This is a genomic window from Cellulophaga sp. F20128, from assembly GCF_023015805.1.
Taxonomy (GTDB): domain Bacteria; phylum Bacteroidota; class Bacteroidia; order Flavobacteriales; family Flavobacteriaceae; genus Cellulophaga.
Genome location: NZ_JALKBA010000001.1, coordinates 230685 through 346027, shown reverse-complemented (window position 1 = coordinate 346027; position 115343 = coordinate 230685). Strand labels below are relative to the sequence as shown.

99 protein-coding genes and 2 tRNA genes (1 of these 101 only partly in view) are annotated in these 115343 nt (G+C 37.1%); 42 read left to right on the top strand and 59 right to left on the bottom strand.

Annotation, left to right across the window (positions count from 1 at the left end; all coding sequences use genetic code 11):
* The first annotated feature begins 90 nt into the window (after positions 1 to 90).
* From MWU65_RS01470 to MWU65_RS01460, 3 genes are all read left to right on the top strand, one after another.
* Positions 91 to 255: a DUF1328 family protein gene (locus tag MWU65_RS01470; protein ID WP_247075150.1), complete on the top strand. Its 165-nt coding sequence runs from the start codon at positions 91 to 93 to the stop codon at positions 253 to 255.
* Between the two features lie 30 nt (positions 256 to 285).
* Positions 286 to 468, top strand: coding sequence for a hypothetical protein (locus MWU65_RS01465; RefSeq protein ID WP_247075149.1), 183 nt, complete (start codon positions 286 to 288; stop codon positions 466 to 468).
* Positions 469 to 625: 157 nt separating this feature from the next.
* Positions 626 to 1096 (top strand): hypothetical protein, encoded by a 471-nt coding sequence (locus MWU65_RS01460; protein ID WP_247075148.1) that lies wholly within the window; start codon positions 626 to 628, stop codon positions 1094 to 1096.
* 56 nt (positions 1097 to 1152) lie between these two features.
* Here the strand turns inward: MWU65_RS01460 and MWU65_RS01455 are convergent, their stop codons facing one another.
* The 11 genes from MWU65_RS01455 to MWU65_RS01405 form a co-directional block, all read right to left on the bottom strand.
* Positions 1153 to 2517: an aldehyde dehydrogenase gene (locus MWU65_RS01455; RefSeq protein WP_247075146.1), complete on the bottom strand. Its 1365-nt coding sequence runs from the start codon at positions 2515 to 2517 to the stop codon at positions 1153 to 1155.
* 92 nt (positions 2518 to 2609) lie between these two features.
* Entirely contained in the window at positions 2610 to 3500 is an 891-nt protein-coding gene (locus MWU65_RS01450; RefSeq protein ID WP_247075144.1) for a PKD domain-containing protein, read from the bottom strand.
* A gap of 26 nt (positions 3501 to 3526) precedes the next feature.
* Entirely contained in the window at positions 3527 to 4999 is a 1473-nt protein-coding gene (locus tag MWU65_RS01445; RefSeq protein WP_247075142.1) for a SusD/RagB family nutrient-binding outer membrane lipoprotein, read from the bottom strand.
* An 11-nt stretch (positions 5000 to 5010) separates the two neighbouring features.
* On the bottom strand, positions 5011 to 8097 hold the full coding sequence (locus tag MWU65_RS01440; protein WP_247075137.1) for a SusC/RagA family TonB-linked outer membrane protein: 3087 nt from the start codon (positions 8095 to 8097) through the stop codon (positions 5011 to 5013).
* 47 nt (positions 8098 to 8144) lie between these two features.
* Positions 8145 to 9656: a parallel beta-helix domain-containing protein gene (locus tag MWU65_RS01435; protein WP_247075136.1), complete on the bottom strand. Its 1512-nt coding sequence runs from the start codon at positions 9654 to 9656 to the stop codon at positions 8145 to 8147.
* Between the two features lie 16 nt (positions 9657 to 9672).
* Positions 9673 to 10866, bottom strand: a complete 1194-nt coding sequence (locus MWU65_RS01430) for a cytochrome c peroxidase (RefSeq protein WP_247075135.1) — start codon at positions 10864 to 10866, stop codon at positions 9673 to 9675.
* Between the two features lie 150 nt (positions 10867 to 11016).
* Entirely contained in the window at positions 11017 to 11820 is an 804-nt protein-coding gene (locus tag MWU65_RS01425; RefSeq protein WP_247075134.1) for a LytTR family DNA-binding domain-containing protein, read from the bottom strand.
* Positions 11821 to 12000: 180 nt separating this feature from the next.
* Positions 12001 to 13626 carry a S41 family peptidase gene (locus tag MWU65_RS01420; protein ID WP_247075132.1) on the bottom strand — a complete coding sequence of 542 codons (1626 nt, stop codon included), beginning with the start codon at positions 13624 to 13626 and terminating at the stop codon, positions 12001 to 12003.
* Between the two features lie 7 nt (positions 13627 to 13633).
* Positions 13634 to 14056, bottom strand: a complete 423-nt coding sequence (locus MWU65_RS01415; RefSeq protein WP_247075131.1) for a dCMP deaminase family protein — start codon at positions 14054 to 14056, stop codon at positions 13634 to 13636.
* 73 nt (positions 14057 to 14129) lie between these two features.
* Positions 14130 to 14714: a HupE/UreJ family protein gene (locus MWU65_RS01410; protein ID WP_247075129.1), complete on the bottom strand. Its 585-nt coding sequence runs from the start codon at positions 14712 to 14714 to the stop codon at positions 14130 to 14132.
* Between the two features lie 95 nt (positions 14715 to 14809).
* Positions 14810 to 15553, bottom strand: coding sequence for a TerB family tellurite resistance protein (locus tag MWU65_RS01405; protein ID WP_247075127.1), 744 nt, complete (start codon positions 15551 to 15553; stop codon positions 14810 to 14812).
* 120 nt (positions 15554 to 15673) lie between these two features.
* Here MWU65_RS01405 and MWU65_RS01400 point away from each other — a divergent pair, with 120 nt between their 5' ends.
* The 4 genes from MWU65_RS01400 (at position 15674) to MWU65_RS01385 (ending at position 19077) form a co-directional block, all read left to right on the top strand.
* The gene (locus MWU65_RS01400) at positions 15674 to 16084 is read left to right on the top strand and encodes a BrxA/BrxB family bacilliredoxin (RefSeq protein ID WP_247075126.1); all 411 of its coding nucleotides are present in this window, start codon (positions 15674 to 15676) and stop codon (positions 16082 to 16084) included.
* 64 nt (positions 16085 to 16148) lie between these two features.
* Positions 16149 to 16889 (top strand): lysophospholipid acyltransferase family protein, encoded by a 741-nt coding sequence (locus tag MWU65_RS01395; protein ID WP_247075125.1) that lies wholly within the window; start codon positions 16149 to 16151, stop codon positions 16887 to 16889.
* Positions 16886 to 17545 (top strand): HD domain-containing protein, encoded by a 660-nt coding sequence (locus MWU65_RS01390; RefSeq protein ID WP_247075124.1) that lies wholly within the window; start codon positions 16886 to 16888, stop codon positions 17543 to 17545. Before MWU65_RS01395 ends, MWU65_RS01390 begins: the two co-directional genes overlap by 4 nt.
* Before the next feature lie 104 nt (positions 17546 to 17649).
* Complete coding sequence (locus MWU65_RS01385; protein ID WP_247075122.1) at positions 17650 to 19077, top strand: Gfo/Idh/MocA family oxidoreductase; 1428 nt, start codon at positions 17650 to 17652, stop codon at positions 19075 to 19077.
* A gap of 76 nt (positions 19078 to 19153) precedes the next feature.
* On the opposite strand, the gene MWU65_RS01380 is transcribed toward MWU65_RS01385, so the two are convergent.
* Positions 19154 to 19855: a DsbA family oxidoreductase gene (locus MWU65_RS01380; RefSeq protein WP_247075121.1), complete on the bottom strand. Its 702-nt coding sequence runs from the start codon at positions 19853 to 19855 to the stop codon at positions 19154 to 19156.
* A gap of 511 nt (positions 19856 to 20366) precedes the next feature.
* Between MWU65_RS01380 and MWU65_RS01375 the strand changes: the two genes are divergently transcribed.
* The gene (locus tag MWU65_RS01375) at positions 20367 to 20900 is read left to right on the top strand and encodes a DUF2911 domain-containing protein (protein WP_247075120.1); all 534 of its coding nucleotides are present in this window, start codon (positions 20367 to 20369) and stop codon (positions 20898 to 20900) included.
* Positions 20901 to 21022: 122 nt separating this feature from the next.
* On the opposite strand, the gene MWU65_RS17780 is transcribed toward MWU65_RS01375, so the two are convergent.
* Genes MWU65_RS17780 through MWU65_RS01365 form a run of 4 tightly spaced genes read right to left on the bottom strand, consistent with a single transcriptional unit; the run spans position 21023 to position 23557 of the window.
* The gene (locus tag MWU65_RS17780) at positions 21023 to 21262 is read right to left on the bottom strand and encodes a hypothetical protein (RefSeq protein ID WP_348646013.1); all 240 of its coding nucleotides are present in this window, start codon (positions 21260 to 21262) and stop codon (positions 21023 to 21025) included.
* Positions 21255 to 21701, bottom strand: coding sequence for a hypothetical protein (locus MWU65_RS17775; RefSeq protein WP_348646012.1), 447 nt, complete (start codon positions 21699 to 21701; stop codon positions 21255 to 21257). Before MWU65_RS17775 ends, MWU65_RS17780 begins: the two co-directional genes overlap by 8 nt.
* Positions 21702 to 21746: 45 nt before the next feature.
* Positions 21747 to 21965, bottom strand: a complete 219-nt coding sequence (locus MWU65_RS17770; protein WP_348646011.1) for a hypothetical protein — start codon at positions 21963 to 21965, stop codon at positions 21747 to 21749.
* A 50-nt stretch (positions 21966 to 22015) separates the two neighbouring features.
* Complete coding sequence (locus tag MWU65_RS01365) at positions 22016 to 23557, bottom strand: hypothetical protein (RefSeq protein ID WP_247075119.1); 1542 nt, start codon at positions 23555 to 23557, stop codon at positions 22016 to 22018.
* 225 nt (positions 23558 to 23782) lie between these two features.
* Here MWU65_RS01365 and MWU65_RS01360 point away from each other — a divergent pair, with 225 nt between their 5' ends.
* Positions 23783 to 25438, top strand: coding sequence for a solute:sodium symporter family transporter (locus MWU65_RS01360; RefSeq protein WP_247075118.1), 1656 nt, complete (start codon positions 23783 to 23785; stop codon positions 25436 to 25438).
* 68 nt (positions 25439 to 25506) lie between these two features.
* Here MWU65_RS01360 and MWU65_RS01355 read toward each other — a convergent pair whose 3' ends face one another.
* The 4 genes from MWU65_RS01355 to MWU65_RS01340 all read right to left on the bottom strand — a co-directional run bounded on the left by MWU65_RS01355 (position 25507) and on the right by MWU65_RS01340 (position 30852).
* Positions 25507 to 26607 carry a DUF4407 domain-containing protein gene (locus MWU65_RS01355; protein WP_247075107.1) on the bottom strand — a complete coding sequence of 367 codons (1101 nt, stop codon included), beginning with the start codon at positions 26605 to 26607 and terminating at the stop codon, positions 25507 to 25509.
* Between the two features lie 111 nt (positions 26608 to 26718).
* Positions 26719 to 28860, bottom strand: a complete 2142-nt coding sequence (locus MWU65_RS01350) for a M56 family metallopeptidase (protein ID WP_247075104.1) — start codon at positions 28858 to 28860, stop codon at positions 26719 to 26721.
* Between the two features lies 1 nt (position 28861).
* Entirely contained in the window at positions 28862 to 29227 is a 366-nt protein-coding gene (locus MWU65_RS01345; RefSeq protein ID WP_247075098.1) for a BlaI/MecI/CopY family transcriptional regulator, read from the bottom strand.
* Between the two features lie 236 nt (positions 29228 to 29463).
* A complete protein-coding gene (locus tag MWU65_RS01340) occupies positions 29464 to 30852 on the bottom strand; it encodes a dipeptidase (protein WP_247075096.1) in 1389 nt (462 codons plus the stop codon).
* 119 nt (positions 30853 to 30971) lie between these two features.
* Here MWU65_RS01340 and MWU65_RS01335 point away from each other — a divergent pair.
* Positions 30972 to 31053, top strand: a tRNA-Leu gene (locus MWU65_RS01335).
* A gap of 600 nt (positions 31054 to 31653) precedes the next feature.
* Here MWU65_RS01335 and MWU65_RS01330 read toward each other — a convergent pair.
* Positions 31654 to 31890 carry a hypothetical protein gene (locus MWU65_RS01330; protein ID WP_247075094.1) on the bottom strand — a complete coding sequence of 79 codons (237 nt, stop codon included), beginning with the start codon at positions 31888 to 31890 and terminating at the stop codon, positions 31654 to 31656.
* Positions 31891 to 31908: 18 nt separating this feature from the next.
* Positions 31909 to 33147, bottom strand: a complete 1239-nt coding sequence (locus MWU65_RS01325; RefSeq protein ID WP_247075088.1) for a glycosyltransferase N-terminal domain-containing protein — start codon at positions 33145 to 33147, stop codon at positions 31909 to 31911.
* A gap of 92 nt (positions 33148 to 33239) precedes the next feature.
* On the opposite strand from MWU65_RS01325, the gene MWU65_RS01320 reads away from it, so the two are divergent.
* The 3 genes from MWU65_RS01320 (at position 33240) to MWU65_RS01310 (ending at position 35874) form a co-directional block, all read left to right on the top strand.
* Positions 33240 to 34394, top strand: coding sequence for a DegT/DnrJ/EryC1/StrS family aminotransferase (locus tag MWU65_RS01320; protein WP_247075086.1), 1155 nt, complete (start codon positions 33240 to 33242; stop codon positions 34392 to 34394).
* A gap of 17 nt (positions 34395 to 34411) precedes the next feature.
* Positions 34412 to 35428, top strand: a complete 1017-nt coding sequence (gene galE / locus MWU65_RS01315; protein ID WP_247075083.1) for a UDP-glucose 4-epimerase GalE — start codon at positions 34412 to 34414, stop codon at positions 35426 to 35428.
* 80 nt (positions 35429 to 35508) lie between these two features.
* Complete coding sequence (locus MWU65_RS01310) at positions 35509 to 35874, top strand: hypothetical protein (protein WP_247075384.1); 366 nt, start codon at positions 35509 to 35511, stop codon at positions 35872 to 35874.
* A gap of 139 nt (positions 35875 to 36013) precedes the next feature.
* Here MWU65_RS01310 and MWU65_RS01305 read toward each other — a convergent pair whose 3' ends face one another.
* The 9 genes from MWU65_RS01305 to MWU65_RS01265 form a co-directional block, all read right to left on the bottom strand.
* Positions 36014 to 36742 (bottom strand): SIP domain-containing protein, encoded by a 729-nt coding sequence (locus tag MWU65_RS01305; RefSeq protein WP_247075080.1) that lies wholly within the window; start codon positions 36740 to 36742, stop codon positions 36014 to 36016.
* Between the two features lie 8 nt (positions 36743 to 36750).
* Positions 36751 to 37611 carry an SDR family oxidoreductase gene (locus tag MWU65_RS01300; protein ID WP_247075077.1) on the bottom strand — a complete coding sequence of 287 codons (861 nt, stop codon included), beginning with the start codon at positions 37609 to 37611 and terminating at the stop codon, positions 36751 to 36753.
* A gap of 30 nt (positions 37612 to 37641) precedes the next feature.
* A complete protein-coding gene (locus MWU65_RS01295) occupies positions 37642 to 38274 on the bottom strand; it encodes a class I SAM-dependent methyltransferase (RefSeq protein ID WP_247075076.1) in 633 nt (210 codons plus the stop codon).
* Positions 38275 to 38401: 127 nt separating this feature from the next.
* Positions 38402 to 38851, bottom strand: coding sequence for a MoaF C-terminal domain-containing protein (locus MWU65_RS01290; protein WP_247075073.1), 450 nt, complete (start codon positions 38849 to 38851; stop codon positions 38402 to 38404).
* Between the two features lie 98 nt (positions 38852 to 38949).
* A complete protein-coding gene (locus MWU65_RS01285; protein WP_247075072.1) occupies positions 38950 to 39813 on the bottom strand; it encodes a helix-turn-helix domain-containing protein in 864 nt (287 codons plus the stop codon).
* Between the two features lie 98 nt (positions 39814 to 39911).
* Positions 39912 to 40460, bottom strand: a complete 549-nt coding sequence (locus MWU65_RS01280; protein WP_247075071.1) for a hypothetical protein — start codon at positions 40458 to 40460, stop codon at positions 39912 to 39914.
* A gap of 95 nt (positions 40461 to 40555) precedes the next feature.
* Positions 40556 to 41074, bottom strand: a complete 519-nt coding sequence (locus MWU65_RS01275) for an NUDIX hydrolase (protein ID WP_247075069.1) — start codon at positions 41072 to 41074, stop codon at positions 40556 to 40558.
* Positions 41075 to 41249: 175 nt separating this feature from the next.
* Positions 41250 to 41792 (bottom strand): DinB family protein, encoded by a 543-nt coding sequence (locus MWU65_RS01270; protein ID WP_247075066.1) that lies wholly within the window; start codon positions 41790 to 41792, stop codon positions 41250 to 41252.
* Positions 41793 to 41884: 92 nt separating this feature from the next.
* A complete protein-coding gene (locus MWU65_RS01265) occupies positions 41885 to 42529 on the bottom strand; it encodes an SGNH/GDSL hydrolase family protein (RefSeq protein ID WP_247075065.1) in 645 nt (214 codons plus the stop codon).
* A gap of 217 nt (positions 42530 to 42746) precedes the next feature.
* On the opposite strand from MWU65_RS01265, the gene MWU65_RS01260 reads away from it, so the two are divergent.
* The 12 genes from MWU65_RS01260 (at position 42747) to MWU65_RS01205 (ending at position 56763) form a co-directional block, all read left to right on the top strand.
* Positions 42747 to 44177 (top strand): ATP-binding protein, encoded by a 1431-nt coding sequence (locus MWU65_RS01260; protein ID WP_247075382.1) that lies wholly within the window; start codon positions 42747 to 42749, stop codon positions 44175 to 44177.
* 11 nt (positions 44178 to 44188) lie between these two features.
* Positions 44189 to 44965 (top strand): enoyl-CoA hydratase-related protein, encoded by a 777-nt coding sequence (locus MWU65_RS01255; protein ID WP_247075063.1) that lies wholly within the window; start codon positions 44189 to 44191, stop codon positions 44963 to 44965.
* A 3-nt stretch (positions 44966 to 44968) separates the two neighbouring features.
* Positions 44969 to 45820 carry a hypothetical protein gene (locus MWU65_RS01250; protein ID WP_247075062.1) on the top strand — a complete coding sequence of 284 codons (852 nt, stop codon included), beginning with the start codon at positions 44969 to 44971 and terminating at the stop codon, positions 45818 to 45820.
* Between the two features lie 182 nt (positions 45821 to 46002).
* A complete protein-coding gene (locus MWU65_RS01245; protein ID WP_247075061.1) occupies positions 46003 to 47178 on the top strand; it encodes a P1 family peptidase in 1176 nt (391 codons plus the stop codon).
* A gap of 164 nt (positions 47179 to 47342) precedes the next feature.
* Positions 47343 to 49469, top strand: a complete 2127-nt coding sequence (locus MWU65_RS01240) for a right-handed parallel beta-helix repeat-containing protein (protein ID WP_247075060.1) — start codon at positions 47343 to 47345, stop codon at positions 49467 to 49469.
* A 249-nt stretch (positions 49470 to 49718) separates the two neighbouring features.
* The gene (locus MWU65_RS01235) at positions 49719 to 50150 is read left to right on the top strand and encodes a hypothetical protein (RefSeq protein WP_247075059.1); all 432 of its coding nucleotides are present in this window, start codon (positions 49719 to 49721) and stop codon (positions 50148 to 50150) included.
* A 260-nt stretch (positions 50151 to 50410) separates the two neighbouring features.
* The gene (locus tag MWU65_RS01230; protein WP_247075058.1) at positions 50411 to 51844 is read left to right on the top strand and encodes a hypothetical protein; all 1434 of its coding nucleotides are present in this window, start codon (positions 50411 to 50413) and stop codon (positions 51842 to 51844) included.
* Between the two features lie 145 nt (positions 51845 to 51989).
* Entirely contained in the window at positions 51990 to 53105 is a 1116-nt protein-coding gene (locus tag MWU65_RS01225; RefSeq protein ID WP_247075055.1) for a serine hydrolase domain-containing protein, read from the top strand.
* Between the two features lie 85 nt (positions 53106 to 53190).
* Positions 53191 to 54441 (top strand): DUF418 domain-containing protein, encoded by a 1251-nt coding sequence (locus tag MWU65_RS01220; protein WP_247075053.1) that lies wholly within the window; start codon positions 53191 to 53193, stop codon positions 54439 to 54441.
* 147 nt (positions 54442 to 54588) lie between these two features.
* Complete coding sequence (locus tag MWU65_RS01215) at positions 54589 to 55314, top strand: NAD(P)-binding oxidoreductase (RefSeq protein WP_247075050.1); 726 nt, start codon at positions 54589 to 54591, stop codon at positions 55312 to 55314.
* Between the two features lie 58 nt (positions 55315 to 55372).
* Positions 55373 to 55654: a DUF1272 domain-containing protein gene (locus tag MWU65_RS01210; protein WP_247075049.1), complete on the top strand. Its 282-nt coding sequence runs from the start codon at positions 55373 to 55375 to the stop codon at positions 55652 to 55654.
* A gap of 116 nt (positions 55655 to 55770) precedes the next feature.
* Positions 55771 to 56763 carry a M28 family peptidase gene (locus tag MWU65_RS01205; protein WP_247075047.1) on the top strand — a complete coding sequence of 331 codons (993 nt, stop codon included), beginning with the start codon at positions 55771 to 55773 and terminating at the stop codon, positions 56761 to 56763.
* A gap of 43 nt (positions 56764 to 56806) precedes the next feature.
* Here MWU65_RS01205 and MWU65_RS01200 read toward each other — a convergent pair whose 3' ends face one another.
* The gene (locus tag MWU65_RS01200; protein WP_247075045.1) at positions 56807 to 60529 is read right to left on the bottom strand and encodes a metallophosphoesterase; all 3723 of its coding nucleotides are present in this window, start codon (positions 60527 to 60529) and stop codon (positions 56807 to 56809) included.
* A 45-nt stretch (positions 60530 to 60574) separates the two neighbouring features.
* On the opposite strand from MWU65_RS01200, the gene MWU65_RS01195 reads away from it, so the two are divergent.
* Positions 60575 to 61783 carry a Pycsar system effector family protein gene (locus MWU65_RS01195; RefSeq protein ID WP_247075042.1) on the top strand — a complete coding sequence of 403 codons (1209 nt, stop codon included), beginning with the start codon at positions 60575 to 60577 and terminating at the stop codon, positions 61781 to 61783.
* A 58-nt stretch (positions 61784 to 61841) separates the two neighbouring features.
* On the opposite strand, the gene MWU65_RS01190 is transcribed toward MWU65_RS01195, so the two are convergent.
* Positions 61842 to 64217 (bottom strand): GAF domain-containing protein, encoded by a 2376-nt coding sequence (locus tag MWU65_RS01190; protein ID WP_247075036.1) that lies wholly within the window; start codon positions 64215 to 64217, stop codon positions 61842 to 61844.
* A 111-nt stretch (positions 64218 to 64328) separates the two neighbouring features.
* Here MWU65_RS01190 and MWU65_RS01185 point away from each other — a divergent pair, with 111 nt between their 5' ends.
* The gene (locus MWU65_RS01185; RefSeq protein WP_247075032.1) at positions 64329 to 65228 is read left to right on the top strand and encodes a serine/threonine protein phosphatase; all 900 of its coding nucleotides are present in this window, start codon (positions 64329 to 64331) and stop codon (positions 65226 to 65228) included.
* A gap of 31 nt (positions 65229 to 65259) precedes the next feature.
* Entirely contained in the window at positions 65260 to 66504 is a 1245-nt protein-coding gene (locus MWU65_RS01180; RefSeq protein WP_247075030.1) for a DNA cytosine methyltransferase, read from the top strand.
* Positions 66505 to 66598: 94 nt separating this feature from the next.
* Here MWU65_RS01180 and feoB read toward each other — a convergent pair whose 3' ends face one another.
* The 3 genes from feoB to MWU65_RS01165 all read right to left on the bottom strand — a co-directional run bounded on the left by feoB (position 66599) and on the right by MWU65_RS01165 (position 69840).
* The gene (gene feoB / locus MWU65_RS01175) at positions 66599 to 68824 is read right to left on the bottom strand and encodes a ferrous iron transport protein B (RefSeq protein ID WP_247075027.1); all 2226 of its coding nucleotides are present in this window, start codon (positions 68822 to 68824) and stop codon (positions 66599 to 66601) included.
* Positions 68821 to 69066, bottom strand: a complete 246-nt coding sequence (locus MWU65_RS01170; RefSeq protein WP_247075025.1) for a FeoA family protein — start codon at positions 69064 to 69066, stop codon at positions 68821 to 68823. Before MWU65_RS01170 ends, feoB begins: the two co-directional genes overlap by 4 nt.
* A 99-nt stretch (positions 69067 to 69165) precedes the next feature.
* Positions 69166 to 69840, bottom strand: coding sequence for an SCO family protein (locus MWU65_RS01165; RefSeq protein ID WP_247075380.1), 675 nt, complete (start codon positions 69838 to 69840; stop codon positions 69166 to 69168).
* Positions 69841 to 69992: 152 nt separating this feature from the next.
* Here MWU65_RS01165 and rseP point away from each other — a divergent pair, with 152 nt between their 5' ends.
* Together rseP and MWU65_RS01155 are read left to right on the top strand one after the other, a co-directional pair.
* A complete protein-coding gene (rseP, locus tag MWU65_RS01160; RefSeq protein WP_247075024.1) occupies positions 69993 to 71312 on the top strand; it encodes an RIP metalloprotease RseP in 1320 nt (439 codons plus the stop codon).
* A 77-nt stretch (positions 71313 to 71389) separates the two neighbouring features.
* Positions 71390 to 71463: transfer RNA gene (locus MWU65_RS01155), tRNA-Asn, on the top strand.
* Positions 71464 to 71748: 285 nt separating this feature from the next.
* Here MWU65_RS01155 and MWU65_RS01150 read toward each other — a convergent pair.
* Positions 71749 to 72717 carry an ornithine cyclodeaminase family protein gene (locus MWU65_RS01150; RefSeq protein WP_247075020.1) on the bottom strand — a complete coding sequence of 323 codons (969 nt, stop codon included), beginning with the start codon at positions 72715 to 72717 and terminating at the stop codon, positions 71749 to 71751.
* A 311-nt stretch (positions 72718 to 73028) separates the two neighbouring features.
* Between MWU65_RS01150 and MWU65_RS01145 the strand changes: the two genes are divergently transcribed.
* Together MWU65_RS01145 and MWU65_RS01140 are read left to right on the top strand one after the other, a co-directional pair.
* Entirely contained in the window at positions 73029 to 74567 is a 1539-nt protein-coding gene (locus MWU65_RS01145) for a sulfatase-like hydrolase/transferase (protein WP_247075019.1), read from the top strand.
* A 30-nt stretch (positions 74568 to 74597) separates the two neighbouring features.
* On the top strand, positions 74598 to 76214 hold the full coding sequence (locus MWU65_RS01140) for an alpha-L-fucosidase (protein WP_247075015.1): 1617 nt from the start codon (positions 74598 to 74600) through the stop codon (positions 76212 to 76214).
* A 613-nt stretch (positions 76215 to 76827) separates the two neighbouring features.
* Here MWU65_RS01140 and MWU65_RS01130 read toward each other — a convergent pair.
* The gene (locus MWU65_RS01130) at positions 76828 to 77178 is read right to left on the bottom strand and encodes a nicotinic acid mononucleotide adenyltransferase (RefSeq protein ID WP_247075013.1); all 351 of its coding nucleotides are present in this window, start codon (positions 77176 to 77178) and stop codon (positions 76828 to 76830) included.
* 242 nt (positions 77179 to 77420) lie between these two features.
* Here MWU65_RS01130 and aspS point away from each other — a divergent pair, with 242 nt between their 5' ends.
* The 4 genes from aspS (at position 77421) to MWU65_RS01110 (ending at position 81521) form a co-directional block, all read left to right on the top strand.
* Positions 77421 to 79175 carry an aspartate--tRNA ligase gene (gene aspS, locus MWU65_RS01125; RefSeq protein ID WP_247075012.1) on the top strand — a complete coding sequence of 585 codons (1755 nt, stop codon included), beginning with the start codon at positions 77421 to 77423 and terminating at the stop codon, positions 79173 to 79175.
* A gap of 20 nt (positions 79176 to 79195) precedes the next feature.
* Positions 79196 to 80983 carry a chloride channel protein gene (locus MWU65_RS01120; RefSeq protein ID WP_247075011.1) on the top strand — a complete coding sequence of 596 codons (1788 nt, stop codon included), beginning with the start codon at positions 79196 to 79198 and terminating at the stop codon, positions 80981 to 80983.
* Between the two features lie 7 nt (positions 80984 to 80990).
* The gene (locus tag MWU65_RS01115; protein WP_247075007.1) at positions 80991 to 81242 is read left to right on the top strand and encodes a hypothetical protein; all 252 of its coding nucleotides are present in this window, start codon (positions 80991 to 80993) and stop codon (positions 81240 to 81242) included.
* 87 nt (positions 81243 to 81329) lie between these two features.
* A complete protein-coding gene (locus MWU65_RS01110; protein ID WP_247075006.1) occupies positions 81330 to 81521 on the top strand; it encodes a cold-shock protein in 192 nt (63 codons plus the stop codon).
* A gap of 168 nt (positions 81522 to 81689) precedes the next feature.
* Here the strand turns inward: MWU65_RS01110 and MWU65_RS01105 are convergent, their stop codons facing one another.
* On the bottom strand, positions 81690 to 82139 hold the full coding sequence (locus MWU65_RS01105; RefSeq protein ID WP_247075005.1) for a nucleoside deaminase: 450 nt from the start codon (positions 82137 to 82139) through the stop codon (positions 81690 to 81692).
* Positions 82140 to 82312: 173 nt separating this feature from the next.
* Here MWU65_RS01105 and MWU65_RS01100 point away from each other — a divergent pair, with 173 nt between their 5' ends.
* The gene (locus tag MWU65_RS01100; RefSeq protein ID WP_247075003.1) at positions 82313 to 84091 is read left to right on the top strand and encodes a 1-deoxy-D-xylulose-5-phosphate synthase; all 1779 of its coding nucleotides are present in this window, start codon (positions 82313 to 82315) and stop codon (positions 84089 to 84091) included.
* A complete protein-coding gene (locus MWU65_RS01095; protein ID WP_247075001.1) occupies positions 84085 to 85191 on the top strand; it encodes a DUF3078 domain-containing protein in 1107 nt (368 codons plus the stop codon). The genes MWU65_RS01100 and MWU65_RS01095 overlap by 7 nt, the downstream gene beginning before the upstream one ends.
* Here the strand turns inward: MWU65_RS01095 and MWU65_RS01090 are convergent.
* Positions 85188 to 86531, bottom strand: coding sequence for a deoxyguanosinetriphosphate triphosphohydrolase (locus tag MWU65_RS01090; protein ID WP_247075000.1), 1344 nt, complete (start codon positions 86529 to 86531; stop codon positions 85188 to 85190). The genes MWU65_RS01095 and MWU65_RS01090 overlap by 4 nt on opposite strands.
* A 351-nt stretch (positions 86532 to 86882) precedes the next feature.
* On the opposite strand from MWU65_RS01090, the gene MWU65_RS01085 reads away from it, so the two are divergent.
* Both MWU65_RS01085 and MWU65_RS01080 read left to right on the top strand, forming a co-directional pair.
* Positions 86883 to 88085: a porin gene (locus tag MWU65_RS01085; RefSeq protein ID WP_247074997.1), complete on the top strand. Its 1203-nt coding sequence runs from the start codon at positions 86883 to 86885 to the stop codon at positions 88083 to 88085.
* 71 nt (positions 88086 to 88156) lie between these two features.
* A complete protein-coding gene (locus tag MWU65_RS01080; RefSeq protein WP_247074995.1) occupies positions 88157 to 90451 on the top strand; it encodes an inorganic phosphate transporter in 2295 nt (764 codons plus the stop codon).
* A 151-nt stretch (positions 90452 to 90602) separates the two neighbouring features.
* Here MWU65_RS01080 and MWU65_RS01075 read toward each other — a convergent pair whose 3' ends face one another.
* The 11 genes from MWU65_RS01075 to MWU65_RS01025 all read right to left on the bottom strand — a co-directional run bounded on the left by MWU65_RS01075 (position 90603) and on the right by MWU65_RS01025 (position 101700).
* Complete coding sequence (locus MWU65_RS01075; protein WP_247074992.1) at positions 90603 to 91193, bottom strand: helix-turn-helix domain-containing protein; 591 nt, start codon at positions 91191 to 91193, stop codon at positions 90603 to 90605.
* A 199-nt stretch (positions 91194 to 91392) separates the two neighbouring features.
* Positions 91393 to 92043, bottom strand: a complete 651-nt coding sequence (locus MWU65_RS01070) for a hypothetical protein (protein ID WP_247074991.1) — start codon at positions 92041 to 92043, stop codon at positions 91393 to 91395.
* Between the two features lie 60 nt (positions 92044 to 92103).
* Positions 92104 to 93507, bottom strand: a complete 1404-nt coding sequence (locus MWU65_RS01065; protein ID WP_247074990.1) for a sulfatase — start codon at positions 93505 to 93507, stop codon at positions 92104 to 92106.
* A 132-nt stretch (positions 93508 to 93639) separates the two neighbouring features.
* Positions 93640 to 93993, bottom strand: a complete 354-nt coding sequence (locus MWU65_RS01060; protein ID WP_247074988.1) for a hypothetical protein — start codon at positions 93991 to 93993, stop codon at positions 93640 to 93642.
* Between the two features lie 24 nt (positions 93994 to 94017).
* Entirely contained in the window at positions 94018 to 94209 is a 192-nt protein-coding gene (locus MWU65_RS01055; protein ID WP_247074986.1) for a hypothetical protein, read from the bottom strand.
* A gap of 265 nt (positions 94210 to 94474) precedes the next feature.
* On the bottom strand, positions 94475 to 94873 hold the full coding sequence (locus MWU65_RS01050) for a hypothetical protein (RefSeq protein WP_247074984.1): 399 nt from the start codon (positions 94871 to 94873) through the stop codon (positions 94475 to 94477).
* 55 nt (positions 94874 to 94928) lie between these two features.
* Positions 94929 to 95369, bottom strand: coding sequence for a GNAT family N-acetyltransferase (locus tag MWU65_RS01045; RefSeq protein WP_247074982.1), 441 nt, complete (start codon positions 95367 to 95369; stop codon positions 94929 to 94931).
* A gap of 49 nt (positions 95370 to 95418) precedes the next feature.
* Complete coding sequence (locus MWU65_RS01040; RefSeq protein ID WP_247074981.1) at positions 95419 to 98655, bottom strand: S41 family peptidase; 3237 nt, start codon at positions 98653 to 98655, stop codon at positions 95419 to 95421.
* 224 nt (positions 98656 to 98879) lie between these two features.
* The gene (locus tag MWU65_RS01035; protein ID WP_247074978.1) at positions 98880 to 100406 is read right to left on the bottom strand and encodes a CotH kinase family protein; all 1527 of its coding nucleotides are present in this window, start codon (positions 100404 to 100406) and stop codon (positions 98880 to 98882) included.
* A 73-nt stretch (positions 100407 to 100479) separates the two neighbouring features.
* On the bottom strand, positions 100480 to 101313 hold the full coding sequence (locus tag MWU65_RS01030; RefSeq protein ID WP_247074977.1) for a sugar phosphate isomerase/epimerase: 834 nt from the start codon (positions 101311 to 101313) through the stop codon (positions 100480 to 100482).
* A 279-nt stretch (positions 101314 to 101592) separates the two neighbouring features.
* Positions 101593 to 101700, bottom strand: coding sequence for a DUF2200 family protein (locus MWU65_RS01025; protein ID WP_247074976.1), 108 nt, complete (start codon positions 101698 to 101700; stop codon positions 101593 to 101595).
* Between the two features lie 247 nt (positions 101701 to 101947).
* Here MWU65_RS01025 and MWU65_RS01020 point away from each other — a divergent pair, with 247 nt between their 5' ends.
* Both MWU65_RS01020 and MWU65_RS01015 read left to right on the top strand, forming a co-directional pair.
* Positions 101948 to 102661, top strand: a complete 714-nt coding sequence (locus tag MWU65_RS01020; protein WP_247074975.1) for a DUF6503 family protein — start codon at positions 101948 to 101950, stop codon at positions 102659 to 102661.
* Positions 102662 to 102674: 13 nt separating this feature from the next.
* Positions 102675 to 103844 carry a sialidase family protein gene (locus MWU65_RS01015; protein ID WP_247074974.1) on the top strand — a complete coding sequence of 390 codons (1170 nt, stop codon included), beginning with the start codon at positions 102675 to 102677 and terminating at the stop codon, positions 103842 to 103844.
* A 173-nt stretch (positions 103845 to 104017) separates the two neighbouring features.
* On the opposite strand, the gene MWU65_RS01010 is transcribed toward MWU65_RS01015, so the two are convergent.
* From MWU65_RS01010 to MWU65_RS00975, 8 genes are all read right to left on the bottom strand, one after another.
* Complete coding sequence (locus tag MWU65_RS01010; RefSeq protein ID WP_247074972.1) at positions 104018 to 106468, bottom strand: zinc-dependent metalloprotease; 2451 nt, start codon at positions 106466 to 106468, stop codon at positions 104018 to 104020.
* Between the two features lie 44 nt (positions 106469 to 106512).
* The gene (locus MWU65_RS01005; protein ID WP_247074971.1) at positions 106513 to 107919 is read right to left on the bottom strand and encodes a DUF2231 domain-containing protein; all 1407 of its coding nucleotides are present in this window, start codon (positions 107917 to 107919) and stop codon (positions 106513 to 106515) included.
* Positions 107920 to 107939: 20 nt separating this feature from the next.
* Entirely contained in the window at positions 107940 to 109445 is a 1506-nt protein-coding gene (locus MWU65_RS01000; RefSeq protein ID WP_247074969.1) for a DUF1501 domain-containing protein, read from the bottom strand.
* 5 nt (positions 109446 to 109450) lie between these two features.
* Positions 109451 to 112678: a DUF1553 domain-containing protein gene (locus MWU65_RS00995; RefSeq protein WP_247074967.1), complete on the bottom strand. Its 3228-nt coding sequence runs from the start codon at positions 112676 to 112678 to the stop codon at positions 109451 to 109453.
* A gap of 100 nt (positions 112679 to 112778) precedes the next feature.
* On the bottom strand, positions 112779 to 113363 hold the full coding sequence (nadD, locus tag MWU65_RS00990) for a nicotinate (nicotinamide) nucleotide adenylyltransferase (RefSeq protein ID WP_247074965.1): 585 nt from the start codon (positions 113361 to 113363) through the stop codon (positions 112779 to 112781).
* A 1-nt stretch (position 113364) separates the two neighbouring features.
* The gene (gene gmk / locus MWU65_RS00985) at positions 113365 to 113952 is read right to left on the bottom strand and encodes a guanylate kinase (RefSeq protein ID WP_247074964.1); all 588 of its coding nucleotides are present in this window, start codon (positions 113950 to 113952) and stop codon (positions 113365 to 113367) included.
* A complete protein-coding gene (locus MWU65_RS00980; RefSeq protein ID WP_247074963.1) occupies positions 113952 to 114809 on the bottom strand; it encodes a YicC/YloC family endoribonuclease in 858 nt (285 codons plus the stop codon). The genes gmk and MWU65_RS00980 overlap by 1 nt, the downstream gene beginning before the upstream one ends.
* 57 nt (positions 114810 to 114866) lie before the next feature.
* Positions 114867 to 115343: the 3' portion of a DUF1080 domain-containing protein gene (locus tag MWU65_RS00975; protein WP_247074962.1), read on the bottom strand. 330 nt of this gene lie beyond the right edge of the window; the window shows 477 of its 807 coding nt (coding positions 331–807); its start codon lies beyond the right edge, outside the window — the gene reads right to left on this strand; it ends in the stop codon at positions 114867 to 114869.

The following is a 115343-nucleotide window of genomic DNA, read 5'->3' as shown; positions in this document are numbered from 1 at the left end:
GCGTTAAGGACTGTTGGTATAAAGCTGCACCTTTGTACTATAGAATTTAAATATTCAAAAAAGTAGTATTAACCTTTAAATTAATTAGTTATGTTAAGATGGACAATTACATTTGTAGTTCTGGCAATAATAGCGGGAATTTTAGGATTTGGAGGTATTGCGGCAGGAGCTGCCAGTATCGCTAAAATATTATTCTTTCTGTTTCTGATACTTTTTGTAGTATCATTATTTACAGGAAAAAAAAGAAATATATAAATTTAAAATTAACAACTTAAAACAACACATATGAAAAAAATAGCATATTTAGGATTGTTTACATTTGTTATGGCAATAGCTGTATCTGGATGTAGGGAAAATAAAAGTACAGGAGAAAAAATTGAAGACGGAATTGAGGAAGTAGGTGATGGAATTGAAGAAGGAGTAGAGGAAGTTGGGGATGAAATTGATGATGCTACAGACGATAATTAATGCGTTTTTTCTGTAGCCATTTAAAGAACAAGGAAATACAATATTTCCTTGTTCTTTTTTACAAATTTTAACAACCAATAAAAGTAGTATTCAGAAAGGTTTGCTATATATTAGCACAACAATTAGGATCAATTTTTGATTAATTAAAACACACACTATGAAAAAAATAATTTTTTTATTTTCAATTTTAGCCTTTTCCGCAATTAGCGTACATGGGCAGTCAATAGCTAAAAACGCATTAGGATTGCGTATTGGTGATAATGATGGTTTTGGTGGAGAAATATCGTACCAAAATTATTTGTCTGACAACAATAGGTTAGAATTAGACCTTGGCTGGCGTAATTCTAAAAACGTAGACGCCTTTAAATTAGTTGGTTTATACCAATGGGTACAACCTATAGATACTAATTTTAATTGGTATGTTGGTGTTGGTGGTGGTGTTGGTTCATTTGACGCTGGAGATAATGATGGTATATTTGCACTAGTTGCAGGGGATATAGGTATTGAATATAATTTTAATATTCCTTTGTTGATATCGCTAGATATGAGACCAGAACTTGGTTTTAACGATAGCTATTCCAACGATTTAGATCTGGATATCGCCTTAGGTATTCGATATCAATTTTAATATATAGGATCAATAGAAGTAAAAAAGGCTAGCATTTTAAATGCTAGCCTTTTTTTTTAAAACAAGAGTTTAATTTTTTCTACGATTTTTTGAGGTAAGTTATAGGGGGGATATCGCAAGGGTGCATCAAACCAATTCGCTTTTTTAATGATTGCTTTTTTGTGGGAAAAAGTATCGAAAGACATTTTACCGTGATAAGTTCCAATTCCACTACTACCTACACCACCAAACGGAAGTTTTTTATTGGTAATTTGTATGATCGTATCATTAATGGCGCCTCCACCAAAACTATAGGTTTGTATTATTTTTTTCTGAAATTTTTTATTCTTTGAAAAAACATAGGTGGCCAAAGGTTTGCCGTAATTCATCATATAACGGTCTATATCTGTTTCGTTTTCATAAGAGATTATTGGTAATATTGGCCCAAAAATTTCTCCTTCCATTAGCTTGCTATCCAATTTAGGTTCGTTTACTAGGGTGGGTGCTAAATAATTATCAGCTGCATTACTTTCGCCACCAAAAATAATTTCTTGTCCTTCCAGAAGCATTTTAAGGTTGTTAAAATGGTTGGCATCCACGGTGCGGGCATAATCGGGAGAAGCTTCAATGTTTCTTCCATAGGAAGCTTCAATACTATTTATTAAGGCCGCTACTAATTTTTCTTTTACTCGCTTATGAACCAAAATATAATCGGTTGCTATACAGGTTTGTCCGGCGTTTAAGAATTTACCCCATACAATGCGTTTTGCACTAAGTTCTATGGCAGCTGTTTCATCAACAATACAAGGGTTTTTACCTCCCAATTCTAAAGTGATTGGTGTTAAATGTTTGGCGGCACTTTCATAAAATAGTTTCCCAACCCGGGTGCTTCCTGTAAAGAATATATAATCCCATTTTTGGAGTAGTAATTCTTTAGAAACTTCTACACCTCCTTCAATCACGGTAACATATTCGGGATTAAATACTGCGGCAATGATTTCAGCAACAATCTTAGAAGTATTCGGTGTAATTTCTGAAGGTTTTATGACGGCTGTATTGCCTGCGGCTACTGCTCCAATTAATGGGGCTATAGCCAACTGAAAAGGATAGTTCCACGGTGCAACAATTAAAACGGTGCCAAAGGGCTCTTTATAAATCCAATCAGAGGAAGGGAAGTTTAACAGAGAAGCAGATACCTTTTCTGCTTGTGCCCAAAACCCTATGTTTTTTATGACGTAACTAAGCTCTGCCAGTACAAATTGGGTTTCAGCAGCCATGGATTCAAACCTTGGTTTTTTAAAGTCGGCATAGATGGCGTCGCAGATATCACTTTCCCTGTTTAGTATAACCTGACGTAATTTTTTCAGGGACTTTATCCGAAATGATACCTCTTTAGTTTGCTGTGATCTAAAGAAATTTTGTTGCTTTTTTAATACGTCCATTTGTTCTTTGTTTACACTAAAATTTAGAAAATTAACTACTACTATGTAGTACAAAAATACACCTTATTAACCAGCAAGTGCCTTTTCAATTTTCAGAAAGACTCTAAGGTTAAATGAAATAATAAGGTTGGCTTATCATAAGCTGCCTCTACCGTGTGAATTCCCAAGGCTACATTCATCGTCGTTTCGGTAATTTCCTTTAAAATCACGACCGTTGTTGTTTCTTTGAATCCTAAATATTCTCCTAGGATCAATTGTTTTTTACCTATAAAATTGACTGGGCCAGATGCGGTGTCTACGGTAAAATCTCCCTCGTTTATTTCCCAAGTAGCGTTGGTAATTGGGGTGTATAAGGCATTTGCCAAAGGAACATTGTTTAAATCTGCTGAGACAGCCGTGATATTTGCCCCGTGAAAAACACTTGCATGAATAATACCCATCAGGCTTTGCCCATCTATATTATCTACTTTGTAGGAACCGTCATATACAAAGGTAAAGGTATCTTCATAAGAAGCACCTAAGCCAACAGCGTCCAATAAATTATCAAATGAGGCGATCAACAAACCAAGATCATTTTCAATTAATCCAGCGCCTTCTTTCCCTGCGGTATATGCCTTTTTCAGTTTCCATGATTTTCCTTCGGGTCTCGCTTGCCCACCCGTGAGTAATATTTCAAGAGAGGGAAGGATGGTAACTTCTTTTGTTTCTGAAAACGTACCGTTTGCGCCATTCACCGTTAAAACCACCTGATATACTCCTGCACTTGAAAAAGCGTACACAGGGTCTTCTTCTGTACTGTTTGTGCCATCACCAAAATCCCACGAAATGGTGGATGCATTTTCTACAGTACCGTTAAAGGTAACTTGAGTGCCTTCAACCAAAAACTGAAAATCGGCCAAAGGTAACAATGGGGCGTCGTCAGAAGAACAGTTTACCATGGTTAAGCTCAGGAACAAAAAGGCTGCTATTTTTAAATATTTCATAGTTCTATATTTTTGAATTCAAACGATTAATTTTTATCCCACCAAACTGGGGTGTCTATTTTATTTGCGCCTTGTCTATTGATAGCCTCAGTAGCATTTGTCGTATTGGAACCCAATTCAAAGGAAGAATAATTAAATCTATGAGGCATTATACCGTTGGTTGCCCCCTTTGATAAATTGTCTGTTGTTCTAATGGGTATCATTGGATATCCTGTACGGCGAATGTGTGACCACCCTTCAAAGAAATTTGGTGTAAGGGCTAACCACATTTGTACGCCAATTTGTTCTTCATCATTGTTGCCCGCCAATGTTGCCGCTGGCGATGCAAGAAATGTCGTTATTTCGGGTGCAGCTACTTCCCATTGATTCATAGAAGTTTCAATTCCTTTCCGATATAGAGTATTGGCTGAAACAGGATCATTATCATAAGCCAAGGCAGCCTCAGCACGCAACAACCAAACTTCGGCAGCTGTTATTACATATAGCTTGCTATCTGGCGAAGCTAACGGAAGTCCCATATCTGATCTGTTTGCAAAATCTGAACTTCCAAAGGCTTGATCCGTAAGGCCGTTGACCATGCCCGAATAATCTCCATTCCCGTTTGTGCTAACAAAAACGGCTAATCTTGGGTCTTCAGTTCCTTGCAATTGGTCAATAAGTGTATTGGACACTTTTACCGATGGAAATCCTGTTCTTCTTGTAAACCAGGCGTTTCCAGTTCCTTCGGTTTCTATCATAAAGGCATCATGCGCCGTGGTTTCCATAAGGGGTTGTGATAGACATTGGTTAACCGTGGCTTCAGAAAGACCAGGGTCAACATAGCGTAATCGCATGGCCAACCGTAGGCGAACACTATTGGCAAAGCGTATCCATTTGGAAAGGTCGTTATTGAAGATTGGGTCAGAGTTAGGGTATCCCATTGTAGGGTCAGCAGTTTTTAATATAGTAATACTGTTCGTCAATCTTAGGATAAGGTCTTTGTAGATACTTTCTTGGGTGTCGTATTTTGGTTGTACGATGTTTTGTGATTTTCCCTTACCACCTTCGGTATAGGGAACATCCCCAAAGGCATCGGTTATTTTGGCATAGCCTAAAACGGCTATAATATGTGCCATTGCATTACGCACCTTGTTTGATGTTCCTTCGGCCGTGGTTAGTTCTAGGACCTCTTCAATATGCCGAATGGTGCCTCCGTAAAGGCCATTGAAAATACTGTTGTAATCCCCATCAAAACCATCTCCGTATTGATCGGGGGCACGCCACGTACTTCCGGCTACGTAATAATGAGCATGTTGTCCTGCAAAATGGCTAGATGCGTTATCGGATGTTCCTATAAATAAACTTCGAACAGCATTGGTAAATAAGGCTGCATCATCTATTGTTGTTACCGCATTTGGGTTATCGTACAAGTCCTCCAAATGGTTTTCACATGCAACGAACAATAGTAGGATTCCTAAGGCAACTACTGTTTTTCTAATTGTTTTTTGTATATTTTTCATAGTTGGCTTTATTAAAAGTTAAGTTTTAAATTAACACCATAGTTTCTTGTAGAAGGTAATGATGAATGTTCAAAGGCTGTACTTGTTGGTCCACTACTATAACTTCCTTCGGGATCAATATCACCCGAAGCGTTGTATAAAAAGAATAGGTTTCTACCTATGGCAGATATGCTGGCAGATTGAATACCAGTATTCCGCAACATGGTTTTTGGAAAATCAAATGTTAGGGCTACTTCTCTAAGTTTTACATTGGTAGCATCTATAATAAGATCTGTAGCAATTTCATTTGCGAATATATCTGTAAATTGTTTTAGAAAGGCGCTAGCTACAACCTCATTTGTAAAGCCAGTGTGTTCATTGATGCCTTCTTCAATAATTCCAGTTTCCCTGCCTACTAAACTCCGTTGATCTGTTCCAAAAAATAAGCGATACCCTCTCCCATAAGAATAATATTCGCCACCTACTTGGGCACTGATTAAGGTACTTAATGTTAGGTTTTTATAGCGAATTTTACTGGTAAAACCACCGTACCAATCAGGGTTAATATTACCTAATGCAACCCGATCACCACGTTTGGCTAGTCCGTCATTACCAATTATTTTTCTTCCAAAATTATCTCGTAAAAAATCATTGCCATAAATTGTTCCAAATTCTTGACCTGGTCTAGCTTCAACTGAAGCCGTCCATAAAGACCCTAAGGAAATACTCTCTAACCCTTGGTTTAAAGTGATTACCTTAGAGTTGCTTTTGGTAAAGTTAAAACCTAAGTCCCACTGAAAATTATCAGATTCAAAAGGGATAAGATTTAATTGGGCTTCATATCCTTTATTCTCTATTTCTCCCGCATTGATTACTTTAGAAGAATACCCGGTAGATCCTGAAATAGGTACTGCCATGATCTGGTCTGTAGTATTCGTTTGGTAATAAGTTACATCCAATTGAATCCGGTTATTTAAGAATCCTAAATCCGCTCCTATTTCCCAAGACTCTGAAGTTTCTGGTTTTAAATCAAAAGAAGGTAAACTTCCAGAAATGGAACCTATCGTATAGGGCAAAGTAACAGTCTGATCTATATTGTATACCGCCTGTGTTCTATACGGACTGGTATCATTACCAACCTTGGCATAGGACCCTCTAAGTTTACCTTGACTTAGAATGTTTGGGTTTATGCCTAAGATTTTAGAGAATAGAATACTCATGTTTTCCGAATGGTACCAATAGGAATTATTTTCTTTGGGTAGTGTAGAGGAGTGGTCGTTTCTAATGGTGGCATCAAAATAAAGGTACCCACCATAACCAAATTGCCCTAAGGCATAATAAGAGTAAATTCCTTTTTCGGAAATACTCTCCGAGCTAAAAGAGTTTTTGTAATTACTGATTCTATAGAAATTAGGAGTTTTACTATCATTGCCAGAGATGTTTAAAGAACTACTAGACTCATTTCTGTAGGTAGACCCTAAACTTCCAGTGAAATTAAAATCAGCTATTTTTGCTGTATAGGTGGCTAGAATATCTGAATTCCAAATGCGGCTTTTTCCACTATCATGATTGTATGACCCCAGGCCGTTACTTACAGCAACGGCTCCTCTTTCTCCAAAACTGGTATAATCATAGGAAATATAATCAACACCTGATTTAGCTGTGATATTGAAGGCATTATTTATTTTCCATTTGGTTGAAATAAACCCTTGAAAACGATCTTTTCCATCAAAGTTTCCTGCATTGTCTAATGCCCAATAAGGGTTGTTAAAGGTATTGTCTAAGTTCCATTTTATTTCTTCACCATTGGTATTAATTGTATTGTTGGCAACATCATTTAATCGGATATCACGTGGCATCAATGAGAGCTGTAATGCTGTATTTCCGCTACCTTCCCCTAATTGGGGTCTATTCTTTACTTTAGATGTGATATAGGTCATTTTTCCATCAACACTAAAGTTTTCTGTAAGTTGTGAGGAACCTCTAATACTAAATGTTTGTTTGTCTAGCGTATTATTAGCAATAATACCCTGGCTATTTTCATCTGTAATAGCAATTCTAAAAGAACCTTTTTCACTCTGTCCTTCAAAGGCAATACTATTTGCTAAGGTATATCCATTTTGGTAAAAGTCCTTATAGGGATCTGCACTAGAGTTGGGTGAAAATGTAGCTTGTTGACCCAACCAATTGGTATAGGGTTGTCTTTCCATTTTTGGCCCCCAACTCCATGAAAAAGGATAATCTAGAACAGGTCTTCCATCAGCATTAATAGGAGCAAAAGCTCCAAAAGCACCAGAGCCATATTCGTTTTGAAAGTCAGGAGTTAATGCTACTTCTGTGGTGTTAAAAGAGGAATTAAAGGAAATACCAACTCCTTCTTTTTTGATTCCTGTTTTGGTTGTTATTAAAATGACACCATTCATTCCTAAAGATCCATAAGCTGCTGCTGCGCCGGCACCTTTAAGAACGCTTATAGAGGCAACATTGTCTGGGTTAATATCTGAAAGTGCATCCCCGCGGTCAACACCACCCCAAGCAGAGCCACCACCACCACCGTTACTAATGGGAATACCATCTACGACTACCAGGGGCCTGTTAGATCCGTTGATGGTTGTGATGCCTCTTAGTAAAATTCTGCTAGAACCATCTACACCGGTGTTGTTTTGGGTTATTTGTAAACCTGAAACCTTACCAGAAAGTGAGTTCATAACATTATTCTCTCGCGCAACATTGACTTCCTCCGAAGATACTTGCGATACAGAGTAACCCAAAGACTCTTTGTCTCTTTGAATGTTGAGGGCGGTTACAACTACTTCTTCCATTTTTTGTGCATTGACCTCTAACCATACGGTTAGATTTGTATTTGCATCTACTGTAACTTCTTGAGTCAAATATCCTAAGGAGGAAAACACAATAATGTCTTCATTTTGAACTCCTTGAAGTTGAAAGTTGCCATCAAAATCTGTTGAAGCACCTTTGTTAGTTCCTTTAACCATAACGCTAACTCCCAAAAGTGGGGTGTTGGTGTCTTTTTCTAGGACCTTGCCAGAAATGGTTTTTTGAGCGTTGGTTGTCATTGAAAAACCAATTGCCACCAGTAAGATTATTATTTTCTTCATTTAGTTTTGGTTATTTAGTTGTTTTCCCATGATTGGGCAATGGTTTTTTATTCTTTTAAGGCTAGGATGTATTCAGCAACCGCCATTTTAGCCTCATCTGATAAATAATTTTGGGGAGGCATTTCCGGATAGTCTTCCCTTAGGTTTTTAGGATTACTGATATAATCTACAATGCCTTGAGGGTTGTTGTTGTGAATAGCTTGTATAATATTGGTGGGAACACCAATTAATCTTGAATTAAAGGCATGGCAACCTGCGCAAATACCGTAGTAGGTCAGTTCTCCTAGCTCATGGTCGGAAACAGATCTAGGCGCTACAGGTTCTGGAAGCATAAATGTGGTAATGTCTTTTGTGTCTGTTATTTGGGCTGGACCATAATTGTCAATGCCAAAAGAGCGATATTTATTTTTGTCTCTAATGGTACTTCCTGTACCACCGCCATAGGCAAAAATGTCTGGCCCTTTGGTGTCCATTTGCGTAAGCATAAGAGCTTTTAATTCGCCCGTAGGATTATTGCCATTGTTGTACATAATGTTATCTAAAATAACAACCCTATCTGGGTTGGGTTCAGAATTTGGATCATTGGCCTTAGGATCGCCATTGGTTAAATCTACTATGGTGATACCTGCATTGTCATTTCCAGTAATGATGTTGTTTTCTACAATAACATCATCTGCAGCCATAATCAAAATACCAGTTCCTGGCGGTATACCTGCCACTGTGGATCCTGGCGCTCCAAAATTCTCATGGTTGTTATTAACTATAAAATTGTTTCGAATGATGACGTCAAAAGTTGTTTTAATGGGAAGCCCTGGGGTTACAAAGGCTAATATGCCGCCCGTATTGTTATGGGCATAATTATTTTCCACCAAGCAGTGCCTAGAATTTTCTATCTCTATCCCTGCCACGTTATCAAAAACTTCATTGTGTATTACATCCACATTATCGCACATGCCCACATAAATTGCGGCATCTGCAATGACACTTAAAACGTTGTGTTCAATAAGTCCGTTTTTGCCATATTGTGGGAAGATACCATATACTCCTGTATCAATAATCCAGTTATTTCGAATGATAAAATTATTGCCAGCCTGCCCCATGATACCATTACCCTTATAATTAATGATTTTAAAGTTTTCAATTAAAATACCGTTGCCTGAATACAAAAAGGCGTCATTTATTTTCTTTTTACCGTCGAGTGTAGGCCACTTTCCATTGATGACAACACCTTGAAGGCTGATGTTATCTTTGTCTATATAAACATTCTCAGAATAGGTACCTGGAAATACCCGTATTAGGTCTCCGGGATTGGCTTCTTTTACGGCAGCTTGTATGGAGGATCCGCTTTTTACTTCAATTACTTTTCCATTAAAATCTTCTTTTTGAGCCATTTGGGTGGTATCTGTAGTAAAGCCCACATTTCTGTACTGCATAGTAGAAGGCATGGGTATGGTGGCTTCTGAGTATTTGTTGGCAAAGAATGTTTTGCCTACAAATACACCTATGCCTAGAAAGACAATGGCTGCAAGAAATTTGAATAAACCAGTTGTTTTTTTCATTTTATATTGAGTTTAGTTATTTAATTGCGTTTGTTAAACCTGATGGGACGGTAGGGGGTATTTTAGGTATAAAAGATTCGTCTGTTAGTGTTTTTAGAAAATCGACTAGTCTGTCTAGCTCATAGTCACTTAAATTGGGTTCCCAAATGTGCCAGTGTATTCTTAACTGCTCCCCTTTAGGAACTGCATGTCCTCTGCCATCTGTGTAAAACTGAACGGTTTCTCTCAGTGTTGCAAAATTTCCAGAATGCATATAGGGAGCTGTTTTTTCTATATTTCTTAGACTTGGTACTTTGAACCCACCACGTAGTGTACTGTCTTTAAAAGGAATTTCTGCTCCAGCATCTAAGGGCAAGCCATAAGGCTCTGGTGTTCCAATGATTGCAATTTGTTGATTGCTAAATAGCGGTGGGGTATGGCATTCTGCACAACGAGCAACAAAAGATCGAAAAACGTTAAGCCCTTCAATCTCTTTTTTGTTTAGGGCAGATTGGTAGCCATGTGCATATTGATCGTATTTGCTATTGAGCGAAATTAACGAGGTTTCAAAGGCAGTTAAGGCGGTGTAAATTTCTTCTAATTTAATTTGATCTTTTGTGTCTCTATTTGGAAAAGCTTCTGCAAACATTTGCAAATACTCTTCAAAAGAATTCATTGTTTTCACCAAGTTTTCTGGGGTGTTGTCCATTTCGTTGGAAGCAAAAAGAGGTCCTTCCAATTGTTCTTCTAAGGTGCTTGCCCGTCCATCCCAGAAAAATAATTTCATATAGGCAACATTCCATAAGGAAGGGGCACTACGGTCTAATTTTTGGCCATTCATTCCAATGCTTGTTGCTAGACCATCACTAAACCCTTTGCTAGGAATATGACATGTTGCACAAGAAATGGTGCCATTGCCCGATAGCGCAGGGTCAAAAAACAAATACCTTCCGAGGTCTATTTGCTGGGGAGAAAACCCATCACGTGCCTTTGGCAAAGCCGATTTTAATCCGCCTACACCTGGGTCATTTTCTGTGGTATATAGTTTGTATAAGTTTTGTGCAACACATTCATTTTTATCATTTAGCTTAAAGCCAGGCGGGCAGGTGTTTGTTAGTAAGAACACTTCCTCATATTCCGAGGTTACTTTTTTTCCGGCCACTAAAAATGAGAGAATTACAGCCAAAACGACTAATACAGAAAACTGTAAGAAATACTTTTTTTTGTTCACCCTTTTAAAATGTCTAAATCATGAAGTTTGTTTCCTTTAAAGAAAAGCGTGACAGCTTATTTTAGAAACACAACTGCATCCAAATTAATAGGATGGTGTCTAGAATAGGGTGAATTTGTTGATTTTGTGATGAAAATACCTATATAGGGACTAATGGGACACTTTTTTACAAACGGCGGTTTCAAAGGTCGACTTAAATCCATAAGAAACAGGAATTACAGTATCAGGAATACTATCCATTAGTACGGCATAGCCTTTTTTAGTTTTTTTATAGGAAGAGATATGTTGTGTATTAATAATATACGATCTGTGTACCCGAATTACATTAGTGTAATTAATATTTGCTTCTAGTTCTTTTAGGCTTGCCCTTACCAATTCTTTCGCAATTGTATTGTTTTTTAGATAAAAGAGTTCCAGGTAATTTCCGGCAGATTTTACATATAAAAGTTGTTGGTATTTAATAGCCAAGATTGTTTTGTTGTTTTCCCCTGTTATGGTCAATAATTCATCGCTAGGTGAAGGTAGCGCTTGTATTTTATTGTTTTCAGCTTCTTTGTAAAATGACATTTTGTGCCTTAAATTTAAATACCAAACAAAAACAAAGTACGGTACACAAAGGGTAAGGCTCGTGTGTTTCAGCGTAATTAGATATTCATTTAATTGGGCTGTAAATGACAGAAGTGAGGGGCCGTAGATGAGGTAGATAATATAAGTAATTACTAATAATTCTATGGCGAAGATAAAGAGTAGACTGTATATTTTTAATTTTTTAAAGCCCATAATGGGGCGCATGATAAACTGGCTACTAAGAAGAACAAAAGCACCTATCGTAATATAGCCCAAAGTGTTTTCCTTCCAATCGTTTAAGTTAAACGGAACAAAAACAAATAAAAAAATTATGGTATAGATAGACGTAAAACCGATTAATTGTAACTTGTTTTTGGAAGAATCCAAAAAGGGAAGGGGTTGGCATAAAGCCTTTATTATTTTGTTTTGTTGGTCCAATTAATTCATAAGATTTCTGTTGGTCTAATTTAACCAAAAAAAGAGACTTATTCCTTAGGAAATCAATATTGTGACCTAAGGATCGAAATTGGTTTATCTCCTGGCCATAAATAACCTGTACAAGATTATTTAATCCTCGGTAGTAATCTTATCTCCGTTATTGTTAGTGAGTATTTGGGTATCTAATTCTAATACTTTTAACAACATAGGGTCAGATTTACTTTTTATTTTAGCATAGGTGTTGGCATCAAACAACTGATCTGCAAGGGTAGCTTTGAGATACCTTTTTAAACTTAGCTCGTATTTGTAGAAATCTAAGGTGATATTATTTTTTTGAGAATAGGCAATAAAACTATTGAACAAGGTGTCATCTACCTTGAAGTCGTTTATGTATTCTTGGCGACCATAGAAGTTATATTTTGTACGATCCTCGTCTAAATGTTCAAAAATAAAATAAGAGATAAACCCGTAGCTGTCTAAATCTTGAATAGCTTCTTCTTCATTGTCTCCAATAGGTACAAATTCATCTGGAATTATACCGCCGCCGCCGTATACAATTTTACCTTTAGGCGTTGTGTATTTTAAGGAATCTGCAACCTTAATACTGTCTACTTCAGACATTTCTCCATTGCTATACCTTTTCATTAATTCTTGGTAATAGTCTTTATTCCCGTTTTTATAATCGCGTTGAATGGATCTTCCTGTTGGGGTGTAATAACGAGATATGGTGAGTCGTACGGCAGATCCGTCGCCTAGATCCATTTCTCTTTGTACCAAGCCTTTTCCAAAAGAACGTCTCCCTACAATTGTGCCTATATCGTTGTCTTGTAGTGCTCCAGCAATAATTTCACTTGCAGAAGCAGAACGTTCGTTGATTAAAATATAAACCGGCTTGTCTTCAAAACTACCTTTGCGTGTGGCGTATGCATTTTCTATTTTACCACTTTTATTTTTGGTGAATAAAATAAGCTTGCCATCTTGCAGAAATTCGTCTGCCATTTGTTCGGCAATGCCTAAATAGCCACCAGGATTATCACGCAAGTCTAAGGTTAATTTTTTAGCGCCTTGCTTTTGCAATTCATTTAAGGCAATTTTAAATTCTTTGTACGTAGATTCTGCAAATCTATTTATTTTAATATACCCTATGTCTTTTGTAAGCATATAATAGGCATCTACACTTTTTAGAGGAATGGTGTTTCTCTGTATTGCTACATTGAAAATTTTATTTTCTTTTTTTCTGTAAACTTCTAAATTAACAGTTGTACCTTTTTTTCCTTTTAATTTATCTACAACGATACCACTTGGAAAGTTGTTGCCAAATAATTCTTTGCCATCGGCTTTTAAAATACGGTCTCCAGCCTGGATGCCTTTTAAAGCACTGGGTCCATTTTCTACTGTTCTGATGACTGAAATAGTATCATGGTACATGTAGAAATTAATGCCGATACCGACAAAATCACCCTTCATATTTTCATTTACTTCTGCCATTTCGCGCTTGGGAATATAAACAGAATGAGGGTCTAATTTATTTAAAATATTATTGACAGTAACATCAACAATACTGTCTGTATTAATATCATCTACATATTCATAATCTATATAATCTATGAGCCTATTGAGTTTGTCCTTTTTAGAATTGGTAGAGAATAGTTTTTCAGGGGAATCGTTAAAGTTTAACTTTCCACCAATAAAAACACCAATTGCTAAAACTGAAGCAACTATTATGGGCCAGATGTAATACATTTTGTTTTTCATACGATTGCTACAACGGCAAGTGTGTTAGGTTAATACCCGCTTTTTCTAAAAATTTCAGGCCAGCATCATCTTTATATGCGTTTTGATATACTACACGTATTATGCCAGACTGATGTATTAATTTACTACATTCTTTACAGGGTGATAGTGTAATGTACAAGGTGGCGCCGGCACAGGATTGTGTAGAAGAGGCGACCTTAGAAATGGCATTGGCTTCGGCATGTAATACAAACCATTTTGTATACCCTTCTTCATCTTCGCATACATTGTCAAAACCTGTTGGGGTACCATTGTATCCGTCAGAAATGATCATTCGGTCTTTTACGACAATAGCGCCTACCTGTTTGCGCTTGCAATATGAAAGTTTTCCCCATTCTTGAGCCATGCGCAAATATGCCTCATCATATTTTTTCTGTTTTCTTTCTTTCATTTCTGTTCTAATGACTACAATATACTGGCTTTCGCTAAGGCCACCAATGAATTAATGTTATTTTTAACAATACTTAAATAGGAAACGTATCAATCAGCATAGGTATTGTAATGGCTATGACTAGTATTGATGCCACAATAACATAGAGCCGCTGTTTTACTTTAAGGAGGTTTAATACTACAAAGGTTAGTCCTAATGCAAAGATTAAAATTAATAGTTGAGACATTTCTATACCCGTTGCAAAACCTAATAAGGGGGTTAATTTATCCTCTTCTTCTGCCATAAGCATTTTAAAATAGTTAGAAAACCCAAAACCGTGTATTAAACCAAAAAATGTGGTAGCTGCCAAATGCAATTTTATAGAATGAATTTCTTTTTTATTCTTAGCGCTGTATATATTAAATAATGCTGTAAGTAAGATGGTTACAGGGATAAGAAATTCTATGAGGGCAACGTCTACGGTCAAAACCTCATAGCTAGATAATCCCAAAGAAAAACAATGAGCAATTGTAAAAACGGTGGCTAAAAGAATTATATTTTTCCAGCTGCTAAATGTAAAAGGAATAGCCAGTGCAGTTAAAAATAAAATATGATCATACGCACCAAAGTCTAATACATGATACAATCCTAGTTCTGTGTAAAATAAAAATTCTTCCATTGTCTACTTATAATTTTGTCTAAAGTTACTTTGTTTCCTTGTTTAGTGCTTCCTAGTAAAGTGGGTTTGTAATTTCACTAACCACTAACCACTAACTATCCAATGCCACGTTCTGCCTGTATAGTTTCATAGGCTTTTTGGACTTCTTTAAATTTTTCCTCAGCGCCTTTTTTAATGGCTTCGTTTTGTGTAATAACCTTATCCGGATGGTATTTTTTAGCCATAGTTCTGTAGGCTTTTTTAACCTCATCATCTGTGGCAGTTTTATCAATCTCTAAAATCTTATAGGAGTTATCGGCAGATTTAATAAACATGGCCTTAATGCTTTCATAATCATTTTTGCCCAATTTAAAATAGGCTGCAATATCCCGTATAACCTCAACTTCAGCAGCACTAACCGAACCATCGGCTTGAGCAATGCCAAATAAAAAGTGAACCAATTGCAAACGCACTTCATAGCGTACCCGTTGGTTTAAATAGTAGCAAATATTTTTTGCAGAAATTTCATGCTTTTTATTCACCTCATTAAAGGTTCTAAAAATAGCATTGGCTTTTTCTTTGCCATAGGTTTGCACAAAATATTGTCGAACGTAATCGAGCTCTCGCTGACTAATAGTTCCATCTGCCTTAATGACGATAGAACAGAGCGATATTAAATGCATTTCAAAATCTGCAGGCGACACTTTTTGTCGCGTCATATCGCTAAAAACAGTATTGCCGCTTCTACTATTAGCGTTACCGCCAAAATTATCTACTAAGGTTCCTATAAAAAATCCAATTATTGCTCCTGGCAATCGAAAAATAAAATATCCGACGATTGCAGCTCCCCATTTTAACATACTTTTTCTAAAATTTGTTCAAAGATAGAATTTAAGACTAAATGAAAAGTTAAGGTTTGCAGAAAAATGCGACAAATTGGTTACTTTTGTAAAACGCTTATTAACATAAAAATTAAAAATATGTACCCAGCAGAATTAGTAAAACCTATGAGACAAGACTTGGTATCTGCAGGTTTTGAAGAATTATTTACAGCAGAAGCAGTTGAAAAGGCAATAAATGCAGAAGGAACTACTTTGGTAGTCGTGAATTCTGTTTGTGGTTGTGCTGCTGCCAATGCTAGACCAGGCGCAAAAATGAGTTTGCTTAATGATAAAAAACCAGACAATACAGTTACCGTGTTCGCAGGTGTAGATACAGATGCTGTTAACGCAGCAAGAGGTATGATGGTTCCTTTTCCTCCATCTTCGCCAAGTATGGCGTTGTTTAGAAACGGAGAATTAGTACACATGATAGAACGCCACCATATTGAAGGTAGGCCAGCAGAATTGATTGCTGAAAACTTAAAAGCAGCTTATAATGAGTTCTGTTAAGTACTACTGAAAATTATCTATAAAAACCGCTCTATAAAAAGAGCGGTTTTTTTATTTTTGTGCTATGCGAAAACTTATCTCATATCCGTTAACCTTTCTTTATTTTTTCTTTTTTGGATTAATATTGGTTGTTTTTCATCCCATACAATGGATTTGTTTTAACCTGTTTGGATACGAGGCGCATAAAAAGAGTGTAAGTCTTTTAAACTGGTGTTTAATGCGAAGTACCCATCTTCTAGGAACGAGGTATACGTTTAGGATGGCAACAGAAATTCCAACGGATGTTCCTGTTATTTTTGTAGCCAATCATCAGAGCATGAATGATATTCCTCCCTTAATTTGGTTTTTTAGAAAGAACCATCCAAAATTTGTAAGTAAAAAGGAGCTCGGAAAAGGAATACCAAGTGTCTCCTATAATTTACGACATAGTGGTGCGGCATTAATAGATAGAAAAAACCCAAAGCAAGCCTTAGGGGAAATAGCCAAATTGGGTAGGTATATTGAAGCTCATAACAGAAGTGCCGTAATCTTCCCAGAAGGTACACGAAGCAAAACAGGGCATCCTAGAAAGTTTCAACCCATGGGACTTAAAATACTGCTAAAAAATGCACCTTCGGCCGTAATAGTTCCTATCAGCATTAACAATTCTTGGAAATTGTTACAATACGGTAAATTTCCATATACGGCAGGAATTCATTTTACGATAGATGTTCATGCTCCTGTTAAGAACAAAGGAAATGTAGCGGCTATTATTGATGAGGTAGAAGCGACAATTACTGCTGGAATAACCTCTTTTAAAATATGAATTCAGAAATAATTATAAAAACAAAGGCCTTTGTACAAAAGACTTTGAAAGGAGCTGAAGGCGGTCATGATTGGTTTCATATAGAGCGGGTATACAACAATACGATGCTTATTGCTAAGGAAGAACAGGTAGATCTGTTGGTTGTATCTTTGGGAGCATTACTGCATGATATTGCCGATCCTAAATTTCACAATGGAGATGAAACTATAGGGCCAAAAATGGCAACTACCTTTTTAAAATCTTTAGCTGTTGATGATAAAGTGATTGCGCATGTGGTTCAAATCATTAATCATATTTCTTATAAAAGTAGTTTGGGTGATGCTGCCACAATCCCATTTACCTCCATAGAATTAAAAGTAGTGCAAGATGCAGACCGGTTAGATGCCATTGGTGCTATCGGAATTGCACGTGCCTTTAATTATGGGGGTTTTAAAAACCGGGGAATGTACAATCCAGCGATTCCTCCAAACCATTCTATGACGAAGGAGGAATACAAAAAATCTACGGCGCCTACCATCAATCATTTTTATGAAAAATTATTGCTTTTAAAGAATAAGATGAATACTTCTACTGGCCAAAAATTGGCGCAAGGGCGGCATCAGTATATGGAGGCTTTTTTGGCCCAATTTTATGATGAATGGAATGGAAAAATATAACCATTTTTAACGATAAAGTTATAGTTGACTTTTAAGGATAAACGAACTCTTATCTTTTTATCATTTTAAGTATCTTGCATGTTCGAATTTATAGAATTTCAAAAATGGAAAGAAGAAAATTTATAAAAAATGTAGCTGCCAGTTCTGCTGCATTTTCTATTGTCCCAAGTTTTGTGTTGGGTAAAAATCACGTTGCACCAAGTGATACCCTTTATGTTGGAGCCTTTGGTGTTGGCGGCAGAGGAGGATCGGTAGTGAAAGAACTTACGAATACAGGGAAAGTAAAATTTGTTGCGCTTTGTGATGTAGATGATAGAAGTGCTGCGGGTAGTTATAAGTTGCATCCAAAAGCAAAAAGATTCAAAGATTTTAGAAAGGTGTACGACAAACACCTTAGCGATATAGATGCCATTATGGTGGCTACACCAGACCATACCCACGCAACTATTGCGTTGCCGTTTATGCGTGCTAAAAAGCACGCGTATGTAGAAAAGCCATTGTCTCATAATATTTATGAAGCTAGATTAATGACTCAAGTTGCCAAAGAGAATGGTATTGTTACCCAAATGGGAAACCAAGGGTCTTCTAATCCGGGTAGTAAAACAACCAAAGAATGGATAGATGCTGGTGTTATTGGTAAAATAACGAAGGTAGATTGTTGGACCAATCGCCCGGTATGGCCACAGGGGTTAAAAACTCCAGAAGGCGGACACCCAATTCCTAAAGAATTGGATTGGGATTTATGGTTAGGACCAGCGGCTAACAGACCGTACAATCCAGCGTATTTGCCTTTTAAATGGCGTGGTTGGTGGGACTTTGGAACTGGAGCCTTGGGTGATATGGGATGCCATATTATGGAAACACCTTATAGTGTTTTAGGATTGGGTTCTCCTACTGAGGCAGAAGCCAGTTGTACTACAACTTGGGTAGGTGATTTTGTAGAGGCAGATTATTCAAATTCTTGTCCCCCTTCCTCGGTAGTACGTTTAAAATTTAATACTGCAGAACAGGGGGATATCGCTTTAAATTGGTATGACGGCGGATTGATGCCAGATATTCCAACCGAATTGGAAGATGGTAAACTCTTGGGAGAAACTGGTGGAGGCGTAGTTTTTCACGGAACAAAAGGAATTATATTATGTGATATCTATTCTGCTAATCCTCGATTGTTACCGGCAAGTGTGAATGAAATGTTTAACAAACCAAAGCCGTATTTACCGCGAATAGAAGGTGGTTTTGCAGGGCATCAAAGCAATTGGGTAGAAGGCTGTTTAAACGGTGTAGAAACTGCATCTGATTTTGTAACCAAAGCAGGGCCCTTAACAGAAGGTGTACTTATGGGGAATCTAGCCATTAAGGCTTATCAATATAAAACGTTTAAAGAAGGTAAGAAAGCAGGAGATTGGGATCCGTTTTTATATCCTGGCAGACGCACCATTAAATGGGATGGTGCCAAAATGAATGTCACCAATTTTGACAAAGCCAATGAATGGGTAAAAGGTAGCTATAGAAAAGGTTGGGAGTTAACATAATTCTCTAATGCCATCTTATAAAAAAAGTCTTGATTCGCAATTGCGAATCAAGACTTTTTTTAGTTGTATAGGGTCATTAGCAATTGCCATCTACATCACAAGAATCGCCTTGCTCCGTAGGTATTATGGTAAGTGCTTCTTTTTGGTGGTTTTCCCAAGCACTTTCTAAAGCTTCGGTAAACGCTGCTATAGGTTGTGCGCCAGAAACACCATATTTATTGTCTAACACAAAGAAAGGGACACCGTTGACACCTAAGTTACGTGCTTCCATTTCATCTTGCCGTACATCATAGGTAAAAGCATCTGTTGTATATATTTCTTCAACCGTTGTTTTGTCCATTCCCAGAGCGACTGCAGTAGCAACCAAAAATGCGATATCGTCTATATTTTTACCATCTTCTAAATGGGCTTTTAAAAGCGCTTCTTTTGTTGCATCTGCCCGTTGTATGGTTTTGGCGTATTGCAAAAGGCGATGAGCGTTTAATGAATTGGCGGTTACAATATCTCCAATTTTAAAATTAAGACCAACGCTGTTTGCCATTTCAGTAACTCGATTAAACATTTCAGTAGCGCTAGCCTCATCTACACCTTTACTTTGCATAAAATGAGCAATAGCGCTTATGTCTGTTTGTGTCTTAATATTGGGGTCCAATTCAAAACTTTTCCATTCCACTGTGACCTTGTCTTTGTGCGGAAATTTTTCCAATGCCGCTGTAAAGTTTCGTTTCCCAATGTAACAGAACGGACATCTAATGTCTGACCAAATTTGTATGTGCATAGTTATTTTATTTGTTGCTATTGTTTAGACGGATTTAAGGTGCCAACCTTTCAATAATTTCAATTAAAAACTGGTTTGTGGTTTTCGATACAAAATCCTGAAAATAGAATTTTACTCGAACTAACATTTGAATTCAATAGGTAATTTTTTACTGAATAATCTCAATTCCTATCGAGGTAACAAGACCTGCCCAATTCATTTCTTCTTTCAATCCCAATATCCTATTGAAGCGGAAATCTTTTGACAACGAACCACTCTCAAAATTTTTACTTGTTTTCTTTTTTAACTCTTCACTAAAACGTTCTATCCAATCACCTACTAATGAACATGGTTCAAGGTAATAAAATATTGTAAAGAGGTAAGTAGCTAACTTCTTACCTCTTTAAGAAAATAAGAAAAATCAATTACAACAAAGAAAATACTGTTTAGTTATTTCATATTTAGGGTTTTATTAACAAACTGCAAGTGGCATTATACGTATTTTAGTAAAAACTAATATATACATTAAACTATGAAAAAGATTACATTATTTGTTTGTGCCATTATGGCTTCTGTTGCTTTAAGCGCACAAGCTGAAAAACCAGCAGCTAGTCCTGCTTCAGAATTAATTCAGACAGTTGGTTTAACTGAAGTTACAGTAGAGTACTCAAGACCTTCAGTTAAAGGCCGAACTATTTTTGGTGATCTAGTGCCTTTTAATAAAATTTGGAGAACTGGTGCAAATGCCAGAACTAAGATTACCTTTGATAAAGATGTAACTTTTGGCGGAACAGCAGTTAAGGCTGGTACTTATGCAATTTTCACTAAACCTAGTGCCACTTCATGGGAAGTTTATTTATATACTGAGCATGATGCTGGTGGAACTCCACAAGAATTAGATGAATCTAAAGTGGCTGCAAAAGTTACCTCTCAAGCACTAAAAATGCCAATGTCTGTAGAAACATTTACAATAATAATAGGTGATTTAACTGATACTAGTGCTAGTTTTGGAATACTTTGGGATACTACTTACGTGCCTGTTAAACTAGGTGTAGGGACTAAATAAAGATATAATAATTACGTTAAGTAATAATAATGCTAAAAGGTTCTATTTACATTTGAAAATAGAGCCTTTTTATATACCTAGGTAAACCTTAAATAAACTGAAGTTTTATTTTTAAGGTTATTTTAAAACAACTTATACTGTCCATTTTTATATTCTTCAAACAAACTAGTATTTAGTGTTGGAAAGGTTTTGTTGGCAAAATACTTTTGTTTGGCCAGTTTAACCAAGCTGTGTATTTGTGCTGCTATTTGCCCATCGCCCCGGGTGCGCAGTCCAAATCTAGTATCGTTTAAAGAACCATTGAGGCAAGCTTCTATTAAGTGCAATACCTTATCGGCTTTATCTGATAAGGTTTTATCCATCCAATCTGTAAATAGTTGACCAAGCACCATTTAAACGTACTATCGTAAATCTAAAGGAAAGTGCCCCGTTGTTTCTTACCGCTTTTGCCAACCCTAATATTTTATGACTGATTTGGCCGGGAATAATTGGCGCCAACATGGCGTTTATGGGGATGTTGTTTTCGGATAAGATTTTAATGGTTTCCAACCTTTTTTTAATGCTTACGGTACTGGGTTCTAAAATCCTTCTGGTTTCTTCTGATAAAGAGGTCACGGAAACATTTACCCCTACTAAGTTGTGGTAGGCCGGTTGTTTTAATATTTCCAAATCCCGTAGTATTAGTGCGTTTTTAATGATGATGCCAAGAGGGTGTCTGTACATGTAAACCACTTTTAGGCAAGCTTTGGTGTTTTTATATTGTTTTTCTGCAGGTTGGTAACAATCCGTATTTACAGACAATACAATGGTATGGACTTGTAACTTTTTTTACTATAGTCTTTGGAATTATGGGTTGTACTTTGTGCCGTCGTTGTCAGCTTCTTCACCTTCCAAACCACAGAACTCTAGAAAATCATCACGAATTTCATAAACGTGCTGTAGAAACTTATTATGCGTGTTCTGTTGTGCCTTCGGCCTTTGATGTAGTCTTTTTTTACTTATAGGATTTAATCTAAAAATATGGAATAAATCCTTAACGCTATTAAATTTTAAATAAATCCCCATACAATACTGTAGGAGGACTTCCTTAAGGTTTAGTTATGTAACAAATGTGGTTAAAGCTTAACTTCTACCAATTGTTTTTTACTACCTCGTTTGGCGTAAAACAGTATTTGGTCTTTATTGATTAATGGTTTAGACACCATTAATGGCAGTCGTGCTTCTTTATCATCTATAATTTTATCATAGGTCATGAATCCTTTTTCATCTAGCTTAATCATGAAAACATTACGGTTTCTGCCCAAACCTTGCCTAAAAACTAAGCGTTCGTTATTTAATAATTGCGGATTTTCAGAGGCTGTACTAATAAAGAAATAGGTATCATTGCCTTTGGTAAGGGTGCTGTAAGATGCATACGCCCCATCTCCTTGGGTTACTTCAGATTTATTAATGTTACGTACCCAAATTAAATCACCATCGTCTGTTAATTTGGCACCTATCATATCGTTGTAGTGATATCTCGTAATCTTTACCCTAGATCCTCCTGGATTGTTCTGAAAACCAGAAGTAATAAAATACTCCTCTGCATTAAATAGGATAGAACCATCACTCGCTATTTTTGCATTTTTAAAAATAAGGTTTTTAACTTCTTTATTATCTTCCTCTAATCCAAACTTATCTGCCATAAATTGTGGTGTAAAGGGTAAGAATTTCGTGGATTTTATGTCTAAGGAACCTTCATCTAATTTAAAATAACTTAGACCATTGTAACGATTGTCTTTCCGGTTGGAATAAAAACCGATACAGATTAGTTTTTTTTCTGTAAGAATAGGTTTTAATGCCTCCAAGTACATTCCGGGTTCATCAAAAGTTTTTAGTACCCGTTCTTGGTCTGTGACTTTTATTAGCTCGTATTGAAACTTGCGCTCCAAGGCAGAAAAACGTCTCTTTTTATAATAAGCTTTTGCTACTAAAAAGACTTCTTTTTTGTTTTGGGTGATTTCTACATTTTCAAAGGCGTAGTTTTTTTCTTCCACTTCAGCAGAGAAATCATGGGAAACTAACTTTGTTAAATCAGCATCAAATACATGTATAAAATGTTGATTGTCCTTGGCTTTTTTGTAATGAGCACTAATGACAAAGGCATCCTTTTTCTCATTAAATAATATGGACGTGCTAAAGCCAGAAGCAAATTCTCTATTGTAGTATTTTTTATCGATAGGCTCTTCTACTTGTTTGGAAGGTATGGAAAGAATTGTAGTCTTTGTAAAATCAAAGTTTGTAATCGGGCTTTGGTGAACCACATAGTCGTACGCTTGCTTACCAGCATTATATTCTAAGAATAAAATGTTTAAAATGCCGTTATTTACAAAAGCATTTACAAAATCTTTGTCTTTTACTTTGTAATTAAATTCATTTAAAAGCCCTAAGTCTTGGCCGTAGTGTTCTATGATGTATCCTCGGGGTTTTAGGATTAACCCGGTAAAGTAAGATCTAACAAGGATAGACCCACCAGCACCGTCATTGGCTATAGTTTGTAGATTAGAGTATTTATACCTGTCGTGATATTTTTCACTGAATTTATAGGTTACGGGCATTTTTTGTGCAAATGCACTGAAACCAATAAAAAAAAGGAGTAGCAAAGTAATGTTCTTCATGGTATGATCTTGAGATTACTCTATAATAACGAATTGTATGTTAAAATCTTACATCAATTTCAAAAATGGAGTAAAATTAGGTGTAATAAGGTAAAATTTAATCGAAATTAATTCATAATTTTTTCAAATGTTAGATTTAAAACAAAAAATTATATTTTTTAAGACTAATGTTTTTAGTAAGAAATTAAACCAATATATTTATACTCAAACCAAACTTTTTAACTTATGTTATTAACCTTACTCTCTTTTGTGGGCTTTACGCTTTTAGTCGCCATTATCTCTTATCTGGCAACTAGAAAAACCAATGAAAAATCGTCGGACGGGTATTTTTTAGGAGGCAGAAGCCTTACCGCAGGAGTTATTGCCGGATCGCTTTTATTAACCAATTTATCTACTGAACAACTTGTAGGCCTAAATTCAGATGCCTATACGGATGGACTCTCTGTAATGGCATGGGAAACCTTAGCCGCTATAGCTATTGTGGTAACTGCCATATTTTTATTGCCAAGGTATTTAAAGGGAGGCTTAACCACCATTCCTCAATTTTTAGCAGATCGGTTTGATGTAACAACAAAAACAATAACCTCTGGGTTGTTCTTAACAGGATATGTAGTGGTCTTGTTGCCTGTTATTTTATATTCTGGTTCTGTTGCAATAAGCGGAATGTTTAATGTTCCAGAAATGTTAGGCATAAGCCATACAGTTTCCATATGGGTTTGCGTTTGGGGCATAGGTGTTATTGGAGGTGTTTACGCCATATTTGGGGGTTTAAAAGCAGTTGTAGTTTCAGATTCTATAAATGCAATAGGCCTATTGATTGGAGGTATTTTAATTCCTATTTTTGGATTAATGTTTATGGGTGATGGAAGTGTAATGGAGGGCTTATCCATATTGACAACCGAAAATCCTGAAAAATTCAATTCTATAGGAACAAAAACAAATTCCGTTCCTTTTTCTACCATTTTTACAGGAATGATGTTGGTACAATTGTTTTATTGGGGTACCAACCAACAAATTATACAACGTGCTTTGGGTGCTAAAAACTTAGCAGAAGGTCAAAAGGGATTGTTGTTGGCCTCCTTTATTAAAATTCTAGGGCCTTTAATTTTGGTGCTTCCTGGAATTATAGCCTTTCATATTTTTGAAGGTAGTTTGGAAAGTTCAGACAGTGCTTACCCTATGTTGGTAGGTAAGGTTTTACCAAGTTATTTGGTTGGCTTTTTTGCTGCCGTACTTTTTGGTGCCATTCTAAGTTCTTTTAACAGTGTTTTAAATAGCTCTGTTACTTTATACGGATTGGATATTTACAAACAACATATTAATAAAGAAGCAGGAGAGGTACAAATAGTAAAGAATGGTAAAATATTTGGAATTATTTTGGCATTAGCAGCCATGTTTATTGCCCCTTTTATTGCAAATGCTGGTAGTTTATTTGGTTATTTACAGGAGGTAAATGGTATTTATAGTATTCCTATTTTTTCTGTAATTATAATTGGGTATGTAACGAAGAGGGTACCGGCAATTGCCGCTAAAATTGGAATTATTTCTGGTTCTGTGTTGTATATTATTAGTCAGTTTATTTTACAACCCTATTTTATAGATGCAGCTTTAGAGAAAGCAGAGGCAGCGGGTATAACAGATGTAGATGCTTTAGGCGTTATTGAAGTAGATGCTTATCCGCACTTTTTACATGTAATGGCCATTTTGTTTGTCTTAAACTTTGGAATCATGTTGTTGATAGGAAAGCTTAAACCGCGTGAAACACCTTATGTGCAAAAATATACAGAGCAGGTAGAAATAACCCCATATAAGTATGTGAATCAAATTGGAATAGCTATTTGCGTATTGGTTGTAGGGATCTATGTGTATTTTGCGAATTAGGTAAAGTGTATACTTAAAATTAAAAAGGGGTGGTTTTTCAATAGAAAAGCCACCCCTTTTTTTAGTCCTTATAAATTTTTGGTCTGCACAGCATAAAAAGCGTCAGCTTGCTGTTTCAGTAGTTTCTCTGCCTGTTGCTTTTTATAAGCGTAAATGGCTTCTTCTTCAGCGATATCATTGTAGATCTTTTTGTTAAGGATCACATCGGTGTCATAAACGTTTTTACGTTGGGCCACTTTTTGCGCTACCCACGTTTTAACCACACTTTCTTCCTCTTCCAATTTATAATCATATGTTCCTTTGGGAGACAAAAGCTTAGCGATTATGGGTGATGTTTCTATGGCTAAAAAAAGCAAAAAGATAAAGAATGAAGGGAGCCACGGCAATTCGTTTAGAGCTGTAATCCGTGCCATTAGCCCGTCAAAGCCATCAATGATGGGCTGGGAATCCGCAACACTATTGGTATATTCCGCATCTACAGTTGTAATTTCTGCTTCCAGACCAGCTATTTTTTTGGTATTGTTTTCTTTTAAGGCTTGCAACTCTTGTAAGGCGACATCATGCTTTTCGCGCTTCTCTTTGTAAACGGGGCCTTTGCCTAAAAGTTTGGTGCCTTCTCTGCCTTCAGCTTCCGCAATAAAGGTGTCGTATAGCGCATTGGTCTCTGTTTCTTTGGTGGTAATTTCTTCTTTTAAGTTTTGAATGGACTGTTGTAAGTTTTCTTTTTTAGGGTTGTATTGCAAGGCAATTTGTTCCTTGTTTGCCAATGTTAATTCATTTTTTTGCTCCAATAAAACCTGATTGATTTCCTTTTCAAAAATTTTCATTTCCAAGGGCTTTGCAATGACTATGGCAATGATAATTGCAAGAATTAACCGTGGGGTAGCTTGTAGCAATTCACTTTTAAAATGGTCTCTTTTTTTAATGGTAGAAACAATAAAGCGGTCTAAATTAAAAATGAGTAGCCCCCAAATTAGTCCAAAAAAGACAGCGGCATAAACAGAGTCAAATACTGTGTATAAGGCATATGAGCTTGCAATAAAAGCCATTACGGCTGTAAAAAAAACGGTAGCGCCAATACCCGCATATTTGTTTTGTTCGCCTGAGGAACATGTTTCTAGAATGGTGGAATCTGCCCCTGAGCAGAGGATGAAAAAGCGTTTGATCATGATAAGTTCTCGTTTTTGATGATGATGATGTACCTATTGTAACGCAGTTTTTAAGTTTTTGGTATAAAAAAAGCCCCAAAATATGGAGCTTTTAATTTTTCATTTCTGTGACTAGCAATCGTTTTCACCGCCAATTAACACGGTTGGGATAGCATGGGGTGTTTTTATTTTTTTTATGGTTACAGATTTTTGGTCTTTAATAATTTCTAAACCTTTTTTTTCCGAAATAACTTCGCCATTATAATATAGTTTTGCCCCTCTTTTTACCATGTATTTTAGCATTTCAACAGGGTCGCTTAAGTCTTTGGTTGGACCGTTATAGGGCATATCCATAACTGAAAGGACTATGTTTTTTGAGTCTTTTAAAGAAATAGGTTTGGTGGAAATTGCAACCTTGGGATTGGCTGAGTTCACGTCTGTGGTTAAAATGTTTAAACTATTGTTTTTCTTGAGTAAGGCTATCGCCTTGTCTGAAGAGATGTTGTTTCCTTCATACGAAAAGCTAGCCCCTTTTTTAGCCATTCGTATGATATGGTTTATTGGACTCTCAGGTGGTGGTGGTGGCGGAATACTGCTTTGTTCTCCTTTTTTCACTCGTGCAGAAGGTGGTGGCGGAGGTGGAGGCAAAAGTGAATTACTATTTTCTTTTTTATTGAGGTTTTTATATTTTTCATAGAACTTCATTACCGTCTCATACTGCGCTTTTAAATCGGTTGCATTTCCTTGGTTTGCCTTGATATAGGCATTGATAGCATTGCCATAGGCATCTGCTTCTTTGTGAAAGGCTGATTCTGCATTTAGCAATTCTTTCGAGTTCGTTGTCGTTGATGGCAATGGCGGTGGTGGGGGTGGAATAGTACTGTGCTCCCCTTTTTCTACCTTAGGGACAGGTGGTGGGCTTGGAAACTCTGGATAAGGTTGGGCAGACTTCTTTTGTGTAAGAGTCATTAAGCCATAAATGTATTCCATGCGGTTGATCTCTTTCAGCTTTATAACAAGTCGCTGTTTGGGTTGTGCATTGTATTTTTTAGCTAGAGTGTTATACTCGGCCACCATTTTTGGGGTTGCCTTGTCTAAAATTGTATTATGTCCATCAATAACACGATATATGTTTTTTATTTCTACTAACTTTCTTAAGTTAGCCATTCTTTTATTATGAAGTTCTTTTGTTTTTAAAGTAATTATATAGTGATTGTCTACGAGTTTTGCGTTTTTAAAATCATTGGTTTTTACAATTTCTCCTTCTTTTTGTAGATTCGATATTAGCTCGTTGTAAAGTAGTTTGGTTTTAAGCTCTAGTAGAAAATAGTTTTCGTCTGAAATCGATTCAGATGCACCTTCGACATTTTCTTGAGGGGTTGTAGCAACCGTTACTCGTTCTGCTTCTGCTAAAATTTCTTTAGTTTCTGTACTGCTAAAACTGTACAATAACAAAGCTGCTATTGGTAAAGCAATAAGGCTACGCAGCCAAACCGATTGTTTTGAGGTTCTTTTTTTCATAACTGTAAATCGTTTTTTGATTGATGAATAATTGATTGAATTTGCCAATTGTGGCTCCGAAGCAGCTGATGAGAATGCTAAGAGTATTTTTCCATAGGCGGTGGCGTTTGCCCCGTTTTTTAAAACGGCATAGTCTGCCAAAAACTCATGGTTTAATTTGATGCTGTGTTTAAAAAAATAGATCAACGGATTAAACCAAAATAGAATTTGTAGGAGCTCTACAAGCAATACGTCTATGGAGTGTTTTTGTTGGGCATGGGTTATTTCATGTAAAAGAACCTCTTGCGGAATTTCATTATTTTCATAGGCCTTTTTATTTAGAAAAATGAATGCTAAAAAAGTATGTGGTGTTGTTTTTTCTGAAAGGAGTACGTTGGTATGTTTGTCTAATTTTACTTTGGGGTTGGCATGTATCTTTTTAAAAATGTTGGCACTATTTTTTATAAATTTTATACTAAAAACTAACACCCCAATACCGTAAATACTCCAAAGGATATAGGGGAGGTAGTTGGTAGGTTCTTCAATTAGAACGGCAGTAGCTAAAGGAAGGGTTTCAATATGGGTTTCATAAACGGGCTTAGTAATTGACACATACTGCGTAAAAGTTACCAAAGGAATACCAAACCCTAGCGCCAAGGCAATGAGCAGGTAAAAGCGCTTAAAGATGTGCATTTTATGCCCTTCTAAAAACAATTTGTAGAAGAGAAATAAAACGGCCAAGCAGGCTGTAGATTTTAGTAGATAGAATAGCATACTATTTGTTTTTTAGTTCTTGATCTATGATTTCTCTTAAATGAGCCAATTCTTCTTTACTAAGATTGGTTTCTTTTGTAAAAAACGATGCAAATTGTGATGCGCTATCGTTAAAAAAGTTCTTGATTAAACCGTTTACGTGTTTAGAGAAATAGGCTTTCTTTTTTACAAGTGGGTAATATTCTCTAGATTTCCCATAAAGGGTGTAGCCCACAAAGTTTTTGTCCGCCATGCGTTTTAGCATGGTTGCAACGGTTGTAGTTGCCGGTTTTGGATCTGTATACTGTTCTAGCAAATCTTTTAAAAAGGCTTTCTCTAGTTTCCAGAGGTGATTCATTAGTTCTTCTTCGGCTTTAGATAACTGCATACTTCTACATTGTTAGAATGTTCTCTACAAATGTAGAGCAAATAATTGTATTCTACAAATGTAGAGTTAAATAAATAGTGTTTTGCGTTAGGGATAGGAGCGGAAAGCCCACAGCAGAGCGCGGACTTGCAGGGTATAGCCCGCCCGAAGGAACGCCTTAAATACTTTAGGTTTGGGAATAAAAAAGTCCGTTTCTAGATAAAAAACGGACTTTTAAAGTGGTGTAATTTCTTGTATTAGGAATTCATTTCTGTAAAATTCTTATAAAAATAGGGGATGGTTTCTATGCCTTTTAGGTAGTTCCAGATACCAAAATGTTCGTTTGGTGAATGTATGGCATCACTGTCTAGCCCAAAACCCATTAATATCGTTTTGCTTTGTAGTTCTTTTTCGAACAGCGCCACAATTGGGATACTACCGCCACTGCGTTGTGGGATGGGTGTTTTGCCAAATGTAGTTTCATAGGCCTTAGAAGCTGCTCTGTACCCCACACTATCTATAGGGGTTACATAACCTTGTCCGCCATGATGTGGATTTACCTTTACGGTAACTCCTTCTGGTGCTATGCTGCTAAAGTGTTTGGTAAATAGGGCTGTAATTTCTTCCCAATCTTGGTTGGGAACCAGACGCATTGAAATTTTTGCATTGGCTTTACTCGCTATTACGGTTTTGGCTCCTTCTCCTGTATATCCTCCCCAAATGCCGTTGACATCTAAGGTAGGTCTAATAGAGTTGCGTTCGTTGGTGGTATAACCTTTTTCTCCATAAACCGAATTTATAGCAATTGAAGCCTTGTATTTTTCTAAATTAAAGGGTGCTTTTGCCATTTCTGCACGTTCTTCCGTAGAGAGATCTTCTACCTTGTCATAAAAACCTGGTATGGTAATATGGTTGTTCTCATCGTGTAAGGAAGCGATCATTTTGGTAAGAATGTTAATAGGGTTGGCCACTGCGCCTCCGTATAAACCAGAGTGTAAATCTCTGTTTGGACCTGTAACTTCTACCTCTACATAACTTAAACCACGTAAGCCGGTGGTGATAGATGGGACGTCTTTGGCAATCATGCCGGTGTCACTAATTAAAATAACATCGTTTTTAAGCTTTTCTTTATTTTCTTTTACAAAGGTTGAAAGGCTAACGCTACCTACTTCTTCTTCCCCTTCTATCATAAATTTAACATTGCACGGCAATTGGTTGGTACTTACCATAAATTCCAAGGCCTTTACGTGCATGTACATCTGTCCTTTATCGTCACAAGCGCCACGGGCAAATATGGCCCCTTCTGGATGAATTTCTGTTTTTTTAATTACGGGTTCGTATGGAGGCGAATCCCATAGGTTTATAGGATCTGCTGGCTGCACATCGTAATGTCCATACACCAAAACGGTAGGCAGGGAAGTATCTATGATTTTTTCACCATAAATGATTGGAAAACCTTGAGTTTCACATATTTCAACCGTGTCACAACCCGCTTTTTCTAGGGCAATTTTTACGGCATCAGCGGTAGCTAATACATCATGTGAAAAGGCAGGGTCTGCACTTACCGATGGCATTTTTAGTAAGTCGATAAGTTCATTTAATAACCGCTCTTTATTGTCGTTTATAAAGTCATTTAGGTGTTTCATAGCTTCGTTTTATAAAGGATAAATGTACAAAAAAAGAACTTTTTATGTTTAAGTATTTTTAAATTGATTTTTTGACTTATATTTGCAACCCAATTGGCCAAAACGGCGAATTGATAAATGCAGGCGTGGTGGAATTGGTAGACACGCTAGACTTAGGATCTAGTGCCGCAAGGTGTGAGAGTTCGAGTCTCTCCGCCTGTACAAAGAAAGAGCTCTTCAGCAATGAGGAGCTTTTTTTATGCGGTTTTTTTAGAAACATGTTTCTGTTTTAAGCTTCAAGTTCATATTTGTGTATTTAGGTTTTAAATTTCCTTTCATTTTCTTTGTTTGTCCAAGACAGACGAAACAAAAGAAAGCCTGTTGCTTCAAGACATTTTGTAATATTATTGTTACGGATAAGGAGTGCCTTAATAATGTGGGGGAACAATTCATTGGTTAGGGGAATTATAAGGAGGGTATAAAAAAAGCCCCTCTTACCTAGAGGAGCTTTAAAGTATATAGCTTTTTAGAAAAAAGGAATAACACAACAAGACTTGGGGAAAATTCAAAAAATCTACTTTAAGATTCCTAAAGCAGCCAAAATAAGGCATACTACAACGCTAATTAAAATGCCTACCAGCACAAAAACCATTACACGCAGGAAACTATTAAGTATTTTGGTACTTACTGTTGCTTCTCTCATAATCAAATAGTTTGATGTAAAATACAAATTAATTTTTAAATCAACAAGCAATTAAACGCTGAAAAACAGTAAATTAAGTTTTGAGGTTTCCTGGCAACCAAAGCTTAGCTAAATTTATATTATATGGTTTTAGCCTTCATCGTATCTAACTCTTCTGCCTTACTTTTTCTTTTTGGCATTTTAAGTTCGTATAGATTTTTTATGGAGTCGTTTTTTTGCGTGCGCTTTTTTAAGCTATCTAATTTTTTTTGAAAATCAATATCATCAGGTACTGTTTTATTTTCAGGAGTTTTTACGCAAGAAAATAAAACGAACAAAATTGCAGCTGCATATAAGGCTGTAAGAAAAGCTTTCATTATGTAACAAATCTAAGGTTACAATAATGTACGAATGAAAGTTGTTATTTGGACGCTAGCCCCTGTACTTTTAGCAACATATTCTTTGTTAATATGTGCTGTCTTATTATAAAAATCGGAATTGGCTAAAAGCTCATTTACAACATCCGTAAATTCTTCCTTAGTGCGGGTTGTAAGTACACCTTTTAATTGCACCAAATCCTCCGCTTCTTTAAACCCTTTGTATACAGGGCCAATGATCACGGGAATACCAAATACAGCAGGCTCTAAGGTATTGTGTAGGCCACCCTTTGTAAATCCACCTCCTACATAGGCTATATCGGCATAGCTGTAAATTTTTGTAAGAAGTCCCACGGTGTCAACGATTAAAACATCAAAATTAGAAATGTCTTGTGTTCCAATTTCAGAAAACATAATCACCGATTTGTTCAAACTATTTTTTAGGGATGTAATTTTATCGGCTATGATATTGTGTGGGGCAATTACGTATTTTAAATTGGCCTTGGTATTGTTGATATAGCTTTGTAAAAAGGTTTCACCCACTGCCCAGGTACTTCCGGCAACTAGACAGCTCTTGTTTTGTTTAAAAGTAGTCATGAAAGGTAGCGAATTATCACCCTCCAAAATTTCAGAAACCCGGTCAAACCGAGTGTCACCACTGACGGTTACATTGGTATACCCAATATTTTTTAGTAGATTTTTAGAGGTGCTGTCTTGTACAAAAAAATGGGTAAAGGCACTTAGGCTTTTTCGCATAAAACCACCATACCATTTAAAAAAGGAATGTTCTTTTTTAAAATAAGCGGATATTAATAAAGTGGGGATTTTCTTTTCTTTTAGCAGCTTTAGATGGTTAGGCCAAATCTCGTATTTCACAAAAATGGCCAGTTTAGGGTTAAGGGTGGTTATAAATTTTTTGGCATTGGAAAGCGTGTCTACGGGCAAATACACAATAGCATCAGCGATGGGGTCATTTTTTTTGACTTCATAGCCAGAAGGCGAAAAAAAAGTAACCACAATTTTATACTCGGGGTAAGCAGCCTTTATTTTTTCTATAAGGGGTAGACCTTGTTCGTATTCCCCCAAGGAGGCAGTATGTATCCAAATAACAGATCCCTTAGCTATACTGCTTTTGGCAAGTCTGGGATAGATGTCTAGTCTGCCCTGCACAAACAGTTTCAGCTTTGGACTAAAATTAGAAAGTAGCCTTACCAAGAAGGCGGCAATATGTACTACTATATTGTATAAAAGATACACCCAATGTTCATTTGTCGCTAAAATACGTTTCTTTCACTAATTTCATTGGTGACCAATGGTATTTTTGTAATTTTACAGTTCAAATTATGGCAATGAAGAAAATTCAGATGGTAGACCTAAAGGGTCAATACCAAGGTATAAAAGAGCAAGTAAACACTTCAATTGCTCAAATATTAGATTCCTCAGCATACATTAATGGCCCTGAGGTTCACGCACTTCAAAAAGAAATGGAAGACTATTTGGGTGTAAAACACATGATTCCTTGTGCCAATGGTACCGATGCCTTGCAAATTGCAATGATGGGCCTAGGGCTAGAACGTGGTGATGAAGTTATTACGGCCGACTTTACTTTTGCGGCAACGGTAGAAGTGATTGCCTTGTTGCAATTAACACCCGTATTGGTAGATGTAGAGCCTGATACGTTTAACATAGACCCCAAGGCCATAGAAAAAGCAATTACCCCTAGAACAAAAGCTATTGTTCCGGTGCATCTTTTTGGGCAATGTGCCAATATGGATGTTATTCTAGAGATAGCAAAAAAACACAATTTATATGTCATTGAAGACAATGCACAGGCTATAGGCGCAAGTTATATAGGTGCCGATGGAACCAAACAAAAGGCAGGTACACTTGGACATGTTTCGGCTACTTCATTTTTCCCGTCTAAAAATTTAGGCTGTTACGGAGATGGCGGTGCAATTTTCACCAATGATGATGCCTTAGCACATACCTTACGAGGTATTGTAAATCACGGTATGTATGAGCGCTACCATCATGACGTAGTTGGTGTAAATTCTAGATTAGATTCCATTCAGGCTGCGGTTCTGCGTGCAAAATTACCACATTTAGATGCCTATAATCAGAAAAGAAGAACAGCTGCCTTAAAGTATTCTATGGCATTGGGAAATCACAACGATATTGTGACGCCAAAAATGCCCATATGTTGCGCTTCAGAAACCTGTGTTTGTGATAGCCATGTTTTTCACCAATACACCTTACAAATTAAGAGTGGCAAGAGAGATGCCTTGGTACAGCATTTAAATGAAAAGGATATTCCCTGCGGTGTGTATTATCCAATTCCCCTACACTTACAAAAAGCGTATACGGATACTAGATACAAGGAAGAAGATTTTCCGGTAACCAATCAGTTGGTACAAGAGGTAATTTCACTACCCATGCATACGGAGTTAGGTGATGAACAAATCACCTTTATTACCACTACCATTTTAGAGTTTTTAAATCGATAAAAATAAAGCAAAGAGCAATGAAAATATTAGTAACAGGCGGATTGGGTTTTATAGGTTCGCATACCGTAGTAGAATTACAGCATGAAGGATTTGATGTGGTCATCATAGACGATCTTTCTAATTCTTCTGAAAAAGTAATGGATGGCATTGTTGCCATCACAGGCAAAAAACCAGTCTTTGAAAAATTTGATCTAAAGGAGAAAACTAAGGTTCAAGATTTCTTTAAGCGTCATCAAGATATTGCTGGAGTAATTCATTTTGCAGCCTCTAAAGCCGTAGGCGAGAGTGTAGAAAAGCCTTTATTGTATTATGAAAACAATATAGGAACCTTGGTGTACTTGTTGCAAGAATTATCGAATTTAGAAAAATCTAGTTTTATCTTTAGTTCATCTTGTACGGTCTATGGGCAGGCAGATAAAATGCCAATTACAGAAAGTGCTCCCGTAAAAGAAGCGGAATCGCCTTATGGTAACACCAAACAAATGGGCGAAGAAATTATTCGAGATACCTGTAAAGTAGTACCGAGCTTAAAAGCCATTGCCCTGCGTTATTTTAACCCTATGGGCGCCCACCCAAGTGCAGAAATTGGGGAATTACCTATTGGAGTGCCTCAAAATTTAATGCCGTACATTACACAAACCGGAATGGGCATTCGTGAAGAATTATCTGTTTTTGGTGGTGATTACCCTACGGAAGATGGTACTTGTATCCGCGATTATATTCACGTGGTAGATTTGGCCAAAGCCCATGTGGTGGCCTTGCAACGATTGTTGAACAATACCAATGAAGATAACTACGACGTATTTAATGTAGGTACAGGAACGGGTAGTTCTGTTTTGGAAGCCATAAAAAGTTTTGAACGGGTATCGGGTAAAAAATTAAATTACAAGATTGTAGATCGCAGGCCTGGTGATATTACCTCTGCCTATGCAGATACTACAAAAGCCAATACCGTTTTAGGATGGAAAGCAAAATCTACCTTAGATGAAGCCATGCAATCTGCTTGGGATTGGGAGCAGAAAATAAGGAAGTAAAATTGATAAAATCAGAAAAAATGGTTTATTGTTTGTACTAACAATAAACCATTTTTTTATTTTTCTCGTATATAAGAGTGATGACATTTAACTACTCAAATAGCAACGCTTTATTAGCCTCCATTAACGACCAACAATTGTATCATAATTTGGTGGCCCAACTGCGGAAGGATTTTAATCTGGCCAATATAGAATTTGGTTTTTTAGAAGACAACGACACCCTTGCTCCCCAAGAATTGATTGCCGCCCTACGTGAAAAAATGTACTTCCTATTGATGGAGCGCTTTACCGAATATTTAAATCTGCTTTATATTGTGGACCTTCCAGAAAGTGCACTCAAAGAAATACAGGTCACGGATGCTGTTGAGGTGGCAGAGCAAGTTGCTTTTTTGGTGCTCAAACGGGAATGGCAAAAAGTATGGTACAAAAACGAATATTCTAGTTAAATTTTTCAGCATAACAATAACTCCTATCCTCTAGTGAGTATTTTATTATGCCGTTGTTTTCAAGGATGCCAGAAAAAAAGCCTTGGTTTAGTGTTGTATGAAAATGACAGTTAAATCCAAGGTTTTAACCGGGCGAAACTTACTCTAATCCCTTTTTTATGGGGTTCCAAAAAGGTTTTGTTTTCAGTTGCTTGGTTTCCCAACCCAATTCCTTTCTAAAATAAGTATGTAAGGTCATGCAAACCCTGCTGTCACCCGCAATATAGACCATTTTATTGCTTTTAAAAGTTGGTGTTATTTCCTTAATTTTTGCAATAATTTCAAGACTTGGGTTTTGGCGTAATTCATAAAAATTAAGGGGAGTGCTGCCGTCTATATCTGGGAACAATTCACTTTTTTGTTGGCTGTAAACAATACTTGCTACTTGTTTGTTCTTTCCAATATTTCGGTTTAACATATAAAGGTGTGATAGGGCCGATAAATCACCGACCATCAAATAACTATCAGCCGTGTCTTCGGCTAGGAAGTTGCCTTTTTTCACCTTGAAATAAACGATATCTCCCGTTTGGCATTCCCTTGCCCATTTAGCGCCAATTCCGTTACTATGGGTGGCAATAGCTAGGTCTACAGTGGTTTCAGATGGCTGATAATCCCAAATGCTATAACTTCTTATTTTGTCTTTCATAGACAATTGATCCTGACCTATACCAATACCTAATCTAAGGAAAGCCCCGGGAATGATATTTACTTTAGAGAAATCATCACTCTGCAAACGAATTTTAATGACCGTGGAGGAAAGGAATTCTTTCTCTAGTACTACAGCCTCATGAAGGACAACTTTTTTTAGGATATTTTCAATAATGCGCATGCTTCTTCTTAATTTTTAGAGTGGTATTGATGGTAATTTTCAATCATTTCTAAGGGCGATAAATGCGGTTTTCCTGCGGCCTTTTCATAATCGGAAGCTACATCATTAGCACCAGCAAATATCCCTTCGTAAATCCCTGCAATTATAGTTCCTATAAAATCGCCTAGCTCATTTTTTCTTTCTGTTGCATAGTCTTCAACAGAAACTGCGGTATACTCAAGCTTGGTATGATACACTTTGTTTATAAGGGCTGCAAGTTGGGTTTGTGTTATTGGTTCGCCAACAAGATTGTAAACTTGGCCGTTGTGTTTCTCTTCAATGAGCATTTTGGCATAAGCCGTTGCTAATTCTTCTCTGCTTGTATAGGCACACTTTCCAGAGCCCGCAGAATTCCGAATGCCACCTTCTTTTACATAGGTTGCTATATAGTTTAAATCGGGCTCAATATAAATTCCATTTCTGCCTATGGCCCATTGGAGTCCGGAGTTTTGTACATCCATTTCTGTCTTACGATTGGATTGCACTACAGGGCTAAAAGCATTTTTTTCTTCGGCTCCAACAATACTGGTATAGACTATTTTGTGAACGCCCTTACTTTTTGCAGCTTCAATAACATTTCTATGTTGCTGAATTCTTTTTTGAGGCTCATCCATACCAGAAACCAATAAAACGGCCGTTACTCCTTCTAAGGCAATGTCAAAATCCGGACGACTATTGTAATCTCCTTTTCTTATTTCAACCCCTAAATGTTTTGCCTTTTCGGGAGTACGCGCAATGCCTATGACATTGTCTTTCCCGATTTCTTTGATCAGTTGCTTTACAATGGCGGCGCCTAAATGTCCGCTTGCTGATGTTACTGCTATTTTCATTTTTTCTGTCCTTTTACTATTTTCAATTATTTAGGAGTGTGGCAATTGTTTAATGGTGATGAGTACCACTTTTCCACCAAATTTAGATTGCAATTGATACTTTTGAAAATGATCAATCGTTTTTAAAAAAACCTGGGTCTCCGCCATTTCTGCATTGTCCACATAAATATAAGTATTGTTATGAAAATTAGACTCTAGCATTTGAAATAATGGCAAGTACAAATCTTTCCAGCCATCTAATACCAATAAATCTATGGGCTCCTTATGATTTTTTAAGGTCTTCATTGCATCGCCAATTCTAACTTCAATACGTTCATTGACGCCTGCTTCTTTAAAATTTGCAATTGCTTTTTGAGCTTTAGATGCCAATAGTTCTGTAGTAATGATACGCCCACCAGTTAAAAGCACTCCTTGTGCTAAAAAAAGTGTAGATATACCAAATGAAGTTCCAAATTCAACTATATTTTTAAGCTTGTTCTGCTGTATAAGTTGTTTTAAATAGTCGCCTTCTTTTTTTGAAATGGAAAGATATACATCCTTAAAATCTTTTGGTCTCAAGGGTTTAATTGCCTGAATAGCCAATCTTTTCATCATTTTTAATCGGTCGCATTTAGCATCCTTATATAAATGTGCTAAGGTAGTTTCTATTTGTAGTGTATTCATAGCGCTGTCTTTTTTAAGTATAGGAATACCAGAATATTTGGTTGCTGATCTTCCTATTGATAGTCATCAATACGGTATTTCTGAATGACATACCGCTAAGAAAAGGGTAACGGATTTGGGTTTAGATTTATTTAACAATTTTTAAATGATCAATAATTCCGCTCCGAAATACAGTTTTTAAGGTACGTTCAGGGTTGTTTTCATATCCAATTATGATGGAACTGTGTACTAGCATTTTGTCAAAATCAAAAACAATGGTTAAATAATCCTTGATCCCTGTTTCGTGCCAATTAATCAAATACATATTGTTTCCAATTTTACGAGAACGGTATGGAATATCAGTATTTCCATTACCTTTAGCCGGTCCGGCAACCCATTCGTACTTGGCTTTGCCCTTGTAAAACTCCATATGAATAGCAGTACCATTTGTGTATTGGAAATTTAAGGAGTAACCATCCAAGAAATGCTCGGCCTCCTCAAACTGAAAGTTATTTTCCGCTGTTGTTTTGTTTTGTGATAAACCAATTCCAACACTGAATAGTGCAAGACAAATACATGTAACTAATTTCGTTTTCATTTTCTTTGATTTTAAAGTTTGATACAAAATTCGTGGTATTTGGAAGATTCCCAGCGGTTAATCTTCGGATAAGAATGGTAAATGTGAGAATAAGGCTTTTATAAGCTGTTTTTGAATTGTTTTGGGGAGACAGCAGTATGCTTTTTAAAAAATTTGGTGAAATTAGTTACTTCATCAAAACCAAGATCAAAAGCAATTTCCTTTAAACTTTTTTCTGTACTTGCAATGGCGCGTTTGACCTCAAGGGTTACGTAGTTGTCTATAAAAGATTTGGCCGTATTTAGGGTATAGCGTTTTACTACCTGGTTTAGGTATTTTGTAGAAATTAGCAAGGTGTTTGCGTAATCTTTTACGTTTCGGGTGGCTGTATAATTGGATTCTACTAAGTTTTTAAACTGTAGAAATGTTGTGTACTGTTTAGCATTGTTGTTGTGCGCTTTTGTAGTTGTTGAATTCCGTTCTAAACGCAATAAATACAGGTCTAATAGGGCGGCAACAATGTTGTTTTGGGCATAGGTATTATTGGTTTGTAGTTCTGCTAGTAGCTCTGTTAAAAATTCTTCATTTAATGTTTTATGGTACGCTATGGGTGAGCTTATGTGGTAATTGTAGAGGTGTGAAATTAAATCTATAGAAGATTTTGAAAAATAGTTCAAAACATATTCTTCTGTAAAAATGAGCAAGAAACCTTCATAGGTGGCATCTTTTTGAAAAGCGTGTACTTGTCCCTTGGCAATTTTTAAAACGGATCCTTCACTTAAATCGTACTCTTTTAAATCAATTTGGTGCTTTCCTTTCCCCTTGGTGACCATTAGTAACGCAAAAAAAGTTAATCGATGTGCTTGGGTTGGATTATGGTCTGTAAAGGTAGGAATCCGAGCAAATAAATGGGTGACACTCAAAAGTTCAAAGCCTTTGGCGTCTTCCGTTTGTTCAAATACTATTTTGGGAATGTCCTTCAATTGGGTGTTTTAATTTTAAGTCAGCGCGCAAGACTTATGCATTGGTTGCGATGTACAGCTAAATATACAAGCTTTTCATTAAAAAACTAAACGCTGAATTAGCGAAGAAGATTTTGGGCCCTTCTTTTTTCGAAATACACGATCAGGAATGCAAATAGTATTTCAAGGATACCCCCAAGGATGCCAATGCATGCAAACTGTTGGGAAAAGAGGATGCCGCCAATTCCTGTTACTAGTAATGCGGCACCAAACACCCAATAGAGGCGCATGCCGTAAATGGTAGCAAATATCAAGTATCGAGCCCCAATAATTAAAATCATAATCGAAAAAAACCATATGGGTTTAAATTGAAGACTTAGATAGGCTATAAATAACCCTATAAATAAGAGTACCGTACTTTCCATAGCTAAATTTGATAATGGATTTCCTTTGCTGTGTTTCCCAGAACACTTAAATGCCTTTGATAGGAGTATTCCAAGAGGGTGAATCAGCATTCCTCCAAAAAAGAAAACCAGCACACTCATTTGTGTGGTACTCATTACTGCTGTAATTCCGGCTGTTAGCCAAACAAGGCCAGAAATTAATGCTCCTGGTGCACCACCATAGTAGGCGGAGCGCATATCTTCTTGTGCTTCTTTAAAATTCATTGCAACTTTTTTATTTGGGCTATACTCCTAATAATTGTTCAAAGTTAGGTTAACTTTTTTTAGGATTACTTGAGAGCATAAAAACCCCTTTAATTTTAACTGAGGCGATCCGCGATAAGCTGAAGTAAAAAAGTTTCACGCTCAATAGACATTCCTTTTTTTGTACTTGTAGCCATTGTCTTAGTGTTGTGATTAATGGCTTCATGAATATTAACCCATACAGCTTTCATACCGTTTTTTGTTTCGTAATGTTCCATTTTGGTAGCGCCCAATTCGTTGTTAATCTCGCAGGTATAGCAATAGGAAATCATGTGTTGCAGGTCGTAATCCTCCTTGTGCCAGGGCCGGTATTCTTCATAAACGCCAAAGGGTTTTATGTTGCAAATGCCTTGGGCTCCTGTTTCTTCATTGAGTTCCCGCATCATCCCGTCTATCTGATCTTCCCCCAAATCTAAGCCTCCGCCTGGCAGACTGTAATCTTCATAACGGGCTGTGTACAGGAGTAAAATGGTACTGCCTTGCATTGCGATACTTCGGGTAGCCAGTCTGGTAAAAATAGATTTATTTTCTAAGCTGGTTACTTCAGGATGGTAATGAGTTTTTAAATTTTGCATGTAGGGGTTCTCGGGTTTTATTTTTGCTTTAGATATGCTAAAATTAAGTATTTCTAAAGCATAATGGATGCCGGATAGTTTTATTAGTTTGTTAGACCTCCCTAATTAAGCTTTAAATTTTGCGGCCATTCATTGGTCACTTCAAGTTTATTAGGGGCTATGGTTGTTTTGCTCCCTATTGGTATAAAACATATCTTGGTGGAACTAGTCCGTTTAATCGTAAGGAAACAAGCATTTGTGCTCTGTGGTGTGTAATATGATCAGCCAGTAATAATAAAATTTGCCGTTTTGATCTCTGCAAGCCCAAATAGTCCAAGTTGTCATTTAATTTAGCAATATCAAATTCGTTGATAAAGCTAATGGTTGCATCAAATGTTTTGTCAAGGGTTGCTATCATTTCTTCCTTCAATTTCTTGTTAACCATAAGAGTTGTATCGGTTTCCCAATCTCTTGCTTTGCGTCCACCTAATAAAGATTCACTATGCCAATCCATTGCCCAGGCAATATGCATTAGATGTTCAGCAAAGCTTAAGGATTCTGGTGTGGCTTTAAAAGTATAGTTGTCTTCAGGCATAGTTTCAGCCACCAGAAGCAGATACTTTCTTGAATTTTCCAATCGCTCTATATAATCCCTTATAAAATCGTTCTGTTGTGCTAACAAAGGAGATGTAAGAGAAGAAAGCAGTAGAAATGTTGTAAGTAGTACTAGACGTTTCATAAACGTATTGTTTTGTTTCGGTTTTCAACTTTTGAAGTAATTTTTAACCAAGATTAAAAATTCCGGTTGTTCATTTATCCCAACGCTTGCCTTTACAATTCTTTGTGCAATACTTTGGTGATTGATCTTGCTAATTCTTTATAACCTGCCTTGGTATAATGAACATCTCCTGGAGCTTGCGCTTCTGTTTGATGTATTTTTTTAGAAGTTTTATAGATGTCATTTACCAAAATACCATGCTTTTTCATGACTTTTTTGGCGACCTTATTGTAGCGCTGAGGGTCTTTTACATAGCGGCCGGCTTCTCCTTCAGGAACATAAGAAGTACTTACAAAGATCAGTTTTGCATTGGACTTTTCTTTTAAAATAGCAACTAGGCTCTCTAAATTTTTAGTGTACTCTTCAATAGTATAGGTTACTTTTCCGTTTATCTTATCTCTATTTCCATACACCTTACTATCTGCATGTCTATAGCACAAATCCCATAAACCCCAATTAAATTGTATGATGTCATAGTCCGTATTCGAAAGCCATTTTTCAAGTCGTTCTAAACCCGTTCCGGTATGCTGTGCATTTCCAGGATTGTGCGTTACTATAGCTACTTCTTTCAGTGTTTCCGTAACAAAAGGAGTATACCCTAAAGAAATGGAATCGCCAATAATTAAAATCTTAGGTTTTTCAGCAGAAGAGAAAGCGGTTAGTACAAGGAGGGATAGCGCTAGGATGGTATTTTTCATTTTTCAGGAAATAATGCGATAAATTTTGGCTAAAAATAGGTAAAAATTAATGTGACGCCTTTAAATTGTTAAAATAATTTGTAGGAATCACTGGGATAACCGCGGTAATTATTGGTTTCTCTAAACTTAAAATTTGGCGCAATAATTGCTATATTTGAAGGTAAATCATAAATTCTTGTTTAAAAAATTTTCACTTCGGTCACGTATTTTTATTACCATGATGTTTTTGGTGCTTATGGCATCTGTCTTAATCGCTGGGGTAACCATTTATCAGTACAGGGAGCAATCTAAAGAATACAATAGGGACAGACTAGAGCGCAAGGAAGCACAAATACAAGAAAGTGTAAATCTCACTATTCGGAAGACAACTTTTGAGCGGATCACAGAAAATTTGCAACATATTTTTAAAGATGAGATTTTTGAGATTGCAGAAATTCAGAACGTTAATTTTAGTATCTACGATTTAGAGGGACAAATTATCATTGACTCACACCCAAATTTAAATAGCGATGAGTCTTCCAAATGTCTAGAGGCTATCGTTTTACAGAAATTGAGAACCAATGAAGATCAACGTTATGTTGAGGAAATAAGCCATATTGAAAAAGCGTCGAATGAAGAAATCATATTAAGATCTTCCTATACCTTTATTAAAGACCTTAGATTTAGAGATATTGGTATTTTAAAATTGGAATATATAGAGGATACCTCCTTTGAAGACAAAGAATTGCCGGAATTATTGTTGCGCTTGGCAGTAGTTTATGTAGTGATGTTTATCATTGCAATGATATTGGCGTACTTTACATCTAAATATATTACCAGGTCGTTGAAAACCATTTCAGACAAGCTTAATCAGACCGATTTAAGTATTAAGAATCCAAAAATTATAGTTGAAAATCCAAGTGAAGAAATAGGTCGACTTATAGACGCCTATAATGGAATGATTGACGAACTAGAACAATCCGCGGTGATGCTTGCCAAGAGTGAACGGGAACAGGCATGGCGTGAAATGGCGAAGCAGGTAGCCCATGAAATTAAAAACCCCTTAACGCCCATGCGTTTAAGCGTGCAGAGTTTTGAACGTAAATTTGATGTTGATGATCCAAATATAAAAACGAAACTTGCAGAATATTCCAAAACGCTTATACAGCAAATAGATACTATGAGTAGTATTGCATCTGCTTTTTCTAATTTTGCTGAAATGCCTGCACAGCAAAATGAAAGCCTAAATGTGGTAAAGGTTGTAAAATTAGCCGTAGATATTTTTAATGAAAGTTATATTCATTTTGTTACTGAAGAGGATGAGATCATTGCCAATTTAGACCGTACCCAATTGGTACGTGTTGTCACCAATTTGGTAAAAAATGCCATTCAAGCTGTTCCAGAAATAGAAAACCCTAGAATTTTGGTTACAGTAGCCACTGAAGATGGATTCGTAAAAATAGCTATAGCCGATAATGGTTTTGGCATTGCCGATGAATTTAAAGAGAAAATTTTTGAGCCCAAGTTCACCACCAAATCAAGTGGTATGGGCTTGGGCTTGGGCATGGTAAAAAACATAGTTGAAACTTATAAGGGAACTATTGTATTTACATCGCAACCCACCAAAGGGACTGTATTTACGATACGCTTTCCGCTCACAAATAATTAAAATTAGAACCTATGAATTTTGATAATATATTATTAACACAAGAAGACAATATCGCTATTGTAACTATCAATAGACCAAAAAAACTAAATGCTTTAAACAAGGCAACTATAGCCGATTTGCATACGGTCCTAAAAGCCTTAGGTAAGGATAAAAATACCAAGGTTATTATTGTAACCGGAAGTGGTGATAAGGCTTTTGTAGCCGGCGCAGATATTTCTGAATTTGCAGATTTCAGCGAAAAAGATGGTGCAAAATTGGCTCGTAAAGGGCAAGAAAAATTGTTCACTTTTATAGAGAATTTAAATACCCCGGTGATTGCAGCCGTAAATGGTTTTGCCTTAGGTGGTGGCTTAGAGTTGGCAATGGCTTGCCATTTTAGGGTAGCCAGTGATAACGCTAGAATGGGCTTACCAGAGGTATCCTTGGGGGTTATTCCAGGATATGGAGGCACACAGCGTTTGCCGCAACTAATTGGCAAGGGAAGGGCCATGGAGCTTATTATGACTGCAGGGATGATAGGAGCTAACGATGCACTTGCTTACGGCTTGGTGAACTATGTAGTTGCCTTAGAAGAGCTGCTGCCTCTTTGTACTAAGTTGGCGGGTAAAATAACCAACAATTCGTCTGTAGCTATTGGCAATGCCATTAAAGCGATCAATGCCGGATTTTCTACGGATGGATATACGGCAGAAATAGAGGCCTTTGGGGCTAGCTTTGGAACCGAAGATTTTAAAGAAGGGACAACAGCATTTTTAGAAAAAAGAAAAGCAAATTTTCCTGGAGCTTAGTTTATGCATAGATTTTTAAGTAGTTATTTATTGTTTTTTTTTATCGGTTGTGGCAATTTTGGAGCCTTGACGGTGCTGACCGATTTGCCAAAGGAGTTCGATGAGAATTCTGGGATAGTTACGCTCTCTGCCAACAGTATTTGGTTGGTAGAAGACAAGGGTAATGCCGATGAAATTTACCAGGTAGATACCCGGGGTAATTGGTTAAAAACCTTAGAGGTGACCAATGCTAAAAACCACGATTGGGAAGATTTGGCCAAGGACAAAAACAACAACCTTTATATAGGTGATTTTGGGAATAATCATAGTGATCGCAAAAACTTGGTCATCTATAAAATTCCAAACCCAGAGCAGGAAAAGGGCGATAAGATAGCAGCTGAAAAAATAGAATTTAGCTACCCGGAACAAACCAATTTTTCACCTAAAAAAGACGGGCTCTTGTATGATGCAGAGGCGTTTTTTTATTGGAAAGAAGCACTTTTTATCATTACCAAAAATAGAGCCACCCCTTTTACGGGAGAAGCCTTTATCTATAAAGTTCCGGCAGAAAAGGGGGAGTATAAAGCAACCTTGGTGGGTAGTTTTATGAGTTGTACTGAGGGCGACCAATGTAGGGTTACGGCGGCTGCCATTTCTCCAGATGAAAAAACCATAGTGTTATTGGGTAATGGCATGCTCTGGAAATTCACCGATTATACAACCGATAATTTTACAGAAGGCAAAATGGAAGCCATAGACTTGGGCGTACGCACCCAATTGGAGGCCGTGACCTTTGCCGATAACAATACCTTGTATTTGTCTGATGAAGAAAATAAGAAAACAGGGCGTAATTTATATTCCTATCGTTTAAAATAAGACCAAACTACAAGGTTTTTTCTCCAAAAAAAAGACTACATCTTGTGGTTTGCTAAAACATTCCTAAATTGTAGGGAAATAGGGGCTACCTAAAAACGCATGTTACTTTTAGTAAATTTTGGAACAGACTTTCCAGAGATATAATTATGCGTATGTATTGCTTCTTAATAACACCAACCTCCATGAAAAAAATTGTTTTAGTTAGTTCTATACTCCTTTTTTGTTTCCAATCGTTCAGTCAAAAACCAAGAGCAAGAGACTTAGGAGTTCCCTTTGCGGGAACAACTGGTGCGTTCAATGCCATTACAGATGTTACAGGTGTAGAAGTAGGGTATAGCACTATTATTTCTGGCACTGGAGCAAACCATATTGGTAAAGGCCCTATAAGAACAGGCGTTACAGCATTATTTCCAAGAGGGAAATCCAAAAAATTTAGTCCGGTGTATGCCAATTGGTACAGTCTAAATGGTAATGGTGAAATGACAGGTACTACTTGGGTCACAGAGTCTGGATTTTTAGAAACCCCCGTCATGATTACTAATACAAATAGTGTAGGTGTAGTTCGGGATGCAGTTTTAAAATGGTATGTAGATACAGATTGGTACAGCGGAGAAGATTGGTGGTACACCTATCCTGTGGTGGCAGAAACCTATGACGGTTTCTTGAATGACATCTATGGATTTCACGTAAAAGAAGAACATGTATTAGAAGCGATAAAAGATGCTAAGCGTGGAAAAATTGCCGAAGGGAATGTTGGTGGAGGAACAGGAATGATGTGCTTGGGTTTTAAGGGAGGAACGGGAACATCTTCAAGAGTCTTCAAAATAAAGGACACTACTTATACGGTTGGCGCCATTGTACAATCTAATTTTGGCGCAAAAAGAAATTTATCCATTGCAGGTGTTCCTGTTGGATTGGCATTACAAGACACTTTGAATTCTGTTTATAATGCCCCGCCATCATCAAGAAGGCAAGAAGGCGATGGCTCTATTATTGTCATTGTAGCCACAGATGTACCTCTTTTGCCTCACCAATTAAAACGAATTGCGCAACGCATTCCTTTGGGTGTTGGCATTGTAGGCGGACGTGGAAGCAATGGTTCAGGAGATATTTTTTTAGCCTTTTCAACAGCCAACGAAAATGCTTTTGATCGAGACCAAACAACAACCGTAAAATCAATGCCCAATGACCAACTGATGCCAGTTTTTGAAGCCACTGTGCAGGCTGTTGAAGAAGCAATTATCAATGCTATGGTAGCCGCAGAAACTATGGAAGGTATCAATGGAAACAAAGCTTTTGCCATACCACATGAACTCCTTATTGCAACTCTTAAAAAATACAATCGGATTGCTAAATAAAAGACTGAGCTAGCAATAACAACTTAAGGGTTCCAAAGGAACATATCCAGAACTATTGCGCGTTGTTCGGGATTAAAACGTCGCAATACCCTGCTGAGGGAATTGTCAGTATCAATAGAAGTGACAGTACATTAGAATTGGGTTACAATGCAAAAAACGTTACAATGAAGAAAAATAGGATGCAAAAAGGAGTATTATTAATGATAGTGGTGTTTTTTACTTTTAGCATACATGCCCAAGTAACTTTCCATGTTTCTCCCAGAGGTAATGATTCAAATTCGGGCACAGCAGCACAACCCTTAGCAAGCTTACTAGGAGCACGAAATGCCATACGTGCCTATAAAAAAGAACATAGTGCAGCGGTGCCTTTTGTAGTTTCAATTGCGGACGGTAGCTATTCGATGAACGAAACTTTTGTGTTGACCCCTAAAGATGGAGGAACCCCAGAGCACCCAATAGTCTATAAGGCAGAAAAAGGAGCCAAACCCATTTTTAGCGGAGGTGAAAAAATTAGTGGATTTAAGGTCAATGAAAATGGTGTTTGGGAGGTGAAAATTCCGGAGAGCAGTCGCTATAATTGGAGATTTCAGCAGCTGTATGTAAATGCTAAAAGGGCTACGCTAGCACGGACCCCAAACACAGGCTTTTTAAAAATAGAGGGCGTGCAAGAGACCGTTTGGGAAAAAGGAACGGGGAGGACTGCAAAGAAAGCCCAACAAGTACTTATGCTGCAAAATAAACAGTTGACCGCCTTGGAGGAGCTAAGTGGTGCTGAGAGGGAACTGTTGCGGTTTAGAACCTATCATAAGTGGGATTTTACCATTAGGCATTTGGATGAAGTGGTTGTAACAGCAGATAGTATTGCTTTGGTGACCTCAGGGCAAGGTATGAAACCTTGGAATCCCATTAAAAAAGGCGGGCGTCTGGTGCTCGAGAATTATGCCGCTGCTTTAGACACTGCTGGGGAATGGTTTCTAAATACAGAGGGCGTTTTGTTTTACAAGCCACTAGCTGGTCAGACCCCAGAGAATACCGAGGTAATAGCGCCGGTATTGGAAAGTTTGGTTGCTGTAGAAGGCGATAGCGCCCAGAATAACTTTGTAGAGCATATAAGCTTTGAAGGGCTTGCATTTACCCACTGCCATTACCGCATTCCACCCTCTGGTTTTGAACCTAATCAGGCGGCCATAGCCATCAATGCGGCCGTGATGCTCAATGGGGCAAGACATATCAATTTTTTGAATTGTGAAATCTCGTTTACAGGGCAACATGCCTTGTGGTTTGGAGAAGGCTGTAGCCAATCTAGTGTAACCCATAGTTATTTGCATGAGCTTGGTGGTGGCGGTATTTATTTAGGAAGTAAGGCAGCTTTAGAAGGTGCTGGACATACACAATATATAAAATTACACAACAACATTATTCAAACCGGAGGGCAAGAATTCCCACCTGCTGTAGGGATTTGGGTAGGGCATAGCTCAGACAATGAAATTACAAACAACGACATTGCTAACTTTTACTATACCGGCATCTCTATCGGATGGGTATGGGGTTATGCGCCAAGCCTTTCGAAACGAAATAAAGTCGCTTACAATCGCATTCACCATATTGGATGGGATTTGCTCAGCGATATGGCAGCAGTATATACTTTGGGAGCCTCTGAAGGAACGGTAATCAACAACAATATTATCCATGATATCCACGCTTATTCCTACGGTGGATGGGGATTATATACCGATGAAGGATCCTCGGGTATTGTTATGGAAAACAACCTGGTATACAACACGAAAACAGGAGGCTTTCACCAACATTACGGCAAAGAGAATGTGATCAGGAACAATGTATTTGCCTATGCTAAAATGTATCAGTTACAATGTACTAGGGTAGAGGAGCACAGATCTTTTGATTTTACCAACAACATTATTGTTTTTAAGGAAGGAATGGTATTACAAGGGGCATGGAACACTATAGATATTGAGATGGACTACAATATGTATTGGAATAGCAGTGCAACGGCCTATGATTTTAACGGCGCTTCATTTAAGAAATGGCAGCAAACGGGCCATGATGCGCATAGTTTTGTGGGGAACCCAAATTTTAGAGATGCTCCTAGTTTTGACTTTCGTTTAAAAAACAAGAAGGCAATTGCTAAAATAAACTTTACACCCATTGACTATTCTAAAATAAGGGTCTATTGGAGTGATCTATGGCTGCAAAAAGCGGTTTTGCCAACGCAAATTACGGACGATTTTAAAAAAGCCGTAGCCAAAAATATGAATCCAGCGCCACAATAACGACAGGGGTGGTGCATCGTTTACATTATTCTTACCAAAAACAACTCTCTTTACACTAGTAGTACATAAAAATAGGTCTGCTACACAATAAAAGAGTGTTCTGCTGCTGCATGTGCTGCTAAAAGCTGCACTTTGTATAATTTTATGGGTCGCTATGAAAATTAAATTGTGTCTTGTAATGATGATGTTTATCACACAACAGTGTAGGTATACACTTGTTGCAAAAAGCTAAAAAAACCAACAGTTCCTATGAAAAATAAATATCTAAATTACATTGTTTGTGGATTAATCACTTTGTGTGTAATAGGGTGCGATTTTAGTGCGAAGTCCAAAACTAAAACGGAGTACTCTATACGAACAGCATCCCAGGCAGAATTTGTGTACTCCAATGGAGACAAAAAAGTAGAAATGATATTGGAATTGGAAAAGGATGCGAAAGCTTTGGTTCTTGGAATACCAATTAAAGCCTATTTTAAAACGGAAAATATAAATACTCAAAAGTTCAAAGTTTTTGGGCCAGGTATTATGGTAAAACAAGGGGCTAAACATGAGTTTCGGTATACCATAATACCTACAGAAAGGTTTCTTGTAGATGGAAAACTTGAAATCCAAGTCACGGAACAAATAGAAAACGCGGCAGATTTTACCCACAAATTTTTAGTGCCGGTGGCAACACCATAGGAATAAAAACGAAGGGTTACAAGTATACTATCAATAGCCAGCGGCCTATTGACTAATTCAAATTATTGCGATCTTTAAAATATGTTAAGATAAAACCATATTTATTTCCGCTGTCATAGCTCATTGCTTTGTAAATCCTAACCGGAATACTATTTATCGTTTTCTTTTATTAACTTAGTGATTCTCAGTTGGTGCCCAGCTAAACTATGGAATCCCAAGGTTTTACGTGGTTTAAGCACACTTAAAAATGGACAATTGTTATGAAGACGAATCAAGAACTTAGAAGCCGATACCAATTCACCATCTTTCTTTTAGGCCTCAACATTCTGCTTTCGCTAGTTCAAGGAGCTGTAGAAGCCCTTGCAGGCTATCGATTCTACCTCTTTAGTCCCTTTTTTGAGCCTTGGCTTATTTTACTTACGGTAGTCGCTACTTTATTACAACTGTTGCTGCTTTGGTATTTTTGGCGCAACAACTATATACTAATCGCTATAACTTTTGGCCTTACTTTCATTGGTAACCTAGCCTATACGGGCTTGATCTTTCTGGCGTTGTTTAATTCCGAACTACAGCAGTTTATGCCTACTGCTATTGTAATTCTCATTGGCCTGGGGGCCCTTTTTTCCCTTAGTCTTTTTGTAAGCAAAACACGCGAAAAGCGGTGGCTGTTTTGGGCCGGAATAATAGGATTGCCCATTCATCTCATTGTATTAGGGCTACAGCTATGGGTCATGCAAACGGGTACCGAAGAAGCTTTTCAGATCTATACCAATAGTATGCCCTGGCTTATAGTTCTCTTGGCCTTACTCTTGGTGTTCTACATACTGCATTTTAAAGAGGAATTGGGCACGCTAACAGATACTAGCAATGCAACCCCTTCTAAGCGATATATGGCGACACGGATGGTATTAAGTTTGCTGTCTGTTGTTGCGGTTTTAATTGTGTTGCGTGCAGCGGCTTCAGAATACAGCTGGGAGAAGGGAAAAGTAAACAGGGCCAGTAGAATGGTAGGCGATTTTATGGCCAAAACTTATATAAATACAGAAAATGACACCCTTAAATACCGTTTGTTATTGCCTAAAAATTACGATAATACCCGTAAATATCCCTTGGTTGTTAATCTCCATAATGGAGGTGGGGTGGGTAATGACAACCTAATTCAACTGGATGCTACCAATACCGCACAACTGCTAGCTACAGATGAATATCGCGAAAAATATCCTGCAATACTATTCTTACCGCAGAGTACCACCCAAGCAGGTTTTGGGGGAATGAATAGGGGCGAAGGGAATGCAAAGCTGGTATTTGAAGCTATGGAACAACTGGAACAAGTATACAATATAGACACTAACAGGCGCTACCTAATAGGTATGTCTGTTGGCGGGTACGGCACTTGGCATTTTATGGGCCTACACCCTGAAAAATTTGCAGCTGGCGTCCCCATCTGTGGTGGCGGAGACCCAGTAACGGCCGAAAAAATGACCGCCATTCCCATCTGGGCATTTCACGGAAAACGAGACAAGGCCGTGCCGGTGCATTTAACACAAGATATGATTACAGCCATAAGGGCTGCTGGTGGTACCCCCAAGTATACCGAGCTTTCAGCGGGACATCTTATCTGGGATGAGGTTAAAAACACCTCTGGCTTGTGGGAATGGATGTTTGCGCAACAAAAGACAAATTCCCTGCCTTAGACACCATGATAAATGCCATTTTAGGCTTATGTCCGAAATTTAGTAATTTAGTTGGGTAGGTTAGGGGACGGACTTTTATAAAGTGAGTGTATCCAATAGTTTCAAAACCATTGTAACCACAACCAACTTCAATAAAGTGTACCTTATGAAAAAATATTTTTTACTCCTAGTCACACTTCAGGTATTTTCCCTTGGGCAAGGGCAAGTAATAGATGCGGTAATTTCCCAAAATACCTTGGGGGAAGGCATCACAAAAGAACAATCAGCACTTATTTTTAGCACCCTAAAAACCTTGCCCAATGGAGTTCAAATTTCAATGGCCCTACTGCGCAATGGCACGCCACAATACATAGGAGTACAACGGCAAAACGATACTATTTTTAGAGTAGACAACCGCAGTAAAGTATTTGAAATTGGGTCCTTAACCAAAGTATTTACAGCAGCCCTCTTGGCAGATGTTGTGCTGCAAAAGCGGATAGCCCTGACCGATACCATCAACAACTTTCTAGGGTTTCCCTTAAAAGACAATGTTGCCATTACCTTTAAACAACTAGCGACCCATACCTCTGGACTTCCCAGAGTGCCTGCAAGTTTGCTAACGCCAGCGTCTTTGGCTTCTCTAAATCCTTACAAAGAATTTCAGGAAGCAGAATTAAAAGAATACCTAGCTCAAGATTTAAAGATGGCATACATCCCTGGGGAAAAATCGGAGTATTCTAACTTGGGCGTTGGCTTGTTGGGCTATCTACTGAGTACCCTAGAGAACACCAGTTATGAAGACCTCTTACAGACCAAAATTTTTACCAAATACAACATGACTACCGCTACAACAATACGCCCCAAGGTGGCTAATAAATTGGTGCTTGGGGTAAACGATAGTGGGACAGTAGTCCCCAATTGGGATATGGAAGTATTGGTTGGAGCAGGGGGAGCTTTAGCCTCAGTAACCGATTTAAGCAAGTTTGCCATTGCCAATTTTGACGATAGTAATGCCGCATTAAAAATGACACGAACTCCTTTTTATAAGGCAACAGAAACTTTTGCTACTGGCTTGGCCTGGGGAATTGTTACCACAGATTCCAAAGCTGAATGGTATTGGCACAATGGCGGGACAGGAGGGTATACCAGCTCTATAATCCTAGATACAGCCGCTAAAAATGGAGTTGTATTACTGTCAAATATAACAGCCCTAGGTACTATGACAAATGCTGTTACTAGCCTGTGCCCGGAGCTTATGAAAACGATAGGGGAAGGAGAATAGATGCTACCCATATTAGAATTGTAGCAACGGCAATTTTATTTTTAAGATTGCTTGGACTGCGCTATTATATTAATAAAAATAAACCATGCAGAGTACAACCAACCAAACAAAACCTGTAGCTCCAAACCAACGTATTGAATACCTCGATGTTTTACGAGGTATTGCCATCTTCTTTATTTTTTGTGCCAATATTGTGTATTTTTCTGGATATTTCGATTTTCCGGTGGAGCTGCGTACTGGCCCTACCTTCTTTAAGATTGACGATTATTTTGAATTTGTAATGCACATGCTTGTAGATGGTAAATTCTATTCTATTTTTTCCTTGTTGTTTGGAATTGGTTGTGCTATTCAGCTTCAAAATATCACATCACAAAACAAGCATTTTACTTCGTTTTTTAGGCGTAGAATGCTTTGGCTTTTAGGATTTGGGCTACTGCATTTAGTCTTCCTCTGGATGGGTGATATTTTAACACTCTATGCCCTATTAGGATTAGTGCTTATTTTGTTTGTACAATGTACCGACAAACAGCTCTTGCAATGGGCGGTAATTTTAATTCTATTACCCCTACTTAATTGGGGTGTCATACATCTGCTAGGCTTTAATTATCCCAGTTTTTTCTACAATTTAAATCCACAGTTTAATGCGTATGTGGGAGTTCCAAATTCTACTGATTACGGCATATTATTGACAGACTTTAACGCTTACCTGAGAAACGAAAACCTATTGGATTTTTTTAAAGCTAATATGGGAGCCACCTTTATCCGAATAGGCGATATCCTCAACGAAGGTAGAGCCTTTAAAGTACTTGGAATATTCTTATTGGGACTCTGGGCAGGAAGAAAAATTTTAAACGAGAATTTACTGGAGAACAGGGCATTTTTGAAAAAGATAGCCATCTGGGGCCTGTGTATTGGATTGCCAATTAGTTGTAGTAGAAGCTTTATAGTATTCTTTTTAGATTCCAGCGATTTTTGGAGTTTTATGAGTACTCTAAGTTATGCCTTTGGTACTGTTCCCTTAGCGATTGCCTATACAGCTATACTTGCACTAGTATTTAAAAAAGAAGGACGTTTTTTACATTGGTTTGCCCCCGTTGGTAAAATGGCATTGTCTAATTACCTAATGCAAACCATTGTTGCCACAATTGTATTTTATGGGATTGGCTTTAAATTGGCAGGAAGCCTTGGATATACCCTAGTAATTGGTAGTGGATTGCTCATTTTTAGTGCACAAGTAATTTTTAGTCGGTGGTGGTTAAAGCGGTTTACATTTGGACCTATGGAATGGCTCTGGAGACAACTCACCTACGGCAAAAGAATAACCAACAAAAGGTAAAGGAAAAACGATTCCATTTTCGCTGAGGTTGCAGCTGCTGCCTTACTTCCACTTAATAGTGTCTAGCAGTTGTAGTTTGGGAAATTAGTGTAACATTCTATGGTAATGGTCGTCTTGTAAGTATACGAATAGTGTAAAAAGTAGTAGATGACGGTTTTGGTAGTAGGGGCAAGTGGGGCAACAGGGAGACAATTGGTAGGCCAACTTGTAATGCAGGGGCATAGCGTTAAGGTTGTGGTGCGTTCTCCTAATAAACTACCCAACGCTTGGCATAACACGAAACATATTCAAATTGTTACGGCCAGCCTTTTAGAGCTGAGTGATGCTCAACTGAGGGAATTAACACTAGATTGTAATGCCATTGCCTCCTGTCTGGGGCATACTATGAGTTGGAAGGGAATCTATGGACAGCCAAGAATGTTGGTTACAACTGCGGTACAAAGATTATGTACGGCTGTAGATACACATAAACCCGAAAGTCCTGTGAAGTTTGTCTTAATGAATACCATAGGAAATCGCAATCGGGATACAAACGAAGCTATTTCGTTGGCTCAAAAATGTGTTATTGGTTTGCTTCGATTGCTTTTACCGCCCCATGTAGATAATGAAAAGGCCGCAGATTATTTGCGGACCCAAATAGGGCAGCACAATCCGTTTGTAGAATGGGCAGCCGTACGCCCAGACAGTTTGCTAAATACCGATGAGGTAACGGAATACGAACTACACCCTTCTCCCATAACAAGTGCAATTTTTGGCAACGGAAAAACGAGTCGGATCAATGTAGCCCATTTTATGGCGCAGCTCATTAAGGACGAAGACCTATGGCTAAAATGGAAGGGAAAAATGCCTGTGATCTATAATAGAAAATCCTGAAACCACGCTAGTGATTGGGTTTAGAAGAATATAAAACCACTGTTTAAAATAGAAAAGAATGTTAGAAATTAGGCTGAATTGCGAAAATTGTGACAAGTCATTGCCCAATGAATGTGATGCGGCCATGATCTGTAGCTACGAATGTACCTTTTGTACAGATTGTGTGGCTTCGGTCTTAGAGAACGTTTGCCCCAATTGCGGAGGTGGTTTTGAAAAAAGACCTACACGACCCAAAGCGGCATTAGAAAAACATCCCCCAAGGAAAGACAAGGTATTAAAACCAATTATTGAAAATAGCTACCTCAAAAAAAATTGTAGCATTAATCCTAGAGAAAGATAGAATACACTCCACAACCACTAACCATTTTGTACACTGCAACTTAGGCTGCCTAAGCGGCTGTAGCTGCTTTTTTTTCACTAAATTCGGTCTATTACAAAATAAAATTAATAGAAGGGATGAAACACTATATGTTCGCAATGGTCTGTTTGCTACTCGTAACAGCTTGCAAAGAAAATACTAGCAGTTTAGAAATAGCAGTAGATGAAAAACTGCTGTTAAATGCCATAAAAATAATTTCCTCGGATGATATGGAAGGGCGTTTTTTTGGTACTGAAGGCAATTACAAAACCCAAGCATACCTTGCCCAACAATTCGATTCGTTAGGTATAGAACCCGCCTTGACTGCGGGGAGCATTCAGAAGTTTCCACATACATTTTCTGGAAAATCCAGACAACGAAGATACCCAATTATAAATCCGGCAGAAGACTTTAGCAATGTGCCAGATACTACCATTATTGGTGGTAATGTAGTAACAATGATAAAGGGGAAACTAGAAAAGACGATTGTAATAACTGCTCATTTAGACCATTTGGGTGTTAAAGAAGGTGAGATTTTTAACGGGGCAGATGACGATGCTTCTGGCGCAGCAGCCTTGCTGGCCATAGCCAATTATTTTAAGGATAAGGCACCACAGCACAACCTAATTTTTGCTGCGGTAGATGCAGAAGAAATAGGATCCTTTGGCTGTACTTATTTGCTTGAAAATTTCCCTATTCCTATAGAGAACATTGTTTTGAATGTAAATATGGACATGATAGCCCATAATGATGCTTCAGAATTGTATGCGTCCGGATTATACCATTACCCACAACTACAACAACCCTTAGATGCGTTAAAGGGATCTAAAATAAAATTAGTATACGGGCATGATGATCCAAACGATTCTAAGTTAGACGATTGGACTTTTTCTTCAGACCACAGAGTGTTTCATAAACAAGGCATTCCCTTTATTTATTTTGGGGTTGAAGATCATAAGGATTACCATAAGGCCACAGATACTTTTGAGAATATCAATCAGGCGTTTTATATAGAGGCGGTACGTTTAATTATTGAGGCCATTGAAGCTTATGATTCCTTTTTAGTTTCGACATCCAAGGATGTCCTATAATTGGTCTTATCTTGCTAAGCCAAAGTCATTTAGGACACTAAATTTAAAACCCAAAGCCCAGTCCAAATGTTACTCGTGGGCCTTCATCGGCGTGAAATACAGCCAGGGTCGCAGAGATTAAGTCTGCGCCGTTTAGAAAGAATCCACCGCCGTAAGAGGTTTTCCAGTGGTTAGAATCTTCGGTTGGTAACCAAACCCGACCGTAGTCAAAGCCAGAATAAAACCCTAAAGAGATGGGCAATAGTCTTGTTTTTATTTTAGAAAGACTGTAGCGTAAATCCGTATTTTGGTAATATGATGTTTTCCCTGTAAACCGTTGGTTTCGGTAGCCTCGTAAGCCATCTATGCCGCCAATACTTGCCCCTTGATAAAACTCATAGCCTTCACCAATATTAAAATGTGCTTTCCATTTACTGGCCAATACCAATTGGCCGTTGGGGATTAATTTATAATCGAACGAAATGCTTGGAATAATATATCCAAAATTTTGGTTGCTGCCATCTACCGTAGCTTTATAGCCGGTTTCTAAGCTAGTGGCCATCCCCATAGTAGGAAAAGCAGCATTGTCTTTGTTTTCATAGGTGTAGTTGGCAGTAATACCTAAAAAGGTTTTACGTACATCCTCATTATTGGCGACATAAAATGTATTGATAAAACGGTTTTCAGTTTCTTCAACTTCAATAGTTTCTAGCGCAAGCCCTGTTTTAAATACAGCACCCAATTGTCCGCGCCAAACAAGAGAAGGTGCAATTTTTAGTTGCTCAAGTTTAACCCTATTGTAGTCCATTCCTAAATCATCATCTTGGTTGATGGTCTCATTGCCCAAACCAAAAGAATTTATACTGAAATTGGGACTGGTAAATCTGCCATCCAGCTCAAAATTCCATTGCCCAAAAATGGCTGCGAATTCTCCAGTATACTGAAGGTCAAATCCACTTGTTGCAAAATAATACGAAGCCTTTAAGCTGTGTTTTTCTGTAAACGGATTTTGTCTAAATCCATTAAAGGTATAGGTATTGGTAAAACCAATTTTTATACCATCATCAGGGTTAAAACCTATGGTTGGTATAACTTGATTTACGCTGTTACGTACATTTAATGGATTGTATATGTTGGTGCTGTAATCATTTGTACGCTTTATTCTCGCTTTATTGGTTGCTTTAAATGTGTTCTTTTTTGATTTATAATCGTAAATAGTTATTTTTTTACCGTTCGTTATATTGTAAATATCATTGTTCTGTCCGCCAATAAGTCGAATCTTTATACCACTGTTGGCTGTACCAAAATCTTCAAAATAATCATCATCATCTAATCCGTAAATCCATATTTCTTTGGTGGTATTGCGGTTAAATACTTTACTAAAAAACAGCTTTTCTTTTTTGCCTTTTATGTTTCTAAATACTTTTAGCTCTGTTTCACTCGGATTCAGATAATTAATTTCAAACCAATCGTCTTTATCTGTTCCTGTAACTACTGCAAATTTGTTTAACACTCTATAATATTCAAGTGCGGTTTCTGTAATGGCAGCTGTGCGTGCTAACAAAACATTCTTTAGGGTACCTAGGGTTTCGTCTTGAATTTCTTGAGGGAAAGCTTTAAAAGCCTCGTCTATCACAGATTCCGTTAGCTTGGCTTTTATAAATTCGGCTTGCTTTACCCATTGGTCTTCTGTAGTTTCGGTGAGTAGAGCCATATCAAGGGCGTAGGTTTTTGGGGATGAGTTAAATCCGCGAACGCTTCTAATCTCTTTGTTAAATCCTTCCATTAGTCGCAGTGACGGTACAATTCTGGTGGCTAAGCCCATCAATAAACCATCATTCATGATAGAAAATACTTGGTCTCGATCTCTAGGGACAGGTTTGTAAATAATTTTTTTGCCGTTCTTGTCTTTGGTTTCTGCCCAACGCCATTGGTCTGTATGCCGATCCCAATCGCCCAATACCATATCAAAAAGGCGCGCTCTTAAATACATGGTATCATCTACAGCATACTTTTCGTCATCACGTAAGTCTTCAAGCATGCTGTCTGTGCTTTTAAGTTCATTGGCATAACCAAAACTTTTAAGGTTTCCGTGGTTGTCTCCCGCATGTTCTTCGAGCATGTAGAGTTCATCGCCAAAATTCAAATTAAAATCTTCCAATGCTTTTTGCTTGGGAATATAGTATAGCTCAGGGTTGGTGTGGTAAATTTCAACGGCATCAGACAAAGTGCCAATGGCAAATGGACCATAAGGATGTGAGCCAGTATAGAAATCCAATAAAATGTTTTCTGTAGCCGTATTTTTAAAATCACCTACAATATATTGGTCCTTAAATGCCATGGATTGCAGGTATAACTCTGCGCTTTTGCGCATAGATCGCATCACGTATTCTTTGCCATTTTTATCGGCAAGGCGCAATGATTTTGATTGGTGTCCGCCACCCATTCTCACAGGGGTTAGGCCGCCATAAATAGTGTCTAAATCAAGGGTGGGAACGGTAACCGCCGTGCTGTAATACTTGCGGTAACGTTCTCCCCAAATAAATTTATGAAAGCCACTTTTATCTGTTTCCATAGCTGTATAAATAGAGGCTGTTGTGGTGGCAGGGAAAGTGTCGGGTAGTTTTTTATTGAAAAGTTTTTTGTCTGCGGGTAATACTTCTGATGTGAATAAGAATTTTTCATCTTTATTATTGTCTAAACCATAAAAACGTACTCTAGAAGAGCCATCGGTGTACACTTCAAGGGTAGCATAACCTTTTTCTCCGGTAGAAAACATACTGCCATTTAAGAGTCTTGTTTCTCCGGCTTTTGCTCCGGCACCACTTACTATTTGTGGGGTGTTTTCTTCAACGATGTATTGCAATGAATGCTCGTGTCCGGATACAAAAACAACCTTGTTAGAATATTGAGCTAGGGTAACAATACGGTTTTTTAATTGGCGATATCTTTTGTTGTCTAGATCGGCATTAGATGGTCCGGCTGTTTTTCTCAAGGTATTTATAAGCGTTCCTAAAATGGGTAAGGGGCCTACATTTCCTTGTGGGTAAAAATGTTTTCTAAAAGAAAACTGTCCGCCGTGTTGCCCATACGTAAACATGGGGTGATGCAATGCAATCACAGTTGTTTTTTGTCGGTTTTTAGAAATTATACTTTCCAATTCTAACAAAAATTTCTCTCTGCTTTTTATGTCGCACTTGTCATTGATATCGGGGCGTTTATTCCAATTGGTAAGATACCATTCAGTGTCAATAGCTATCACGATAAGATTTTCATTAACCTCAATAGTTTCTAGCGGGCAACCATCTTCAGGGAAAAAGACTTCTTTACTGTTTAATTGTTCCTGAATATAGGTTTGTTCTCTTTCTAGTCCCACCAAACCTTCGGTATACCAGTCGTGATTTCCCGGAATAAAGAGTGGTTTACCTTTGTAGTTTTTCAAAGTGTTTAATTGGGCATCTAAATGACTTTTTGCTTTTAAATAGGCCGCAGTAGAATCTTTAGGGTCTGGCAAACCGGCAGGATAGATATTATCTCCTAAAAATAGAACTGTGCTGTTTTTATCCGCTTTAGCAATTCTTTTTTTAAACGATTTTAAGACCGGGTTTAAGTCTCCTATGGGAGATAAGCCAGCATCGCCAATAAGGTAAAAGGTATGCGCTATTTCTTTGGATTCCGATACATCTATTCTTTGAGTTCCTGGAGCGTATTTTGCTTTTTGAGTAGCGCAATTCGTAAGGATTAAAATACTTAGCGACAAACAATATTTTCTAACAGAAGTATTCATAAAGATTAAAATTTGTAATTTGTAATGCATTTTAGCAATAAAACTATGGCAGATATTATAATAGAAACCGAGAATTATGTAATTAGTCTGCTAACCAACGAGTTAGATTCAAATTTTCTATACCATAATATTAGGCACACCCAACGCGTTGTCAAAAGTACACAAGAATTATTAGATTTTTATGGGTTAGACGCAAAAGCAGCAGAAGACTTACTGTTAACTGCATGGTTGCATGATATTGGTTATACGGTTAGTGCTACCAACCATGAGGAAGAGAGTTGTAAGCTAGCGGAAGCGTTTTTAAGAAGTAAATCCATTGACGAAGAACGCATAGCTGCTATTCGTTCCTTAATTATGGCAACAAAAAGGGAGCATGAACCAACCAACCGTTCTGAAGAGATTTTGAGAGATGCGGATGCTTCGCATTTGGGAAAAGATAGCTATTTAGAAACAGCAGAGATGCTTCGTGAAGAATTGTCATTGTTGGGTGTCGCAAATTACTCGGCGGCAGAGTGGAGGGATGCCAATATTAAAATGTTTCAAACAGAACACCGGTTTTATACAGATTACGCTATAGAAAACTGGCAAGAAACGAAAGATGATAACCTAGGGAGGCTAATCAAGGCCAGAAAGAAAATGAAGAAGGTAGCCAAGAAAGAGAAGGTGAAAGCGCAATACAAAACAGAATTTAAAGACAAAAGCCCAGAAAGAGGTGTGCAGACCATGTATAGGGTTACTATGCGAAATCATTTAAAGCTGAGTGATATAGCGGATACTAAGGCCAATATTTTATTGTCAGTAAATGCTATTATAATCTCTTTAGTGCTAGCCGACTTAATGCCTAAGTTGGATAACCCTTCCAATAAATATTTAATTTTACCCACTGCACTATTTATGTTTTTTAGTGTAATATCAATGGTGTTGTCCATTATTGCTACAAGGCCCAATATTACAAGTGGAGAATTTACAAAAGAAGATGTAAAAAAGAAAAAAGTAAACCTTTTGTTCTTTGGAAACTTTCATAAAATGAAGTTAGAAGATTATGAATGGGCCATGAAGGAACTTATTAAAGATCAGGCTTATGTATATTCATCTCTCACAAAAGATCTATACTTTTTAGGCCTTGTGTTAGATCGAAAATATAAATTGTTACGTTGGACTTATGCTGTTTTTATGGTAGGGATGATAATTTCTGTACTTGCCTTTTTCTTATCGTTACACTTTTATGGTCCTAGAGCAGCTGTGATTTTATAAACCAGATAGTAGTGGATGAATGCCGAATTATATAGTTCGGCATTCATCAGTTTTTTACTTATTGTTTTAACTCTTGCATAAGATCGTCATAGGTATACGTTTTTCCAGACGTCTTGTCCTTTTTGTATAAAATCTCTACACGGATCGCTTTTAAGCCCGCCACACCTTGTAAGCCTTCTAGTTCTAATACTTCAATATTCTTGGTAAAATAACCTTTGGATCGCAAGAACTTTATATAACGCAAATACTCTAATTCATCCTTTTTTTGTGAATATACAATAGCTAATTTTCCTTTTTGTGTTAGTCTTTCATTGGTTCCCTTAATAAAGGATTTATCTATTCTTTTTTTGATAACCTCATACCTGGCATTGTAGGTGCCATCAACATCAAAACGTTTTTCATCCAATCGAAAGCGAATAGAAAGTGAGGTGTTGTATACCAATAGTAACGAAGCTACATCTAATTTAATTGGTAATTTAGGTTTAAGATTGTAATACTCATTCTCCATGTCATACATGGCTTGCAATTGCCACAATCTTAGGTTTTTTAAGTATAAAGAGTTGTATGGTTTGTTGTGTGAAATAGGTGCGCCAATATACATGTTGTGCTCAATACCATCGGTCTTGTAACGCTCAAAATAATGAGGAAACATTTCTTGGGCTTCCGCTTGTTTTTTATCGAGTACAGATGCCAATTTTTCATTGATTTTCATGACACTTTCGTCATAGTTTTTTCTGTGATCGTAATAAGAACCCGTTTTAGGATCAATAGATGCTTCGTACTTGGCAATTAAATCAATAAATTCCCCTTCTTCTGTATTTTTTAAATGCTCAAAAATGGGAGCAATATCTTTCTTAACAAAATTAAATATGATTTGCTCTGTATTGGTGTTTAAAATATCTTTAACTTCCTTGATATAGCTATGTACGCTGTACATCAATTCCTCAAATACAGGTAATTTAACGTTTTCCCAAGCCTTGGTTAGAATGGTGTTAATTTCAGATAATTGAATTAATAAATCTTTCTGAATCGATTCGTTTCTAAAGGTAGAAGAGTCTTTAATATCTATTTGACCATATAGTGGATGTACATTGTTAAAAACAATTTCCTTAAAGTTGGGGTCTAAGCCTAGATTTTTTTCCCCGATAAAACGGATGGCTTCTTTTTCAAAGGCCCAGCGTACGGAAGGGTGCACAGAGGTGCACTCTTGTTGTATCACAGCTTCAATTAAGTTTTCTTCTTCTGTTTTGGAGCGCAATACGGCCGTTACTATAAACGGCATCACGTCTTCTAGTTTTTGGGCATTTACGTTATTTAAATTGCCTTTCTTTGTAGAAGCTAATTCTAAAACCCCAAGCAATTCGTCACCGTTAGATAAAGGCGCTATAATTGCACTTTTTATACCCTGATCACTCAGTGTTTTGTACAAGGCATTGTCTGGTGCCTGTTTAAAATATTTATCGATATCAGAAATCACATAATAAGAATGATCCTGTAATATGGTTAGATAGGAATGTTGACAAAGGGCAGTTTTACAATCTACTTTCTCGCTTTGGTTTAAGATGAAACTTTCAATACCTACGCCATGTACTCTTTCAAAAGTATTATCCTTACTGTTGTGCGCAGAGAAGCCTACTTTTAAGTTGGGCAAACCAAAGAGCGACTTAAAGGTGTTTTGAAAATCTTCTTTAAAAAAAGTATTGTCTTTTTTATCGTTGGAAATAAGGTTCGATTTTATTTCAGAAATGGAATGTTCTGCGGTAACATCAAACATATTGGAGACCACAAACCCTTTGCAGGTAAAACTGTTGGGTGGAATTTTTTCTTTCCACAATTCTAAATTATTAATATTATTTAGGAGCTCATCTACATCTTCCTGAGTGAGATTTTTAGCATTTTCATTGGGTAAGATATCAATAAAATCGGCATTATATAAAATTCTATAATGCCTAAGTACTCCATTTAAATCAGGAATTTCATAAAATAAAGGCCGTGAAAAATCAAGATTAAAACCGTAATGAACGTTTAAAATTACTGTACAAGCCGTAATATAATTTAACTTGTCTTCAATATTTTTGATTTTTAGATCAAAGTTATTCCCCGCATCTTTAATAATTTGTTGAAGCCTGCTAGATGTATTAAAAAATACATTGGTATAAGGTAATGAAGCTGTTTTAATCTCGTTTTTTGTTAAGACTTCAGCGAATACATCTTGTAATATTATTGTAATGGCTTTTTTATGAGTATTTAGTAGCGTAAGGTCTGTAAAACCATCACGTAATTCGGGAAATGGTTTTTGATAATTTAAAATAAATTGAGCTTTTTGAGCCAAGAATTCATCATCACCAACAGCCATTTTATCATATTGTTTTAACAATTTGTCAAAACTAATAAGACTCTTTAAGGGCAGCTCTATTTCATTTTCTAAGTCCATATATTCATTAGTCTAGCTAAGTGTGGTAAAATTACAAAAAGAAAAAGATATTTTAGGGTGAGCCTTGTGACTATTGCTAGCTTTTTTAGATATTTATGCAAAATTAAATTTATGTCATCTTTTTCAAGGTTAGCCAGAGCTTATAAAAATGCCAAAGTTGTGCCTTTTGATGATACCTCAAAGTTTATCCTGTTTAGTGATTGTCATCGGGGGGATAATAGTTTTGCAGATGATTTTGCCAATAACAGAAACATCTATTTCCATGCGCTAAAGCATTATTACAACGAAGGGTTTAGTTATTTTGAATTAGGGGATGGGGATGAGCTATGGGAAAACACTTCATTTGAACCTATTTTTACTGCTCATAAAAATGTGTATGGACTTCTGCGTCAATTTCATTTGCAAAATAGATTGCACATGATTTGGGGCAATCATGATATGGTCTACAAAGACCCAGTGTATGTACAGAAAAATTTATCGAGCTATTTTGAGCCTATAGATGGTGAGGATAAAGAGTTATTGGTGGGTATTACCTATCAAGAGGGAATTGTATTACAGCATAGAGAAACGCAGCAAGAATTGTTTTTAACGCATGGTCATCAGGCAGATTGGTGGAACTATACGTTTTGGCGTTTGGGTAGATTTCTAGTGCGCATACTCTGGAAACCACTTCAAGTATGGGGCATTGCAGATCCTACGAGTCCCGCTAAAAATCATAAGGAACTGATAAAAGTAGAAAAACGGATAAAAAAATGGATACTGCAAAACGATCAAAAAATTACGATTGCTGGGCATACACATAGACCTCGTTTTCCAGAGCCAGGAGCTATTCCCTTTTTTAATGATGGCAGTTGTGTGCACCCTAGAAGTATAACGGGGATAGAAATTGAAAATGGATCTATTTCATTGATAAAATGGCAAATTGCAACTACAGAAGACGGTACCTTAAGGGTAGTTCGTGTTTTGTTAGAAGGTCCACAAAAGTTGGCAGATTACCAGCAATCAAAATAATAAAGACTAGAATTTGGAGCGTAAGGAAAGGATGAAAAGAAAAGAAGCGTTATTGCGAATTGAAGATGTTGCGAAACAACATAATGTCTCACAGAAGTCTGTTCGTAGGGCTATTCATGCTGGGGTATTGGAATCTCATAAAACTGGGGGCGTGCATTTTATTCAGCCAGAGGTGTTAGCAAAGTTTTTAGATTCCCATATTTTTGAACAAAAAGCCGAAAATTACAAACAGCAAATCCCAACAAAATCCACCAAGACCGATGTCATTAACTGGGCAGATATTTCTAAAAATTGGGATAATCCATCAAAAACAGCACTTACTGCAGCCGATTTGTTTTGCGGAGCAGGAGGAATGGCTAAGGGTTTTGAGATGGCTGGATTTCAGCAAGTTGGAGGGCTGGATTGGTTTAAAGAAGCCGGGCTGACCTACCGAGAAAATTTTAACCATCCCCATATAGAAGGCGATATTACCCAAAGAGACGTAAAAGATGCCTTTATTTCTGCAGTTAAAAGCGGACTCAATGGCAAGCCATTAACAGTTTTGTCTGGAGGCTTTCCTTGTCAGGGTTTTAGCATGTCTGGAAGTAGAATGGTAGAGGACGAGCGCAATTCTCTATACAAGGATATGCTTCAAATTATTGAAGAGTTACAACCCGAATTTATTGTTGCCGAAAATGTAAAAGGTTTGCGTTCCATGCTGCAAGGTAAGGTTGAGGATAAAATTAAAGAGGACATCGCAAAACTTGGGTATGTGGTTAATGTGACGGTTTTAAATGCAGCAGACTATTATGTACCCCAAAAAAGAGAACGTATCATTTTTGTTGCCAATAGAATCGGAAAAAAGAACAAGCACCCCAAACCATTATTGTCTCCAGAGCATTATATCACCACCAAAGAGGCGATACACGATTTGGTACAGCTGAAAGATAATGCTGCCTTTAATCACGTTAGAACCAAGCATAGGGAGGATATGAAAAAACGTTTGGCCAAAGTGCCAGAAGGCAAAAGTTTGTATGATAATTATTCTGACTCTTGGAAAAAATGCGTTTGGAATGAGGCGAGTTGTACCATAAAAGAAAATCATGGTGGTGTTAATATTCATCCTATTGAACCAAGGGTAATTACGGTTCGGGAAATGGCGCGATTGCAATCTTTTCCAGATGATTTTATTTTTAAAGGAGCCAAGGGCAAACAAATGATGCAAATTGGCAATGCCGTACCGCCATTGCTAGCCAAAGCTATTGGGTTAGCCTTACGGGAATCCATAAGTAAGTAGTTGTTCGTTAGGAAGCAGAATAATAAGGTCTATTTATTATCAGAACAGTTTACGGTATGGCACAAAAAATAAAGACGGTAGTTTAAATGATTCCCTAATTTAAAACCTGATATGCAATAAGGGCCACCACATAGGCAAAAGCACTCATAAATACCAATTGAGCTGCTGGCCATTTCCAACTATTCGTTTCTCGTTTTACAATGGCAAGAGTACTCATACACTGCATGGCAAAGGCATAAAAAAGCAATAGCGATACTCCAGAAGCTAAATTAAATAGCGGTTTTTGGTTCCATGGGTTTACCTCCGCCGCCATCCTGTTTTTAATGGTTTCCTCTTCATCATTACCCACACTGTAAATGGTGGCTAGGGTACCTACAAAAACTTCACGGGCAGCAAAAGAAGTAATCACCGCTATCCCAATTTTCCAATCGTATCCCAATGGTTTTACAATAGGTTCAATGGCTTTACCTGCATAACCAATAAAAGAATGTTCCAATTTATAACTGGCAATTTCCTGGCTCTCTGCTCTATGTTGTAGTGTTAAAGCATGTGCGGCAATAGAATCTTTAATATGGGCAGTTGAAAGGGTAGGATTATTTGTTCTAAGTTCTCCTGTGTAAACTGCAATATGTTCTGTAATTTCTTCTTGGTTGAAAGTAGAAAAACCTTCAGTTTCAATTCTTTTTTTAACAATTTCTTCTGCGTTAATAAAATTGTCAGAAATACCATAGGTTCCCAATACCCATAAAATAATGGAAATTGCTAAAATTATTTTACCTGCGCCGTATACAAAGCTCTTTGTTTTTTCCCATACCGTATAACCTACATTTTTAAGAAGCGGTAATTTATAGCTTGGCATTTCCATGACAAAGAACGTCCTACCTTTAATTTTCATTATTTTGTGCAAGATCATTGCCGAGAAAATTGCCATTCCAAAGCCCATTAGATACAGAAGCATTAAAGTTAACGCTTGGTAGCTTAACCCTAAAAAAGTGCCATCAGGAATGACTAAGGCGATAATAATTAAATAAACGGGTAAGCGTGCAGAGCAGGTGGTAAAAGGCGTAACTAGGATAGTGATAAGGCGTTCTTTCCAGTTTTCAATGGTTCTGGTAGCCATTATGGCCGGTATTGCACAGGCAGTACCTGAAATTAAGGGAACTACACTTTTTCCACTCAGTCCAAATGGGCGCATTAATTTATCCATCAAAAAAACAACCCTACTCATATAGCCACTTTCTTCAAGTAAGGATATAAACAGGAATAAAAAAGCAATTTGTGGTATAAAAATCACAACGCCACCAATACCCGCAATTATTCCTTCGGCGATTAGATCCGTAAATACTCCTGGGGGTAAAGTGTTTTTGGTCCATTCACTTGCTTGTGCAAAGGTCTCATCAATAAAGTCCATTGGATAACTACTCCATTCGTATATCGCTTGAAAAATGGTGAGTAAAATAAAGAAGAAAATAAGGTATCCAAATACTTTATGTGTTAACACCTTGTCTAATGTGGCTCTGAAACCTTTGGCTACATTTAAATCTACCTTGTAGGTTTCCTTAAGGATGTTGTTTATAAATTGATACCTTAAAACCGTCTCCCTATGCTGTAATTTTTTTAATTCTGAATTTGATTTCGTAGAAAAGGAGGTGACATCTTTAATCCTATTCTTCTCTATGGGCATAAAGTTTACATCCTGAGTAATCACCAACCAAAGCTTGTATATTTCTTCTTTAGGGAAGGCTATTTTTAGTTTGTTAAAATAGTCTGGAGCTATGGTTGTGGTATCAATATTAGGTACTACCGATAAGTTTTTATAATCGGCAATTAGCTCTTTTAAATTGGTTATGCCCTCATTCTTACGGGTACTTACTAATGCTATTTTAGTGTTTAGCCTTGCTTCTAGTAAAGGGATGTCTAACGATATACCTTTTCTAATCATACGGTCTGCCATATTTATAACTAAAATAGCAGGTATTTTAAGGTCTTTTATTTGTGTAAATAGGAGTAAATTTCGTTTTAAGTTTTCTACATCACTTACTACTACCGCTACATCTGGGAAATCTTTGTCGTTCTTATTTAAAAGTAATTCTACCACAACACTCTCATCTAAGGAGGTGGTATTAAGGCTATACGTTCCTGGCAAGTCTAAAATATGAGCTTTTACACCCCGAGGAAGTTTACAAATTCCTTCTTTTTTTTCAACGGTAATACCCGGGTAGTTTCCCACTTTTTGTTTTAAACCTGTTAACTGATTAAAAACAGATGTTTTACCGGTATTTGGGTTGCCAATTAAAGCTACATTAATATTCTTGCTCATAGCGAATTGGATTCATCAATTAAATCTAGCTCAATAAGTTTTGCGGTAGACCTTCTTATGGCGATATGGGAACCATTTACGTTAATGTAAATAGGATCTTTAAGTGGGGCAATTTGTATTAATTCGATCACATTACCAGGCAAGCAACCCATTTCTAATAATTTTATGGGCAAAATATCTTCAGTGAAATCCCGTATGATTCCCCTTTGACCTTGTTTTAGCTGTGCGACCGTAATACTCAATTTTTATTTAGATTGATTTTAAGTAAGAGCAAAAGTAATAGAAAAAAGGAAACTAGGAAACCAAAAAATCATAATTATTTTTTTAATCCAATGGAGCAATTAATCGGTGTATGAAGATTTTAGGATTTCAATATCTTGGATTAATTTTTCAATGTCTTCTTCATTGGTGCCATCATAGGTTCCTCTAATGCGTTTTTCTTTATCCACCAAGATAAAATTTTCCGTATGTATCATGCTGTAAGGGTCTATATTGGGATCTGTTTTTACCGCCATATACGATTTTCTCGCTAAGTCGTAAATTTGTTTTTTATCGCCAGTAACCAAATTCCATTTGTTGTCTAGTACTCCTTTTTCCAAGGCGTATTTTTTTAATTGGGCTACGGAGTCAATTTTGGGCGTAACAGAATGGGACAACAACATAACTGCATCGTCGTTTTTGATAATATCTTGAATAGCCACCATATTTTTTGTCATAACAGGGCATATGGTCTGACAGGTTGTAAAGAAAAAATCAGTTACATATATTTTGCCCTCGTAGTCTTTTTGGGTTACTGTTTTTCCGTTTTGGTTGATGAGTGAAAAATCGGCTACGGTGTGGTATTTCTTTTTGTGCAGTAAGGATTGATCTACCAATTCTTCATTAAAATCTACAGGTTGATAAATGGGAAGTTTCTTTTCTGGTTGTAGTGCATTGTAAAAGAGATACAATATAACAGAGGATAGGGCTAAAAGGGCAATACCAAAAATCTTAAACTTACTAAAAAAGGAGCGCATAGTTTTTTTACAAAGGTACAATTGATACCCTAAAGATTCAACACCAACGAATATTAAATAATTCATAAAAAAGTAGGGCTATACTTTTTATCTTTTTGTAAGAGCGCTTAAAAGTGTACTTTTGTGCGTTTTTAAAAACTAAAATAGAGTTAATGGAATTATTTATTCAAATTGCCGAGTTTATATTTATTATATCAGTACTTGTAATTTTACACGAGTTAGGTCACTATATTCCCGCCAAATACTTTAAGACCAAAGTAGAAAAATTTTATTTGTTTTTTGATGTGAAATTTTCGCTTTTCAAAAAGAAGATAGGGGATACCGTTTATGGGATTGGATGGCTGCCACTTGGTGGTTATGTGAAAATTGCGGGTATGATTGATGAAAGTATGGACACTGAGCAATTGAAAAAGGAACCAGAACCTTGGGAGTTTAGAAGCAAGCCAGCGTGGCAACGTTTAATTATTATGTTGGGTGGTGTAACGGTTAACTTTTTTTTAGCTTGGATTATTTATACCATGTTGTTGTTTAACAATGGAGATACATATATACCAGCAGATAGTCTAAAATACGGAGTTTTGGTAGATTCTATTGGAGAGCAGTTAGGAATAAAAACAGGAGATCAAATATTAGCCATTGACGGTAAAAAGAGCAAAAAATTTACGGATGCTGTATTAGATATTATTTTGGGTGATGAGATTACTTTAAATAGAAATGGAGAAGTAATTACGGTTCCCTTAAGTGACGAAGGTAAAAAGGCTGTTTTAAGTGTACAAGGCAAAAACTTTTTAAGATATAGGCAAAAAGAAAAAACTATAGATAGTGTGGTTCCTAATTCTGCTGCAAGCAAAAGTGGACTAGAATATGGGGATGTGATTGTTGCTGTTAATGGAAAAAAAATAACCTATTGGGATGAGTTTACTAGCAAAATAGTAACATCTGCAAACAAGCCCTTGGCTGTTGAAGTACTACGTGACGGACAATCTAAAAACATACAAATAGCGGTGCCTGAAGTTGGTAAAATAGGAGTTTTACCAAATACAGAAGACTTGCGTGTAACAGATGAGTACAGTCTTTTGGCTGCTGTACCTGAAGGTTTTAATAAAACCATTGAAGTTTTAACCAAGCAAATCAAACAATTTAAAGTGCTTTTTGCGCCTAAAACGGAAGCCTATAAGCAAGTAAAAGGTCCAATTGGGATTGTAGATCTAATGCCAAAAGAATGGGACTGGACCTATATCTGGGGCTTTATGGCCATGTTTTCAGTTTGGTTAGCCTTTCTTAATATTCTGCCTATTCCTGCCTTAGATGGCGGGCATGTAATGTTCTTGTTGTATGAAATGATATCTGGGCAAGCGCCAAGTGAAAAAGTTTTAGAAAGAGGACAGATCATTGGATTTGTAATTTTAATGACACTAATGGCCGTTGTTTTTGGTAATGATATCTGGAATATTATAAAGAAATTTATTTAAGTTAATTATTTTATTTGGCGATATAAAAAAAACAATTATATTTGCACCCGCTTAGGGGCTTTTATGCCGCTAAACATTCCTCCTTAGCTCAGTTGGTTAGAGCATCTGACTGTTAATCAGAGGGTCCTTGGTTCGAGCCCAAGAGGGGGAGCAAAACAAACCTTAACTAGCAATAGTTAAGGTTTTTTGCTTTTCAATACTTTCCTAAATGCTGTTATATAGCATTTTAAGAGAAATATGTAATTCGGTTAGAAGCCTATTTGCTCTCTTATCTATAGAAAAAGGGGTGCTATTAGGTACACCCCCCTTTACCATAATGTGGGAAAGGTGTTGCTGAGAGCTTGGACATGGAAGCCTTGTGCTGAATTAAATCTTTAGCAAGGAATATGGGTGTTTTTTCACTTTGGTTTGGGAAGCAGCCTCTGGTTTTAGGGATTCACACCTTTCTTTGTGTTCTCAATAACGAATAATAATAGCTTGCAGCTGCTAGATCTTCTAATGCATGTCCAACCGATTTAAACATCGTAATTTCTTTCTCGTGCAGTCTTCCTTTTTTCTTTTGGGAAGTGAGTTCAAACAAATCGGCTTTGATGTCTGTTTGCTTCAATACGCCACTTTTAAGTGGAATAACGATATCCCCACTTTCTTTTAGTCCACCTTGAAACGTATCTACATATACTTCAGATTTAGTAACCGTTTCATCATCGGCTTCTCGCATATCAACTTTATATGCGCCTACCAAATCCACATGTTGACCGGGTTGCAGGTGTTTTCCAAAAACAAGAGGGGTCTTAGATAGGGTGGCCGTAGAAATAATATCTACGGCAGCAATTTTTTCCTCAATAGTTTTTATCGGTTTAATCTGGAAACTTGCATCTTTAAGTTGTTCACAAAGTGCAACAGCCTTTGCATAATTTCTGCCCCAAACATAAACTGTTTTCAAAGGGCGTACACTAGCATGTGCCAGAATTAAATTGGAAGCTAAGGCCCCTGTGCCAATCATCAATAAGCTGCTAGAATTCTCTTTTGACAAATAGTATGATGCTAGGGCAGATGCCGCCGCAGTTCTTTTTGCAGTTAAACTTTTCGCTTCTAGAAGAGCAAGGATCCCGCCTTTTAACGCATCCAAATAGATATAGACACCCTGTATGGCGGGGAGGTTAAATTGCCCGTTTTTTGGACTTACAGTAGCAATTTTAACTCCTGCATATTTTCCGGGTTTCCAAGCGGGCATTAATAATAACGTTGAATCTTCTTGAACGTCAGGATTGGGAAAATCGTGATGATGCCGCATAGGAACTAAGGTGTCTTGTTCAGAAAATGCAGTTCGCAATGCATCGATTAAACTTGGAAAATGAGTATTCTGCTCAATAAAATGTGCTGGTATTTGAAGTATATTGTCCATATGTTCAAAGTTATCAATTTAAACACATTTTCAAAATAGGAACATAGGTATTGTTCAATTTTAGAATGCGAATATCTTTGTTACTAGATTTCGTTGTTCATTCATTTTGCTTACCGGTTCGCAATACAATTTGTTTGCATTAGAAATAGACATTATTCTAAAAAATATTTTTCTAACGTTGAAAATTAGATGTGTGATATTCGCTGTAGTTAAGGAAGATAAGGGTGTATTGGATTAAAAAAACACTAAATTGCTACAGCTATTCCTTTTTTTAAATTGGGTATAAAATGTAATAATAAACTACAATAACGATGAAAAAATTCAGTCTAGTAGTATTGATTTGTAGTACATTGTCTTTGTTTTCTTGTAAACAGAAAGCAGTTGAAATTGTAAAGCCAAACCTGCTTTTTATTTTTGCTGACGATCAGATGTTCAACAGTATTGGAGCTTTGGAAAATTGTCCGATTAAAACGCCCAACTTAGATCGTTTTAGGCAGAATGGGGTTTCCTTCTCTCGGACCTATAATCAAGGATCTTTTGCTCCTGCGGTCTGCGTGGCTAGTAGAACAATGATGGTTACCGGAGCCTACCTTTGGAAAGCTGCCTCTTTTTCAAAAAAAGGGAATGTTGTTGGCGATCCTAATGCACCCAGTTTAAACCCGAAATATGAAATTCCCTTTAAGAAACCGGAGAAGTATTGGCCACAATACCTAAAGGAGGTTGGTTATGATACCTATATGTCAGGAAAATGGCATGTAGGAGAAGTAGCTCCTAAGGATATTTTTGATTACACCAAAGATATTCGTGGAGGTATGCCAGGTCAAACCAAGCAGCGGTATGCACGTAGTTTTGAGAAAGGAAAGCTCGATACTTGGTCTCCATACGATAAAGAATTAGGAGGTTTCTGGAAGGGAGGAAAACATTGGAGTGAGGTGCTAGCAGATAATGGTATTTCCTTTTTGGAGCAATCTAAATCCAGTAAAAATCCGTTTTTTATGTATCTCGCCTTTAATGCACCACATGACCCTAGGCAGGCACCTAAAAAGTTTGTTGATATGTATCCTGTTGAAGAGATCAAGATCCCTGAAAATTTTATATCAGAATATCCCTATAATGAGTATGCAGGTTCAGGCCGTACCCTAAGAGATGAAAAATTAGCTCCCTTTCCAAGGACGCCATATTCAATACAAGTAAACTTACAAGAATACTACGCCATAATTAGCCATATGGATGAGCAGATCGGGCGAATTTTAGACGCCCTTGAAGCTTCAGGAAAAGCAGATAATACCTATATTTTTTTTACGGCAGACCATGGACTTGCGGTTGGGGATCACGGATTTATGGGAAAACAAAACATGTATGAGAGCAGTATGCGGGTACCGCTGATTATGTCCGGTCCAAATCTACCGAAAGGAAAAACAGTGGATGCCTTTGTCTACTTGCAAGATGTTATGCCCACTACCTTGGAGCTCGCCGGACTTAAAAAACCCGATCAAGTAGATTACCATAGCTTAATGCCATTAGCAACTGGGAATGTAATGAACAGTCATTATCCAGTAATTTACGGGGCATATTTTGGAACTCAAAGGATGTACAGAACAGAAGAATACAAAATGATAGTTTACCCGACCGCGAATATGGTGCGGCTGTATGATATGAAAAAAGATCCCTTAGAAAAGAACGATTTGGCGGTGCATAAGGAAGATTACAGCGCTATTTTAAATACACTAATGGAAGAATATATTATTCTACAAAAACAAATGAATGACCCCGTTGATATTGCGTCTGCATTCCAAAATTTTATGAATGGAGTGGCACCAAAAAAATTACCAATGGAATCTGAAAAATAAAAAAGTAGCAAACCAACACTAACAGCACCTATGAAAAAACTGAAAAACACAGAAAAAATTTACTTTCTACTACTATTTTTATTTGTTTCATTTATATCGTGTAAGGAGAAACAAGCAGCTACTACGGCGACCTTGGAATCAAGCGTTCATTATGATGGTAGTTGGGAGGCTTTACAGGAAATGCCTATCCCTGCTTGGTTCGATGATGGAAAAATTGGACTGTTTATCCATTGGGGTCCCTATAGTGCTATTGGATATAAAAAAGGCGGTAAAGGGTATGCAGAGCACGTACCAAAATTAGTATATGAAGACCCGGAGCATTACTACCCCTATTTAAAGGAACGCTGGGGAGCTGCGCCACCAGATTTTGGGTACAAGGATATTATTCCTGAATTCAAGGCAGAAAAGTGGAATCCTGAAGAATGGGCTTCCCTTTTTGCAGAAGTAGGTGTCCAATATGTGGTACTAACCGCAGAACATCACGATGGTTTTTCTAATTGGGATTCAAAGATTAACCCTTGGAATTCTGTTAATATGGGTCCTAAACGTGATCTTGTTGGAGATTTGGGAAAGGCTGTTCGCAGCCAAGGTTTAAAGTATGCGCCTTCCTACCATCGAGAGAGACATACTGGTTTTTTTGCCAAGGAGAAGTACGTAGTGCATAGCGAGCCTAGACCCGATATTGCCGAAGAAATAAAACGTGTTCCAGAAGCAGCATCCCTTTATGGTCCCTTTAACTATAGTAAGGAATTTGTAGATGATTATGTGGCACGCTGGAAAGAAATACAAGAGCAGTACCAACCCGATTTTCTTTGGATTGATGATGTACCTATTTTTACCCGTGACGGGAATAATCCTAAAACAGGGTTTAAACCTGAAATACAATATTTCTTTGATCAATACCGTGGTATGATTACCGATTTTATGAATAATGGATCGGATAGGAGTCAAGAAGTTTATGTAAATAATAAGGGGGCCAATCGCAACTGGCCAGATGGTGTTGGGTGTTTGGAAAAGGACAATCTTAAACTTTCGGTTATTGGTCCCAAATGGCAAAGTTGTACCACTTTTGGTACTTCTTTTGGGTATTTAGAGAACGACACTTATAAAACAGTACAAAATGTAATAATAGAAATGGTAGAGGTGGTGTCTCGTAACGGTAACTTTCTTATCAATATTGGGCCAAGGGCAGACGGAACCATTCCGGAAGAACAAGTTATGCGACTGCGTGAAATGGGTAATTGGTTAAAAATTAATGGGGATGGTATTTATGGCACCCGATACTGGAAAGAAAATCACCAAGAAAAAGGTCATTTGGCATTTACTACCAAAGGTAAATCCCTTTATGCAATCGCTTTAGAAGAGCCAAAGGAAACTATTCTAATTGAGGCAACCAAAGGGTGGACAGCAACAAGTGTTAAATCTATTTCACTTCTTGGTTCGGATAACAAAGTTGAATGGGAGGTAACAGCAAATGGACTTGCAATTACACCTCCATCCAATTTAGGTAAGAGTAGATATGCTTGGACCTTTAGAATTATAACAGATCAAGAACAACATGCTCCAAATGTTATTCAAAAAGATGCCACCAAAGCGTTTAAGGGGACAAAAAAAGTAGATTTGGAGGGCCATGTTAAATCGGATTAATTGTGCCAATTTTTAACTTGTAAAAAACAGGAAAAGTGGTAGTTCTGTTTCTGAGAATTGCTAATTTATAGATGGGGAATAAAAAGTAAATGCTAAGAATCTCTAAGGTCAATTTAGTGCCTTCTTAGGTTTCCTTGGTATGGAACCGCTTAATATATCCTTCAATTTAATGATCTGTAAGAAGAAATATACTTGTAAAACTTTGATTTTTGACGTTAATTAATTGTTTTAAATATAACTGACTGTTATTTAATTGATTACTATAACGTTGTAGACTACATTTTAGGTAGGAAAAGGAAAGTATTAACATATTTTTTTTGGAAATGAGCGTTATAAATGTATGTTATAGGTAAACAATTTCACATGAAGATTATACAAGTCAAAAGAAAAAGCAAAGTAGAAAAGAGATATACCAAGAATATGGGACAACTTGCGGCTAGAGTAACTTACGTTAAGAAATACGTTTTGGGTATACCAATTATAACGCTGCATAAATACAGAGAAACATATTACGGAGAAGTAAAAGATTGTGAAGATTGCGAACTGTTTATTTAATACAAACAAAAAACTCAGAGCCTAGGCTCTGAGTTTTTTGTTTGATATATTTTTAGTGCTACTTTATAACTAAAGTTCCTTCTGTATTCCATTTCGTTACATTCGCAATTTTGCTGTTTTCAAAATCTACTTCTTGGAGTATAGCATTTTTCCAAAAGAACCATGTTCCTGTTTTTTGTCCCAATGCGTAATTACCTTGTGCAATTTTTTTCCCTTCATCGTTATACATTTTCCATTCCCCATCTAATTTTCCATTTAGGAAATGACCAACTTGGGCTATTTCCCCATTCTCATGAAAATAAGTTGCCTTTACTTTGTTGGCTGCTTTTTCAAAAATGGGTTTAACTGCTTGAGCATTTGCGATGGCTATAGAGAATATAAATGCGAATATAAGTGCTATGTTTTTCATATGAATTGTAGGTTCTAATTTTGTTGTTTGAAAATATTTCTACTATAAAAATAACATTATTTTACAATAAAAACACAATTAATTAACATTAAATTTACATTGAAGCTATATTTACTTGAAAAATAGGCTTTTATGCCTTTGTTATTTTATGGCATTATGGTCAGCGAATAAAAAACTAAATCGATATTTGTCCTAATACTAAACAATACTTCTTAAATTTGGGGTTTTAAATTAAAGAATAAATGTACAGAAGTCATAATTGTGGGGAATTAAACGCAGCTCATATCAACACGGAGGTAACCCTTTCTGGATGGGTGCAAAAATCTAGAGATAAAGGTTTTATTGTTTGGGTAGATTTACGTGATCGCTACGGTATAACGCAGTTGGTTTTTGATGAAGAGCGAACTAGTAAGGAAATGATGGAGCGCGCCCAGAAATTAGGGCGAGAATTTGTTATTCAGGTAAAAGGGAAGGTAATCGAAAGAACTTCTAAAAATGCCAATATGCCAACGGGAGAAATTGAAATATTAGTATCCGAACTAATTATTCTAAACAAAGCAATGCTACCGCCATTTACCATTGAAGATGACACTGATGGTGGAGAAGATTTACGCATGAAATATCGCTACCTGGATATTCGTAGAAACCCGGTTAAAAACAATCTTATTTTTAGGAGTAAAGTTTCAATGGCAGTAAGAAGCTTTTTAGCTTCTAATGGATTTATAGAAGTTGAAACGCCATATTTAATAAAATCGACCCCGGAAGGAGCCAGAGATTTTGTGGTGCCTAGTAGAATGAACGAAGGTCAGTTTTATGCCTTGCCACAATCGCCACAAACGTTTAAGCAATTGCTTATGGTTGGTGGTATGGATAAGTACTTTCAAATCGTTAAATGTTTTAGAGATGAAGATTTGCGAGCAGATCGCCAACCAGAATTTACGCAAATAGATTGCGAAATGGCCTTTGTGGAACAAGAAGATATCCTGACTATTTTTGAAGAGTTAACTCGTCATTTGTTAAAGGAAATCAACGGAGTTGAGGTAGCTAAATTCCCTCGAATGTTATTTGATGATGCAATGCGTTTGTATGGTAATGATAAACCAGACATTAGATTTGGAATGGAATTTGGCGAACTAAACGATATTGCACAACACAAGGATTTTGGCGTCTTTAATTCTGCAGAACTCGTAATTGGTATTGCCGTTCCTGGAGCTAATGCATATACAAGAAAAGAAATAGATAAATTAATAGATTGGGTAAAGCGTCCGCAAGTAGGTGCTTTGGGTATGATTTACGCTCGTTGTAATGATGATGGCTCGTATAAATCTTCTGTAGATAAGTTTTACGATCAGGATGATCTGGCTCAGTGGGCAGCCCGAACCGGCGCAAAACCAGGAGATTTGATATGTGTACTCTCTGGTCCTACAACAAAAGTACGTGCACAGTTAAGTGCGCTACGTATGGAGTTAGCAGAGCGATTAGGTTTGCGTAAGGCAAACGAATTTGCACCATTATGGGTTATAGATTTTCCATTGTTAGAGCTAGATGAAGAAACAGGGCATTACCACGCAATGCACCACCCATTTACATCGCCAAAACCAGGGCAACTAGCGCTATTGGACACAGATCCTGGAGCGGTTAAAGCGAATGCTTACGATTTAGTCTTAAATGGCAATGAAATTGGTGGAGGATCTATTCGGATTCACGATAAAGAAACACAAGCCACCATGTTTAAGCATTTGGGCTTTACGGCAGAAGAAGCCAAAGAACAATTTGGATTTTTAATGGATGCTTTTCAATACGGTGCGCCACCTCATGGTGGTCTAGCGTTTGGATTAGATAGATTGGTTGCAATCTTAGGCGGACAAGAAACGATAAGGGATTTTATTGCATTTCCAAAAAACAACAGAGGTAGAGATGTGATGATAGATGCTCCTGCATCGCTAGATAAAGAGCAGTTAGACGAATTAAAGTTACAGATTGTAATAAATAACTAAAAATATTTAAACGCCAGCTAATGTCTAATAGAAAATTGCTTAAACGAATTTTAGTTTGGAGAGCAAAGCACATTACAAATAGGCAATTTATTTATATTCTTAGTGTAATTGTAGGGATAACATCTGGTATTGGTGCTGTATTGCTAAAAAACGCTACGCATTTTATTCAACATGCATTAGAAGGTAAATTGGTGGCAAATTACCATCATGCGTTTTATTTTTTATCGCCCATAGTGGGGTTTTTCTTGGTTTACCTTTGTGTAAAGTATATTATTAGAAACAAGGTAAGTCACGGAATACCATCTACCTTATATGCTATTGCTAAGCGTAAAGGGTTTATGAAAAGATACCAAATGTTTGGGTCATTAATTACGGCTCCTATTACTGTTGGCTTTGGGGGTTCTGTTGGGTTAGAGGGGCCAACTGTGGCAACCGGAGCAGCCATAAGTTCAAACATATCTCGGTTTTTTCATTTAGACCAAACTACGCGTAATTTATTAATCAGTTGTGCGGCGGCTGGGGCGCTTTCTTCAATTTTTAAAGCACCTATAGCTGCCATAATTTTTGCTATAGAAGTTTTTAGTCTAGACCTTACTATTGCCTCAATGTTGCCATTACTGTTGGCCTCTTTATCGGCAATTATTACCTCTTATTTTTTCTTCGGTGATGATGTGTTGCTTCCGTTTAAAATAGAAGACAAGTTTATTATTTCTGATGTGCCTTTTTATATGGCTTTGGGAGTCGTTTCTGCATTAGTATCAATGTATTATACAGAAGTTTATGATCGTATTCAACAATTTTTTGATAGGATTAAATCACCGCTAAAGCGCGTTCTTATAGGAGGTGTTTCTATAGGTGTTTTAGTGTATTTTATACCGCCGCTTTATGGAGAAGGTTTTGATGTTATTAACCATCTTATAGCTGGACATCCGGAAAAAGCACTAGTAAATAATTCGCTGCATTTGAACTTAGATAATGTATGGGTAGTTATTTCGCTACTAGGCGGATTGGTCTTTTTTAAGGTCATTGCAGGTGCTTTAACCTTTGGAGCTGGTGGTGTTGGTGGTATTTTTGCGCCAACTTTATTTATGGGGAGTATAATGGGTAATTGTTTTGCTAAAATAATTAATAACAGTGGCTTGGTGCAAGATCCAGTTTCAGAGAGTAATTTTACCTTAATAGGTATGGCAGGTTTAATGGCTGGAGTGTTACATGCACCACTTACTGCTATATTTCTTATAGCAGAAGTTACAGGTGGTTACGAGCTTTTCGTTCCACTTATGATAACCGCAACATTATCTTTTGGTATTACTAAATATTTTTATCCACACTCTGTATATACGATGGAGCTAGGTCGTAAAGGAGAATTGCTAACGCATGATAAAGATCACGCAGTACTTACGCTGATGGATTTAGATTCCGTAATTGAGACTAATTTTATTCCGTTAAAGAAAAAAATGACATTAGGGGATGTGGTACATAGTGCCGTTGTAAAGTCTAATCGAAATATTTTTCCGGTTTTAGATAAAAAAGGTCAAGTTTTAGTAGGGATTTTACTTTTAGATGATATAAGAGATGTGATGTTTAAACAAGAGCTTTACCAAACTTTAGAAGTAGCAGATTTTATGCGAACTGTGCCAGATGTAATTGTTTATGAAAAGGATAATGTTCAGGCTGTAATGAATAAATTTCAGCTTTCTGGTGCGTGGAATTTACCAATTGTCAAGGAAGGTAAGTATATCGGATTTGTGTCTAAATCTAAATTATTAACCGCATACAGACGTAAATTAATAGATTTTACAAAATAAATAACAGATGAAATATAGTAGTGGAATTGTAGCACTGGTAGCTACCGCTTTAATTATTTATGGATTTGTAATCATGGCAGATAACGAACCCTTGGCGCATAAGTATATTGGTCTGGGAACTGTGGGGATCTTTTTTATTGCGATGCCAATTTTTTTAATAAAAGTAAGTAAAGGCAAGAAGATGAAAAATTATATGTTGAACGAAGAAAATATTAAAAAAATGCAAGGGAAAAGTACTGAAAGTACTGAGGATCAATAATGTTGCCCGGATTTTTTTAGTTCAATTTACATTCCTCTAATCAAAAAATATTATATTTGAGTATTATTTATTTTTAATATTATTCGAATGACCGGAACAGTAAAATTTTATAATGAATCTAAAGGTTATGGGTTTATTACGAACGACGAAACAGGAAAAGACATTTTTGTTCATGCTACAGCATTGAACGGAACGGAGTTAAACGAAGGAGACAAAGTAGAATACGTTGAAGAGGAAGGAAGAAAAGGTGTGGTTGCTGGCCAAGTGCAAGTGATCTAAATGATGTGTTTATTTTGAAAGCATTAGAGGTCGTTTGAAAAGCAATTTTCAAGCGATTTTTTTTTTTTTTGGTGTTATTGACTGTAAGTTCAAATGACTTCAGAAGCATTGGCAAGTACATTGTTCTCTTTGATTACGGGTATGGCCAACAATCTGATTTACAAATAGTTAGTTTAAATTTCTTTTTTGAATAAAAAATCGTTTTAGTAGTTCGGCGGCTTCGTTTTCCATTAGACCACCAATAATTGCTGTTTTTGGATGTAGTTTGGTCTCCATAACACCACAGCCTCTTTTGTGGTCTTTGGCAGCATAAACAATCTTAGAAATCTGACTCCAATACAAAGCTCCAGCACACATTTGGCATGGCTCTAAGGTTACATAAAGGGTGCAATTGTCTAAATATTTGCCACCTAAAAAGTTTGCGGCAGATGTAATGGCTTGCATTTCTGCATGCGCAGTCACGTCATTTAATCGCTCGGTTAAATTGTGAGTCCTAGCAATGATTCTGTCGTTAATTACGATCACAGCTCCCACCGGTACTTCTCCTTTGGTAAAAGCGATTTCGGCCTCTTCCAGGGCTTTTTTCATAAAATAATTGTCGTCAAAAGGTTTTAGCATAGGTCAAAAATATAAAAATACTTTCTGGTTTTATCATCGTAATCTGATAAACCTAATTTTATGTGAAATCGTGTGGTATCGTATGGGGTAAAGACACTATATTTATTGCTTGCAATAACTATTTCATAAATTCTTTATTTCCTTTGCAAATACCTATTAAATTTGCACCATAAATGGCACATTTAGACCACATCACAACCCCTGCAGATTTGCGTAGGCTCAGCAAAGAAGATTTGCCTGCCCTTGCACAGGAGCTTCGTAATTTTATTATAGACATAGTTTCTGTGAAGGAAGGACATTTAGGAGCCAGTTTGGGTGTGGTAGAACTTACCATTGCCTTGCATTACATTTTTAACACCCCTGTAGATAAGTTAATTTGGGATGTAGGTCACCAAGCCTATGGGCATAAAATTTTAACGGGGAGGAAAACTATTTTTGAAACCAATAGAAGATTTAATGGAATAAGTGGGTTTCCAAAACGAAGTGAAAGTGTATATGATGATTTTGGCACCGGCCATAGTTCTACTTCTATTTCTGCTATTTTAGGAATGGCAATCGCTTCTAAAATTAAAGGAGACATTACAAAACAACATATTGCGGTTATTGGTGATGCTTCTATTGCCAGCGGGATGGCTTTTGAAGGTTTAAACCATGCTGGTGTAACAGATGCCAATGTTTTAATCATTTTAAATGATAATGCCATTGGAATAGACCCTAGTGTAGGGGCCTTAAAGTTATATCTAACCAATGTTAAAAAAGGCAAGGCCAAGCAAGACAATATATTTGAAGCCTTAAATTTTGAATATTCGGGGCCTATCGATGGTCATGATATAGAAAGTTTGATAGTAGAGCTAGAACGATTAAAATCGGTTCCCGGTCCAAAGTTTTTGCATATAATTACTACCAAGGGCAAGGGGTTAAAACAGGCTGAGGAAAATCAGGTAACCTACCATGCTCCCGGGAAATTTAACAAGATTACTGGAGATTTGCTGCCCAAAACAAATGAAAATGGGATACCAAAATATCAAGATGTTTTTGGGTATACAATTGTAGAGTTAGCAAAACAAAATAAAAATATTGTCGGTATTACCCCAGCTATGCCTACAGGGAGTTCTTTAAAAATAATGATGGAAGAACTGCCTGATCGAGCCTTTGATGTAGGCATTGCGGAGCAACATGCAGTTACAATGGCTGCGGGTATGGTAGCGGAAGGGTTGGTGCCATTTTGCAACATTTATTCTACATTTTTACAGCGTGCTTATGATCAGGTCATTCACGATGTGGCTTTGCAAAATTTACCAGTTATTTTTTGTTTAGATCGGGCAGGATTGGTGGGAGAAGATGGTGCAACACATCACGGGGTATACGATTTGGCTTACTTGCGCTGTATTCCTAATCTAATTATTTTTGCTCCAATGAATGAGATAGAGCTTCGGAATATCATGTACACCGCCCAATTGGGTTTGCCGCACCCTATTGCTATTCGTTATCCAAGAGGAAGGGGGGTTACTTCAAATTGGAAGATGCCTTTTCAGAAAATTGCCATTGGGAGCGCTCAGGAGTTAAAAAAAGGCACAAAAATTGCTGTGTTGTCTGTTGGTCATATAGGCAATATGGTAACGAGCGTTTTAGAGGAGATAAATTCAGACGCCATTGGGCATTTTAATATGCGATTTATTAAGCCTTTAGATCGCGAGAAATTGGCATTTATTTTTAAAGAATACACCCGAATTGTTACAATCGAGGACGGTTGTAAAATTGGAGGATTTGGTAGTGCTGTGTTAGAATTTGCAAATGAAAATGATAGTTACAAAAAAATAGATGTGCTTGGAATAGATGATGTGTTTGTCCAACACGGAAGTGTTGAAGAATTACAAAATTTAAATAATATAGGAGCCAATGTGTTTAAAAAGCACATGGAATCCCTGCTTAATATAAAAAAGAAATGTTGAAAAAGATTATTGTTTGTGCTTTGGTTGTTCTTAATTATAATGTAGTCATAGGGCAGGTGCCAAGCAATCCCATAGTAGTTGATTCTGTTGTTGTAGATACTACTATCGTAGGTACTATTGTAGTTAGAACAACTCAAGAAAAAATAAAACAAATACCAAGGGGTGTTGTCCTTGCTAATCCTCGGATATCTTTCAATAAAACAAAGGCAAAAACAGAAAAGTTTAAATGGTTTAGAATTCCTTCTTTTTGGGATACCACAAATAAACTAGGTATTGCCTTAAACGAAGTAGCTTTCATCAACTGGAGAGCTGGGGGAAACAATGCGGTTACGGCACTTGGGGATGTTCGTTTTGAGCGGAATTATAAATTTAGATATGTGCAATGGAACAATCGGTTAGATCTCCGTTATGGGTTAAGCTCCCAGGAGGGTGAAAAGCTGAGAAAGGCAGATGACGCTATAAAGTTTAGCTCTACATTTGCATATAGAAGAGACACTATTAGCAATTGGTATTATTCGGTGAAAGCCAATTTTAATACCCAATTTGCTAATGGATACAAATACCCAAATAGGGATAAAAAAATATCGAAATTTATGGCACCTGGGTATTTGTTTTTAGGGGCAGGTACCTCATACATTCCTGAAGGTAAAAAGCTTAACTTGTATATTTCTCCCATAACCCAAAAGGCTACGTTTGTTTTAGACGATGATTTGGCAAATGCTGGAGCTTTTGGTGTTAAAAAAGCAATTAAGGATGCAGAAGGCATTGTTATCACAAAAGGAGAAAAAACATTAATGGAGTTTGGGTTTCTGGTAACCAATACATGGAAAACTAACCTTTTTGAAAATATAACCTTAGACCATGACCTTACTTTATACACAGACTATCTAAATAGTTTTGGCAATATCGATATCGATTGGGAACTGAAGATTGGTATGAAGGTCAATCAATTTGTAAAAGCAACCATAGGTACCAACGTTATTTATGATGATGATATATTGTTTGATGAAATTAAAACAGGTGGAATTGTTACGACACCTGGAAGACCCAAAACACAGTTCAAGCAATTATTAGGTGTAGGTCTCTCCTATGATTTTTAAAGTTGTTTTCCCATGATTTTATTGTGGATGTGCACAGCAGAACTGTCCGATAAACTCGCCACATAGCAACAGGTGTTTAATAAAATAGTATATAAAGAGACATCTGTTTTTTGATAATATTCCGGCAAAGTACTCAGGAGTAATTTGTCGTAATTAGAAGCCTTGCCTTCAGCTGTTTTTACAAGTGCTGTAGTGTATACATCTAAAATATCGGAAATGATTTTATAACCCGCTATTTCTTTATCAATGACTTCTTGTGATTGATAAACCTTAGTAATACTTAAGGATATAATATCTTCAATTTGAGCTTTATAGTTGCTCTTGTCTAACAAAGCAACATCAAATGAACCGGCTAGGATACGTTCTTCGTTTTCAATAAATACATCCACAGCATCTGTAATTAAGGTGTTTATAGCAAGCGCTCTTAAATAACTTAAGCGGTCTTGCATGTAAACCATTTGGTTGTACTTTTTGGTGTTTATCTTATCTTTTACCAGTTTAATTAAGTACTCTAAAGCGTAATCTTCAGAGATTAAGCCAAGATTTATACCGTCTTCAAAATCGATAATGGTATAGCAAATATCATCGGCCGCTTCAACCAAATAGGTTAATGGATGGCGCGAAAATGAAATGTCTTTACCCTTACGTGTTTGTAGTAAGCCTAGTTCTTCGGCAACTTCGGTAAAGAATTGTTTTTCAGGTTGAAAAAACCCAAACTTCTTATCTGCAATATGCTTGGTAGGTTTCTTTGGTAAAGACTCTTTTGGATATTTCATGAATGTCCCTAGGGTGGCATAGCTTAACCGCAATCCGCCTTCAGCTCCTATTCTGGATTCTGTCAATAATTTAAATCCGTTGGCATTACCTTCAAAATCTATAATGTCTTGGTATTCTTTTTCGTTTAATACAGTCTGGTATTTTTTGCCATTTCCGGTCTTAAAATATTCTCCAATCGCTTTTTCTCCACTATGCCCAAAAGGCGGATTTCCAATATCATGTGCTAAAGAAGCAACGGCAACAATGGCACCAAAATCATTGTAGTGGTAGCCGTGCATTTCTTTAAGATGTGGGTGTTTTTCTAGTATTTGTTTTCCAACAATTCTGCCTAAACTTCTTCCAACAACAGAAACCTCCAAACTATGTGTAAGTCTGGTGTGAACAAAATCGGTTTTAGACAAGGGTATTACTTGGGTCTTGTCTTGCAAACTCCTAAAAGCAGATGAAAATATAACACGGTCGTAATCGACCTCAAATCCAAGACGAGTTTCGTCTTGTTCTTTACGTAATCTTTTATTGGTGTCGCCAAAGCGCTTTAAGGATAATAATTGTTCCCAATTCATGGTAGAAAATTTATAGGTGCAAGATACTCAAATCACTTTTTTAATACTGGAAGATTTGGGGTTAAAAACAGAAATAAATTGAACAACATAAAAAAGTAGAAGGTGTCAAGTGATATTCTTAATGATTACTTAATCTTAGGGTTACATATGTTTTAATTGAAAGCGCTTACTTCGCCTATAACGGATTACATGCATTAGATATTGGTTTTTGTCGACTTCATCTTCTAGAATGTTTCCAAATGCTGCCTCTTGCAAAGAGGCAGCATTATTTTTATTTATTTAAAAGTTAATATAGACTAAACATTAAATTAACATTGATATTGGTTCTTTGCAGCGACAAAAATCAATACTATGAAAAAGGTTATAGCTCTAGGGCTATTAATATCCGCTTCTTTATTTTCTTACGGACAAGAATCAAATGCCCCCAAATTTGGAAAAGGGATATTAAATCTTGTAGGTCAAGATAGTACCTGGACCATGAATGTTTCTGCACGAATGCAAATTTTAGGTACAGGGCAGTGGGAAGAAAATACGCTGGGTAATTTAACTTCTGTAGGTTCTAATTTTTCTGTTCGTAGGGCCCGTTTAAAATTTAAAGGATTTGCATATTCTCCTAAACTTAAATATAAAATAGAGCTGGGCTTGTCTAACAGAGACCTTTCTGGAGCCTCAGAATTTACACATAATGCACCAAGGTACATTTTGGATGCAGTAGTTATGTGGAATTTCTATGAAAATTTTGAATTATGGGTGGGGCAAACAAAACTACCTGGAAATTTAGAACGTACCGTGTCATCTGCGAATCTACAATTGGTAGATAGGTCATTATTAAACAGTAAATTTACCATAGATCGAGATATGGGGGTGCAGTTGCATCATAAGATTAGGATTTCCGATAAGTTTTTTGTCCGTGAAAAATTATCTATAGCACAGGGTGAAGGTCGCAATGTAACCAGAGGAAATTTAGGAGGGTATCAATACACCGGAAGATTAGAACTGATGCCTTTTGGCTTATTTTCCAGTTCTGGAGAATATGTTGGTAGTGATCTAAAGAGAGAAAAAACACCCAAATTAATGCTAGCTGCAGCATACGACCTAAATAATGATGCGGTAAAGACTAGAAGTAATCAAGGCAATTATATGTTTACTACAGATGGCTTTTATAGTACAGATATTAGCACTGTTTTTTTAGATGCAACCTTTAAATACCAGGGTTTTACTTTTATGGGTGAATATGCACATAGGGATGCTAAAGATCCTATCGCAAAGAATGGCGATGGCTCTTTAACTGGAGACTTTGTGCAAGAAGGACATGGTCTAAATTTAATGTCGGGGTATCTTTTTAAAAACAATTGGGAGGTAACAGGAAGGTATACTATGGCAGAATTAGAAAATAATAGTATTGGAAAAAACAGAGAAAAACAACATACTTTAGGTCTTTCTAAGTACATTGTGGGCCATAAGTTAAAAGTGCAGACCGATATTACCTACTTTGAAGAAACAATGGGTTCAAACGGATTTATGTATCGCTTGCAACTCGAGGTTCATTTTTAATTAAAATTAACCTTAAGATAACCTTAGAAATAAATAAACAAAACATATTTGCAAATTGAATTTTATTAATTATGGAGAGTAATATTTACCTTATAATGATTATTGCCTTAGCTGTGCTAGCTGTGGCAGACCTTGTAGTTGGTGTTAGTAATGATGCTGTTAATTTTTTAAATTCTGCAATAGGTTCTAAAGCGATTTCTTTTAGAACAATCATGATAGTAGCCAGTGTTGGTATAGCGCTGGGAGCCATATTTTCAAGTGGTATGATGGAAGTTGCCCGAAAGGGAATTTTTAATCCTGGGGAATTCTACTTCAATGAAATTATGTTCATTTTTATGGCTGTAATGATTACCGACATATTGCTGCTCGATTTTTTTAATACGCTTGGGATGCCAACTTCTACAACGGTGTCTATTGTTTTTGAATTGTTAGGAGCGGCGGTAGCTATGGCTTTAATTAAAATATTAAATGCTGGGGGTAGTTTTTCAGAACTGGTGAATTATATCAATACTTCTAAAGCCACTGAAATTATATTGGGAATCCTGCTCTCGGTCGTTGTGGCATTTTCCATAGGTGCTCTGGTGCAGTGGGTGTCTCGATTGTTATTGTCCTATGATTTTGAAAAGAAGGCAAGATGGGTAGGCGCCTTGTTTGGTGGTATAGCCTTATCAGCAATAACCTATTTTATCTTTATGAAAGGGATAAAAGGTACAGCCTATGGGAGTGAACACTTTACTTTCTTAGGCGGACTTACCATTAAAGACTTTTTGGAAACAGAATGGTTAGGTATTGTATTGGCTAACTTTGTACTTTGGTCATTAATTGCGTATCTGTTAACTGTTTTTGCAAAGGTTAATATTTACAAATTAATTATAGGGGTTGGAACCTTTGCCTTGGCCTTGGCCTTTGCAGGTAATGATTTAGTTAACTTTATAGGTGTTCCTATTGCAGCTTATCAATCGTACATGGAGTGGGTAGCTTCGGGTCAATTGGCTACAGAGTTTAGCATGGAAATTCTTTCTGAAAAAGTGCCTACGCCTACTTTATTATTATTCTTATCTGGTATGATTATGGTGGCAACCTTATGGTTTTCTAAAAAGGCACGCTATGTTGCAGAAACAGAAATAAACTTATCACGAGAAGGAGAAGGAAAAGAGCGATTTGAACCTAATTTTTTATCTAGAAGTATCGTTAGATTAGGGATGGCAATTTCACAGTATACCGACACCATACTACCTAAATCGGTATCTGATAAAATAGAAACTAAATTTCAAAAACAAACCATAGCGCTTTCTAAGGATAAAACCTATGAAATGCCAGCCTTTGATATGGTTAGAGCGGCTGTGAATTTAATGGTTGCTGGTATTCTAATTTCTATTGCTACCTCTTACAAGTTGCCGTTATCTACCACATATGTGACGTTTATGGTGGCTATGGGAACTTCCTTGGCAGATAGGGCTTGGGGAGCAGAAAGTGCAGTGTATAGAGTAGCAGGTGTGTTAAATGTGATTGGTGGATGGTTTGGTACGGCTATCATAGCCTTTACCGCTTCCGGTATTATTTTAACCTTAATTAATTTTGGAACAGGGGCTGCAATTGCCATTTTATTATTTGTTGCCGTGTTATTGTTGGCTAGAAACTATATTTCATACAATAAAAAATCGAAAGAGATTAAGGCAGAAGATAGCTTGCGAAGAGCAGAAAGCAGTTCTGTGCAAGGGGTAATCGCTGAGAGTGTTAAAAACACTTCTAATGTTGTTAAAAGAACAAACAAAATTTATACAAATGCGATAGACGGTCTTGCAAAGCAGAACTTGGATATTCTTAAAAAGAATAAAAAAGGAGTTGTTAAACTTACAGATGAAATTGATGACTTAAGAGATCATATCTTTTACTTTATAAAAAACTTGGATGACGCAAGCGTAGGAGCAAGTGATTTTTATATCAATATTTTAGGATATTTACAAGATATGGCCCAGTCCTTGGAGTATATTACTAAAATATCATACAAGCATATTAACAATAACCACAAAAAATTAAAATACAATCAAATAAAAGAGTTAAAAGAGATTAACTATAAGTTAGATCATATTTTAAGCGAAACTCAGATTGCTTTTGATTCTCGTGCTATTGAAAAAATAGGGGTTCTTATCAATGAAAAAGACGATTTGTTTGCTTTATTGTCTGAAAAAATACAGAAACAGGTAGAACGAACTAGAACAGAAGAATCTAGTCCTAAAAATACGACCCTTTATTTCTCTTTATTGATAGAGACTAAAGATTTAATGACTGCTACCATGAATATGTTAGAGTTGTATTACAAAGAACATGACAGTAGTATACCTCCAGCGACGATATCAGAGTAATAGCGTAGGAATGAATATTGAAAAAACCCCAGCCATAGTAGGTTGGGGTTTTCGTTTTATAGTGTTCTGGGTAATAATGGCTGAAAATAGTTAATATCGTGAAATTTTTAAATGAGCGTGAAATCCTTTGACTGTTTCTTTACCTAAACTCCTATTTTAGAAACTTGATCGCTGGAATGTATTTGTGTGTTTTACCGTTAGAAACTTTAAAAATATTTAGAATTACAATGATAAAGTTATAACCGTACATAATGAAAACGGGTATTAATGTTTTTGTAAAAAAGTAGGGGCTATCTATATAATAATCTACATATTTAAAGTAGAGACCTGAAAACAAAAAATAATAGTATAGAAATAATACAAGCGACCAGGTTATTTCAAAATTTAGAATGGCCTTGCCCAATTCATGAACTCCTTTGATTTTATTTTTTTTATAACGCCACAAGAGGAGAGGAATAAGTATTCCTAGCAAAGGGAAAAACAAAAAACTGAGCACCGATATAGACATTAAATTTTTATATTTTAGGTCTTCTAAAACAACACTATCAATGAGCTGGTCAGAGGTAGTATTAAGGGCTTTGGCTAACCTATTCAATGTATCGCCTCTGGGTACCGTTTCGTTGTTTTCAATACGTTGTATTGTCCTTAAGCTTAAGCCAGATTCATCTGCTACTACTTCTTGGGACAACCCATTTTGTAGCCTTAATTCCTTTGCGCGGTCTGAAAGGTTCAGTTGTTTCATTTTTATGAGCTATATCTAAGCAAATGTATGCAAGAAAGGTGTTTAATGGTTGCGTCAATATTATGACATTTTAAAAATCAGGCCATATTTAACACCGCAAACAACCTATTTATACTAGGTTAGTTCCTTGGTATAAGATAAAAAAACCAACAGAACATCCGACCTTTTGGGATGGTGTGCAAGCTTTGGAAAACAATTACTAGACAGCTATTTTTGGTTTTAATTTCCTTCTCCAATACACAATATAAATGGTTCCAAGTATAGAGGGTAAAATCCAAGCCATAAGATTTCCTATTCCTAATCCGGCAACAATAAAAGCTGTAACGGATGCTATAAAAGCGCCAATCATTTTGCCAATATGATTTGCAAGCCATTTGTTGTTGGTAACCTTCAATTTCTTATAAAATAAAAAGTCCCTAATGGTCAATGAAAGTCCAAAACCGCCAAAAAATATAAAAAGGAAATAGGCTGTATTGCCTTTTAACAAGCCATAAGCGCCGTATAGAACCATAATCGTAGAAAGTAGAAGCATTGTTCCGGAGGTTATCCAATGTAAGGGTTTCGCTTGTTTTATCTTTTTGGACTTAAAGGTCAATATTTGGTTTCCAGAAACCACCAAATAAATGGTGAATAATCCAATAAGAAAAAGAAAGGTATTCTCGTGATTGGGCATCCAAGAAATGGGTATGATAATAAGTGAACTTGTAATCATACCAATAGAAAATAATTTTCCCATTTTTTTATGAGGTACACTTCCCTTTTTTACGATGATACTTCCAAGGCCCATTATTAATCCAAGGCCACCAAAAAAGGCATGGATGTAAATAAAAATTCGAATTGTTTCTTCCATTTGTTTTAGTTCTTTGCACCAAATTAATAGTGAGAGGTTCGCTTTTGTTTTTAGTAAAAATCAATTGATATAGGGCACTGTTTCGGTAGCATCAAGCTTGTAGCCCCATTTTTCTATATAGGCAGCGCCCGGCAAAAATTCATCATCCAAACGGTTGAGTTCTGCACTCAACAATTGGTCTAAATCTTTCGCAACTGATGTAAAGTCTGGGTTTTCAGTAAGGTTGTGTAATTGATAAGGATCAGTACTATTATCAAAAAGTAGCCAATCGCCTGATAAGCCTTTGGCGTAGGTATATTTTTTTGTAATTACCCCTCTAAACTCCCGCCCGCCGCGGCTCCTATTCCATTGTCCAAAAGGTTGTACACAAGCCACAAGCGAAGCTTCTCTGGTATCTGCTTTTTTACCTAATAGTATATCGGTAATATCTTCTCCATCCAAATCATCAGGGATGGCTAAGCCAGACATGCCTAATAGCGTAGGAAGTATATCCAAAGTATTTAATAGGAAATCACTCTTCTTTGCTGCTGTTCCAAATAACCTTGGATATTTAATGATAAAAGGAACTTTGGCCGATTCTTCATAGATTTTTTGTTTCTTAATTTGGCCTTGACTATTAATCATATCGCCGTGGTCTGACGTAAAAACAAAAATAGTATTGTCTTCAATATTACTACGCTTAATGGCATCTTGCAATTGCTTAATATAACTATCTAGGGCAGAGCAATGTGCGTAGTATCCTCTTAGTGATTCTTTTGTTTGTTGGGCTAGTTCTTCAGGTACATTAGGTCGTAACTGTATATCCATATTTTCGTATAAATCTTGGAATTCTTTAGGAGCCGTTTTATAAGGTGCATGCGGTGGACCCCAAGAGAGCATCAAACTAAAAGGAGTATCACTTTTAGATTGCTCCTCAATATAGGCAATGGCATCTTCGGTTTGTGCTTTAGCATCATAACCATCCCATTGATGCAATTTGTCGTCATTGCCCCAATAATTAGAGTTGTTATAACTATGCGTGCAGGCTAATACCTTCCAATAATCGAAACCTTGTCGCCTTTCCTTAGGAATAAAGGCTGAACGGTCTTGGCCATCAACATGCCATTTTCCAATATAGGCTGTAGTATAACCCTCTTCTTTAAGGAGCTTACCAAAACTATTGGCTTCGGGGTCTAGGGATACATCATTCATAAACATCCCATTTTTCAAGATATATTGCCCAGTTAAGAGCATAGCTCTATAGGGTGTACATACGGGGCTGGTAGAAATGGCATTGGTAAACGAAATCCCTTCGGATGCAAGCTTGTCAAAATTAGGCGTTTTCACATCTGGGTTGCCAGCGTAGCCCATTGCTTGTGCCCGCCATTGATCAGCAAAAACATAAATAATATTGGGTTTTTTAACTTTTTGGGTACAGGATATAAGGAATAACGATAGTAATAAAATAAAAATACTGTTTCTCATTGTAGTCCGAGTCATTTACAAATGCTTGTAATGTTAGTATTCTCAAATTTAGTAATTAAAAATGGAACCTTACTTCTGGGAAGAACGGCAAAGGGTTGTAAGTCGGTAATAAATGGGATGCGTTACGAATTTTTACCGTGGTTGAAACAATGTTGGTTTCCGAATATAAGCTGCAAAAATAGTTGCTATTACAATTAGAATAGCAACTTCAGCTGGTTTGCCTTTGTAGAGGTGAATAAGAACAATACAAGTCATGTGCAAGGCTAATAGCGTTGTTCCAAGAAGTAAGGTTTTGTTGTATAAAAATAGAACTGTGGCCAGTACCAAAAAAAGACCCGCACCAATGAGAACATGTCTGTTGGTAACAACTTTATCTATGGGGTTAGAGCCAAGTATTTTAAGGAAAGCGTTTGGGATAAAAATCAAAGTTAGAATTATAGAAGGAAGCCACTTCAATACAGTAGCACCTATTTTTTTATCTTTCATATTGATTGTCATAATAAAAACGGATTAGCTGTTTCTCCCTTGCTCTTTTCTGTAACCGTTAAACAGTAGTGCTGCCATAGCGAACCAAATAAAACGATATACCCAAATATTCATTTCAATTCCAAAAAGAATTGCAGTATCCTCCGTTCTGAAAAAGCTATAGGTTACATTTAGTAAAGCGAGTACCATTCCTATAATTAAAAAGGTTTTTCTCATATTGTTTGTGTTTTAATTTTCCTGTTTATGCCCAATTCATTCTTATGTTTTTGGGGAGTAGGGGCTACAAATATGCATAAATTTATTGCGTTGTTCCTTATAAGGCTGGTAATAACTCCATTATTTTTCCAATACCAGAGGCATCCATTTCAACCAAATGAATGCCACTGAATATGAAGGTCAAAATATGAGCATAACAAATAGTATGGTTTGCATTGAATGGATGTTTTGCACAACTCTATTTTAGGAATACGCTGTTCGTGGTTTATTCCAGTTTCTTTTCAATGTATTTTACATGTTTAATTGTGCTATTTGCAACTTGACTAAATTCCCATATTTGATTCATTTTAGGCATATCGGGTATCAGAAATAAAGTGTCTAATGTTACTGCGTAATGCCCATTTGTTTTATCGACAAGAATTATTTCCGTAATTTTTCCAGGAGCGTTGGTCGAGATCAAGCGATGATCAGATATTTCATTTTTAATATCTTGATAAAATGCTGAAAATTTTAAATTTTCATACTCGGTCAAGGCCTTTTTTTTCTTTTCAGTTTTTGCTGTAACGGCATGTTCTTCTTTTGTAGATTCTTGTTTTTTATTGGAATTGCAAGCAGCAATCCCAATGAGTAAGGTGATAAGAATAATTCTGGTTATTGTTTTCATTTTTTTAAGTATAAGCTTTTTAAGGTTCTGTTTTAGGTATAATTGTTAGGGGTCTTTAGTTGTTTGTTTTTTCCATTTCGTATAAGTCAAGACCTTCTCCCCAATAATTTTTCTCAATTCGAGTGATACTATAATCAAATTTCTCAAAAAATTTATAAGCCAATTGGGATGTTGTTACTATAAATTTTTCTACCCGTTTATCTTTTCTTAATAGTTCTAAGCAATAAAGTACCGATTGTTTACCCAAGCCTTGTCCTGAATAGTTTGGATCAAAAAATATCCAGGTAATTCGACCAGAATTGTCCTTTTTATGGATATAATAACCTGTTCCACCAACAATAATATGGTCTACTTCTACCGTCAAATAAGTAGCTGCCTTTTGGGCTAGATAGGCTTCAAAATCCTGAACTTCTGTAATGTCAAAATATTTTGGCGTGTTAAGAGCAAATATTCTCAATAAATGCGGTTTATCTGCTGGTTTATACGGTCTTATCATCGTTTTTTTACTATCCTGCTGTTTGTTATGAAAAATAAGTTCCTTGCTACTACTTCGTTTTAATTGGGTAGGCTGGTGTCTTCATCGTTTTTGGTGGATTCTCCTTGAGTTGTTTCAGTGCTATTTCAATTGCTTTTTCTAATTGTGGGTCATGGCCATTAATGACCAGTTCTGGCCATTGTTCCACTTCAATATCTGGCGCAACACCTTCATTTTCCACTCGAAATCCGTTTTCTGTATAGAAGGCGACATTGGGAGCCGTAACAATACCTCCATCAATAAATTCAGGATATCCCAATACACCTACAAGGCCACCCCAAGTACGTTTACCAACGATGGTTCCTACCTTAAACTTTCTAAATAGCCATGGTAGATAGTCGCCGCCAGAACCTGCGGTTTCATCCGTAATCATCACTTTAGGGCCTTGTATGGAAGCACTCGGTGATTTTAAGTCCTTTCCGTACCTAAAGTTCCAATGGGCTTGTTCAGGACGTTTTAAAATATCGATATAATAATCGGCCAATGAACCACCTCCATTAAAACGTTCGTCAATTATTATGGCTTTTTTGTTGGCTTGTGGATAGAAATAACGTTTAAAATAATTAAAGCCATCAACACTGGTATTAGGTACATATACATAGGCAACTTCTCCGTTTGTAGCTGCATGTACTTTTTTCATATTAGCTTCCACCCAGTCTCTATTGCGTAGGGCCCATTCTGTTTCCAAAGGGGTTACCTTATAGGTTCTAGCGTTAGACCCATTTGCATTTTTACTAACTTGAAGCGTTACAATTTTATCGGCTGTATTTTCAAAAAAACTATAGATATTATCAGTTCCAACCAAGTTTTTACCGTTAACGGATAGGATATAATCACCTTCATTAATAGCCACCCCTGGTTCTGTTAATGGGGAGCGTAAATCAGGGGTCCAATTTAACCCACCGAAAATCTTATGAATTTGATAACGATTATTTTTCACTATATAATTGGCGCCTAATAAACCACCTGCAATTTGTTTTGGAGCATTGAGCCGATCTCCGAAGCTTGAAAAACGATGATGACCAACGGAAAGCTCGCTAAACATCCATTGCATAACACGATATAAATCGCTCCTACAAGCGATGTCTTTTAAAAAGGGTTGGTACTTAACTTTCATAGCATTCCAGTCGGCTCCATGCATACCGGGATCATAAAAATAATCTCTATTAACCCGCCATGCTTCATTAAAAATATTAGTCCATTCGTCTTTCGGGTTTATCTTTATGCTAATGGCATTTAAATTCACTGGCCCTTTTTTTGAGGGTGTTCCTAGATCGGAAATATACCATGAACCTTCGTTTCCATACAGCATTTTTTCGCCATTTGCCGAAACTTGAAAATGGCTAACAGCCATCAACTCTTCACTTTTGCGTTCCTTAAAATCAAATTTGTTGAGCTGCGATTCTGGCGAGTGGAAAGAAGAGGATACATAATATAATTCACCTTCTTTGGCTAAGTTTAAATTACTGTATACACCAGGTTTTATGGGTAAACTTAGTATGCGCTCTTGAAGACCATCCCAATCTATTTTTAAGACGAGAGTTGTGGGTTTGGCTTCTTTTTTGTCCTCTTCCTTTTTGACCGTTTTTGGTTCTTCTGTATCGTTTTCTTTAGCCAAAGGAGATAGCACTTCCTTTTGTAGGGTTACCATATAGATAGAGTGCGTTAATTCTTTGTCAATATTAGACTGATCAAACCAGTTTACCAAAGGACCTGCATCGGTGGAGGCTAACATATAGAGGTATTTTCCACTGGGATCAAAAACGGGTTCAGAAACATTGGATAGGCCATCTGAAAGAGGGTGCGATTTATTTTCTAGAAGGGAATAGGCGTAGGCTTTTTCAAAATTGGTGTCCGTTATTATCGTGTATGAAATCCAATTAGAATCATGAGACCAACTTCCAAAAAGGTCTCTAATATCTCCAGGCAAAAACATGATGTCTTGAGCTATTTTTGTCGTCTTTTTTGTCGCAATTTCTGTAACGTACAAATTACGGCCATTATCAACATAACTTATTTTTTTGCTATCTGGAGACCAATGAATATTGGCATAAAAACCGGTTCCTATTACTGGAATAGTGTTTGCATTTCCAGAATCAATATTTTTAATATGTAAGCTGTACTCACCAGATGCATCAGAGAAATAGGCGATAGCCGTTCCGTCTGGTGACCATTCTGGAAATTTTTCATGTATTCCGGTAGTTGCAGTAAGATTTTTAGGGTCTCCTTTTTCAGCGGGAACGGTTACAATATCCCCTCTAAAATCAACAACAGCTCTAGCGCCAGAAGGAGAAATTGATCCGGAACGCACATACTTTTCACCAGATACATAACGTTCTCTCAGTTCCAATAAATCAGTGGCAATATTAATAGTAAGGGTATTAGAAACATTGGTTTTAGTATTGTAAATATGCAAGGATCCGGCTTGTTCAAAAATGATTGCCTCATTATGTGCTGCAATATTTACAATTGGGAAATTGGTATAATCTGTGCGTTTCGCAATTGCCTTAGTAGATGTATTATAACTGTATAAATTAAATTCGCCATCCCTATCACTAATAAAATACACAGAATTCCCCATCCATTGGGGTTGGGAATCATTGCTGCCACCAGTAGGTTTTTGAATTTCTTCTACCTTATGCGACTTGGTATTGTACAGCCAAATTCGAGTCGTTGTACCTCCGCGATAATGTTTCCATTGTTGAAATCGATCCGAAATAGGGGTATAGGCAATTTCAGAATCGTCATCGTTATAAGAGGCCCAAAAGGCATTTGGAATATCCAATTGCGTTGTTGTTCCTCCATCAATTGAAATAGAAAAGAGTTGAACATATCTATTGGTAAACGAATTGCGTTGCGATGCAAATAGGATTGTTTTTCCATCAGTAGAAAAATCTCTAACATAATCATTATAGGGATGCCAGGTTAAACGCTTTGGTACGCCCCCTTTTACGGGAACAATATACACATCAGAATTGCCATCATATTGGGCATTAAAGGCAATTGTGGAGCCATCGGGTGAAAATATAGGATTAGATTCAATACCTTCATCAATGGTAAGGCGTATGGGATGAGAGCCATCTCTATTGGCTACCCAAAGATCTTCAGCATAAATAAAAGCGATATGAGTATCACTCAATGCAGGTTGTTGCATAAGTTTTGTCTGTGCTTTCAAGGTATGGCCTGAAAAAGCAACCATAAAAAGTAGTAGCACGGTACAGCTAGGAATTTTAAGCAAAGTTTTCATTTGTTTGGTTTTAGTTCTTTAAGTACTGCGAATGGTTCACAGGTTTTGTCAAATTTATTTATGGATGTTATAAATAATCTGTTTTTATCTATGCTTTCCAATAGAGGGTAGCGCTGAAATTCCGAGGCGCAACATTTTTCAGCCTTAGTTTCAACTTGTTGTTGATGCCAACACATGGTTACGGTTGTGTTTTACAGGAATCTATATTAAATATAGCAGAGCACTTAAAAACTACTTATAAAGCTATTCATATAGGAGACCCTGTTTTCAATCCATTGTTTCATAACCAACTCATCGGTTACTAAACCGTTATTCCACAATTGAAGGTTTCTAGCTTTTGCCCCAGCAATAATAAAAGAATGTTCTTCTATATGATCCATTAAATCCCCAAGGTGATTTGTTGTAAAATCTGACCAATATTCTTGAATCAACAATTTAATTGTGGGGTCAGACAACATGAGCCTTTTAAAGAATGTAGTGCCACTGTTTGTACCGGTCCAGAATAAATCGTCATCCGCATTGCGAAAATGCTGACCTGTTCCTTCATACCCATAAGCCCAATCAAAATCCCATAGGGGACCCATAGCATATTTTCCTCCAGCTGCTTTGTGCATATAAGTGCTTTTGGGATGATTAATTTCTTCATTGGAAGTTAGCATATACACAATAAAATATTTGGCAATAGATTCACCATCTATATAATCGAGATAATTGTTGTTTGGAAAATCTTCACTTGCAACCAAGGCCTCAAAGGTGTTCCAATCACTTTGTATTACATCCAATTCACCTTGTGTATCTAATCCAGGATCTTTTACCATTACGGGTAAATTGTACGCAGCGGATCTGAACTGCCATTCTTCATCAAAATATTGCTCTAATTCTAATAGGAGACCGGTGTCACCTACATTTACTCTATTTGTTTTTACCTCTATTTGTTCTGTTAGACCATATACTCCAAGATAATCACCATTTAAGGTTAATTCTACAGGTATAATGGTATTGGTAAATGGCATTTCTAACATACGTCCTATGGTGAACGCTACATTATTTAATAAATGCACACCGTCTTGATAATCGGCTAAAAGTACCCAATCTTTTTCTGGTAATAATCGAGAAAGTGGGTCATTATCGGCTACAAGAGTCTCCTTAGAATCCAATTTTATTTTAAAAGGTTTCTTTGGCCAACTCCAAGTAGAATTCCCCCTCCCTTTAACTTTGGCTTGTTCGCTAAGTTCAAAAACCCGATCCTCATATTTAGATTGTCCATCAATAGTTAACTTGGCATTTACATAGTCCTCTTTAGAAATAATTGGAGCACCACCTTCGGTGTCAATATAAATATGAGCCAAGGCATCATCCCAAGAAATGTTGACGTTGTATGCCTTAACAGCCCCAGATGAAGATTTTAGATTATAGGTAATGGATTTTCTAAAATCAACGGAACTGCTAGCACTTACTTGCGGTATAGTATTGATTTCTACAGTTTGTGCATTTGTAGTGAAGGTAGGAATAGCATTGAAAAAATAAGTTTTAAGCTCCCCGCTTACCGTATTGTTTTCAATATTAAAAACAATATCTTCACTTAAATGGGGATTGTTTTTCTTTTCAAAAACAAAAGATTCTAAAACCAAGTTTACGTCTTCTACTTCTGGGGTAGTGGTAGTTGACTCTTTAGAGCAACTTACACTAGTTAAAAAACCAATGAGTACATATAAATAGAGTAATCTTGGCTGTTTCAATAGTTTGTGCATAGTTGGTATGTTTTGGTTTTTTAGTTAATTGAGATCCTTTTAGCTTGGTTAAACACAAAATTATTGTGTAATTCTATTTTTTTGTTGTTTCAATAACACCCCTAAAATAACCAATGGATTCGGCAATTCCCATAAATGGATTGTTCTGATTTCTTTCGTGTTCAAGACTGCAAACACCTGTGTAACCTACTTTTCTAAGCATTCTCACTAGGGCAGGAAAGTCTATTATGCCACGACCTACTTCAATGGAATACCCCAATTTAGTGGGTGCAGTAACATCTTTTATGTGCATATCAAAAACGCGACTGATGTATTTTTTAAGGTCTGCAACAGGATCTTTGCCGTTGCGTTTATCATGACCAACGTCTAAGCACATTCCAATTCTTGGATCGAGGTCTTTTGTGTGGTTCCAAACATCTTCGGCATCTGGAAAGAGTTTAATGTCTGGTCCGTGCAAATGAATGGCATATTTAAAATCATACTCTTTTACTTTTTTATCAACATAAGGAAGCAACTCCACATTGGGAACGCCAACAATTAACTTTACCCCAACCCTTTTTGCATATTCAAAAGCCTGGTCTACTTCTGCTTCTGTTTTCATATAAATTGGGCCAACAGCATAACCTATGACATCATTGGCCTTCAATTTTGTATGAAAAGCAGCAATTTCTTCATCGGTGCTCGTCATTGGTAAATGGAAATCTTTGATGCATAAATAATGTACATCCAAGGCTTTTAATGTTTCAAGCGTTTTGTCAAGATCAAATTTCACAAAGGTATAACCTGCTATTCCTACTTTAAATGTTTCACCGGTTTCTGGTGGTGGCTGTGGTCCAGGCTTTATTTCTTGTGCGTTGCAAACTAGAATAGTGATTGCAAACAAAAACGCCATTGCTTTTAATTTCATTTTAAATTTTTTTAGGATTCTGTTGCATCTAATGTAGTAAATATAAACCGAATAGAAAATCCTCTAGGCCGGAGGTCTGCTGGTTTAAAAGTAGAGGAGGACTAGCAATAGATTTTATTGGGTATTGATTGGTACAGTGGTGCCCTGTGATAGAGCTGTTTTTCACTTAACGCGTAATATTTCATCAGTTTTACGCCCTTTTACCAACTTGTCTTAATACCTAGCTTTTTAGGTTAGAGGATTGTCTAATTCTTCGAGGATATAACCTCAGGTTACGCCCTAAATAAGGTGCGAATTTGGATGCAATATTGCCTTTTGAAAAAAGGTTTCAGAGGTTACTTTTTCGTCAATGAACTTTTGAATTTTGTCTTCATCAAACCCTTTCAACTAGGTTGTCACTAGAAGCAGTGCTGCCTTTGTGCTAATCTTCTTCTCCATTTTGTGATGTAATGCGGATTTATGGAAAAAAATTCATTTTTGATACGCGTTCATTGCGTTAAGCTATTACTTTTATTTCGATTTTTTTATAATTTACAGTATTGCTATCCCATAAACCATTGGTTTACGCTGACAATTTATTAATTTTTTTCAAAACATAGGTTCTTATTGTACATTGCACAAAAAATTAACTCCTATGAAAAATAAATCCCTTCTTTTTGCAATTTGTTGTCTGTTTGCTTTTGCAAGTAATGCACAAGAACTAACGGGGAAACAACTGTTAGAAAAGGCAATCGCATATCATGACCCAGCCAATAGTTGGGCACAGTTTAAAGGTAATTTTGTGGTAACCATGACCACGCCAAATAAAGTATCACGGGTAAGTGATATTCAAATAAATTTGCCGGGTAATACCTTTGTGTTAACCAACACCAGGGATGGTAATAAGATAACGAGTACCCTAAACAATGGGGACTGCGTACTGTCTGTTAATGATTCTATTATCACAGATGACGCCGAACTTAAAAAACACAAGCTAACCTGTGATCGGGTCAAAATGATGAAAAACTACTATACCTATCTGTATGGTTTGCCTATGAAACTAAATGATAATGGAACCATTATAGGCGAAGAAGTTCAAACGAAAACATTTAAAGGCAAGACCTATTTGGTGTTAAAGGCTACTTATGAGGAAAGCGTGGGTAAGGATACTTGGTACTTTTATTTTGACCCCAAAACCTATGCTATGGAAGTGTACCAGTTTTTTCATGATGAATCTAAAAATGATGGGGAATATATTTTGCTAACAGAAGAGGAAGAGGTAAATGGGATTAAAATGCCAAAAACAAGAGCCTGGTATTACAATAAAGACGACAAACACTTAGGAACAGATGTTCTGTCTAAACAATAAAATTAAAAAGAGTATGAATATCACTCGGTTCCTTTTCGGTATTACCGTCATGGCCCTACTACAATTGGGTTGTAGTGCCAAACACAGTTTAAATGTTGGGTTTACCAATTTAGGAGCCGATACTACATCGGTTTCTACCCCCTTTTATGCAGGATTAAATGGGTATGCATCGTTCCGAATACCATCAGTGGTTACAACCAAAAATACTGTCATGGCCTTTGCTGAAGGGCGTAAAAATTCGAGCAGTGATTATGGTGATATAGATGTGGTATGTAGACGCTCATTTGATGGAGGGAAAAGTTGGGAAGCATTGCAAATTATCCATAGCAATGGCGATTTGGTAGCCCAAAATCCGGTGCCTATTTACGATGCACAAAATGATAAGGTTGTATTGCTGTTTAATACGGCAGTTCTTAGCGAACACGCAATTTTACATACAGATTATAAGGCCAAAGACGGGAGAAGAGCCTTTGTAACCTCTACTGCAGATGAGGGCCTACATTGGGAAATTCCTAGAGAAATTACACAAAGTGTAAAAAGACCGTATTGGCGTTGGTTTGCCTTAGGTCCTGTGCATGGCATTCAATTGAAAAAGGAGATGCATAAGGGCAGGTTGGTGGTTCCTGTAGCTATTAGTATCGAAAAAGGGGGTACTGCTTATTGCATGGCCTTATTGTATTCTGATGATTTTGGTAAAAACTGGCAAGAGGGAGCGGTTGATGAAAATTTAAACGATATAGTACGCGCCAATGAAACAACGATTGTGGAATTAAATGACGGGCGAATCTATGTAAATACCAGGGATCATACGGGTGGGTCTGCCTTAAAAAATAGAGGAGAAACCTATAGTTTAGATGGAGGTTCAAGCTTTAGTGAGACCATTGTAGAGAGCGACAAATTCCCGAGTCCAATTGTACAATCGGCCTTATTACGGTGGAACTCCAACACGGACAATGGAGGTTCGGCCATCCTGTTTTCTACCCCTTCAAACCCAAATAAAAGAGAGAATTTGATCGTGATGGCCAGCTTTGACGAAGCGATGACTTGGGAAAAAGTTTTTCAGGTACACCAAGGCTTTTCTGCCTATTCAGATATGGTAAAAGTAGATGCAACTACCTTGGGTGTTTTGTATGAGACGGACAACTATAACAAGATACTGTTTCGGCGTATACGCATTAAATAGCCATCCCTAAATGTTTTTAAGCGGAGCTACACTCGCAACCACTACATCATCACTATATTATTTTAGTTTCTCTGGCTCAGTAGACTTAGAAAACAAACATTAGGGGAGCAAAAACCGTTTCTGAGCCTCCGTTTTGGGCTATGCTGTGTCAAAAGGGTCTAGCTGTGTGCCTATTATTTTGGGTCTAACAAGGCATCAATTTTGGCTATAGCATCTTCGTAATGGTAACGTGTTATCGTATTTATATAACCACTTTTGGCTGTTTGTAATCTGCTTCGCAATGTTTTTAATTCGCCTCGTACTAGGGAGCTAACATCTGAAGTTCCCACGTTATAAGACAATCTTCCTGTGCTTGTTTTTGTGTTCAATAAAACAGCCATTCGCTCTAAATAAGTGCGCTGCAGGTTTCTTCTGTAGATATCTACATTGATTCCGCGATAGGCTTCTTTCCACAAGCCTTTGCGGACATCAGAAAGCATTTCTAAGGCGCTATAGTAGTACTTGTTCGTAGTTTCGGCATCTATTAATCGTCCTAGGCGATCCGTGCTTAAAAGCGCACTTAAATGTCGGCCTTGAGCACTGCGTAACCTTTCAAAATAACCGGCATAGGCTATATTTTGCAAAACGGCCTTGTCTATAAGCCAATGCGGGGTGTTAAATACGTTTTCTTGTAGCCATTGCATGGATTTTTTTTGTGATGCTTTGTCTAGGTGGGTGTATACCACTCCTTCTTGGGCAGGTGTTTTTAGGTTTTCATAGACTCCACCAATAGTAGTTGTAACATGGCCTATATACCTGCCGTATACACTTAGTAATTCGCCGTATAATTCTTCTAAGTCATCATAATTATTGGTTTCGTCAGAGGTCCATTTTGATAGGTTTTCTGCCACATATTTTAGGTTTTTAAGGCCGTAGGTGCTCGCTTTTATTGGGTTATCTCCAAGGCCTTCCGTTTGCGATTGTGGGTCAAAGGAACTAGATTGTTTACCGTAGGTATATATAGGGTCGTCTGCTTTTTCTAAAACCCATTGGTTTAAAGTAGGTACTTCTTCTTCTGGAGTACCCGCATTTAGGTAGCGGTAGCCCCAATTGGTAACATAGTGATCATAGGGTCCCATTTGGCGTACAAAACGTATGTTTTCATCCTCAGGTTGCGCTATATAGTTGTAACGCGCATAGTCCATAATACTTGCGGCAATCCCGTATTCTTGGGTGAACTTCCCACTGCGTAATGAATCTACGGGGTAGGCATAACTGGCTGCCATATTGTGAGGAAAGCCAAGAGCATGGCCAACCTCATGTGCAATAACCATACGCATCATTTCACCAATCTCTTCAGGTTTGGTTTGTAGGGTTCTTGCGCTCGGGTTGGCTGCACCAGTTTCTAATAAATACCTGTTCCGGTAGCTGCGTAAATGGTTGTGGTACCAGATGATATCACTTTCTATTATTTCACCACTTCTTGGGTCAGACACACTTGGTCCAACTGCATTTCTGGTGGTACTTGCCACATATCGGATGACCGAATATCTAATGTCTTCTGGACTAAATTCTGGATCTTCTTCTGGGGTTGGTGCTTCCTTTGCAAGTATAGCATTTTTAAAACCAGCAGTTTCAAATGGTTTTTGCCAGTCCTCAATGCCTTGTTTTATATATTCCTTTAGGTTTTCTGGAGTCCCGGGGTCTAAATAATAAACAATGGGTTTAACGGGTTCTACCAATTCGCCCCGCGCATAGGCAGCAGTATCTTTAGGTTCTAGCCTCCAGCGTCTAATGTATGTTTTTTCATCTGCTTTTAACGCCTCACTTCCAAAATCGACCTGACTCACAGTAAAGAAGCCAACCCTTGGGTCATGCATACGAGGCTGCATAGGTTCTTCGGGTAATAAAATCATAGATTGATTCATTTGCAAACTAATAGATTCTGTGGCGCTTTGTGTAGAAGGTTCGGAGGCAGTATAGGTAAAATCTTGTTTTACTTCAATATTTTCAGGAAAACTCTTTACGCTATGAATAAAACTACGACTCGGGTCTAATCGTTTTACTTTGTAGGTACTTCTTGTTCTACTCGAAAGTCCGCTTATAGCGGGTACGTCAGTATCAAAAAGTGAAGTTACATCTATCACAACACTAGTAGAGTCAGTATTAAAAGCCTTTATATCAAAAGCAAATAGTGTTGGTTCATAATTATTGACACGAACTGATGCGCTTATAGCCTTAGAATTATCGGCAACATTGGCATATGATTTTACTTTTAAAAGTATTTTATTTTGAAAACGAACCCAGTGAACTACTTGCTCGTTGGTTTTAGAACCAGCATTCATATAGCCTCCACCAAAACCTGAAGGAATTTGGGCAATTCTACTCACCCAAAGCATATCTTTCTCTAGTTTATTTATTGGAATCTCATACAAAAAGGTTTTGTTCACCTTATGAACGGTAAAAAGACCGTTGTCTGAAATAGCTTCTTTAGTCACTACTTGGCTGTAGGGTTTAATGCCATCCTTTGCAACAGGAGCCTGTTGTTCCGTTTTTCCTTTTTTTACTTTTTTCTTTTTTTGAGCGATTGTAAAGTTTGTGGTAGACAAGCTAATTGCCAAACAAAATAATAGTAGTTTTTTCATTTTCCGATTATTGGTGAAGCAATATACTAAAAGTAATGGGAATGCTATTTCGTTTTTGACACTATAGATGGTGACCCAAGAATGATTTGGAGGCCCGGTTTTAGATTTTTGAGATCTTCGGCTGTAACCAAAGTATTCCATGCGTATATTTTCTTCAGTTTTTTCAGCTTTTCAAAGGAATCAAAACTAGATTTAGAGATGCTTGTATGATGTAAACTTATGCTAGACAAACTGTTTAGATTTGTAATCTGTGAAATCCCATTGTCGGTTATTGGGTTGTTGTTTAAAACTAATTTCTGAAGATTTTGAAATTGCGCAATAGGAGTTAAGTTTTCATCAGTCACCCTATTGTTATTCAAGGACAACCATAGTATATTTTCTTTTATTTTAACGAGTTCATTGAGCATAGTAGGTAATTGGCCTTGGTTGTTTTCCGTGATGGTATTGTCTGGAAGAACTATTTCATATAAATGAGATTCAAAAATTAGTTCCCTAATCTTAAATCCTTTTGTAGTGAGATTACTTAAGATTGCCTCGTCAATTTTTTCTACTTTAGGTAGTTTGGTTTCTCCTTCTTTTTCGAAGCCTTCAAAATGCAACATAGACGCCATGCTTGCAAGGACGTTTTTTGGGGATTTAGAAGGGTTAATTTTTATTGTAAAATCGGCATTGAGCGAATCTATCCAATAGGTGATGATCTGTTTTTCTTCTTCGGTTAATGGTGTTTTGCCTTCAGGCGGCATAAAATCTTCATGATTAGGGGCCAAGGTAGTTCGGTGAATTAATTCTGACGTTAATGCTTTTCCGGCTTCGATTATTTTTCCATTTTCTCCCCCTTTTTTAATAGCGACGGAATCTTCAAGTGACAAGTTGCCTTTTTTCTTGGATGAATTGTGGCAGCTTACGCATTTGTTGTGTAAAATGGGTTGCACCAAATAATCGAAAACAACCGCATCTTCTAGTTTTTCAATGGGAGAAAGGGCGACTTTTTTTTCCTTAAAAAAAGGAGCATATTTGGTTAGATAATTGCTACCGTGTGTTAAGTTTCCTCCGTAATGTCCGGTAATGCTTACCAATAGTACAACTAATATTAATATTGTTGTATTGGATTTTGCGCTAGTACTTTGCGCCACTTTTAGTTTTTCTGTTCTAATTGCCCAGCATATAAAAGAAACACAGGTAGTGGCAATACCTAACCATAGGTGGGTGTTGAGCATTTCTTCTTGGTAATCTCCGCTTTGCGAAAGCATATATCCCAACACCGAGGCAAGGAAGGCGCTAATGGCCCCGCAGAAAAGGGCTAACGGAATTACAGCGGATAAGTTTTTGTTTTTCTTCCACTTGCTTCCTAATTCGAGAATAAGCGCAAAAAATAAAAAGCCAATAGGGAAATGGACTAATAAAGGGTGAAAACGGCCTAAGAAAAGTACAAAATCGGTAACATCATTCATAAATACATAATATTTTTAAATCAACTTAAGATGTCTTTAACTGCATGGCCGTGTACATCTGTTAGTCGAAAGCGTCTTCCTTGATGTTTAAAAACTAGTCGCTCATGGTCAATACCAAAAAGGTGTAGTAATGTAGCTTGGAAATCATGGGTATGTACAGGGTCTTTCGTTATATTATAGCTAAAATCGTCTGTTTCTCCATACGTGAAACCAGGTTTTATTCCGGCCCCAGCCATAAACATTGTAAATGCTTTTGGGTGGTGATCTCTACCGTAGTTGGTCGCTGTTAATTGTCCTTGAGAATATACGGTTCGTCCAAACTCGCCACCCCAGACCACTAAGGTGTCTTCTAACATGCCTCTTTGTTTTAAATCTTTAATTAAAGCAGCTGTAGCTTGGTCTGTGTTTTTGCTTTGGTGTTTTATTCCACCGGGACAATTGCCATGTTGATCCCATCCCTGATGAAATAACTGGACAAATTTTACATCTTTTTCTAATAATTTCCGAGCCATTAAACAATTGGCGGCATAGGTGCCTGGGTTGCGGCTATCTTCTCCATACATTTCAAAAATAGCATCCGGTTCATTGGAGGTATCTGTAACTTCGGGTACGGATGTTTGCATTCTAAACGCCATTTCGTACTGCGTCATTCGCGCATTAATCTCAGGGTCTCCATAAGTGTCGTAAGCCACATCATTTAATTTTCCTAAATAATTAAGCATGTTTCTTCTGTCGTTCCCATCGTAATTTTCAGGATCACTTAAATATAATACAGGATCTTTGCCAGCTCTAAACTGCACCCCTTGGTGTTCTGTTGGTAAAAATCCATTGCCCCACAGACGGGAATACAAGGGTTGTCCAGATCCGTTTTTTGAAACTAAAGTTATAAAGGTTGGTAAGTTTTCGTTGTCAGATCCAAGGCCATAACTTAGCCATGAGCCTATAGAAGGTCTGCCTGGAAGCTGACTTCCTGTTTGAAAAAAGGTGATGGCCGGATCGTGGTTAATGGCATCGGTATGCATACTTTTTACAAAGCATAAATCATCTACAATTTCTGAAAGGTAGGGCATGGCTTCGCTAACCCAGGCTCTAGATTCGCCATACTGTTTAAAGTTTAAAGTGGATGCCGCTATAGGAAATGCAGTTTGCCCTGCGCTCATACCCGTTAGGCGCTGTCCGGCTCTTACAGAATCGGGTAAATCCTGACCGTACATGTCTACAAGCTTGGGCTTGTAATCAAATAGATCTAATTGTGATGGGCCTCCACTTTGAAAAAGGTATACAATGCGTTTTGCCTTGGGTAAATGATGGGGTAATCCTAATTTATTAGTGTTAAACGCAGTCAGTAGCTCCTCTGGAGTTGATTTCCTATTTCCCTGGGCATTCGTTGTATTTAGTAAGGAGCCAAGGGCCATTGCACCCAGCCCTAAGGATGTTTTTTTAAAAAACTCTCTACGATCCCACTGTCTTTCTACCTCTTGTAAATCGGTATTATCAGAACTTAATTTACTGTGATTTGTGCACATAGAACTTACCTTTTTGTTATTGTTGCATCACTATTCATAATCGTATTTGCTACGACTGCATTGGCGGCTATTAAAGCTTCATCTTTCCCTTTGGCAATGGTAAAGGCACCTGTTTGCAGCCATCCCTTTGTTTTTGAGGGGTTTTCCTTAAATTTTTGATATTCGGTTTTTTGAAGATCAACTAATAAGGCTAATTCTTTGGCTGTAATTGTTTTTCCTGTTAACTTTTTATAGACCATTGCAATACCTTGAGTAGGTTTGGCAAAGCTGAGCATCTCATTTCCTAATACTCTAGCGGTTTCGGTATAAATAGGATCATTCAACAAAAGCAAGGCTTGCAAAGGTGTGTTTGTTTCTTGTCTTCTAATGGTACATACGTCTCTTGCAGGAGCATCAAAAGTGGCTAGAGTTGGGTGGGGTACAGAGCGTTTCCATATGGTGTAAAGACTTCTGCGGTATAAATTAACCCCTTTGTCCTCGCTATAGGCAGCACCATTAACACGCCATAAGCCGTCAGGTTGATAAGGGTGAACACTTTTGCCGCCTATTTGTTGTGTTAAAAGACCCGAAGCAACTAAGGCGTTGTCTCGTAACATTTCTCCTGTAAGCCTTTGGCTAGGGCCTCTGGCTAATAATCTGTTTTCTGGATCTATCTCCTGCAGTTCATTGCTGGCTATAGAAGACTGTTGGTAGGTACTGGACATCACAATCAATTTTTGAAACGCTTTAACATCCCAATCAGAATTTATAAATTCTAAGGCAAGCCAATCCAATAGTTCGGGATGACTTGGCATCTCACCTTGATTGCCAAAATCTTCAGCCGATTTTACCAAACCTGTGCCAAAGTAATGTTGCCAAAACCGATTTACGGCAACCCTTGCGGTTAATGGATTTTCTGGATTAAAAAGCCATTTGGAAAGTCCCAAGCGGTTTTTTGGCAGATTTTTTGGCATTGGAAATATCTTTGAAGGGGTGTTTGGAAACACAGAATCCGTTTTTGCATCGTATACCCCACGGTCTAAAAGATACGATTGTACAGGCTCCTTTGTTTCTTTCATCACCATAACTTCCTGTATATGTTCCATACTGTCTGCATATGCTTTTCGCAATTGACTAAGTTCATCAAGCTCCTTGTTCATTTTTTTTGATACCGCTAGAACGTAGACTTCTTTTAACTGAACTTTGTCTGCAACGGTTAAATCTTGTTCTTTTTTGTTTGCTAGTACGGTAGGTTCTTCCCTGGCTGCCAATTGCATAATTTCTAAGGCTGCCAATTGCCTGTGGTAAACTCTAATTTCGTCAACGACACCTCCCTTTATTCCTTTGCCACGCCATCTTGCGCCAAATTGAAGCCCTGGTTCATTGCCATTTCTAAAAAGGATGTCCTTGTATAAATTATCGACCTTAGTATGGGTCGGGGCTTCTCTTCCGTTAATAAATAATCCTACGCCATCTGCAGTACTAGAACCATCATAGGTCATACTAAAATGGACCCACTCATCTCTTGGAAAATTGTGTGTAGAAGTTTTTATAATGGCATTTCCAGGGGCTGTATGCGCCATCATCAACTCTAACTTGTTGTCTACAATTTTAAGATGGTAGCCACGCCAATTATAAAGTATTGCGCCATCTCCTTTGTGAAAGATATTACCGTCACTCAGATTGGCAGGTATGTGCGCCCATAAACTAATAGTAAAGGCATCCCCTTTACCAAAAACGGCGGTTTTAGAAAGGTCTAACCAAGTGTCTCCATTAAACCGAACACCCTTGCCGTGTTTTCCAGAAACAAGATCAGCCTTTTTATCTACAACAGATTCGCGTTTTAATACGCCTTTTATTTTTGGATTTATAGCATTTTCAAGTTGCTGATTGTCTAATGGGAAATAGGCTGCCAATCCATTTTCTGGTAGCTGCTGTAAAATGGTTTTGTACTTGTTTTGGGAAATCCAACTCTTAAAATCTTTGCTATCAACTAAGGGGGTTATAGTTTTAATTGTTTGTTCCTTTGCAACCAATAGTTGGTCCATGTAGGCTATCATTTTAGCTTCTTCATCGGTGGTTAAAAGCAAGGTAGGGACAGGCATTGCATTGTTCCAGGAAATTTGGCCAGACTCATTAATGTTGTTAAAGAAACTAGTTAGTTCATAGAAATTCTTGTGTGATATGGGGTCGTATTTATGGTCATGACATCGGGCACAAGCAACAGTAAGGCCCATAAAAGCTTGTCCAAATGTGCTAGCTCTGTCTGCAGCATATTCTATTAAAAATTCTTCGTTAACAATACCGCCTTCCATATTTTGTGGATGTATTCTATTGAAGGCAGTGGCTAGTTTCATTTCTTGTGTTGGGTTTTCAAGCAGGTCGCCGGCCAACTGCCAGGTAACAAAATCATCATAGTGCATATTTTTGTTAAATGATTTAATCACCCAATCGCGCCAAGGAGACATATCTCTATAACGATCTACGCTATAACCATGGGTGTCGGCAAAACGGGATAAATCCATCCAATGTGATGTCATTTGTTCTCCGTAACTGGAAGAGGCCAAGAGTCTGTCTACCTGTTTTTCATAGGCTTTACTAGTGGTGTCTTTTGTAAAGTTGCTGATCTCTTCAAGAGTTGGAGGAAGACCTGTAAGATCAAAAGACAGCCTTCTTAAAAGTGTTTCTTTAGCCGCTTTAGGAGCGGGAACTAATTTTTCTTGTTTGAGCTGGGCTTGAATAAAATGGTCTATAGGATTTGCTGTGGTTCCTACATTTTGAAGTTTCGGTATCTTATATGTTTTTGGGGGAATATACGCCCAATGATCTTTGTAGGTAGCCCCATCCTTAATCCATTTCAGCAATAGGGCTTTCTCTTTGGCGGTTAAGGTGAGATGTGAATCTGGTTCAGGCATAATAATGCTAGGATCGTCAGACAAAATTCGAAATACGAGCTCACTTTTTTTAAGATTCCCAGGTACAATGGCATATTTTCCAGGAGATTCTGATAGTTCAGCATAGGCTTTTTCTTGTAGATGTAGTTGAAGGCCGCCTTTTATTTTAGCCTTATCTGGACCATGGCATGCAAAGCATTTGTCAGATAAAATAGGTTTTATATGCTGGTTGAAATCTAGATTTTTGGGTAAAATATCGTATTCAGCTTGTACCAATTCCGGTAAAATAGGGCTGCTACAAGCTGCTAAAAATAGTAGTATGCAGGGAAAAATTATCGTTATTTGTTTTCTTACTCTCATTTAATAAAAAACAACAAGATAATAATTTTTAGGTCATTTGCACCATTAAGTAATGTTTAATGTAGCCTATTGGTTTAAACGGTTTGTATGTAAGGAGGTATTACCTGTAAAAATTCATTTCATCCATGTATTGCCAAACCGCATTGGGAAGTAAGGGTTTAATGTTTTTTCCCAATTGGTGTTGTTTGCGAATAAATGTGGATGATATTTCCATAATAGGAGCAGCAACAGTTTTAATTTTTGGATTGTTTTGAAACTGAGGCGCTATTTTTCCTTCGGCAATTCTTGGGTATACATAAATGGTATGATTGTCTAAAATAACCTCATAATTTTTCCATTTATGAAGACTTTTAAGGTTGTCTTCTCCCATAATGAGTGAGAAATTATATTGGGTGCCGTATTTTTCTAACAAATGTGCTAGCGTGTGTACCGTGTAATTGGGTTGGGGTAAATTAAATTCAATCTTTGAAGGTTTTAATTTTGGGTAATCTTTTGTGGCTTCAAAGACCATTTGGTACCTGTGGTTGTTGTCTAGCAGCGATTGTTTTGTTTTAAACGGACTTTGTGGTGTAATTACAAACCAAACTTCATCCAAGTCTGAAAACTCTACAATATGGTTGGCAATAATTAAATGCCCAATATGAATGGGGTTGAAGGTGCCAAAATACAGCCCAATCTTTTTCATATTAATTTGCTTCCGTTGGTCTGTTAATAAACTCTGCCACTAATTCTTCAGCCTCTTTTAAGGCAATGTCTAAATCATAATTTTTAATAACAGCATCAAATTGGGGTGCTGTTGCAAGCTCTACAGAGGCTTTGGCAATCCGCATATTAATTTTATCGTCGCTCTCCGTACTTCGTTTTTTTAATCTGATTTTAAGTTCATCTATGCTGGGTGGTTTTACAAATACGGCTAAAGTTTGATCGGGAAACTTCTTTTTGATTCGTAATCCCCCTGCAACATCAATATCAAAAATTACATTTTTCCCTTCTGCCCATAGGCGCTCTACCTCCGATTTTAAAGTCCCGTAAAAATTGTCTCTATAGACTTCTTCCCACTCTAAAAATTTATCGCTTTTAATGTTGTTTTTAAAATCTGATAGGGATAAAAAATAATAGTGAATTCCTTGTTTTTCCTTACCTCTTTTGGGTCTTGAAGTGGCGGAAACTGAAAAAGCTAAATTTAATTCTTCTATGCCAAGTAGGTGTCTAACAATTGTGGTTTTACCACTCCCCGAGGGTGCAGAAAATATGATAAGTTTACCGCCTTTCATTATAAAACGTTTAACATTTGTTCCTTGATTTTTTCTAGCTCGTCTTTCATTTGTACAACCAGCTGTTGCATGGGTGCAAAATTTGCCTTGGAACCAATGGTGTTAATTTCCCGACCTATTTCTTGAGAAATAAAGCCTAATTTTTTTCCGTTAGAATCAGCCGAATTTATGGTTGTAGTAAAGTAGCTCAGGTGGTTAGCCAAGCGTACCTTTTCTTCGGTGATGTCATACTTCTCTAAATAGTAGATGAGTTCTTGCTCAAATCGGTTTTGGTCAACTTCTGTTTTAAGATCTGTAACCGCCTTATCTAAACGCTCCCTTACGGCTGTTTGCCGGTCTGGGTCTATTGCAATTACTTGGGTTAAAAGAGATTCGAGAGAAGCTATTCTTTGTTTAAAATCTTGTTCTAATACAGCGCCTTCTTCAGTTCTAAAAGTGTTTATTTCTTGTAGTGCTATGGTAAGAGTGTCTTGTATGGCTTTGTATTCTTCAACGTCAATTTCTTCACGTTCAGTTTTCATAGCGTCGGGCAATCGCAATGCCATTTCCAACAATTTTAAGTCATCTCCACCTGCAATTTGTTCTAATTGTTGCATGTATTGTTTTACAATGTCCTCATTAATTTTAGAAGTGGCATCTGTACCGGTGGTTTCAATAAAAAGACTAAAATCTATTTTTCCTCTTTCTAGACCATTGGCAATGGTTTTACGCAATTCCAATTCTTTCTCTCTGTATGCAGATGGCATACGGGCATTTAAGTCTAAACTTTTACTGTTGAGGGACTTAATTTCAATGGTTATCTTTTTTGATGGAAGCTGCACTACGTGTTTTCCAAATCCGGTCATGGACTGAATCATAAATTCTAAATTTTATGCAAAGATAGTGGTTTTAGATTCAAAATTAAACCGGTTAGATTACAACTCTCTAACCCAGATATTTCTGTAACTCACTCGGCTATTGTCTCCGTGATCTTGCAATTTAATGGGCGCTTTACCGTGTGCTTCATTTTTAGGCCAGCCAACATAAGGTGTTGTTCCTTTTATTTCTACATGATCTTGTACAAGAATACCATTGTGTAATAAGGTTAGGGTACCAGATTTTGTTTTCTTGCCAGTGGCGTCAAATTCAGGTGCATGGTAGATAACATCATAAGTATTCCACTCTCCAGTGGGAGTTGATGCTTTTGCCAAGGGAATGTGCTGTTTGTATATGGAGGCAACCTGCCCGTTTACATAGGTGTCATTATCATTGTTGTCTAACACCTGTATTTCATACTTGTCTTGTAGAAATATCCCACTGTTTGCGCGACTTTGTCCTTTTCCTTGGACCTCTGCCGGTGATCGCCATTCTATATGCAATTGTATACTGCCAAAATCCTGTTTTGTTTTTAT

What these genes read in the sequence shown, in the direction of transcription:
- MWU65_RS01330 (WP_247075094.1), bottom strand. Translation starts at nt 31,890, where the DNA reads ATGAAAGCTTTTCTTACAGCCTTATATGCAGCTGCAATTTTGTTCGTT.
- MWU65_RS01150 (WP_247075020.1), bottom strand. Translation starts at nt 72,717, where the DNA reads ATGGACAATATACTTCAAATACCAGCACATTTTATTGAGCAGAATACT.
- MWU65_RS01230 (WP_247075058.1), top strand. Translation starts at nt 50,411, where the DNA reads ATGAAGACGAATCAAGAACTTAGAAGCCGATACCAATTCACCATCTTT.
- MWU65_RS01105 (WP_247075005.1), bottom strand. Translation starts at nt 82,139, where the DNA reads ATGCTAAAACCTTTTGACGACAATTATTTTATGAAAAAAGCCCTGGAA.
- MWU65_RS01215 (WP_247075050.1), top strand. Translation starts at nt 54,589, where the DNA reads ATGACGGTTTTGGTAGTAGGGGCAAGTGGGGCAACAGGGAGACAATTG.
- MWU65_RS01350 (WP_247075104.1), bottom strand. Translation starts at nt 28,860, where the DNA reads ATGCTATTCTATCTACTAAAATCTACAGCCTGCTTGGCCGTTTTATTT.
- MWU65_RS01085 (WP_247074997.1), top strand. Translation starts at nt 86,883, where the DNA reads ATGAAAAAGGTTATAGCTCTAGGGCTATTAATATCCGCTTCTTTATTT.
- MWU65_RS01320 (WP_247075086.1), top strand. Translation starts at nt 33,240, where the DNA reads ATGAAGAAAATTCAGATGGTAGACCTAAAGGGTCAATACCAAGGTATA.
- MWU65_RS01375 (WP_247075120.1), top strand. Translation starts at nt 20,367, where the DNA reads ATGAAAAAGATTACATTATTTGTTTGTGCCATTATGGCTTCTGTTGCT.
- MWU65_RS01435 (WP_247075136.1), bottom strand. Translation starts at nt 9,656, where the DNA reads ATGAAAAAAACAACTGGTTTATTCAAATTTCTTGCAGCCATTGTCTTT.
- MWU65_RS01205 (WP_247075047.1), top strand. Translation starts at nt 55,771, where the DNA reads ATGAAACACTATATGTTCGCAATGGTCTGTTTGCTACTCGTAACAGCT.
- MWU65_RS01400 (WP_247075126.1), top strand. Translation starts at nt 15,674, where the DNA reads ATGTACCCAGCAGAATTAGTAAAACCTATGAGACAAGACTTGGTATCT.
- MWU65_RS01405 (WP_247075127.1), bottom strand. Translation starts at nt 15,553, where the DNA reads ATGTTAAAATGGGGAGCTGCAATCGTCGGATATTTTATTTTTCGATTG.
- MWU65_RS01365 (WP_247075119.1), bottom strand. Translation starts at nt 23,557, where the DNA reads ATGAAGAACATTACTTTGCTACTCCTTTTTTTTATTGGTTTCAGTGCA.
- MWU65_RS01305 (WP_247075080.1), bottom strand. Translation starts at nt 36,742, where the DNA reads ATGCGCATTATTGAAAATATCCTAAAAAAAGTTGTCCTTCATGAGGCT.
- MWU65_RS01470 (WP_247075150.1), top strand. Translation starts at nt 91, where the DNA reads ATGTTAAGATGGACAATTACATTTGTAGTTCTGGCAATAATAGCGGGA.
- MWU65_RS01345 (WP_247075098.1), bottom strand. Translation starts at nt 29,227, where the DNA reads ATGCAGTTATCTAAAGCCGAAGAAGAACTAATGAATCACCTCTGGAAA.
- MWU65_RS01410 (WP_247075129.1), bottom strand. Translation starts at nt 14,714, where the DNA reads ATGGAAGAATTTTTATTTTACACAGAACTAGGATTGTATCATGTATTA.
- MWU65_RS01310 (WP_247075384.1), top strand. Translation starts at nt 35,509, where the DNA reads ATGACATTTAACTACTCAAATAGCAACGCTTTATTAGCCTCCATTAAC.
- MWU65_RS01455 (WP_247075146.1), bottom strand. Translation starts at nt 2,517, where the DNA reads ATGGACGTATTAAAAAAGCAACAAAATTTCTTTAGATCACAGCAAACT.
- MWU65_RS01210 (WP_247075049.1), top strand. Translation starts at nt 55,373, where the DNA reads ATGTTAGAAATTAGGCTGAATTGCGAAAATTGTGACAAGTCATTGCCC.
- MWU65_RS01200 (WP_247075045.1), bottom strand. Translation starts at nt 60,529, where the DNA reads ATGAATACTTCTGTTAGAAAATATTGTTTGTCGCTAAGTATTTTAATC.
- aspS (WP_247075012.1), top strand. Translation starts at nt 77,421, where the DNA reads ATGTACAGAAGTCATAATTGTGGGGAATTAAACGCAGCTCATATCAAC.
- MWU65_RS01385 (WP_247075122.1), top strand. Translation starts at nt 17,650, where the DNA reads ATGGAAAGAAGAAAATTTATAAAAAATGTAGCTGCCAGTTCTGCTGCA.
- MWU65_RS01165 (WP_247075380.1), bottom strand. Translation starts at nt 69,840, where the DNA reads ATGCGCTCCTTTTTTAGTAAGTTTAAGATTTTTGGTATTGCCCTTTTA.
- MWU65_RS01300 (WP_247075077.1), bottom strand. Translation starts at nt 37,611, where the DNA reads ATGAAAATAGCAGTAACATCAGCAAGCGGACATTTAGGCGCCGCCATT.
- MWU65_RS01295 (WP_247075076.1), bottom strand. Translation starts at nt 38,274, where the DNA reads ATGAATACACTACAAATAGAAACTACCTTAGCACATTTATATAAGGAT.
- MWU65_RS01075 (WP_247074992.1), bottom strand. Translation starts at nt 91,193, where the DNA reads ATGAAACAACTGAACCTTTCAGACCGCGCAAAGGAATTAAGGCTACAA.
- MWU65_RS01095 (WP_247075001.1), top strand. Translation starts at nt 84,085, where the DNA reads ATGTTGAAAAAGATTATTGTTTGTGCTTTGGTTGTTCTTAATTATAAT.
- MWU65_RS01120 (WP_247075011.1), top strand. Translation starts at nt 79,196, where the DNA reads ATGTCTAATAGAAAATTGCTTAAACGAATTTTAGTTTGGAGAGCAAAG.
- MWU65_RS01270 (WP_247075066.1), bottom strand. Translation starts at nt 41,792, where the DNA reads ATGAAACGTCTAGTACTACTTACAACATTTCTACTGCTTTCTTCTCTT.
- MWU65_RS01065 (WP_247074990.1), bottom strand. Translation starts at nt 93,507, where the DNA reads ATGAGAAACAGTATTTTTATTTTATTACTATCGTTATTCCTTATATCC.
- MWU65_RS01440 (WP_247075137.1), bottom strand. Translation starts at nt 8,097, where the DNA reads ATGAAGAAAATAATAATCTTACTGGTGGCAATTGGTTTTTCAATGACA.
- MWU65_RS01380 (WP_247075121.1), bottom strand. Translation starts at nt 19,855, where the DNA reads ATGCACATACAAATTTGGTCAGACATTAGATGTCCGTTCTGTTACATT.
- MWU65_RS01060 (WP_247074988.1), bottom strand. Translation starts at nt 93,993, where the DNA reads ATGAAAGATAAAAAAATAGGTGCTACTGTATTGAAGTGGCTTCCTTCT.
- MWU65_RS01130 (WP_247075013.1), bottom strand. Translation starts at nt 77,178, where the DNA reads ATGAAAAACATAGCACTTATATTCGCATTTATATTCTCTATAGCCATC.
- MWU65_RS01460 (WP_247075148.1), top strand. Translation starts at nt 626, where the DNA reads ATGAAAAAAATAATTTTTTTATTTTCAATTTTAGCCTTTTCCGCAATT.
- gmk (WP_247074964.1), bottom strand. Translation starts at nt 113,952, where the DNA reads ATGAAAGGCGGTAAACTTATCATATTTTCTGCACCCTCGGGGAGTGGT.
- MWU65_RS01360 (WP_247075118.1), top strand. Translation starts at nt 23,783, where the DNA reads ATGTTATTAACCTTACTCTCTTTTGTGGGCTTTACGCTTTTAGTCGCC.
- MWU65_RS01225 (WP_247075055.1), top strand. Translation starts at nt 51,990, where the DNA reads ATGAAAAAATATTTTTTACTCCTAGTCACACTTCAGGTATTTTCCCTT.
- MWU65_RS01255 (WP_247075063.1), top strand. Translation starts at nt 44,189, where the DNA reads ATGAATTTTGATAATATATTATTAACACAAGAAGACAATATCGCTATT.
- MWU65_RS01090 (WP_247075000.1), bottom strand. Translation starts at nt 86,531, where the DNA reads ATGAATTGGGAACAATTATTATCCTTAAAGCGCTTTGGCGACACCAAT.
- MWU65_RS01080 (WP_247074995.1), top strand. Translation starts at nt 88,157, where the DNA reads ATGGAGAGTAATATTTACCTTATAATGATTATTGCCTTAGCTGTGCTA.
- MWU65_RS01030 (WP_247074977.1), bottom strand. Translation starts at nt 101,313, where the DNA reads ATGAAATTAAAAGCAATGGCGTTTTTGTTTGCAATCACTATTCTAGTT.
- MWU65_RS01290 (WP_247075073.1), bottom strand. Translation starts at nt 38,851, where the DNA reads ATGAAAACGAAATTAGTTACATGTATTTGTCTTGCACTATTCAGTGTT.
- MWU65_RS01000 (WP_247074969.1), bottom strand. Translation starts at nt 109,445, where the DNA reads ATGTGCACAAATCACAGTAAATTAAGTTCTGATAATACCGATTTACAA.
- MWU65_RS01050 (WP_247074984.1), bottom strand. Translation starts at nt 94,873, where the DNA reads ATGAAAACAATAACCAGAATTATTCTTATCACCTTACTCATTGGGATT.
- MWU65_RS01145 (WP_247075019.1), top strand. Translation starts at nt 73,029, where the DNA reads ATGAAAAAATTCAGTCTAGTAGTATTGATTTGTAGTACATTGTCTTTG.
- MWU65_RS01040 (WP_247074981.1), bottom strand. Translation starts at nt 98,655, where the DNA reads ATGAAAACTTTGCTTAAAATTCCTAGCTGTACCGTGCTACTACTTTTT.
- MWU65_RS17780 (WP_348646013.1), bottom strand. Translation starts at nt 21,262, where the DNA reads ATGGATAAAACCTTATCAGATAAAGCCGATAAGGTATTGCACTTAATA.
- MWU65_RS01010 (WP_247074972.1), bottom strand. Translation starts at nt 106,468, where the DNA reads ATGAAAAAACTACTATTATTTTGTTTGGCAATTAGCTTGTCTACCACA.
- MWU65_RS01110 (WP_247075006.1), top strand. Translation starts at nt 81,330, where the DNA reads ATGACCGGAACAGTAAAATTTTATAATGAATCTAAAGGTTATGGGTTT.
- MWU65_RS01340 (WP_247075096.1), bottom strand. Translation starts at nt 30,852, where the DNA reads ATGAAACACCTAAATGACTTTATAAACGACAATAAAGAGCGGTTATTA.
- MWU65_RS01055 (WP_247074986.1), bottom strand. Translation starts at nt 94,209, where the DNA reads ATGAGAAAAACCTTTTTAATTATAGGAATGGTACTCGCTTTACTAAAT.
- MWU65_RS00980 (WP_247074963.1), bottom strand. Translation starts at nt 114,809, where the DNA reads ATGATTCAGTCCATGACCGGATTTGGAAAACACGTAGTGCAGCTTCCA.
- MWU65_RS01390 (WP_247075124.1), top strand. Translation starts at nt 16,886, where the DNA reads ATGAATTCAGAAATAATTATAAAAACAAAGGCCTTTGTACAAAAGACT.
- MWU65_RS01185 (WP_247075032.1), top strand. Translation starts at nt 64,329, where the DNA reads ATGTCATCTTTTTCAAGGTTAGCCAGAGCTTATAAAAATGCCAAAGTT.
- MWU65_RS01420 (WP_247075132.1), bottom strand. Translation starts at nt 13,626, where the DNA reads ATGAAAAACAAAATGTATTACATCTGGCCCATAATAGTTGCTTCAGTT.
- MWU65_RS01100 (WP_247075003.1), top strand. Translation starts at nt 82,313, where the DNA reads ATGGCACATTTAGACCACATCACAACCCCTGCAGATTTGCGTAGGCTC.
- MWU65_RS01245 (WP_247075061.1), top strand. Translation starts at nt 46,003, where the DNA reads ATGAAAAAAATTGTTTTAGTTAGTTCTATACTCCTTTTTTGTTTCCAA.
- MWU65_RS01045 (WP_247074982.1), bottom strand. Translation starts at nt 95,369, where the DNA reads ATGATAAGACCGTATAAACCAGCAGATAAACCGCATTTATTGAGAATA.
- MWU65_RS01250 (WP_247075062.1), top strand. Translation starts at nt 44,969, where the DNA reads ATGCATAGATTTTTAAGTAGTTATTTATTGTTTTTTTTTATCGGTTGT.
- MWU65_RS01265 (WP_247075065.1), bottom strand. Translation starts at nt 42,529, where the DNA reads ATGAAAAATACCATCCTAGCGCTATCCCTCCTTGTACTAACCGCTTTC.
- nadD (WP_247074965.1), bottom strand. Translation starts at nt 113,363, where the DNA reads ATGAAAAAGATTGGGCTGTATTTTGGCACCTTCAACCCCATTCATATT.
- MWU65_RS01395 (WP_247075125.1), top strand. Translation starts at nt 16,149, where the DNA reads ATGCGAAAACTTATCTCATATCCGTTAACCTTTCTTTATTTTTTCTTT.
- MWU65_RS01140 (WP_247075015.1), top strand. Translation starts at nt 74,598, where the DNA reads ATGAAAAAACTGAAAAACACAGAAAAAATTTACTTTCTACTACTATTT.
- MWU65_RS01195 (WP_247075042.1), top strand. Translation starts at nt 60,575, where the DNA reads ATGGCAGATATTATAATAGAAACCGAGAATTATGTAATTAGTCTGCTA.
- MWU65_RS01035 (WP_247074978.1), bottom strand. Translation starts at nt 100,406, where the DNA reads ATGCACAAACTATTGAAACAGCCAAGATTACTCTATTTATATGTACTC.
- MWU65_RS01415 (WP_247075131.1), bottom strand. Translation starts at nt 14,056, where the DNA reads ATGAAAGAAAGAAAACAGAAAAAATATGATGAGGCATATTTGCGCATG.
- MWU65_RS01240 (WP_247075060.1), top strand. Translation starts at nt 47,343, where the DNA reads ATGAAGAAAAATAGGATGCAAAAAGGAGTATTATTAATGATAGTGGTG.
- MWU65_RS01260 (WP_247075382.1), top strand. Translation starts at nt 42,747, where the DNA reads ATGATGTTTTTGGTGCTTATGGCATCTGTCTTAATCGCTGGGGTAACC.
- MWU65_RS00995 (WP_247074967.1), bottom strand. Translation starts at nt 112,678, where the DNA reads ATGAGAGTAAGAAAACAAATAACGATAATTTTTCCCTGCATACTACTA.
- MWU65_RS01015 (WP_247074974.1), top strand. Translation starts at nt 102,675, where the DNA reads ATGAATATCACTCGGTTCCTTTTCGGTATTACCGTCATGGCCCTACTA.
- MWU65_RS01070 (WP_247074991.1), bottom strand. Translation starts at nt 92,043, where the DNA reads ATGGAAGAAACAATTCGAATTTTTATTTACATCCATGCCTTTTTTGGT.
- MWU65_RS01020 (WP_247074975.1), top strand. Translation starts at nt 101,948, where the DNA reads ATGAAAAATAAATCCCTTCTTTTTGCAATTTGTTGTCTGTTTGCTTTT.
- galE (WP_247075083.1), top strand. Translation starts at nt 34,412, where the DNA reads ATGAAAATATTAGTAACAGGCGGATTGGGTTTTATAGGTTCGCATACC.
- MWU65_RS01005 (WP_247074971.1), bottom strand. Translation starts at nt 107,919, where the DNA reads ATGAATGATGTTACCGATTTTGTACTTTTCTTAGGCCGTTTTCACCCT.
- MWU65_RS17770 (WP_348646011.1), bottom strand. Translation starts at nt 21,965, where the DNA reads ATGGGGATTTATTTAAAATTTAATAGCGTTAAGGATTTATTCCATATT.
- feoB (WP_247075027.1), bottom strand. Translation starts at nt 68,824, where the DNA reads ATGAGCAAGAATATTAATGTAGCTTTAATTGGCAACCCAAATACCGGT.
- MWU65_RS01275 (WP_247075069.1), bottom strand. Translation starts at nt 41,074, where the DNA reads ATGCAAAATTTAAAAACTCATTACCATCCTGAAGTAACCAGCTTAGAA.
- rseP (WP_247075024.1), top strand. Translation starts at nt 69,993, where the DNA reads ATGGAATTATTTATTCAAATTGCCGAGTTTATATTTATTATATCAGTA.
- MWU65_RS01445 (WP_247075142.1), bottom strand. Translation starts at nt 4,999, where the DNA reads ATGAAAAATATACAAAAAACAATTAGAAAAACAGTAGTTGCCTTAGGA.
- MWU65_RS01280 (WP_247075071.1), bottom strand. Translation starts at nt 40,460, where the DNA reads ATGAATTTTAAAGAAGCACAAGAAGATATGCGCTCCGCCTACTATGGT.
- MWU65_RS01180 (WP_247075030.1), top strand. Translation starts at nt 65,260, where the DNA reads ATGAAAAGAAAAGAAGCGTTATTGCGAATTGAAGATGTTGCGAAACAA.
- MWU65_RS01115 (WP_247075007.1), top strand. Translation starts at nt 80,991, where the DNA reads ATGAAATATAGTAGTGGAATTGTAGCACTGGTAGCTACCGCTTTAATT.
- MWU65_RS01355 (WP_247075107.1), bottom strand. Translation starts at nt 26,607, where the DNA reads ATGATCAAACGCTTTTTCATCCTCTGCTCAGGGGCAGATTCCACCATT.
- MWU65_RS01190 (WP_247075036.1), bottom strand. Translation starts at nt 64,217, where the DNA reads ATGGACTTAGAAAATGAAATAGAGCTGCCCTTAAAGAGTCTTATTAGT.
- MWU65_RS01450 (WP_247075144.1), bottom strand. Translation starts at nt 3,500, where the DNA reads ATGAAATATTTAAAAATAGCAGCCTTTTTGTTCCTGAGCTTAACCATG.
- MWU65_RS01235 (WP_247075059.1), top strand. Translation starts at nt 49,719, where the DNA reads ATGAAAAATAAATATCTAAATTACATTGTTTGTGGATTAATCACTTTG.
- MWU65_RS01220 (WP_247075053.1), top strand. Translation starts at nt 53,191, where the DNA reads ATGCAGAGTACAACCAACCAAACAAAACCTGTAGCTCCAAACCAACGT.
- MWU65_RS01465 (WP_247075149.1), top strand. Translation starts at nt 286, where the DNA reads ATGAAAAAAATAGCATATTTAGGATTGTTTACATTTGTTATGGCAATA.